This window comes from Blautia sp. 1001283B150304_161114_C9, assembly GCF_015668165.1.
GTDB classification, from domain to species: Bacteria; Bacillota; Clostridia; order Lachnospirales; family Lachnospiraceae; genus Blautia_A; species Blautia_A wexlerae.
Genome location: NZ_JADPGO010000001.1, coordinates 57672 through 173014 on the forward strand (window position 1 = coordinate 57672; position 115343 = coordinate 173014).

The following is a 115343-nucleotide window of genomic DNA, read 5'->3' on the forward strand; positions in this document are numbered from 1 at the left end:
GCTGGGCTCCTGCACCAAGACCTTTGGTAATCTTCTCGCCAATCTGAAGTACAGTTGGAGCTTTGCACAGAGTTAAAGCCTGCTTATCAGTATTAACACCTACAAACTCTACTCCGCCGATGGCCTCTTCCACCATTCTGTTTACTGCATTATTTCCGGCTCCACCTACACCGATCACTATGATCTTGGCAGATGATTCAGCCTCGTTTGACATAATCTCTAACAACGTACTTCCTCCTTTATTTATACCTGATATCCTTTTCAGTGATTTATATCAAAGTTACATATAGATATATCATATATTTTTTTTGAGAATTAATCAACCATTAATTTTGTTTTTTTATACTTTTTTCACTCTTTTTCGGCAATTCCGGTAAATATGTTGTATCAGTGTACGGAGCCTTCTCTGATCTCAAAGTTTCCATATACTATCAATATCCCTCAGAATCATCCCCCTGATAATCACTGTTATCTTCTGTATAATCACCATATCCATCTGAATCATCTGAGTTTCCGTCGTCATATGATGAATCACTTTCTCCATCTTCTGAGATATCAGAACTCTGGTCATCTGCGGAACTTTCATCTCCTGAACCGTCTCCCGACTCATTAGATGCCGCATCCAGAGATTCCTGTGTAGGCTTCGGTCCCACATAATTACCGGATTCGTCATACTCACCTGCTCCGGTATAATCCCCTTCCTCATCATAACCACCATTCCAGTTCTCAATTGCTTCCTCAAGAGCAGTCTTCGGTTTTGCACCTACATAATTACCATCCTCGTCATACTCGCCGTCTCCGGTATAATTGCCATCTTCATCATAACCGCCATTCCAGTTCTCAGCAGTAACTTCTTCCTGTTCCAGTTCTTCTTCAAAGGTATTGGACTCCGTAGCCACACTCTCCATATGAAGAATACCTTTTTTTCCCTGGATTTTGGGCAGAATCGCTATCACTCGGTTCATCTTCTCTTCCAGATCAGCATCTTTTCCGAGCTGAACAGTTATATCCCCATAGATGAGGCTGATAGAATAGCTGCTGTCAAACTGGATATGATCGGGGATCATATCATTTTTCTGAAAGATTGTAGACAATGCTACAGCTGTATTCAGTACAGTATCTCCTTTAATATCCAGTTTCTCGTCCATCACAATGCTGTTCACCTGAATTCCGTCAAAATACGGAACCGTCTCATCTCTGTTCTGAGAACCCTCCACAAAAATGCCATTTCTGTCAAAATAAATGTAACTGTCAAGATATCGGATGCATCCGACTGTTTTTTTCTCTTTTACACTGATACAGATGGTATTTCGGTTCAGCTGGGTAACTTTAAATGCATCTACATATGCAATGTCCTCTGTATTTGTAGTGCTGTAGAGCAGTGGTGCAAGGACCGAATTGGAAGCCATCGGTCCCCGAAGCACCATATTCTTTACTTCTTCGTCTGTATAATGGGAAGTTCCCCTCACCTCAACAGTATCTACTTTATAATAGGAAAAAAATACTATCACAGCGACCATAACTCCGGCGCCTATCATACCTGCCAGCATCTTCTTCGTCCTTTTACTCATAGGAGGTCTTTTCCCATAATTACTTTCTCTCATAAATCCTCAAATCCTCTGTCCCCGGCTGCCATATTCTGCAGCCCAAAGTCCGTAAATCTTCACAGATATGCTCATAGCCCCTGCTGATAAACCCGGCTCCTGTAACACAGGTTTCTCCCTCTGCCATAAGTGCGGCAATGAGCAGGGCTGCACCACCTCTGAGATCTCCTGCCTGTACCTGTGTTCCCTTAAGAGTTTTTCCCCCTCTTATGATTGCCTGGTTTCCGCTTACGGAAATATCTGCGCCCATTTTTTTCATCTGAAAAGCACTGCCAAATCTCCGGTCAAAAATATTTTCCCGTATGGTACTCTGTCCCTGCGCACCTGTCAGCACCGCCATCAACGGAGCCTGCAGATCTGTGGGAAAACCCGGATAAATTTCTGTTTCTACTAAAACAGCCGGTCTGACAGCATTCTTTCCATTGACCTCTAGTGTACCACCATTTACTTGATATTGTCCACCTATTTTCCGATATACTTCCATAAACGACTGCAGCTCCTCCACAGGTACATCATGAAGAATAATCTTACTTCTTGCTGCCGCAGCCGCACACAGATAGGTACCTGCAACAATACGATCCGGAGGAATACGGTATTCTCCGCCGTTCAGTTCATCCACTCCTCTGATCGTAATTTCACCGGTTTCTTCTCCTTCTATCAGTGCTCCCATTGTTTTCAGATATCTGCAGAGCCAGAAAACCTCCGGTTCTTTCGCACAATTATAAAGATGTGTTACACCTTTTGCAAGAACTGCTGCCAGTATTGCCTGTTGAGCAGCTCCCACACTCGATTTCGGAAACACAATATCCTGCCCTTCAAATCTGACACATTCTCCATCCAGGCCTGATGCATTTTCCCGGACATCCGCGCCAAGTGCTCTCAGTGCCATAAGATGGAAATCTATTGGTCTTTTCCCGATCGTACATCCGCCCGGATACCCTATCCTGCATTTTCTGTTTCTTGCAAGCACCGCACCTGCCAGAATGATCGAAGAACGCATTCTGCCTGTATAGACTGCAGGAATTTCTGTTCCGTCTGCGCAGGAACAATCCAGATAAAGATCATGATCGTCCCACCAGGTCACTGCACCAAGACTTTTCAAAATCTCTTCCATACAGAAAACATCTGAAATTCTGGGGCATCCCCTCAGAATGCTTAGTCCTCTGTGCATCAGAGATGCGGCTATCATTGGAAGTGCTGCATTTTTAGATCCCTGTATAAAAATCTCTCCGCTGAGAGAAGCTTTACCTGTTACATGGATTTCATCCAACCTTTTGCTCCCAAAGAGTCTCTTACTTTACAGTTTATGGCTTTTTCTATTATATGTTACGTCATTCTGAAACCTGTAATTCAATTTATCCTGTCACATTTCCCAACATTCATCGCAAGTCCCATTTCCCCAAGAAGAAACACTGCCGAAGTTCCTCCATAGCTGATAAAAGGCAGCGTAATGCCTGTATTGGGGATTGTATTGGTCACCACTGCAATATTCAAAATAACCTGAAGAGCCAGATGCCCCATAATCCCGCAACAGATAAGAGCTCCGGCCAGATCTTTTGCATGCATGGCAGCCACCCCCAGCCGCCACAAAAGCATTGCAAACAGAAAAATCAGAAAGATAGCTCCGGCTGCTCCCATTTCCTCACATATAATCGAAAAAATCATATCATTCTGTGCTTCCGGAACAAATCCAAGTTTCTGCAGACTGTTTCCAAAGCCTCTGCCGAATATTCCGCCGCTGCCAATGGCATACAATCCCTGGATCGTCTGAAATCCTTTTTCATATTTCTCCGGATTTCTCCAGATTGCAAGACGTTCCAGACGATAACTCTCTGCAGCAAGAAAAACAGCTATGAAACCTGCACCTGCGCTGCCAAGCCCGATAAATTCCAGATATCCCGGATTGGATACAAAAATCAGGATTCCACCGATACCCAGAATAATGATCGCTGTACTCAGATTATTTGAACCTACAAGACCAATGATTGGCAGCAGGGTCAGTATTGTCCTGCACATAAATCCAAATCCCATGGTTGCTTTTTTTGTCCGCTCGATCTGCCATGCAAGAAAAAGGATCACAGCAACTTTCGCAAACTCTGAAGGCTGAAAAGATAAAGGTCCAAGATTCAGCCATCTTTTTGAGCCGTTGATCTCCTGACCTACAAAAAGTACTGCGCCGGACAAAAACATTGAAATCAGATATGCCACTGGTCCCAGCCTCAGAAAAAAATGATAATCAATGGAAGAAACCATATACATCACTCCCATACCCAATGCTGTGGCAAATAACTGTTTCTTAAAATAACAGGCAGAGTCGCCGAAACGTACTCTGCCATTATATTCACTGGAGCTGAATAATACTGCCAGACCAAAAATCACAAGCAGTACTATCAGTACCAGCATCGTCATATCTGTTTTTGATAAATCTGTCGCTCTTTTTCGCGCCATCTGTTTCTCCGCAAAATTATCTATAGCCGGTCACTGCAGCTTCGTCTTTCTCTGCCGGACAGCTATAATTCTTACTTATAGATATTCTACAGATTTCTTACATATTCCTTGAACATATCTCCACGCTGTTCATAGTTATCAAACTGTCCCCAGCTTGCACATGCGGGAGAAAGCAAAACAGCATCTCCAGGCTGTGCTTTCTCCTCACATACCTTTACTGCCTCTTTCAGATCTTCGCAGAGGATGATGTCATGGAAACCATGTTTCTCAGCAGCTTCTTTGATTTTCTCCTTTGTCTGACCGATCAGCACCAGATAACGTACCTTTCCGTCAAATGCCTCAATCCATTCATCATAACCGGACTGTTTATCATAACCGCCGCCGATCAGAAGTGTCGGACGGTTCATTGCCTGGATTCCTTTAATTGCCGCATCCGGGTTAGTTCCTTTGGAATCATTATAATATACAACGCCTTTTTTCTCTGTCACATATTCGATTCTGTGTGCAACAGCTGTAAATTCACAGATGCTCTTACGGATGCTGTCCAAGGATACTCCATCGTAGTAAGCCATTGCAACTGCGGCCATAACGTTCTCAAAATTATGTTTTCCAAGAAGCTTCAGATCTTCTGTCTTAACTACTTCGATTTCTTTTTCTCCGTCCTTCAGGATGATTTTATTTCCATCCAGATAAATTCCCTCATCCAGTTTACGTCCGCTGGAGAAATATACCACTCGTGGAGTCAGATGTTTTCCAAACTCACGCAGAACCTCATCTTCATAATTCAGCACGCATACATCTTCTGTACCCTGATTCTCAGTGATCAGTTCTTTCACACGTATATACTCTTCCATTGTATGATGACGGTTCAGATGGTCCTCTGTAATATTCAGGATTGCAGATACCTTTGGTGCAAACTCATCAATCGTTTCCAGCTGAAAACTGCTGATTTCTGCAACAGTTATAGAATTTGGCTTCATCTCCAGTGCTTTGGAAGTATATGGGGTTCCGATATTGCCGACTACAAAAACAGACTCACGTGCATCCTGCATAATTTTTCCAAGAAGTGCTGTTGTAGTAGTTTTTCCGTTTGTTCCTGTAATGGCAAGCACTTCACCGTCACCTACTCTGTATGCCAGTTCCACCTCTCCCCATACCGGAAGCCCCTGCTCATAAAAACTCTTTACAAGTGGAAGATCTGTCGGCACTCCGGGGCTTAAAACTACCAGATCAAGACTGTCCTGTACTTCTTTCGGAAGTTCTCCTGCATATACAGTGACCGGATATGTCCCATCTGTTTTATGTACAACTGCGTCTTTATCTGTTTCGGCATTTCCGTCATAGATAACCGGAAATGCTCCTACCTTTGCCAGAAGGTCAGATGCTCCGATTCCGCTTTTTCCGGAACCGAATACAAGTACCTTTTTTCCCTGTAATTCCATAATAATTTTCCTCCCTTTTATCAGCATAACGCTGAAATCTGCTTAGCCAAAATCTTACAGTGCCAGCAGTGCGACCATACACATAACCGCTGTAATAACTGAGAATACCGCAACTACACGTGTTTCAGACCATCCGCATAACTCAAAATGATGATGGATCGGTGCCATCTTAAAGATACGCTTTCCATGTGTTGCCTTGAAATAAGTTACCTGAATGATAACGGAAAGTACTTCGATCAGATAGATCAGACCCACGATCAGGATAAATAACGGCATCTGCATCACATAAGCCGTACCTGCAACAAAACCACCCAGTGCCAGAGAACCTGTGTCTCCCATAAACACTTTTGCCGGATATACATTAAACAACAGAAATCCCATCAGACCTCCCACAACTGCACCTGTGATCGGCTCGATCCCCGATTTCATTCCAATAGAAACTACTGTAAAAAATACTGCAACGATCAGAGTCACACTGGAAGCAAGACCATCCAGACCATCCGTAAAATTAACTCCATTCACAGTACCGATCACAGCAAAGAAAAGAACCGGAACTGCCAGCCATCCAAGATTCAGGAAATGTCCGCTCCAGAATGGGATTCTCATAGTCAGTGAGATATCTGTATACTTAACAATATAAAATACAAAAATCGCAGTCAGAACTACCTGAAGTAAAAATTTCTGCCATGGCAGCAGTCCATCTGAGCGTTTCAGCACAACCTTCAGATAATCATCCAGAAATCCGATAATTCCAAATCCAAGAGTCAGGAACAGTACCGGAATGATCTTCGGATAATCCCCTACATAAAATAATGCAGTTATCGCTGTGGCGATCAGAAAGATCACTCCACCCATTGTAGGTGTTCCTGCTTTCTTTAAATGGGACTGTACGCCCTCTGTTCTTTCTGTCTGGCCCATCTTCAGTCTCCGGAGAAAAGGAATGATGACCGGTCCTAATACAACGCTGATTGCAAAAGAAATCAGCACAGGGATTACAACTTGAAATTCCATCTTACACCTCGTTCATTCTTTCGTTTTTTCCTGAAAGTTTTTTACTTTCAGATTTCTTTTAGTATAAGGCTTTTTTGCTTATTTATCAACCCTGCCTGCGGAATTTCCCTAATTGCCTTCTGCAGAAAAATCAGAAACATCACTTTTTTCAATTCCAAGATATGGCAGGATATTCTCAAAAATACCACGTATCACAGGTGCAGCTACTGTCCCTCCATAATAGATTCCTTTCGGATCATGAATAATACACAGTCCCAGTATCTGCGGATCTTCTGCAGGTGCAAATCCCAAAAAAGAGGAAATATAACGATTTGCACTTCTTGGCAGTGTCTGGGAAGTGGCAGTTTTCCCACCGATGGCATATCCTTCAATTTTTGCATTTTTTCCGGAGCCCTGAGATACTACTGTTTCCAGGATTTCTCTTATTTCCTTCGAAGTATCTTCAGAGACAATTCCTTCCTTTACCGGAAAAATCAGTTTCTCACCCTCTGTTCTGTCAGGATTTAACACTGCGACTCCAAAATGCGGTGTCACCCGTCTGCCTCCGTTTATAAGTGAACTTACTGTTGCAGCCAGCTGAACAGGCGTAATCTGAAAAGACTGTCCAAAAGAAACCGTTGCCAGTTCCACTTCTCCCATATTTTTCTTCTGATGCATAATAGTTCCTGCCTCTCCCGGAAGATCTGTCCCGGTTTTATCCAGAAGTCCAAACTGTCTGAAATACTTATAATAACGTTCTATCCCAAGGCGAAGCCCCACCTCTATAAACACAGGGTTACAGGAATTCTGTGCACCTTCCACAAAATTCTGGGATCCATGTCCTGTTCTTTTTGCACAGTGGATTCTGCGATCCTCCACCACTTTATATCCGGGACAATAAAAACGGTCCCCAGGTGAAACAACACCAGCCTCCAGTCCGGCTGCCATGGTGATGATTTTAAATGTGGAGCCCGGTTCATAAGTATCATTCAGGCAGGGATTTCTCCACATCTGATTCAGTAATTCCTGCTTTCTTTCTGTATTTGTTTTTCCTGATGCTGTCTGCACTGCCAGTTCACTTTGTTTATTGTGATCTTCCGACGGTATTGTTATCCCGGATTCATTTAACTGCATATTCAGATCATCTGTCAGGGTAAAAGGATCATTCAGGTCAAATTCCGGCACATTGACACATGCATATATTTCGCCGTTCTGTGGATTCATCAGCAGGATAGATACACGTTCTGCCTGCTTTTCCTCCATTACTTTCAAAGCTGACTGCTGCGCAAATTCCTGAATATTTACATCAAGGCTGATCATCAGGCTTTTCCCCTCTATCGGTTTTTCCCTTGTCTCACCCAATTTATCAATTTCCACACCCCTGGCATCTGTTGTTGTCAGGATTTTACCCGGCTGTCCCCTCAGGATTTCTTCATATTTCACTTCCAGACCGATAATTCCCTGATTATCGCCTCCCGTAAAGCCAATGACTTTTGAAGCCAGACTTCCACATGGATAGTAACGCTTATAATCCTCATCAACTTTCACCCCTGCCAGACTGCACTCTCTTATCTCATCACCTGTACTTTTTTCCACATTTGTCTTTACTATTTCTATGGAAGAGATTTTCTCCACTCTTTTTCTCACTTCTGCCTCATCTATTTTCAGTTTTTCAGACAGCAGGGCGATTACTTTTTCAGGTTCTTTAATCTGACTGTGGATCACAGAGATTGTACATACCGTCCTGTTTGATGCCAGAACTTTTCCCCTTGCATCCAGAATCTCCCCTCTGGCCGCTTTGATCTCTCTCTCTCTTTCGTGAAGTTCTTTTGCTTTCTTATAATAATAGTCTGATCTGAAACACATAAGATATACCAGTCTTCCGATAAGGCCTGTCATCATTAAAATACAGCAGAGTAATACCACCCATATTTTTCTCTTGTGAAACGTCATATTTTTTTTCATAAAAAAAGCTCCGCAGAGATTGTCATAACAATATATGACCATTCTCTGCGGAGCTATAACTATACGTTTTTATTCCAGACCTGCTTCTTCATTGGTAATACCGTCTGTCTCTTCGTCATTATCCTCAGTCGTCTCAGCTTCATCATCCTCCAGAGGTGCAGGTGCATCAGGATTGGATACTGCATCTCCTGAAGAATCTGCATCCGTACTTCCCGAAGCACTGACAAGATTTGTAGACATCTTATAATTGCCTTCCTCATCCAATATGTGATCTCCATTGGCATCCAGCAGATATCCGTTTTCATCAATCCGGTTTCCATCCCAGTCTATCAGATTGCCATCTGCATCCACCAGATTACCGTCACTGTCAAGTTCGCTGTCCGATATGGAAGTACTCTTTAAATGTCCCTTAAACCCTTCCCACAATTCTGTCTCCGGCACTGTTCCATCTTCAGATTCATCCGGCACTACATTCAGATACGGAAGAAGCTCCGAAAGGATTCCCTGTGCAATATACTGCGGATAAGTACTATTTGCCTGATCCTCTACATTCGGTTCATCTACAACTACATAAATTACCACAGCCGGGTCATCTACAGGAGCAAATCCAATAAAAGAAACCAGATATTTTCCGTTTCCTCGCGGGTATTTCTCCGCTGTACCTGTTTTACCGCCTGAACTGTAACCCTGCACTTTGGAATGACGGCTGGTACCCTGCTGTACACTCAATGCCATATAGCTTCTGATATCACTGGAAATTCTGGAGGAAATCGTCTGCTTCAGAAGTATCGGCGAGATTGTTTTTACAGTTCCGCCATTACTGTCAAGAACCTTTGTCACAAGATGCGGCTGATAATAATATCCGCCATTGATAACGGAACTCATCGCATTGATTTCCTGGATCATGGTACAGGTAAAACCCTGTCCAAAAGCAGAACATGCAAGTTCTGTTTCCCCCATACTGTCCTTAGTATGGATAATACCTGCACCTTCATTCGGCAGGTCAATCCCTGTCCTTGTTCCGAAATTAAACAGACTCTGTGCTTTGATAAACTGAGTAGCTCCCATCTTGGCACCAATCTGCATCATTGCATCATTACAGGAGTTTGCAATTACCTCTCCCAGTGTCTCTGTGCCATGTGCACTCGGATAAACCGCACACTTGATCATAGTATCTCCAAAAGTCTGCGATCCATCGCATACAAATGTATCTGTTTCCTGTATCGCACCCTTTTCCAATGCAGAAGCCATGACGATCGGCTTTACAACAGATCCCGGCTCATAGGCATCTGTGACGCAGAAATTACTCCACATACCATTCAGAGCCTCCACTGTTTCCACATCATTCATCGCTTTGATTTCATCTTCTGTATATACAGTGGAAAGATCTCTCGGATTATTCAGATCATAACGGTCACCACCATCCATGGCAATAATCTCACCGGTGGACGGATTTTCAACAATGACACCTATATTCTTGGCCCCCATTGCCTCTTTAAATCCATTAACATATTTCTCAACAATCTGCTGTGCACCGATGTCAATGCTGGTCTGAATGCTTTTTCCATTCACCGCAGCAATAATGGTCTGCTCCACATCTGAATCATCATTGATATACCCATACTGTCTTCCGTCTACGCCTGTCAGTGTGCTGTTATAGTACCCTTCCAGTCCGATATCTGCCACATCTCTGTCCAGTGCAAAACCAATTGTATCGCATGCTGTTTCATTAAACGGGTAACTTCTCAGATAATCCTCTTCAAACCAGACGCCTTTGATATTTGCCCGTTCCTTTGCCTGCGCTTTAGTAAGACCGGAATCTTCATCCTCTGCCTTATATTTTTCAAATTCTTTCTTTTTGTCCATAGACAGCTGTTTTGTCAGTACCTGATACTGACTCTGGCTGGTTCTTGAATCGGCCAAAAGAGAACGCACTATTTCTTCATCAATCCCCAGCACCTCATTTAAGGCACGTATTGTTGGCTCTACATAGTCCTCATCTGAATTTACAGTTTTACAGTCCAGGATCACATTATAAACTTTATTGCTGGTAGCCAGTATATTTCCGTTCTTGTCATAAATATCGCCTCTCTTTGCCGGCAGTACCTGGCTCTCATATTTCTGCTGTGCCTGGCTTAACACCTGTTTTTTGTATTTGCTTCCACTGGTAGCATTAATATAAGTAATTCTCAACACTAATATTACCAGAAGCAGTAACACAATTCCAAACAATATCAGCAGCTTTTCTTTCATGTTTTGATTTATTTTTCTCTGTGGTCTTCTTCGACTCTTTCTTCCCGTATTGCTCAATTAATCACCTACTTTGAATCTGGTATATCCTGATACTGTCTTACATAGCTGTTACCCGATGTAGAATAGGTTACTGTCTGATCATCTGACGGATATTTCATCCCCAGTCTCCCCAATGCAGTCTGCTTGATCTTATTCAGATCCACATTTGATGTCACCTGGCTGTAATATGCATCATTGTCTTCTTTTAAATCTGCCAGTTCTTCCTCAAGAGATGCAACTGTACTCATCTTTGCGGTAATCTCTGATTTGTAACGAAGATATTTCACAGAGCAGAATAATATCGCCACACATACAACTGCCAGAAACGCTACAAATCCCCAGTTCATTGCAGTCGCCTTCTGCCTGTTCTTCTGTGCTTCTTTACTCAACTGATGTTTCTGCCTTGGTACCTGCGCAGGACTCGCCTGCACTCTTCGGTTTCGATTGGTCTGCTGCCTTCCCGGATTCTGTCTTCCCGGCTGCCTCTTTCTCTCCGGAACTTCTGCAAGACGTCTGACCGTATTTCCGTCAACATACATTCCTCTGTTTGTTCTGGCACTGGTTCTGCTTCTTCTTGCTGTTTCACTCCTGGTCGTTCTCGCCATTTCATGCCTCTCTAATTATAATACTCTCTCAAAAATCCGAAGCTTTGCACTTTTGGAACGCGGATTCTCTTCCATCTCTGTCTCCCCCGGAAGAATCGGCTTTCTTGTGATCACTTTTCCTTTGGATTTCTTCCCGCATACGCATACAGGAAAATCTGAAGGGCAGGTACACGGATTCTCATTTTTTCTGAAAATCGTCTTTACAATTCTGTCCTCCAGAGAATGAAAAGTGATAATGCAAAGTCTTCCGCCATCATCAAGGATATCGATCATTCCATCCAGAGAATCCCGCAGCACATCGAGCTCTCTGTTAAGCTCAATACGGATTGCCTGAAAAGTTCTCTTGGCCGGATGTCCTGACTTCACCTGCATCTTCATGGGAATGGATTCTCTGATAATCTCTGTCAGTTCTCCGGTGGTTGTGATCGGTTTCACCTGTCTGGCGGCAACAATATGTTTTGCAATATTTTTTGCAAATTTATCTTCACCGTAATCACGAATAATACGGTATAATTCTTTTTCTTCATAGCCATTGACAATATCGCCGGCTGTCTGCGTCTGGCGCTGGTCCATGCGCATATCGAGCGGTGCATCTACCCTGTAGGTAAAACCGCGTTCTTCATTGTCAAGCTGATAGGAAGATACTCCAAGATCAAGGAGAATCCCGTCGACTTTATAGATGCCTCTTGCTGCCAGTTCCTGTACCATGTAACAATAATTGCTGCGAATGATCGTCGCCTGTTTATAGGGGGCTAACCTCTCACTCGCAGCAATTATCGCATCCTGGTCTTGATCTATGCCAATAAATCTCCCCTTGGCAGAAAGTTTCCTGCATACCTCACCGGCATGCCCTGCACCTCCTAAAGTACCATCCACGTAGATTCCGTCCGGTTTGATATCCAAACCTTCAATGGTCTCTTCCAGTAATACAGATTTGTGTTTAAATTCCATCTCCGTCTCCTGTCTGGATTTACTTTGCAAGATACTTCAAACGAGACCTGTCAGATTGTGATTCCCATGTCCTGCATGCTCTCTGCAATGCTGTCCATGTCATCATAATCACAGATCTCATTCCATTTTTCTTTGCTCCAAACTTCAATTCTGTTCAGATTACCTGTCAGAACCACATCTTTCTCCAGACCGGCAAATTCGCGCAGTGTCTGCGGTACAAGGATTCGTCCCTGCCTGTCCAGTTCACATGTAGTTGCTCCAGCTACAAAGAATCGTGAAAAAGTTCTGGCATTTTTATTTGTAAGTGGTAAAGATCTGAGCTTCATTTCAAAGGATTCCCATTCATCCATCGGATAAATGTAAAGACAGCCATCAAGCCCTCTTGTCAGAACAAACTCTTCCCCTAAGAGCTCCCTAAATTTAGAAGGAATGATCAGACGCCCCTTCGCGTCGATCGTGTGGTTATACTCTCCCATGAACATGTTACTCACCTACTCTCGCAAAATCTGAATCTCCCCTTCAGATTTCTCAGGTGGTAATGGACTCTGCCGTTATTCCCCACTCACCACCACTATTCACCACTTTCTACCACTTATGTGCTTATTCTAAACTATTTAGGCTGAAAAAACAAGGGGGAGAAAAAGATTTTTAAAATTTAGAACTCTGTTAACATTTATGAAACAACCTTATTTTTACGAGAAAAATGGGCTTTTATACATAAAAAGTGGGTTGAATTTCCACTTTCAACCCACTTATCTTTCAGATATATGTTTTTTTACTGTTCTTCTTTTGAATTTGTGGGAGAAGTTCCCACATCTGGCTTTACCTGTTCATCCATCTCCGGCCGGATTTCCGGTTCCGGTTTCATTTCAGAAGTCTCAGGAAACATCTGTTTTTCTTTCACTGACTCATCCAGAAATCTTTTTTTCCTCTGCCGGCGTATAGTATCTCTTTTCTGTGCCATCACTCTGCGTATGATCACTACAGGCATAAAAACAGCAAATAATATAGCGGAAATTACCAGCGAAATCCCCACTTTTGTCCCCGGAATATAAAGCTTATCTGTTCTGAGCCATTCAAAGAAAAACCTTCCCAGACCATAACCTGCCAGATAGATCATAAACAATTCGCCTTCATATTTCTTTTTTCGGCGCATGGCCATCAACAGCAGAAATAACAGCAGACACCACAGACTTTCATAAAGAAAAACCGGCTGAACCTGAATATATGAAATCCCGTTTATGGTCAGCAGATTATCCCTCATTGCTCCCGAAACTTCTCCTGACCGCACAGCTGAAACCGGTATCTGCATTGCCCATGGCAGATCTGTATATTCTCCGAAAGATTCTCTGTTAAAAAAGTTACCCCAGCGCCCTATAGCCTGTCCCAGAAGTATTCCGGGACACGCAATATCGGCACTCTGCCAGAATGACGTTTTGGTAATCCTGCAAAATACCGCTGCCGCAAGAAATCCAAAGAGCAGGCCACCATATAAAGCGTAACCACCATTTCGAAAGTCCAGTATGGCATTCAGATTTTCTTTATAAAATCCCCATGAAAAAGCCACATAAAATAATCTGGAACCTGCCACTGAAACCAGCAGGGAGATAAGTATCATATCGAGATACCTGTTCTGATCTTCCCCATTTCGTTTCGCTTCAAGTGTCACAAGTCCCATTCCAAGAAGAGCACCCACAGCAATCAGTACTCCATATATGGTAAATTCCATTCCAAATACCTGAAATGAGCGCGGCACATAGTCAAAGACCAGGCCGGGTCCCGGAAAACGTATCGACATTTCCATAAATCACCTGTTCATCATACATTGAATCGGAATAAGATCACATCTCCATCCTGTACAACGTATTCTTTACCTTCCATTCTTACAAGACCTTTCTCTCTGGCACCTGCATAGGAACCACAGTCCAGAAGATCCTGATAATTTACAACCTCAGCTTTAATAAATCCTCGCTCAAAATCTGTATGGATCTTACCTGCTGCCTGCGGAGCCTTTGTTCCGATTTTAATCGTCCATGCTCTTGTCTCATCCTCACCTGAAGTAAGGAAACTCATCAGTCCAAGGAGATGATAGCTTGCTTTTACAAGTTTCTCAAGTCCTGATTCTGTCAGTCCCAGATCCTCCAGGAACATTTTCTTCTCATCATCATCCAGTTCAGAGATCTCTTCTTCGATTTCTGCACAGATAACGAAAATCTCACTGTTCTGCTCTGCCGCATATTTGCGCACTGCCTGTACATGGCTGTTGCTTTCACCGTCATCAGCCAGATCTCCTTCTGCTACGTTTGCTGCATAGATCACAGGCTTCCAGGTAAGCAGATTATAAGTAGACATCCAGGCTTCTTCATCTTCATTTTCCATTTCCATAGTGATTGCCATCTTGCCATCTTCCAGATGTGTTTTTACCTTCTGAAGGAAATCAAGCTCCTTGGCAGCCTCTTTGTCCATGCGTGCTGTTTTTGTAACTTTTGCAATTCTTCTCTCAAGGATCTCAAGGTCTGAGAAGATCAGCTCCAGATTAATAGTTTCAATATCACGGATAGGATCAATACTTCCATCTACATGGATAACATTGGAATCTTCAAAGCAGCGGACTACATGAACGATTGCATCTACCTCACGGATATTTGCAAGGAACTGGTTTCCAAGGCCTTCTCCTTTGGATGCTCCCTTTACAAGTCCTGCAATATCTACGAATTCAATTACAGCAGGTGTCACTTTCTTGGAATGATAAAAATCTCCAAGAAGCTTCAGTCTCTCATCCGGCACTGTAACAACACCTACATTGGGGTCGATCGTACAGAATGGATAGTTTGCTGATTCTGCGCCTGCTTTTGTAAGTGAATTAAATAATGTACTTTTTCCAACATTCGGTAATCCGACGATTCCTAATTTCATTTCTTTCTATATCTCCTTTAAATGTATTGATTTTATGGTATTTTCAGATATTTTTACTGCACTTTCATTATTCTAGCATAACCACTTATTATGTGCAAGTACGGTATTATCGCAGCACGCTTAATCCCGCGACATTATCATAAGCAATGTTCCAGACCGATAGGTAACTTTTGCCTTGTCACTGACAATCTCATTACTCACTGTCAGGCCACTGTCTGCTGTTGTCAGGTGATAATGGTCAAGTGAATATTTAAATCCCTCCAACGTCAGTCCTGTCACATCTCCTTCTAACGGAAAAAATGATATATATTTCCCAAACTGTTCTGATTTTTTTATGATTTCTCCATCTGAAACAAGTTTCATATAATTATACTGATCTGCCAGTATCACTTCCACTTCCTGATTCTTTGCCAGAACAAGAAGTCCGAAATTTGCCATCAAATGATCCACTCTGTTTCCGGTCGCTCCAAGGATTATGATCCGCTTTGCACCGTTTCGAATTGCATAATTCATGGCAGACTGTGTATCTGAATCATCTTTTTCCGGTCTCAGGCGGATAACTTTTATTTCTTTTTTCTCATTTCTAGAGCCTTTTTGCACTTTCCACTCATTCATTCCCCCATAGGGAATTTCACTGTCCATACTTTTTTCTTCCTGAATTTCCAGAAATTTTTTCCCATCTTCAGACAGACTGTCAAAATCTCCAATAACTGCATCCGGCAAAAGCTGATGCTCCAGAAAGAATTCCAGCCCTTTATCAGCTGCGATCAGACAGGCTTCATTCTTTTTTAAAAAATCGAGGGCAAAATCACTGTGGATATTGCCCCCGCTTACAATTATCGTATCTATCATGCTCTTCCTCAGTCAATCCTTCTTATGATCTCATCCATTCGTTCTCTGGCATGTTTTACATTTTTTGCCAGATCATCGTTGAAAACATAAGAACCTGCTACCAGCAGATTTGCACCTGCTGTGAGCACTGTCTCCATTGTCTCATCATTGATGCCACCGTCAACCTGAACATCTACATCCAGATTCTCGGCCTCGATCAGTTCACGTACTTCCCTGATCTTTTCCGTACATTCTTCCATATACTTCTGACCGCCAAATCCCGGCTGTACAGTCATGATCAGAACCATATCCACATCGCTGAGCATATGACTTATATCGTTTACAGGTGTAGCCGGTTTGATGGAAACTCCCACCTTCACACCTGCTTCCCTGATCTGTTCAATAGTTCTCTCAAGATCTTCACATGCCTCCGCATGTACTGTAATGGAATCTGCCCCACATTCCACAAAATCTCTGATATATCTCTCAGGCTCTGTAACCATGAGATGTACATCAAAAAACAACTTTGATTCCTTTCGGATAGACTTTATCACCGGCATTCCAAAAGAAATACTCGGTACAAAATCACCATCCATAACATCAATATGAAGCCATTCAATCCCCTCTTTTTCCAGGGTTTTGATCTGTTCGCCCAAACGGTTAAAATCTGCCGATAAAATAGAAGGGCACAACTGATACATAATTAGAATCTCCTTTTCTCTTTTAATTCATTATAAAGTCCCAGATAATCTTCATAGCGAAGCTGGCTGATCTCATGCTCAGCCAATGCTGCTTTCACGCCACAGTCCGGTTCATGGATATGTCTGCATCCCTGAAACCTGCACTGTTCTTCATATCTGCGAAACTCCGGAAAATACGCCTTAAGTTCCTGTTCTTCTATATCTGTCAGATATAAAGAAGAAAATCCCGGTGTATCCATCAGATAAGTATCATGTCCCACCGGTATCACCTGAGAATGACGCGTGGTATGCTTTCCACGTTTCAGCTTCTTACTTATCTCCCCGGTTTCCATCTGTACATTTTCCTGCAGTGCATTGGTAATTGAAGATTTTCCCACACCGGAAGGTCCTGCAACTACAGTTGTTTTTCCTTTCAGGATCTCACGTATTTCATCCAGCCCCTCTCCATTAAAAGTACTGGAAAAAATCACATCATATCCACAGCTCTTATAGGTTTCATATAAAAGCTCCAGTTCTTCCTGTTTTGCAAGATCTTTCTTGTTAAAACATATGACTGCCGGAACATTCTCTTTCTCCATCATGATCAGAAAACGGTCAAGCAGCATAAAATTAGGTTTAGGATTCTCCATCGCAAAAATCACAAAAGCCTGATCCACATTGGCAACGGCCGGACGGATCAATGAATTTTTTCTGGGAAGGATGGCAGTCACACTGCCTTCCTTCTCCTGTTCATCCAAAACCTCTATCTCCACATTATCCCCTACAAGAGGTTTCTGTTTATCTTTTCTGAATATTCCCTTTGCTTTGCATTCATAAATCTCATCATTTTCTGCATAGATGTAATAAAATCCTGCAATTCCTTTTATTATCTTTCCCTGCATGGATCATTCAGCCTTAGCAAATGTAATAGAATAATTTCCGAGTTCCTGATAAGTTCCGCTAATCTGTTCAGACAGATACAAAGTACCCTCGCTGATACCAGGTGCACCTGTGATATCCAGATCATACGGGAACTGGATTACCTGATCTTCCAGAACAACTGAAGCTGTCGGTGTTCCGTTTACATTCTGGATCAGTTCCAGACGAACCGGACCTCCGGAATATCCTGATGGAGTATTCAGAGTCTGTGTACATTTCCATACTTCCCCGGCTGCTGCCGCCGCACTGTTATCTGCTGTCTGTGCCGGAGCATCAGATGATGCAGCAGTATCTGCGCTGTCACTCTGAGCCGAAGGTTCCTGAGCTCCGGTACTTACTGTGATCACAACATTTACATTATCCGGATCTTCCCAGTTTCCGGCTTCCGGTTCCTGTGAAATTACTTCTCCTTCTGCCACCTCTGTACTCTTTTCCTCTTTTACTTCCACATTGAGGAACTTACCAAAAGTAGTAACTGCATCATTCTTTGTCATTCCGACAACACTTGGAACCTCCACACTGTCTCCATAGTCCACACCTCGGCTGACAAGCAGTGTTACGCTGTCTCCTGCTGAAACAGAGTTTCCGGCTGCCGGAGTTGTGGAGACTGCATATCCCGGATCTGTAACCGGAGTACCATCATCATTTAATTCACTGTATTCTTTCTGTATCTCAACAGTTAATCCCATATCTTCCAGAGTCTGCTGTGCATCTACTCCGGTCTGTCCATCCACATCCGGAATTGTGATCTGCTGCGCACCCTTGCTGATATAATACTTAATGGTCGTATACTGCTCTACTTTACTTCCCTTTGGAATATCCTGTGAAGAAATGGTTCCTTTTGCCTGATTTGAAGCCTCCTCGCCCATAGGCTGAATACCCAGTTTCATATCCTTTGTGATATTCTTTGCTTCATCCTCTGTTTTTCCTACCAGATTCGGCACAGTTACCATTCCGTCATCATCTGATTCCGATGTATCTGAGGCCTCAGTTTTTTTGTCTGTATCATTGTTACTTCCAATAAGTCCGGACGCCTTTCCTGCGACCAGAATGATTGCTATCAGGATTACAACCCCCATCAGAAGCATTACAATAGTCAGCCCATGTCCGCCTCTTTTTTTCTTTTTCTCAGGCTTATCTGATTTCTTCCTGTGCTTTTTCACTTCCGGCTCATCATCATAATCTGTTTCATTGATTTCTTCTTCCAGAGCCTCAGGTTCTGACTTTGCGATCTGCTTCGGCATATGTTTGATCTCGCCAAGCTCCTTATCTGAGATCACAACTGTTTTTGCTTCGTTATCCACAGACGTCAGCGTTACGAAATCTCCCTGTGGATCGATCAGAGAATGCTTCAGATCTGCGATCACATCCTCCATGTTCTGATAACGGCGATCCACGCTTTTCTGTGTACATTTCAGAATGATCTGCTCCAGACTGTGGGGAAGCTCCGGTGTATAAACACTTGGAGGAACAATCTCTTCCTGAAGATGTTTGATAGCAATAGCTACTGTGGTATCTCCGTCAAAAGGAACCTTCCCTGTAACCATTTCATACATTGTGATACCCAGTGAATAAATATCACTCTTCTCATCACTGTATCCGCCTCTGACCTGTTCCGGTGAACTGTAATGAACAGATCCCATTACATTTGAGCTTATGGTATTGGAAGAAGCGGCTCTTGCAATACCAAAATCTGTTACTTTTACCTTTCCATCCATGGAAATGATAATATTCTGCGGTTTTACATCACGATGTACAATCCCATGGCTGTGTGCAGCTTCCAGTCCCATGGAGACCTGGATTGCAATACTGGTTGCTTCTTTTACAGAAAGCTTTCCCTTTTTGGAAATGTACTCCTTGAGAGTAATTCCCTCAATAAGCTCCATAACAATGTAATAAACTCCGTTATCGTCACCAACATCAAATACATTCACTATATTCGGATGTGTCAGAACTGCTGCAGCCTGAGCCTCACTTTTAAACTTGCGGATAAACGTCGTATCCTCTCTGAATTCCGGCTTAAGAACTTTTACAGCAACAAACCGATTCAGCTTATGGTCTTTTGCCTTGTATACGTCCGCCATTCCGCCGGTACCAATTTTTCCTAATATCTCATAGCGTTCTGCTATGATCGTTCCCGTTTTTAACATGCTTTCACCTCGTCTGCGAATGGTTCTACCAATACAATTGCAATATTATCCTTGCCGCCATTGCGATTTGCTTCTCTTATAAGTATCCTGCCTTTTTCATCCAGATCTGTAGATGTGTCAGAAATGATTTCCCTCAGCTGGCTGTCCTCAACCATATTGCTGAGCCCGTCCGAACACATCAAAACTACATCTCCGGGTTCCAGTTTCAGATCAAAGAAATCAATATCCACTGTTTTCTCTGCTCCAAGTGCTCTTGTAATGATATTTTTCTTCGGATGCTTCCTTGCCTGTTCAGGGTCAAGTTCTCCCATTCTTACCATCTCCTGCACCAGTGAGTGATCCTTTGTTATCTGCTGAATCTTCTCTCCGATCACATAAAGTCTGCTGTCACCTACATTTGCCACATAAGCGTAATGTCCTACGATAGTAGCTGCCACTATCGTTGTTCCCATTCCTCTGAGTTTCTCATCCTGCTGTGCCTGGGTAAGAATCTCGGTATTTACACATTCAATGGCATGACGGATTACCTTTACCGGATTAAAATCCGCATCCTGCCGGATTTCCTCCACCATAGATGTAACCGCATGAGAGGATGCATAATCACCTGCATTATGACCACCCATACCATCTGCAACAACAAACAGATTCGGAAGATTTCCAACCGGGTCAGCAGTTGCGAACACATAATCCTGGTTCATCTTCCGCTTTTGCCCGACATCAGTAGCTGAATATATCCTCATGTCACTTCTCGCTTTCTGTTTTTTCCATATAACTTTTTCTTAACTGTCCACAGGCACCATCAATATCACTGCCCATTTCTCTTCTAATAGTAACATTTATTCCACATTTTTCAAGTTTTATTTTGAAATTCTCCACAGCCTGTCTTGTTGAACGCACAAAGGAACGTTCCTTAATAGGGTTTACCGGGATCAGATTTACATGGCAGTTCATATCTCTGATCCTGCCGGAAAGTTCCCTTGCATCCTCATCGCTGTCATTAACTCCGGCTACCAGACTGTATTCAAATGTGATCCTGCGCCCGGTTTCTTTAAAATAATAACGGCAGGCTTCCAGAACCTCATCCATGCTGTATTTGTTTGCGATCGGCATCAGTTCCCGTCGCTTCACATCATTAGGTGCGTGAAGGGAAAGTGCAAGTGTCATCTGAAGCTTTTCTTTTGCAAGGTCATAAATCTTCGGAACCAGCCCACAGGTAGATACAGTCAGGTTTCTCTGACTGATATGAAGTCCTCCGTCTTCTGTCAGGATATGTATAAACCTGAGAAGATTTTCATAATTATCAAGAGGTTCCCCCGTTCCCATGACCACAACATTGGAAACTCTTTCTCCTGTCAGAGCCTGTATCCTGTATATCTGATCCAGCATTTCTGACGGGAGAAGACATCTGGTCAGTCCTCCTATGGTAGATGCACAGAATCTGCATCCCATGCGGCATCCCACCTGAGAAGAAATACAGACAGAATTTCCATGTTTATACCGCATGAGAACACTCTCTATCACATTTCCATCACTGAGACGGAACAGATACTTCTGTGTACCGTCAATCCGGGATGTTTGTACATCTACCATCTTCAGTGCTGTGACAGGATATTCTTTCAGTTTTTCCCTCAGGCTTTTGGAAAGATTAGTCATTTCATCATAAGAAGTAACAAGGTGTTCATGCAGCCAGCTGTAAATCTGCTTTGCACGAAAGGGCTTATCTCCCAGAGTGATCATCAGTTCCTTTAATTCGTCGATTGTCATTGACTTAATGTCTGTCATTACTTATTTTCTCCTGAATTTTGCAATAAAGAAGCCATCTGTTTTGTGTACTCCCGGCAGCAGTTGAAGATAACCCAGAGCTGTAGTCTCAGAATGCAATTCTTCCGGAAGATACGGATCAATACTCTCCAGTTTGAACGGATGATTATTCATAAACCACAACATATTCTCTTCATTCTCTTCCTTTGCGATAGTACAGGTACTAAATACCAGCACTCCGCCCGGTTTCACATATTCTGCCGCATTGTCAAGGATTGTTCTCTGAAGGATCACAATCTCTTCCTGCTTCTGTGCTGTCACCCTGTATTTGATCTCCGGCTTCTTTCCAATTACTCCATATCCGGAACATGGGACATCTGCCAGGACGACATCTGCCTTGAGTTCTGAATCTACATCAAATACCGTAGCATCCATCACATGAGCCTGTATATTAATGCAGTCTGTTCTGTGAATATTCTCTTCGATCATATCCACTTTGTACTGGCTGATATCGCGTGCATCTACTGTTCCGTAATCTCCCATTTTATCTGCAACATGGAGACTCTTTCCACCAGGTGCTGCGCACATATCTATCACATAATCCCCTTTTTGCGGATCTGCAATTTCTGCCACCAGCATGGAGCTTACATCCTGCACCTGGATTTTCCCCTGTATAAATGCATCCAGTGCAAGAATATGGTTATAATTTGAAATTTCATATGCATAGGGAAGATAAGGTGCAGGTTTCACTTCCACTCCCTGATCGACCAGGCTCTCATAAATCTCTTTCTGTGGATATTTATGAGTTCTGCAGCGTACTGTGATCGGTTTCTCAGTGAGAAAATCTGTAAGAATCTTTTCTGTTTTTTCTTCCCCGTAATCCTCAAGCCAACGGTTTACCAGTGTTTCCGGCATAGAATATCTGACAGACAGATATCTGACCGGATTTTCTTCCCTTGAAGGAAGTTTCAGATTTTTCCACTCTCTGGCAATCGTACGAAGAACACCGTTTACAAAAGGTTTCAGGCTGTAAAAGCCTTTTCTCTGTGCCAGCTTCACCGCTTCATTACACACTGCGCTGTCCGGCACACTGTCCATAAACCTGATCTGATAAACTGCACTTCTCAGGATTTCCCTGATCACAGGCTTCATTTTATCTACAGATACTTTTGAATATGAATCAATAATATAATCTATTAAAATACGATATTCCAGTGTTCCTTCGCAGACTCTGGTAATAAAAGCTCTCTCCTGTCTTGGAAGGAACTGATATTTGGAAAGAGCATTGCGGATAGCGATATGGCTGTGTTTTCCCTCTTCCTCGATTTCCAGTAATATCTGCAATATCAGTTCTCTTGTATTTATTCCATTAGTCACGGTCTCTTCCTCCGGCAAGTATGATCAGTCTTAAAAGCTGCAGAATTGATGAAGCAAGTGCTGCAACATAGGTGAGTGCCGCTGCTGTAAGGACTTTTCTTGCACCTTTTACCTCATCAGCTCCAAGTATTCCTGAACTTCCAAGCATTTTCAATGCTCTTGAAGATGCATTAAATTCTACCGGAAGAGTTACAAGCTGAAAAAGAACCGCAAATGTAAACAAAATGATTCCAACAGTCAGCAGTGGACGGATTGAGAAAATCAGTCCTGCCAGAAACAATGGCCAGGAAAGTGTGGAACCGATGTTTGCAACAGGCACAATCGCAGAGCGAAGATTCAATGGCACATAGTTAGCCGCATGCTGGATAGCATGTCCGCATTCATGCGCAGCCACTCCGATCGCAGCCACAGATGTTTTATCATATACATCCTGAGAAAGTGCCAGTTTCTTACTTCTCGGATCATAGTGGTCTGTCAGGCTACCGGATATGGGTACTACCGTAACATCCGTAATTCCTGACATACGAAGAATCCTTCTGGCAGCATCGGCACCTGTAAGTCCCGATGCACTGCGCACTCTGCTGTAAACAGAAAACGTACTCTTTACCTTTGCAGATGCCAGCAAAGACAGCACCATTCCGATAACGAGCAGTAAATAAGTAGGATCAAAATAATAATATCCGTACATCTAATCACTCCTTATGATCTGTAAAAACAATTCCAGTTTCAATGTGATATCCCCGGAGAAAAGCTTCTGTTTCCATACGCTTCTTACCTTCCAGCTGTACCTCTGTAAGGATCAGCACTCCTTCTCCACATGCTGTATGGATTCCCTCTTTATCTGCCAGGAAGATTGTCCCCGGAACAGCATCTGTTTTCTCAGTGCTGACTTTACATTTCCACACTTTCAGAGTTTTTCCATTAAGAAATGTATAAGCACTTGGCCATGGATTCAGGCCGCGTACAAGGCGTTCCAGTTCTTCTGCCGATTTTCTGAAATCCATCAGTCCCATCTGTTTGGTGATCATAGCCGCATAAGGTGTAGGACTCTCCTCCGGCTGTTTTTCAAACTCCGCAGTTCCCTGCTCAATAGATGGAAGTGTCTTGATCAGCAGATCAGCACCGGCCTGCGCAAGTTTTCCAAACAGGCTTCCACCTGTTTCTGTCGGAGAGATTGGAATCACTATCTTTGAGATCATATCACCGGTATCAAGACCTTCTCCCATCTGCTGGATCGTTACACCTGATACTTTTTCCCCGTCGATCACAGCCTGCTGGATAGGAGCTGCTCCTCTGTATTTCGGAAGAAGAGACGCATGAATATTAATACATCCAAATTTCGGAAGTTCCAGGATTTCTTTTGGAATAATCTGTCCATATGCAGCAACAACTATGATATCAGGATTGATTTCTTTCAGAATCTCCAGAAATTCAGGGTTATTTCTCACTTTCTCCGGCTGATATACCGGAATATCGTGCATAACGGCTTCTTCTTTTACAGGTGTTGGCAATAATGTCTTACCTCTCCCTTTTGGTTTGTCAGGCTGAGTCACCACTGCTGCCACCTCATATCCGGCTTCTGTCAGTGCATGTAATGACGGCACTGCAAAATCCGGTGTTCCCATAAATACTATCTTCATTTGATTATCACTCCTCATCCTCATCATAGGAAACCTGATGAAGTTCTCCTTCTACCAGTTCTGTATACATATGTCCGTCCAGATGATCGATCTCATGGCAGAAAGCACGCGCAAGAAGACCTTCCCCTTCATATTCTACTTCATTCATATCTTCATTCAGAGCTTTTACCTTTACATAGTTCGGACGTGTTACCTGACCAGCCATTCCAGGTACACTTAAGCATCCTTCATCACCAGTCTGTTCGCCTGATGTTTCAAGGATTTCAGGATTGATCAGCACGATAGGACCTTCTCCTATATCAATCACAACGATACGCTTCAGCATACCTACCTGTGGTGCAGCAAGGCCAACTCCCATTGCATCATACATGGTTTCAAGCATATCCCCGATCAGATCATGAATACGTGGTGTCATCTTTTCTACCGGTCTGCTGACCTTTGCAAGTACTTCGTCGCCCTGTAATCTGATTTTTCTAAGTGCCATTTCTTTATTCTCCTCTTCTTTGATTATGATGTTAGGATCAAAAGATATTTTGCCCCTAACCTGATATCTTGATTATTGTTATATCACGATTTCAGAAATTACTGCCTGTCGGATTTCCTTTCTGCAGCAGATTACTTCAGTAATGAGATTTTGAAAAACTCTGCTATAATTAACTGAAATCAAATTGTATGTATATTTTCCGGAAACCGGAATTTATCTCTATGTATTTCTCCAGCTGGTCTTTGATATGTACCAGCGTTTTATGATCTTTATGTTTTAAATAGATAACCTGTCTGTAAATATCCTTAACTTTTCCAACTGACGCATATGCCGGGCCAATGATATGCAGGTCATTTTCTCTGTATATCCTTTCTATATAAAGTTTCAGATAATACATGGCCTGAACCAGTTTCTCATCTTCCGGACCTGAGCCCAGAACTGCCAGCATATATGCTGCAGGAGGATAATCCAGAAGCATACGGTAACTCATCTCTTCCTCATAGAATGCCTGATAATCCTGCACTGCTGCCGCCTGAATACTGTAGTGATCCGGATGATAGGTCTGGATCACTGCCTCTCCCGGTTTTTCCCCCCGTCCTCCCCGGCCGACTGCCTGACAAAGAAGCTGAAAGGTACGTTCCGCACATCGGTAATCCTCTGCATTCAGTGAAAGATCCGCTGCTACTATTCCCATGAGCGTGACATCCGGGAAATCATGCCCCTTAACGATCATCTGTGTTCCGATCAGTATATCTGCCTCATGAGCAGCAAAAGCTGCAAGAATTTTTTCATAGCTGCCCTTGGTTCTTGTTGTATCAAAATCCATTCTGAGAGTCCTGACGCCCGGAAAAGCTTCCCGCACTACCTTCTCGATCTGCTGTGTTCCTGCCTTAAATCCGCCAATATAAGGCGATCCGCACACCGGGCATATCCGGGGTTTTCCTGTCTCATATCCACAGTAATGACATAAAAGCCTTTCATTATTATGCTCCGAAAGAGAAACATCACAATGCGGACACTTCATCACATGTCCACAGGACCGGCAGGATACAAAACCTGCGTATCCTCTTCTGTTCAGAAAAAGCATTACCTGTTCTTTTTTCTCAAACCGGCCTTTCATCTTTTGCCGGAGTTCTCTGCTCAGTACAGACCTGTTCCCTGCTTTTAATTCCTCACGCAGGTCTACGATAGAAACCCTGGGCAGAGGTCTGCTTCCATATCTTGTTGTCAGCCTGACCAGACTATATTCCCCATTCATTGCCTTACTGTAGGCTTCCACTGATGGAGTAGCTGAACCCATTACCACATTTGCATGTTCTAAAACAGCTCTCCGGATTGCAGTTTCCCTTGCATGATAACGGGGTGTGCTTTCACTTTTATAGCTTGGTTCATGTTCTTCATCAATAATGATCAGTCCCAGACTGGCAAATGGCGTAAACAGCGCAGATCTTGGACCGATCATCACCTGAACTTCTCCCCTTTTCGCACGTTTAAACTGATCATAGCGTTCTCCCTGAGACTGTCTGGAATTGATGACTGATACTTTATCCCCAAATCTGGCATAAAATCTGCGTACCGTCTGATATGTCAGAGCAATCTCCGGAATCAGCACGATTGCTTCCTTTCCCTGAGAAAGCGTCTGTTCGATCAGCTTTATATACACCTGGGTCTTCCCGCTCCCTGTCACTCCCTCGATCAGCACAGGCTTCGGCGATGGTTTTTCCCATTCTCTCTGTATCTGTTTTACTGCCGCTTCCTGTTCATCTGTAAGCGGCATTTGCCTTTCTCCGGAAATATCACCTGTATTCAGTGAAGTTCTCATTATCTCATCATATTCTATGCGGATAATCCCCTGCTCCTGAAATTTCTTTACAACAGCAGAAGTTGTCCCCAGTTCTTTCGCCGCATGTGTATAATCCAGTCTTTTTTTCTCCAGAAGTTCCCTCAGAAGTCTTGTTCTTGCTTTAAATCTTGTTTGTTCAAGTTCTTTCAGCAACTGCATTCCCGCCTCTTCGGAAATGTCCAGGCATATATATTTTTTCTCTTTTGCCTTGATTTTCTCCTGAATTGGAAGTACTGTTCTGAGAGCCTGGATCATGGTGGAACCATAATTTTCTCTCATCCAGGCTGCCAGGGCGATCAGCCTGGATTCCGTAGTCTCTTCTCCACTGCAGATTTCACTGATTTCTTTAATCTTTTCGGGAGCAATTTTCGGTTCATCCGACAATCCAATCACATATCCTTTACGCACCCGGCCGGCATTTCCAAAAGGGATGGCTGCCACCATCCCTGCCTTTATTTTCTTCTCCAGCCTTTCTGGTACACGATATTGAAAACTCCGGTCCAGTTTATCACTGGAAATATCAATTATTATATCAGCATATATCATGAACTTATTCCTGTTTGATCCGCTACCTATTTACCTGCAAGAATATCTGCGATCAGGACGCGTTCGTCCATAGGATATTTCTTTCCTTTTATTTCCTGATAATCCTCATGTCCCTTACCTGCCAGAACTATAATATCCCCCGGTTCTCCATGATGGATCGCATAGGCGATGGCTTCTTTTCTGTCAGGAATCTCTACATATTTTCCATCAGTTTTTGCCATACCGATCTTAATATCATCGATGATTGCCTGTGGTTCTTCATCACGTGGATTATCAGAGGTAATGATGGTAAGGTCTGCAAGCTTTCCAGAAACCTCTCCCATCTCATAGCGGCGAAGCTTTGATCTGTTTCCTCCGCATCCAAACAGACATACCAGTCTGTGGGGATGATATTCTTTCAGAGTGGTCAGAAGGCTCTCCAGAGCCATGGCATTATGTGCATAATCGATCATCAGAGTAAAATCATCGGATACTTTTACCATTTCGATACGGCCTTTTACCTTAGCTACTTTTAAGGCTTTGAGAATGTTCTCTTCCGAAACCTTAAAATGACGGCAGATCGCGATTGCTGTCAGTGAATTGTAGATGCTGAATTTACCGGGAATATCTATCTCCACATGAAAATCCAGAAGTCCTTTCAGATGGTAGGAAATACCCAGATATCCTTTACCCCCGACCAGCTTTGCATCTTCCGCACGAAGGTCTGCTTCCGGTGAAAATCCATAAGTTTCCAGGCTACATGTATGACCTTCAATAATCTTCTCGAAATGTTCATCATCTCTGTTTACAATTCCTACCCTGCACTGTTTCAGAAGTAAGGACTTGCATCTGAGATAATCATCAAAATCCTTATGTTCATTTGGTCCGATATGATCTGGCTCAATGTTTGTAAAAATACCAAAATCGAAAACAAATCCCTGAGTTCGGTGAAGCATCAGTCCCTGGGAGGAAACTTCCATAACCACACAGTCACAGCCGGCTTCTACCATCTCATGGAAATATTCCTGAATCACATAGGACTCCGGTGTTGTGTTCTTTGCAGGGATCACTTTGTCACCGATGATTGCTTCAATGGTTCCGATCAGTCCCACTTTATATCCGGCATTTTCCAGAATAGATTTTACCATATACGTAGTGGTTGTTTTTCCTTTTGTTCCTGTGATACCGATTGTTTTCAGTTTCTCTGCGGGATATCCGAAATATGCGGCAGAAATAAACGCCATCGCATATCGTGTATCTTTCACAAGAATGACTGTCACATCTTCCGGTGCTTCCACAGCTTCTTCCACAATCAGAACCTTTGCTCCTTTTGCAACTACATCCGGCACAAATTTATGGCCATCCACCACTGCACCGCGGATACAGATAAAAAGAGAGCCCTCTTCTACTTTCCGGGAATCATAAATCACATTTTTTACTTCCTGGTCTGTACTGCCCTGAAGACATGTATATTCCAGCTTTTCCAGTAAGGATATTAATTTCATTTTAATCCTCCATATCATTTCCTGCCTGCCTGAATTTTATACAGCCTTTGCGGCAATTTCGTTACTGTTCACTCCGTTCACAGTAACGCAATTTCTTTAAAGTCAGGCAGAGGTGTTTTACTAAAGCGTATATTCTATATAAGAATAGCACACCTCCCCTGTCGTTTCAACGTTGTTTCTCTACTTCTGCTGTTTTTTTGTCTTCCTGTAACAGAATGCGCTGACTCCGGACATGATTGCAAAAATCCCCAGTACAATATACAAAGCCGTTTCTGTCTCATCTCCTGTACGTGGTTTGGAAGCAGTAGTATAAGCACTTCCGGACTTTGAGTCATATCCATAACTCTGGGAAGCCAGAGATGCCGGTTGCGGCGTAACTGTAACAATATTATCAGTTTCCTTTAATTCTACGTTTGCCTTAGATGTCATTGCCTGTGTACCAGTCTCATCAGATGTAACGATTACCTCATTGATCAATTCCTGACTTGCCATATATTGTGGAACAGTCACTGTGGCGTAAAGTGCAATAGCCTCTCCCGGTGCGATCTGCGGAATCAGAGCCTGTGTGCCTGTGCTGTTTAATGTTACGCCCTCTTTCCTGACAAAGTTTGCCTGAATACCGGCATTTTGGAATCTTTCTGTACTGAGAACCGAATGAAGTGTCCGCTCACCCGTATTCCTGATGCAGATCTGATATGTGATCGTATCTCCCGGATATGCCTGTGTTCTGTCCGCAGTTTTCTCCACCTCAAAAGTAGCCTTTAATGCAATGACTTCTGTTTCAACTGATTTCTGACATCCAATACTTTCTTCCTTTCCCGGATATTTCGCTTTTACAGTTACTGTATGAATAAGCTCTCCTGCCTGCTCTTCTGTAAGCTGTACTGTCATCTGAAGATTTCTGATTTCTCCTGCCTTAAGACCTGAAATAATTCCCTGCATACCATTTGCAGTAAATCCCTCTTCCTGTTTCCATTCGGCTTTTATATTATCCTGAGAAAAAACACTGGATATCTCTATATTTTCCAGAGGTAATTCTCCTGTATTCTCTACAGACAATATATAAGTAAGGTTCTGCCCTGCACGTACCTCTTTCGTCTCCTGCTGTAACCGGGCTGTGATCCCTGTTTTTGCCTCCTGTACGGAAAGCAGAGCTGAAGGAGTTTCTGCAACAGTCCGGGTTTCATCCCCTGATTTCATCCAGAAATACGCACCTGTCCCCTCCCAATCTTTGCAAAGCGGTGCATCCTGGCACAGAGGATAATCTGTTTTTACAGAAGAAATACGATATTCTTCACGCAGAGACACCGGCACTTTCATGGTAAAGATATCTGTTTCCGCATCTGAAAGTGCAGCTTCACAGGTCAGCTTTGTAATCTGGGTTGTCTCACCTTTCTTATTTTGTATCTGTACGGATTCAGCCTGCAGATCATTCTTTAACGCTTCTGCATTTACCTGAAAATATTCTGAAATATATACAGTCAGAAAATATCTGGTTTTATCTTCCCTGATCTCATTTTGGTTCTCCTGCTCACTCTGTTGTGTCTGTCCGGTTTCTGTGTCAAATCCTTCTGCGTTTTCTTCTGCCTTCCGGTATTCTTCGCTTTCTATATCTTCTATATCTATTACTGCACTCTCTGATTCACACTCTGTATTTTCGGAATCCACTTCATCTGTCGTATTTTCTTCTGCTTCTCTCACTTCGCCATCCCATGTACTATTTTCCATCGGCAACTGTCCGTTCTCCGAAGCAGTATTTTCCTGTTGACTTTTGTACAGTTCTTTCAGACCGCTCACTTCCAGTGTCAGTTCTGCCTGAAATTTCTCTTCATCGATCCACTGTGCACTCTGCTTTAAACCCACAGCAGGAATATATAACTCTGCAGCTTCAAATTCTGCTGCTGATACTGCTCCTGCTCCCAAAATCCCGACAGCAGCCGTTATCATGACTGCTTTTTTTAACTGATTCCATATTCTTCTTTTCATTCTCTCATTCTCCTGAATTTTTATTCTATGTCATCTGAGGTACTTCCACTGTCAGAATGATATCGGTACAGTATCTTTCGAGATTATAAGTTCATGTCCACAGACATACGCATCTCTCCTCTCTGTTTTGCACAATAAATAAGATTTTCAGAGTTTCTGCTCAGGATTCAAAACCATCTCCCGGACTATCAATAAATAATTGGAAATTTTTGCACCGGACCGGTGCGTGAAAATAAGAATACTGATAACGGCTGTTGCCGATGAATCTACTTTAGCATGTCTATGCTATAAAAACAAGATACCACTTTTTATTTTTCGTATTTGTTTATAATTCTTTTATAAATTTACCGATTGTTTCAGAAATTCGACATACTTTGAACATAATTTTCCCATATAATAGGTCTTGGATAGATGAAAAACCACTCTCTATCTCCCCCCTCAAAAAAAACAAAACAGCTCTCACAAAAATGTGAGAGCTGTTTGTTTTTTGTTACTGTTCACTGGTAATATCCCGCGAGGTTTTTTTTGGATTATTTTCTATTGCAATTCTACTGGCAGTCTTTTATAATGTAGAATATCAATATGATTGAATATTTATGATATCAGTGATAAAAAATTTCAAAAATCTTTATATATAAGATCACCCCGCAGATATCATATTTACAGAACATGAAAGAATCGAGGTAATTCCCATGAGCGAAAAAATTACAGTAGTTGCACTGGGCCACAGAGCATTAGGAACCACCTTACCGGAGCAGAAAATCGCTACAAAAAAAGCAGCCAAAGCTGTCGCAGATCTTGTAGAAGCCGGAAATCGTGTAGTCATTTCCCACAGTAACGGTCCCCAGGTTGGAATGATCCACACAGCCATGAATGAATTTGGCAAAACACATCCTGACTATACATTTGCACCTATGTCCGTATGTTCGGCAATGAGTCAGGGCTATATCGGATATGACCTCCAGACCGCAATCCGCGCAGAACTTATTTCCCGCGGTATTTATAAACCGGTAGCTACTATCCTTACACAGGTTGTCATTGATCCATATGATGATGCTTTCGCTGAACCTGAGAAGATCATCGGACGTGTCCTTACAGAAGAAGAGGCTGAAACTGAAGAAAGCAAGGGAAACTTTGTCACTAAACTGGCTGACGGCACTTATAAAAGAATCCTGGCAGCTCCGAAACCGCAGAAAATCGTAGAGCTTGAAACAATCCGCACACTTGTAGATGCGGGCCAGGTAGTAATCGCAGCAGGTGGCGGCGGAATCCCGGTTATGGAACAGGGAATCGATCTTCATGGTGCAAGTGCGATCATTGAGAAAGACCTTTCCAGCGGACTTCTTGCACAGGAATTAAATGCAGATACTCTTCTGATCCTTACCAGTGTTGAGAAAGTAAGTCTGAACCTCGGTCAGGACAATGAAGAATATCTTAATACAATTTCTGTAGATGATGCTAAGAAATATATGGCTGACAATCAGTTTGCCCCAGGCTCCATGCTTCCTAAATTCGAAGCCGGAATCTCTTTTATCGAAAAGGGAGATAACAGAAGAACGATCATCACAGATATTGCGCATGCAAAGGATGGATATTTCGAAAAAACCGGAACTATCATTAAATGATTCTATAGCAATCCTCGTAAATAATACATTTAAGAGGATTGCTATATTTTATCTGACAATACAAAAAGACATATACCAGAGCAATACATATCATCTTGCCGGTATATGTCTTTTAATTATCATATTATGATGTCAGATTCAAAAGTTTACCCCTGACCTGATATTACATAGATTTACGTTCCGCAATCTCTGCCATCTTCGCTTCGTTCAGACGAGTATCACCATGCACACGGCTGTAGGAAAGATATCCGTTCATACGGTCAATCTTTGTCAGATTCTTGGAACCGCAGACCGGACACACGTCCATTTCAAGTTCCTCATGTCCGCAGTCATCACAGTAAGCAAGGGAAAGATTTACTCCCTCATAATATCCCAAAGACATGGCTCTGCGGATCAGAGTACGTATTGCTTCACGATTATAATCAATCGGATAACGTACATACTGAATCTTACCGCCGTTGCACAACTCCCAGAAACGTCCCTCCAGATCCTGTTTTTCAATCGGAGTTACATCTTCAGTCACATGACAGTGGAAACTGTTGCTTACATAAGGACGATCAGAAACCCCTTTCACAATGCCATACATCTTACGGAACTGTTCCACCTGCAGTCCACATAAACTCTCTGCCGGTGTTCCATAAATTGCATAAAGATAACCATCTTTCTCTTTAAATTCATTTACTTTCCTGTTGATATATTTCAGCACATCCAGTGCAAACTGCCCGTCTTCAGCAATGGATTTGCCATTGTAAAGTTCCTGGAGTTCATTTAATGCAGTGATTCCGAAGGATGCTGTCATTGGTTTCAGAATCTTGCCAATCTTTTCATTCGGTTTCAGATGTCCACCGTAAAATCCTCCCTCACAATATGCCAGCGGGTTGGTTGACGCACGCATCTGTCCCAGATAATCATAGGTACGGATATGCAGATTACGGATCATCTCAAGATAGAAATCCAGCACTTCGTAGAAATCCCTGCTCTCTGCTCTGGCTTTGGCAAGGATCATTGGAAGATGAAGGCTTACCGCACCGATGTTAAATCTTCCCACAAACACAGGAACATCCTTATCATCTGCCGGATACATACCGCCTCTCTCGTACCAGGGGCTTAAGAACGCACGACATCCCATAGGACTTATAACCTTTCCATACTGCTTGTACATACTGGAAATATATCCTTTTCCTGACATGGACAGCCAGTCCGGATACATAGTCTTGGCAGAACAGTCAACCCCTGCCTCAAATACATCCTCACTGATCTTGCCTTTTCCATGGATATTTTCATCATAAAGGAATACGATTTTCGGGAAGAGTACCGGTTTCTTGCGTCCTGCCTTACCCTGTCCGCCTTTATGCACTTCAAGAAGAGAAATACTTGCCATCTTCTCGAACTGCTTTATTCCAAGTCCAAGAGTTACAGTTACAAATGGATAATCCCCTCTGGAAGATCCGACTGTATTCAGCTTATACTCAATCCCCTGCCATCCCTGGTCAAAATCTCTGCGGACTTTGTCAAGCGCATACTCAATCGCACGTTCTTCACGTCCTGTCCAGCTCTCGTCAGAGTATTTCATAAATTCCTGGATGTATTTGTCATAACTCTTCTGTGCATAAGGTGCAAGGATCTTATCTACTTCCGGTACTGTGAATCCGCCATACTGCTGTGCAGCAGTGCTCAAGATAATATCACCCATAACATCAAACGCAGTATCCAGCGTCTTAGGCTCATTATACCATACATTTCCCATCTCAAATCCGCCGCTGAGTACAGATGCCACATCAAAGAGACAACAGTTCATGGTATCCAGACGTGCAGACTGGTCATGAATATAAATATAACCGTCTTTACATGCCTGAAGTTCATTACGGTTCATAAAAAATTTGCGATAAAGTTCTTTGTTCAGTTCATTAAAGATCAGGCTTCGCTTTGTAGCTACAAGCGCACTGTCTGTATTGGCATTACTCTTATCGCCAATATAACGGATTGCCTGACTCTTGGTATATACATCATCCATCATATGGATAAAGTCGAGTTTGTAATTTCTGTAATCGCGGTAGCTCTTAGCCACTGCCGGGTTCACTCTCTCAAGTGCTCCCTCTACGATGTTGTGCATCTCCTGGATCTCTATCTCATTCTTTCCCAGTGCCTCTGCATGTTCTTCCGCAAACTGGCAGATAAATTCCTTCTCTTTATCCGAAAATGTGTATAAAATTCTGGCTGCCGACTTATTTACTGCTGCTACGATCTTCTGTGAATTAAACTCTTCTCTCGTACCATCTTTCTTTATAACATATATCATACCTTTTGCTCCCATATACAATATATAGTATTATTTTCTTTCGTTTACCACAATTTATTCTATATGTGGTACGTTTAACAAGTATAGCACAGTATCTGTCAAAAAGAAAGGGGCAAAAAATTATTCGTCATATTGCCGAATTTGATACATTATCAGAAAATTTTCTTGACCATCCGAAGCCACTGCCGATACCTCATCTCCTGTATGCAATTCCACTTTTTCTTTATGCTCCGATTTGTCAAATTTTACAGTTTCATCTTTTCCTGAAGATCTTCTAATCTTCATGGTAAGAGAACCTCCCCAGCCGGATTCCAGTATGTATATTCCAGGTTCTATCGTGAATTCATACTCTATATCTTCTGAATTCTCATCAGCTGCCTCTGTTATAGTGTAAGCCTCTCCGATAACATAATCTTCTCCATCAAAAATATAACCATACGGATCATTTGCTTCAAACTTCTGAGCAGAGACTGCTGTACCAACAGTATCATCCCCGTCATTCTCACCTGTTTCATCCGCAGTGCTGTCACCAAAAAGGCAGTCAAAATCTAAGCTGATATCAAACGTATCATAAATAAATTCCTCAATCCTGTATTCAATTGTATCCCACTGTTCCGCAAGCAGTCCTGCTGCTGCAATCAGAACCAATATAAGTCTCCAGAATTTTTTTGATGCCCTGGCTTCTTTTTTCTTCGGTTTCTGTGTTGTTTTCTGTATTGTTTTCTGTGTTGTTTTCACTGACGCTTTTTTTTCCGGCGTTTTTGTTGTTTTGTTTCTGTCCGGCAGAGGAATCTCGCTCTCTGCCATTGCTTTTCTCACTTTCGCCGAAGAATGCCGATAATGCTCTGACCTGTCTTCGTTCAGGTGATACAGTTCCATATCATTTCTATACGGCATTCCACAATATTTGCATCTGCCGTTTACAACCGGACCGCCACAAACCTGACATTTTTTTCCCATGTATCTTCCCCCTGTCAGCTATAGCAATTCCATAAATTGCTATAAATTTATTTATTTTCATTGATTCTCATAAAATTATTTTAACATTTTACCCTGATCTTGCAAAGCTGAAATTGTCAAACGCCTACTTTCCTGTTATAATAGCTGAGTAAAAGACTATAGAAATCCTCTTAAAAATACATTTGAAAGGATTTCAAAATTGTAGGAGGAATCCAATAATGGAACAGATTAAAATTCCTGACGGGTATCAGTCAGCTTTAAATCTCCATGATACCCAGATTGCCATTAAAACTGTGAAAGATTTCTTTCAGCAGACATTATCACAGAAACTGAACCTGCTTCGTGTTTCTGCTCCTGTTTTCGTAAACCCGTCATCCGGTCTGAACGATAACTTAAACGGCGTAGAACGTCCGGTAAGCTTTGATATCAAAGGCCAGCCGGAGAATGCTGAGATCGTACACTCTCTTGCCAAATGGAAGAGATATGCATTACAGAAATATGGCTTTGCTCATGGTGAAGGACTTTACACAGACATGATCGCGATCAGAAGAGACGAAGATCTGGACAATATCCACTCCGTATACGTAGATCAGTGGGACTGGGAAAAGATCATCAGCAAGGAAGAACGCAACATGGACACACTTGTTTCCACAGTACGTGCTATCTACAGCGTTCTCCGCAAGACCGAAAAATACATGGCTGTTCAGTACGATTACATCGAAGAAATCCTTCCGAGAGAGATCGCATTTGTCAGCACTCAGGAACTGGTCGACATGTATCCTGATCTCACTCCAAAGGAACGTGAATACAAGATTGTCAAGGAAAAAGGTGCCGTATTCCTTATGCAGGTCGGCAAAACCTTAACCAACGGAGAACGTCATGACGGACGTGCACCGGACTACGATGACTGGGAATTAAACGGCGATATCCTTGTTTATTATCCTGTTCTCGACATTGCTCTGGAGCTTTCTTCCATGGGTATCCGCGTTGACGAGGATGCGCTTGACAGACAGCTTACCATCGCAGGATGTGATGACAGACGCGAACTTCCTTTCCAGAAAGCAATCTTTAACAAAGAACTTCCATATACTATCGGCGGCGGCATCGGCCAGTCCCGTATCTGTATGTTCTTCCTCAGAAAAGCACACATCGGTGAAGTACATGCTTCCCTGTGGCCGGAAGAAGTAATGAAAGAAGCAGCAGCAAAAGGAGTACAGCTTCTGTAAAAAAGCCGTAAACCTGGAATACTCAGAGATCACAGACACACAGATGTGTAAATACACAATGTATATCTGAGTGCCTTATCAGACAAATGTAACGGGGCGAATACAAAAGTGAATATTTTATTTTTTTTAACACCTAAAAGTGATGTAGCATATATATTTGAAAATGAGACTCTTCGTCAGACTCTTGAGAAAATGGAACACAGAAAATTTTCCTGCATTCCGCTTCTGAGTCTGGACGGGAAATATAAAGGAAGTATTTCCGAGGGTGATCTTCTCTGGGGAATGAAAACCTTAAATGTTCCCGGACTGAAAGAAGCAGAGAGCATTTCCATTATGGCAATCCCGCGAAGAGCAACATATAAGGCAGTTCACGCAGATTCTGACATGGAGGATCTGCTGGACAAGGCAATCAACCAGAATTATGTTCCGGTTGTAGATGATCAGGGATACTTTATCGGCATCATCACCCGTAAAGAGATCATCAAATACTGCTACAAAGAACTGAAGAAATATATAAAAGCTTCAGATTCATAAAAAGAGCTGCCGCATTGCAATTTTTCAATTGCTAATGCGGCAGTTCTTTTTATATTCTTTATAACGCCTCAGCAGACCTCAACAAAATTCCTGTTTTTCCTTTTTCTGTGCCAGAAGCTTTCCGAACAATGCTGCCAACACCTGCTGAAACAGAGTTCCGATCATTACCGGAAACATAACTTCACCCGGAAAATATGCAGCTGCGATCACCGCTCCTGCGCTGATATTGCGCATCCCGGTTCCATACATCATGGAAACCGCCGTACTGCGATCCTTTCGGAAGATATACGCCACAAACCAGCCGAGTGCATATCCGGAAGCAGCCAGGACAAGGATTGCCAGTGCAACCTTCACCCTCTGCATATTCATATCCCGGATATATGGTGCTACTTTGGAAGAATTGGACGTTACCACAAATATCAGTGCCAGCTTTGAAAAAGGCGCCAGCTTTCCCGGCCATGTTTCCATTACTTTTCCATCTGTGATCTGATTTAATACCATCGCAACAACAGCAGGAAGCGCAACCATAAATATCAGTTCCCGCATCATCCTGGCAGAATCTATGGTCACCGCAGAGCCCAGCAGGATCTTCAGCGTAGCCGGAATCAGAAAAGGTGCCAGTACCGTATCCAGCACTACCAGAGACAACGACAGAGGACTGTTTCCATCATAAATCGTCACCCACATCAGACTTACCACTGCAGTGGGAACTGCAAACTCCAGTACCATTCCGGTGATCAGCTCCATGTTATTTCCAAAGAAAAGATGGCCTGCCCCGCAGGCTGCTGTCGGGATTACCACATGGACCAGAAGCATGATAATAAGCAGTGATCCCGGATGCCGGAATACATTTGCCACATCTTTAAATCTTGACTTCAACGCCCCGGCAAATGTCATAAATGCAAATACGGCCGGCACATAAGGCAGACCGCATTTGGCAATATCAGGAAAGCACACCCCCAGTAACAGACAGGTCGGTGTCACCAGGGCCATCCATTTTTCTATAAAACTGTTAAATTTTCTCAGCATCTTATAAAACCTTTGAAAGAAAGTCTTTCAGTCTAGGATTCTTCGGATTTGCGAAAAATTCTTTCGGAGTATTCTCTTCCTGTATCTTACCGTCATCAATAAAAAGAACTCTTGTTGCCACTTCTCTTGCAAATCCCATCTCATGAGTAACTACAACCATGGTCATACCTGACTGCGCAAGTTCTTTCATCAATTCCAGAACCTCACCTACCATCTCAGGGTCAAGTGCGGAAGTTGGCTCATCAAAAAGCATCACATCCGGATTCATGGCAAGAGAACGTGCAATGGCAATACGCTGTTTCTGCCCGCCCGAAAGCATATCCGGATATGCATTGGCTTTGTCCGGAAGACCTACACGTGCCAGAAGCTCATCCGCCTTCTTTGAAGCTTCATCCTTTGTCATCAGCTTCAGTTCTACAGGTGCCAGCATAATATTCTGTTTTACCGTTTTATGCGGAAAAAGATTAAACTGCTGGAATACCATTCCAATCTTCTGACGGTGTCTGTTAATGTCAACCTTCGGATCTGTAATATCAGTTCCTTCAAAGAGGATCTGTCCGCCTGTCGGAACCTCCAGAAGATTCAGGGATCTCAGGAAAGTAGATTTACCGGAACCGGAAGGACCAATGACGGCTACTACTTCTCCCTGACAGATATCTGTTGTTATTCCATCGAGAACCTGATTTGTACCAAAAGCTTTCTTCAGATCCTTTACCTGGATCAGTACATTCTTATCGCTCACTGGTTCTTAATCTCCTTTCCAGTTTATTCATCCCCCATGTAAGGATTCCAACGATCACAAGGTAAATCGCTGCTGCTGCCATCAGAGGCCAGAACGCATTGTATGTACGGCTCTGGATCAGCATAGCTCCTTTTGTCAGGTCCATCATACCGATATAACCGATGATGGATGTCTCTTTAATCAGCACGATAAATTCATTTACCAGCGCAGGAAGTACATTCTTAAATGCCTGCGGGATAATGATCAGTCGCATGGTCTGGCTGAAATTCAGACCAAGGCTTCGTCCTGCCTCTGTCTGTCCCTGGTCAATGGACATGATACCGGAACGGACAATCTCAGCTACATAGGCACCTGAGTTGATACCAAAGGCAAGTCCGCCTACAATGATCTTGTTAATGCTTACAGCACCAAAAATTACAAAATTCATGATCAACAGCTGGATCATGGTTGGTGTTCCACGAATTACAGTCAGATAAACTCTGCAGATCGCATTGAGGATCTTAAAGGAGCCTGACTTATCGTGCGCAGAACGGATGATTGCTACAAGGAAACCGATGATCAGACCTACAATTACCGCAAATACTGTGATAATAAGAGTTGTTTTCAGACCATCCAGAAGCCAGAGATAGCGGTCATCTTTAATAAAGTTCAGATAAAAATCTTCTTTTACATTCGCTAATATCATAGGATTATTCATAAAAACCTCTGTTCCGAAAAGAGAGCTGTTGGCAAATCGTCAACAGCTCTGTTATTTGTTATTTTAATACTTATTTCTTTACAATAATTACCTGGCTTGCATCTGCATAGGTATCTGTAAAGTCAACGCTTGATTTACGGTCTTCTGTTACAGTCATACCAGCTGCACCGAAGTCTGCTTTGCCGGACTGTACTGCCGGAAGGATGGAATCGAATTCCATATCTTCAATTTTCAGTTCATATCCAAGCTTATCACAGATTGCCTGAGCGATATCAGCATCGATGCCAACGATATCATCACCTTCATGATATTCATATGGTTCGAACTCAGCGTTAGTAGCCATTACCAGAGTTCCATTGGAACGGTCAACATCTTCCGGTGATTCATATGGAGTCTTACCGGCATCCTCACCAATGTAATTGTCCATGATGCTGTCGATAGTTCCATCCTCTTTCAGTTCCTTGAGAGCTCCGTTAATCTTGTCAAGAAGTTCATCATTGCCTTTCTTTAAGCAGATTGCATATTCTTCTTCCTCGAATGGCTCATCCAGAATCTTGAGATCATCATTATTCTCAGCAAATTTCTGAGCCGGCTGTGAATCGATGATCACACAGTCGATTTGTCCTGCCTTTAATGCCTGAACAGCTTCACTTCCCTTGCTGTAACGTTCTACTGTAGAACCATCTTTCTCATAATCAGATGCATCAAGGTCACCTGTTGTACCAAGCTGAACACCGATTGTTGCTCCTGCAAGATCATCTTTGGATTCAACTTTCTGAGCTGCGGATACGCTTCCTGCCATGGAAAATACCATTACTGCACTGAGTGCAAGAGCTGCAAATCTCTTTTGATCTTTCATCTTTTTTCCTCCTCGCATCCGAAAGTATATCTACGGCTGCCATCTTTTTACCTTCTTCAGACAACAGCGTATAATTATGCGTTTCGGTTGTATATTTTTGTTTTTAATTTTAACATACTTTCTATAAAATGCAAGGTAAAACTTGAATAACAGATATATTTTCCATATAATGTATAATACATAACTGTTCCGGGAAGGGCAAAATGTTTTTTTACATGAAGGTCACAGAAAAACTTTCCCGGTAAAAGATTCGTAATTTTCACTTTTTCATAACATTTTTTCTATATGATACAAGAAAGAATCCTGCTTGCAGGATTCTCCGCCTGCGGCGTGTCGCTTCAGCGACATAATTCCATTCCACCGCAGTGCGATCCTGCCCGAAAGGCTTTGTTATGTTATAGGAACATTACAGAGTAATTTCCTATAACATAACAAATTTCATAAACAACAAGAGGTGTATAAATATTTAACCAAATAAGGAGGCTTTTCTGATGAAATTTACAAAAATGCATGGTATTGGAAATGATTACGTATATGTAAACTGTTTTGAGGAAACTGTGGAAAATCCTTCCGCAGTAGCCAGATATGTCAGTGACCGTCACTTTGGTATCGGTTCCGACGGACTGATCCTGATCAAGCCATCCAAAATCGCAGACTGCGAGATGGATATGTATAATCTTGACGGTTCCCAGGGTGCCATGTGCGGAAACGGTATCCGCTGTGTTGCCAAATATGCCTATGACTACGGCATCGTAGACAAAGAACATATTTCTGTTGCTACAAAAAGCGGCATCAAATATCTGGATCTTACTGTAGAAAACGGAAAGGTATCCCAGGTTAAGGTAAATATGGGTTCTCCGATCCTGACCGCCAGACAGATTCCGGTAGTGTCAGAGAAGGAGGAAGTTATCAATGAACCTCTGGATGTAAACGGAAAAATCTATTACATAACCGCTGTTTCCATGGGAAATCCCCACGCTATTGTTTATATGGATGATATTGACCATCTGGATATTGAAAAGATCGGCCCGGCTTTCGAGAATCATGTTGCATTTCCGGATCGTGTAAACACTGAATTTGTAGAAGTGATCGATGAACATACTGTAAAAATGCGTGTATGGGAACGCGGTTCAGGCGAAACTCTTGCCTGTGGCACAGGTGCATGTGCGGTAGCAGTCGCTTCTGTTCTGAACGGACATGTAGACGGTGACAGTCCTGTCACTGTAAAACTTCTCGGCGGTGACCTGCAGATTTTCTGGAACAGACAGGAGAATCTTGTTTACATGACAGGCCCGGCTGCCACAGTATTTGACGGTGAAATTGATGTAAGCTTTCTGAAATAAAAACCTGTCTGAAACTGTAACAAATAACAGACAGCTTATCTGCTTCAGCTGCCGGTCACAATATTACGCAACAAAAAACGGATACACACCATTCAGCTGTGGTTATGTATCCGTTTTTTATCAACTTTTACACTGCAAATTCCAGTATTCTTTCCACAATAAATACCGCAGCACATGCGAATAACGCAACTGTAAGAAGACTTTTCTCCTTATATGCCGCGATCAGTGCCACAATAAATCCCACAGCAGCCGAGATCACACTGTCTGTGGCAAAAAGGATCGCCGGAAATGTCATGGCTGCCAGACATGCGTAGGGAACATAGTACAGAAATGATCTGATAAACGGACTTGTGATCTCTTTTCTGGAAAGAGCAAGCGGGAGCATACGGATCAGATATGTAACTGCTGCCATTACCAGAATGTAAATATAAATATTATGACTCATGAACACCCTCCTCCTCTTTCTCATCCTCTATCGGACAGAAGTATGCGGCAGCCCCTGCCACGATCAGTGTAGTAATAATGATCACAAAACCTGACGAAACCTCCGACAGAAACGGAATCACTTTAAACAAAGTGCTGATCAGCATTGCTGCCACGACAACTGCCAGTACTGCCTTATTCTGCTTTGCCGGAGGAATAATAATTGCAAGGAACATACCGTAAATAGCCACGCTGAGTGCACTCATCATAAAATCCGGAAGAAGATTTCCGGAAATTGCTCCTGCCAGGGTTCCAAGTACCCATCCCGGGATTGCCACACACATGGCACCATAATTATAAAATGCGCTTACCTTTCCGGGCTGACTGGCACTGATCCCGAAAATCTCATCCGTCACACCAAATGCTGCAATATAGCGGTGAACCAAAGATTCATCTCTTCTGAATTTCTGAGCAAGGGAAAATGACATCAGACAATATCTCAGATTAATGATCAGCTGTGTCAGTGCCATCTCCCAGTAAGAACCGCTCATTACCATGATCTCAAGTCCTGCAAACTGCCCTGCTGAAGTCACGTTTGTCAATGAAATCAGCACAGCCTGCCAGATACTCAGTCCATCAGCAACTGCCATCATGCCAAATGTAAACGATACAGCAAAATATCCCAGTCCTATGGGAATACCATCCTTAACTCCTTTTCTGAAGCTTTCACTTCTCATGTTTCTCTCCTCCTGTCACCTTTTGTGATCCTTTGACAACTGTTTAACTCTTTCACAGCTACAACTTTCGTATTTACTGATACACACAGATAACCCGGAGAACAGTATTCTGTCTCCGGGTTTCAGTCAGGATTATCTGATATGTTTTATTGCATATGCATAAATTCTCTTATAAGTCCTCATAGAATAATGAACACCATCATCTGTATAACCGCGAAATTCACAGCGAGTCGTATAACCACATCTCATCAGATAAGAATAACTGTTGATCCATGTAAAATTCCCGTTCAGTCTCTGTCTGAGTCTGTTATTAAATCCGCGGATCTCAGACTCCTTCCGCGTGGATTTCATTGCCGTATTACATGGATTCACAGACATATAAAATAATTCACAGTTCCTGGCAGTCAGCTTTCTGGATAATCCATTCATATAAGAAGCATAGTCTGACGCAACAGAATCATAACTGATGGACTTCCTGTTTTTGTGGATCAGGTCATTTACTCCCAGATTGAAAATAACTGCCACCGGCTTTGCATTGTCATCCATCCCGCTTATTTCATTCAGCAGTTCCTTTTCTCCGTATTTTTTCATCCAGTCAAGCCCTTCTCCTGTCTTGCATACAAATCCAACTTTCTTTAAACTGTCAGAACTGCATTGCTGCTTCAGAGTACTGCGAAGCATTGCTGTGCGGGAATCTCCCACAAAAATAATCTTATCATATTTCTCCACACTGTCCGCAAGACCGCCTGCATAAATATCCGGTTCCTGATTCCATTTATACTTCACCGGATAAAGATGAATATTTTTCGTAACCTGAATTTTCTGATATGCCTGATACATTGGATTACAGGTCTGTCCGGGAACTGTTGACCATCCCAGAAATGTATATCCCCTCTTATTCACTTCCACAGGAAGAATCACAGAACCACCGCTTTTCACTTTCTTTTTTGTGATTCCTCCTGAAGTCTCTATTGTAACTGTTTTCGTGGATGTTTTTTTCTTTTGCACTGTTGAATTCTTAGCAGTCTGCATTATTGCCGCCTGTGCTGCAGACGGGGGTGCTGCACATATTAATACACACGCCAGAAAAAATAATAACATTCTTCTTACACACATCTGTCTCTTCTGTTTTCTCATTATTGCCTTCTTTTATGATTTCATATATTATCTGTTATTTTTACCGGTACTTACAGCAATTTCGCTGTCTTTTCTCTTCACCATACTGCTTCGCAGTCAATTTGACCAAACAGTTGTATTTCAGTTTACATCATCTGACAAAAACAGTCAACAGTCTTCGCCACTGCCTTTACATTCTTTACAGACCCCATACAAAATAGAATTCTTACACTGCAGGGTAAATCCATGACTTTCTTCAATATGATGAGAAATTTCTTCCATAAAATGACATTCCAGATGAATGATCTTTCCACATTTTACACACTTCAGGTGCAGATGCTGTTCACATCCCCGTCCCGGTTCTACATACTGATAAGCAGCCTGGCAACCTTTCTCTGCAACATATTTGATCACAGTTCCATCCTTTGCAAGCTTGTCCAGATAGCGGTAAATGGTTGTGATATTTACCTCACTGTCATGTTTCTTCAGATACTCATCCACATCAGCAGCTGTAACCGTATGGTCATTACTGTTTTTCAAATATTCAAGTATTTTTCTGCGGCTTGCTGTCGCATAACTGCTTCCTGCCATAATTTTATCATTCCTCCTAAAATCAGCGTTACTGTTCACTCCGTTCACAGTAACTTAGCCAAAATTCATTCCAGATTGCCTGCGGCAATGGAATTTTGGCTTGTATGTCTCGGGATTTTGGCATATTCATGCCAAAACACCTCGCGGGATAGTGATGTGTGAACAGTAACAAATCAGCTTCTTCTGACAGAGCAGACTCGGTTAATCAGAAAACAATTCCTGCAAATTCAATAATAATTCCCCAGAATACACCAAGTCCATAAAGTACTCCCACAATTTTCAGATTCTGAACCCTGTCTCTGTTCAAACGAAACAGAATCAGAAGCCCAACTCCTGCATTTACAAGAAGTCCCGCCATCATCGCCCCGGCTCCGATAATATGATCCAGATATAACTGGGTAATCACTACAGAAGAAGCGCAGTTGGGAATCAGTCCCACTAAAGCTGCGATCAGTTCACCTGCAATCGGTGTTCCTGTAAAAAGTCCTGCCAGTGTCTCTTCTCCGACTAATCCAATGATAATATTTAAAACAAGAGAAATCAAGAAAATGTACACAAAAACTTTTAATGTATGAAATGCTGCTGAAGAAATAACTCCATGTTCACAATGGCAGCGTTCTTCTTCACAGATTTCATGAATATCCACATCAGGTTCCTGTTTCTTCAGAATATGTGTGTAAACATACTCCAGCACCAGGCCGGAAAGTATTCCGATCACCGCTTTGCAGGTCAGGATTTTCACAATTGTAACTACAGGAACTGCATTGGAGATCATGATCGGAAACATTTCATCTGAAGTAGACAGATACACCGCGATCAAAGTTCCCACTGTGATCACACGTCCGGCAAAAAGGCTGGATGCCGCTGCCGAAAATCCACACTGTGGGATCACTCCCAGAAGTCCACCCCATACCGGTCCGAATTTTCCGGCTGTACGGATTCTCTTTCGTGCTGCCGCACCTGTCTTATGCTCCAGCCATTCCATAAACAGATAAGTAAGAAAAAGAAAGGGTAGCAGCTTGATGCTGTCTATTACTGAATCTAATATAATCTCTGACATATAGTTCTCCTTATATTTGCACTTTATTTGTATTTGCAACTCATTTACATTTGCAACTTATTTGCATTTCTGTATTATATAGTATTTTTATAATTTGTCAAGTCTGTAAACCATACAATTGAAACATTCCAAAAAAAGACGTTACTGTTCACTCCGTTCACAGTAACGTAGCCAAAATTCATTCCAGATTGCCTGCGGCAATGGAATTTTGGCTTGTATGTCTCGGGATTTTGGCATATTCATGCCAAAACACCTCGCGGGATAGCGGTGTGTAAACAATAACAAAAAGACCATCTTGCAGATATGGGGGAAAATCCGGAAGATGGTCTTTTTATTCATGTTTTATTTATACAATATATAAGGATGTTATATCTGTATTATTCAGCAACTGCCTTAAATGCTTCATCAAGATCCTGAATGATATCGTCAATATTCTCTGTACCAATGGAAAGACGAATTGTATTTGGTTTGATACCCTGATCGAGAAGTTCTTCTTCTGTGCACTGGCTGTGTGTTGTTGTAGCCGGATGGATAACAAGAGATTTAACATCAGCTACATTGGCAAGCAATGAGAACAGTTCCAGATTATCAATGAAGTCCTTTGCCTTCTGCGCATCACCTTTAATCTCAAATGTAAAGATGGAACCGCCGCCATTCGGGAAGTATTTCTTATAAAGCTCCTGCTGAACCGGATCTGTGGATACAGACGGATGATGAACTTTCTCTACCTGCGGATGGTTATTTAAGTACTGAACAACTTTCAGTGCATTCTCTACATGGCGTTCAACACGAAGTGACAGTGTTTCAAGTCCCTGAAGGAAAATGAATGAGCTTACCGGAGAGATGGTTGCACCTGTATCACGAAGAAGAATTGCACGAATCTTTGTAACAAATGCTGCCGGTCCGCATGCCTTTGTAAAGCTTACGCCATGATAGCTTGGGTTCGGCTCTGTCAGAGATGCGAATTTACCTGATGCTTCCCAGTCAAATTTACCACTCTCAACGATCACACCTCCGATTGTTGTACCATGTCCACCGATGAATTTAGTTGCAGAATGAACAACGATATCTGCACCATATTCGATTGGTCTTACAAGGTAAGGTGTTGCAAATGTGTTATCCACTACAAGCGGAATCTTATGTGCATGAGCAATCTTTGCGATAGCTTCAATATCAACTACATCAGAGTTCGGGTTTCCAAGAGTCTCGATGTAAACAGCTTTTGTGTTATCCTGAATTGCGTTCTCTACTTCTTCAAGATCAAATACATCAACGAATGTTGTTGTGATTCCATAAGCCGGAAGTGTATGCTCCAGAAGGTTTGTTGTTCCACCGTAAATATTCTTAGCTGCTACAATGTGGTCACCCTGCTGTGCAAGATTCTCAATTGTATATGTGATTGCTGCTGCACCGGATGCTACTGCAAGTGCCGCAGAACCGCCTTCAAGCGCTGCGATTCTTTTCTCGAATACATCTTCAGTCGGGTTTGTAAGACGTCCGTAAATATTACCTGCATCTGCAAGTCCGAAACGTGCAGCTGCATGATCGCAGTTTCTGAATACATAAGAAGATGTCTGATAGATTGGTACTGCTCTTGCATCTGTAACCGGATCCGGACTCTCCTGTCCTACGTGAAGCTGTAATGTTTCAAATTTGAAATGTCTGTCTTTTCTTTCGATTTTTTTGCTCATGTGTATATCCTCATCTTTCTCTGATTTATAATAATCTTTTTCTCTGCAAAACTGATTCCGGCTCTTAAGCCCCTTATCTGCAAGTCATTTTTGTTTCTACGCTTTTCATATCTGTTTGATATGATTTAGCATGGTTGTATATTACCATTTAATTCCTAGTACGTCAATAGGAAATTTTCTATAGCGTTTAATAGCTAATAACTATAACGTTTCCAAAAAACAGTGCAGATAAGACAGTCCGACAAAATGCGAAAGACAAGGAAAATCTGTCATTTAATACAATTTTCAATCACGCCGCCGCCTACAACGATATCTCCATCATATAACACAACTGCCTGCCCTCTGGTGATAGCTCTCTGTGGTTTATCAAAACGCACGTGCAGCACTCCATCTTCCGTCTGCCATGCTACGGCCTCCTGCTCCGGATGACGGTAACGGATCTTTGCTTTCAGTCTCATTGGCTCCTTCAGAGATTCACAGGAAATCAGATTGACCTTTGTTGCAGTCAGTTCCGAATGGAAAAGATCCTCATTATTTCCCAGAACCACCTGATTGGTCTTTGGAGAAATATCACACACATACAGTCTGGTTGCTGCCGGAATACCAAGTCCTCTTCTCTGGCCAAGTGTATAGTGGATGATTCCTTTATGTTTACCAAGAATGTTTCCTTCTGTATCTACAAAATCGCCCGGGATTGATTTACGTCCTGTGTACTGTTCAATAAACTTTGCATAATCACCGTCCGGTACGAAACAGATATCCTGGCTATCATGCTTTCTGGCATTAACAAAGCCATGTTTCTCTGCGATCTCACGCACTTCCGTTTTGCGAAGCCCGCCAAGAGGCAGGGAAATATGCGCAAGCTGCTCCTGTGTCAGCATATAAAGCACATAACTCTGATCCTTCGTATCATCCACAGCTTTCTTTAATAAGTAACGGTTCTTCTCCTCATCATATTCCACACGTGCATAATGTCCGGTTACAATATAATCATACTCCAGTTCACGCATTCTCTGAAACATCTTGTCAAATTTCAGATAACGATTGCAGTCAATGCAGGGATTTGGCGTGGCTCCATGCTCATAGGCATCCACAAAGCGGTCCATAACATCCTCTTTAAACCTCTCGGAAAAGTTAAAAACATAGTACCTGATCCCCATTCTGTAGCAGACATTTCTGGCATCCTCCACATCATCCAGAGAACAGCAGGTTTTCTCTCTCTTTACTCCTATGTCCTCATTGTGAAATAATTTCATGGTAGCACCGATACATTCATCACCGGTTTCCTTTGTAAGCAGAGCTGCCACAGAGCTGTCCACTCCGCCGCTCATTGCGATAATTGCTTTTCTCATTTTTATTCCATCCTGTTCTGTGATCCGATTACACGGAATATTATTGTTTATGATAATTTTATTTATGTTATGATAGCTGTTCTGCAAAATACTGAACAGTTACATAAAAATCATTTGTACAGTATATCTATTCTAACACATTTATGTAAAATAAAAAAAGCCCTAAAAAGGGCTTTTTTCATTTTACACAAATAATGGAGTAGAATAGTAACGGTCACCGGAATCCGGAAGAAGAGCTACGATTGTTTTTCCTTTATTCTCCGGTCTCTTAGCCAGCTGGATTGCCGCATAGAGAGCCGCACCGGAAGAAATACCAACAAGAATTCCCTCATGTTTGGCGATCAGCTTGCCAACTGTAAAAGCATCCTCATTCTCAACCGGAAAAACCTCATCATAAACCTCTGTATTTAATGCCTTCGGAACAAATCCCGCACCGATTCCCTGAATCTTATGCGGACCGCTCTTTCCCTGAGAAAGTACAGGGGAAGTTGCAGGCTCTACTGCCACTACTTTCACGTCAGGATTCTGGGATTTCAGATATTCACCAACACCGGTGATCGTTCCGCCTGTACCAACACCTGCCACAAAAACATCTACCTGTCCGTCTGTGTCTCTCCAGATTTCCGGACCTGTGGTCCTTTTGTGGATCGCAGGATTTGCAGGATTATCAAACTGTCCCGGAATAAAACTGTTCTCATATTCCTTCGCAAGTTCGTTTGCTTTGGCGATTGCGCCATTCATACCTTTTGTTCCATCTGTCAATACGATTTCTGCACCGTATGCTTTCAGAATATTCCTTCTCTCAACACTCATTGTCTCAGGCATCGTAAGTATCACTCTGTATCCTTTGATTGCAGCAAGAGAAGCAAGACCGATTCCGGTGTTACCTGATGTAGGCTCGATGATCACTGCGCCAGGCTTCAGAACGCCTCTCTCTTCAGCGTCTTCGATCATACTCAGGGCGATACGGTCTTTGGCACTTCCTGCCGGGTTAAAATACTCAAGCTTCACAAGTATTCTCGCTTCCAGCCCAAGCTCTTTTTCAAGATTTCCAACCTCAAGGAGAGGAGTATTTCCAACCAGTTCCGCTGCATTTTTATAGATTTTTGCCATGAGTTCGTCCTCCTTATTTCATACTAAGTATATATGAATTATATGTTATATACATAATATTCTATAAATCCACTGTTGTCAAGAGGGAAAATCAAATTACATAATCATTTCCCATCTCTTCATACCAGTCTTTAAGATCCTGCAATGTAACCTTATCCAGTACTCCCTCAATAGCTTCATCAAGCATCTTCCAGAGACGGAGTGTGACGCATTCCCCGGCTCTGCTGCACTGATTCGGTTCGTCCTCCAGGCAGGCTACCGGCTTCATGCTGCCTTCTGTCAGTCTCAGAATAGTTCCCACCGTATATGTTTCCGGCTCTCTGGCAAGCATATAACCGCCCTGTGCCCCTCTCAGGCTCTTTACATATCCCGCCTTCTTTAATGATGAAATAATCTGTTCCAGATATTTTTCTGAAATATTTTCCCTTGCAGAAATATCTTTGATCTTGACCAGTTCTCCTGTATTATGAACTGCAAGATCAAGCATAAGTCTCAGAGCATATCTTCCTTTTGTAGAAATCTGCATTTTTCAAAACCTCCTGATTAACTTTCGTCGGATTATCATTGTTTTCTTTTATTATATAGTATTCCTATTCATATAGTCAAGATATATTCAACTTTCCTATATGAATATACAAAAAATCACAGAACCATCCCCAGTCCTGTGATTCTCTCACTGTCTTATACAGTATTATTTCTCCAGTTCTTCTACTGAAGTAAATACATTAAATCCATTATTCTTAAGAATGCATTCTGTCACTGCGCCATCCTCCGTCTGAAGAATTACTACAGGTCTGAGATCTTTTCTGTGGAAAGAAGTATAAATATAGTCAAGACTTACATTACTGTCTGATGCTACTTTCAGGAGTTCATCCAGACCGCCTACCTGATCTTTCATATCAACTACGATCGCCTGTGTAATACGATTCATATATCCACTCCTGTTTAAAACAATTTCCGCTTTATCCGGATCGTTGCAGATCATACGGAAGATTGCAAACTCCGGTGCATCGAAGCATGCAAATCCATAAATATTAATCCCGTTATCTGCAAGTATCCCTGTCACTCTTTTCAGACTTCCTGCTTTATTTTCCACAAATACAACATTCTGTTTGATCATCTCTTTTATCCTCCGGTCAACTCTCTCAGTATCTTTATAATCCCTCATCCACATATTTCTTAATATTGGATGTATTTACATATTTCGTCATATGCTCACCGTCTGTGATCACCAGAGTCGGAGCCTGCATAATTCCAAACTCCTTCACCATCTCCGGATTCTTCTCCGCATCAATAATCTCGAACTCCCTGCCTTCCAGTATCTTCTTCGCCACTCTGCAGTTCGGACAGGTACTGGTTGTAAACAGGTATTTATGTGATGCCACAGGTTCTATCTTCACATCATCCTTAGTCACAGTAACTACACTGGCATGAACCGGCTGTATTTTTCTGATATCTGAATGCATCACATCATAAAGCGTACGGTTCTTATACTCCTGTGCTTTACCGTCATTCCAGTTCTGTACAGGTCTGTAATATCCTGTGATACGACTGTAAACCTCCGCCTTCTTACCACATTTCGGACAAGTGAAATGCTCTCCGCTGATGTAGCCATGTTCCTTACATACAGAATAGGTCGGCGAAATCGTATAATACGGCAGTTTATAATTCTCTGCGATCTTACGTACCAGTGCTGCTGCTGCTTTCCAGTCAGGAAGCTTCTCACCGATAAATGCATGGAATACAGTACCTGATGTATAAAGCGTCTGCAGATCATCCTGAATATCCAGTGCATCAAAAATATCTGTGGTATATTCAACCGGAAGATGAGAACTGTTTGTATAATAAGGAGTATCCCCTTCCTTGCCTGCAGTCTTAATATCCGGCCAGCGTTTTCTGTCGTGTTTGGCCAGACGATAGGCAGTAGATTCAGCAGGAGTTGCCTCAAGATTAAACAGTTCTCCTTCGTACTTCTCCTGATAATCGGACAGACGTTCCCGCATATGAAGAAGAACTTCTTTTGTAAACCTCTGCGTACGCTCATCAGACATATCTTTTCCCAGCCAGCGGGCATTCAGACCAACCTCGTTCATTCCCACCAGTCCAATGGTAGAGAAATGATTGGAAAAGCTTCCAAGATATCTCTTTGTATAAGGATATAATCCCTCATCCAGCAGCTTACCAATTACTTCACGTTTAATATGCAGAGAACGTGCGGAAATATCCATTAAGCGATCCAGACGATTGTAAAACTCTTCCGGTGTCTTGGAAAGATATGCGATACGCGGCATATTTATAGTTACTACCCCCACAGAACCGGTACTCTCTCCTGATCCGAAGAAACCACCGCTCTTCTTGCGGAGTTCTCTCAGATCCAGACGCAGACGGCAGCACATACTGCGGATATCACTTGGTTTCATATCACTGTTAATATAGTTTGAGAAATACGGTGTTCCATATTTGGATGTCATCTCAAAAAGAAGGCGGTTATTCTCTGTATCAGACCAGTCAAACTCATTTGTTATGGAATAGGTCGGAATAGGATACTGGAACCCGCGTCCGTTGGCATCCCCCTCGATCATGGTCTCAATAAATGCCTTATTGATCATATCCATCTCTTTTTTGCAGTCTTTGTACTTGAAATCCATATTCTTTCCGCCTACGATAGCCGGAAGCTCTGCAAGATCATCCGGTACTGTCCAGTCCAGCGTAATGTTGGAGAAAGGTGCCTGTGTTCCCCATCTGCTTGGAGTATTGACTCCATAAATAAAAGACTCAATACATTTCTTCACTTCCGGATAGCTTAAATTATCTGCCTTGACAAAAGGTGCCAGATAAGTATCAAAGGATGAGAAAGCCTGCGCTCCGGCCCATTCATTCTGCATAATCCCAAGAAAGTTTACCATCTGATTGCAGAGAACACTCAGATGCTTTGCAGGTGAAGATGTGATCTTGCCTTCAATACCGCCAAGTCCCTCCTGGATCAGCTGTTTCAGTGACCATCCTGCACAATATCCGGTCAGCATGGACAAGTCATGAATATGAATATCTGCATTTCTGTGTGCATCTGCGATTTCATTGTCATAAATCTCAGACAGCCAGTAATTTGCAGTAACTGCACCGGAGTTGCTTAAGATCAGACCTCCAACTGAATAAGTAACTGTGGAGTTCTCCTTTACACGCCAGTCCTCAACCTTCACATAACTGTTTACGATTTCTTTGTAATCCAGGATCGTTGACTTCATGTTGCGAACCTTTTCCCTCTGCTTGCGGTAAAGAATGTAGGCTTTTGCCACATCTGCATATCCGGCCTGGATCAGCACATTCTCCACACTGTCCTGAATTTCTTCTACTGTAATCTTATTATCTGTAATCTTTTTCTGAAAATCAGAAGTAACACGCAGCCCTAAGAGATCAATCATCTCTTCGCTATAATTTTTCTCTTTTGCATCAAAGGCTTTATGGATAGCCGCTGTGATCTTGCCTATTTTAAACTCATCCACTTCGCCATCACGTTTTACTACCTGAAACATATCTAATGCCCCCATTTTCTCTTGTTAATCTTTTTCTCCTGCATATTCTTACCGGAGATATTTCTGTCGTTACTGTCCACTTTGCTCTGAGTAACACTGTAGGTTCATTGTATCAGAGTATCACCGGTTCGTCAACACGCAAAAATACCACATAATGTTCCTCGTTTTCGTAAAAGGCACAATATATGGTATTTTCTTATTTTTCAAAATATTTTTTTATACAACTCTGGCGTAGATTTCTTTCGGCACCCTTGCCTTCACAGCAATCCCTTCCTCTGTGTATTCCTCTGAGATAAGCTGCCCATATTCGCGGATCAGCTGGATTTTTCCTGCTTCCTGATAAGGGAAAAGGCGCTCCACATAAATCTGTTCTTCAGCAAGAAGCTTCTCCAGAAGATCATTCAGATCTGCAAGACCCTCGCCTGTCTTTGCAGAGACCTTCAGCGTATAGTCCGATTTAAAATCTCGCAGTACGCATGCCCCCGGTGCATCCTGCTTATTAAAGAGTGTAATGATCTTCTTTCCCATCACTCCCAGTTCTTTTAATGTCTCATATACCACATGCATCTGCATCTCTGCCTGCGGATTGGAAGAATCTACCACATGGATAATATAATCTGCATATTTGGCCTCTTCCAATGTGCTCTTGAATGCTTCGACCAGATGATGCGGAAGCTTATGGATAAATCCAACCGTATCTGTGAGAAGAATCTGCTGTCCGTCCTTCAAATTTAAAAGTCTGGTAGTTGGATCCAGTGTAGCAAACAGTTTATCCTCTGATAAAACCTCTGAGCCTGTCAGTGTGTTCAGCAGCGTAGATTTTCCCGCATTTGTATATCCTACGATCGCAGCAGTCTTCATATTGCCTCTGGCCCGGCTGGAACGGATCAGTTCCCTGTGTTTCTCCACCTGAGATAATTCTTGCTTCAAAGCAGAGATCCTTGTACGGATAAGACGACGGTCTGTCTCCAGCTTTTTCTCTCCCGGACCTCTGGTTCCGATTCCACCTCCCAGACGGGAAAGAGATTCCCTGAGACCGACCAGACGGGCAGATCTGTAGCGAAGCTGTGCAAGCTCTACCTGTATTTTACCCTCACTGGTTATAGCTCTCGCTGCAAAAATGTCCAGAATCAATAATGTCCTGTCCATCACCTTACAGTCCAGTTCCCGCTCCAGATTATTCAGCTGTGCAGGAGAAAGTTCGTCATCACAGATAATTCCGGTTGCATCCATAGCATATACCAGTGCACGTACTTCCTCTATCTTTCCTTTTCCAATATAAGTTCCGGGATGCACAGACTCACGATTCTGAATGATTCTTCCCACTGTAACAGCTCCCGCAGTTGATGCAAGCTCCTTCAGTTCATCCAGGGATTCTTCCACATTATCATGATCATCCGTCTGCACTCCCACAAGAACCACCCGTTCTTCAAGCTTTCCAAATTCTTCCATAAATTCTCCTCAGTCAGATGGATATTACACACGCGTTTTAAGAAATGCAAGTTCCTTCTTAACAGTTTTATCTTCCGGGTATAATTCCAGATATTCCTGTGCTTTCTGTAAAGCAGTCTGAAAATCCAGTTTCTTCTCATAGACTACGATCTCATTAAACAGCAGACTCTGCATATCCTCCGCTCCTGCCTCATGGATTCCGCTTTCTATATCAGAAAGGGCACTGTCATAATCCCCATCCTCTATATCACACAGTGCAAGTCCGTTAAATCCTTTGGCTCCGTTTTCTGCCTGTGATACATACTGCTGAAACATTGCTTTTGCATTTGCGCTGTCTCCTTTATCCATATATACCATACCAAGCAGAACCAGTGCCTCCGTATTATCGCCGTCTATGGCCTGTTTCAGTTCACTTTCAGCATTTTCATAATCATCCATATAATAATAAACTCTGCCGCGGTCACAATGATCCTCTGCATTTTTTGCAGTTCCTGACAAAGCAGCTTCCAGATAACGGGTTCCGTCTGCTTCCATATCCCTGTTCAGATATGCCCCGTAGATCTGGATAGCTCTGTCATAAGTTGCATCTTCGCCGTAGGCCTGTTCAAAATTAGCAGAAGCTTCCTCATAGGAATCCATGGCCAATGCTGTTTCTCCCGTAAGGAAGTACAGATCCGCATCCATTTTATAGTTTTCTGCCAGAGTCTGGCAGTCTTCCAGCGCTGCCTCATAATCCTTTACTTTGAGATAAGCCACAGCTCTATACGACAGAATATCTTTTTTTAATGCTTTACCAACTTTGTCACATTTAAGCGCATCATTGAAATATGTTATGGCTTCTTCATAGTTTCCAAGCTTGAGTTTCGCTACACCTGCACCTCTGTACGACTGTGCAGGCTTCACTCCTTCAGAAATTGCTGTCTCGTATTCTTCAAGTGCTGCCTCATAATTTCCCTGTTCCAGATCCTGTGCAGCCTGTTTATAATTCTTCGTATCTCCCACATTGCAGCCTGTCAGAAATCCAAGGCTTAAGCAGACAGCAGTCAGAAATAATCTTTTTTTTCTATTATACATGTAATTCCTTTGCCAGTAAATCAGTCAATGAGCAATCCTTCGGATTCCATTACCTTTACTACATGATCAACATTCTCAAGGCAGAGTTCATCTGTTCCGGCTTCTACCATAACACGAATCAATGGCTCTGTGCCACTCTCGCGTACCAGAATACGCCCATCACTTCCCAGTTTCTTTGCAACTTCCTCTACAGCAGCAACTACCTTCGGATTCTCTCTCGCAGTCTTCTTGTCTGCCACCCGGACATTTCTGAGAAGCTGTGGATAAACCTTCATTTCCTTTGCCAGATCACACAGAGTTGCTTTCTTCTCTACACACGCTTCCATTACCATGAGAGAAGTAAGGATTCCATCACCTGTTGCAGCGTAACGGCTGAAAATAATATGTCCGGACTGCTCACCGCCAAGACTGTATCCATTCTCCATCATATTCTCTGCCACATATTTATCTCCTACTGCTGTCTGCTCATATTTCATATCCTCTCTCTCCAGAGATTTATACAGACCGAGATTTGACATAACGGTGGTTACTACTGTATCATCTTTTAATCTGCCCTGCTCCTTGAGATATTTTCCACATACATACATAATCTTATCACCGTCGACCACATTTCCCTTATGGTCAACAGCAATACAGCGATCTGCATCACCATCATAAGCAAAACCGATATCCAACCCATTGTCCACAACATATTTCTGCAGGACTTCAATATGGGTAGAGCCACAGTTTGTATTGATATTTGTACCATCCGGCTGGTTATTGATCACATAAGTCTTTGCCTGAAGTGCCTCAAATACACTCTTTGCAATAGCTGAAGAACTTCCGTTTGCACAGTCAAGCCCTACTTTAATGCCTTTGAAATCCCTGCTTGGAATAGAGATCAGATGTCCGATATAACGATTCCTTCCTGAAGCAAAATCCACAGTGCGTCCAATATCTTCTTTAGTTGCCAGAGGAAGATCCTCGATCAGGCCATCCAGATATGCTTCAATCCTTGCTTCTACTTCCGCTTCAATCTTCTGTCCGTTTCCATTGAGAAGTTTGATACCATTATCATAGAATGGATTATGGCTTGCGGAGATCATAATACCACAGTCAAAATCCTCTGTACGTACTGCATAGGAAACACTTGGAGTCGTCGTTACATGAAGAAGATATGCATCTGCACCGGACGCTGTCAGACCTGCAACAAGTGCATATTCAAACATATAACTACTTCTTCTTGTATCTTTTCCAATAACAATCTTAGCTTTATGGTTTCTTCCGTAATACCATCCTACATAACGACCCACCTTAAATGCATGATCTACTGTCAGTTTAACATTTGCTTCTCCACGAAATCCATCTGTTCCAAAATATTTTCCCATAATTGCTCTCCTTTACTTTTTACAATATCCTCTGTTTCTGCACTGCATACTGTATTTCCCGGATCACACCCAAAACTGCTTTTAATCAGATCAGGCGTGTTTCCTGCGAAAGCTGCGGATATCTGCTTAACTTATTGATAAAGTCCCTGAGGATATATACCCGCTTCTGTAAGATTTTTAAATGCGCTCATTACTGTTTCTTTATCTTCCTGATAAGTTACACCAAACCATGTATCCTTTGTCTCCAGGACATCAACTTCAGCACTTTCATTTTTGATCAGATGGTCAACTAACTCCGGAAGCAGATATTCCTTTTTTGTATCTTCCGGTGCGAGTCCACTGAGAAATTCTGCAAATCCTTTCTCAAGGATCTCCATAAAGTCCGGTGTCAGTCCCCACATATTCATGGACACCAGATCCTTTACATCCAGTTCCTGCACACTTCCGTCTGCATTTCTTGACTCAGCACCTGTGGCAGTCTTAAATATATCATGCGTCTCTGTCACACCTGTAAGCTGTCCATTCTCAATATTGCAGATTCCTCTGGTAACACTTCCATTATCGCTTAATGTATTTCCAAGTCTGAAGCCTGCCATACAGATATGGAGTTTTCCGTCCTTTGGCTGTTCCTGCACAAGATAATCATGCACCTTCACATAAGCTTCTTTTCCATAATAATCATCTGCATTGATAACAATAAACGGCTCATCCAGAACCTTCTTTGCAGCAAGTACAGCCTGTCCGGTTCCCCATGGTTTCGTGCGGTCAGCCGGTTTCGTAAATCCTTCCGGCAGATCATCAAGCTCCTGGAATACATATTCTACTTCCGTAATTTTCTCAATACGCTCGCCGATCACTCTGCGAAACTCTTCTTCCAGATCTTTACGGATAATAAACACTACTTTGTTAAATCCGGCTTCCAGCGCATCGTGGATGGAATAATCCATAATAATCTCTCCACATGGTCCCACCGGTGCAAGCTGCTTGATTCCTTCTCCAAAACGACTTCCGATTCCTGCCGCCATAATTACAAGTGCTGTTTTCTGCATAAATATTTTCCTCCTGACATTCTTCTCTCATATCAATACTTTTTCAGTCATATTCTGTCACATACCCTCTCCGCAATATTCTATTCCGCATCCTGAAGATTACTTAATTTTGCTGCCTGATCTGCTGCGATCAGACTGTCAATGATCTCATCCAGATCCCCGTTCAGAACATTCTCCAGTCTGTGCAGTGTCAGCTTGATTCTGTGGTCTGTCACACGGCCCTGTGGAAAATTATAAGTTCTGATCTTCTCTGAACGGTCACCCGTTCCAATCTGGCTTCTTCTTGCCTCAGCCTCAGCATCATGCTGTTTGGCAAGCTCCATCTCATACAGACGGGAGCGAAGAACTTTCAGTGCTTTATCTTTATTCTTAAGCTGTGACTTCTCATCCTGGCAGGAAATTACGATTCCGGTAGGAATATGTGTCAGTCGCACAGCAGAGTCTGTTGTATTGACACACTGTCCGCCGTTTCCGGATGCACGGAACACATCGAATTTACAGTCATTCATATCCAGATGGAAATCGATTTCCTCTGCTTCCGGCATAATAGCAACTGTACAGGTAGAGGTATGGATACGTCCGCCGGATTCTGTTTCCGGAACTCGCTGTACACGATGTACACCACTTTCATATTTCAGTCTGGAATAAGCACCTGCACCTGTGATCATAAATGTTACTTCCTTAAATCCGCCGATTCCGTTCTCATTGAGACTCATCATTTCTGTTTTCCAGCGGCGGGATTCTGCATATTTCACATACATACGGTAAATCTCTGCTGCAAAAAGGGCAGCTTCATCCCCACCTGCACCTGCACGGATCTCCACAATAACGTTCTTGTTATCATTAGGATCTTTCGGAAGAAGAAGGATCTTAAGTTCATGCTCCAGTTCCTCTACATTCTTCTTTGCCTCAGACAGTTCTTCCTTCAGCATTTCCCGCATATCTTCATCTTTCTCTTCCTCAAGCATGGAAAGACTGTCCTGTATCGTTTCTTTGTTTTTCTTATACTCCCGGTAAGCATCTACTATCGGCTGCAGATCGCTCTGCTCTTTCATCAGCTTCTGAAAATGTTCCTGATTATCGGTAACTCCCGGCTCTCCAAGCTCATTAAGCACCTCTTCAAAACGAATGAGCAGATCGTCTAATTTATCAAACATATTTATCCTCCTGTAATTTCTTTCGCCCCAGAACCACCCGGTCCAACCCGGCCAGATCCTGCCTTATCTCAATATCTTCAAATTTATATTTCCGCAAAAGAGCTGCCACATCTTCTCCCTGGCTGCATCCGATTTCATATAAAAGCCAGCCACCCGGAACAAGATGATCCTGTGCCTGTTTCGTGATAGCCCTGTAAAAATAAAGTCCATCTTCCATACCATCCAGCGCCATACGCGGATCATGCAATTTTACTTCATCCATAAGATCTTCAATTTCCGCCGTAGGAATATATGGCGGATTTGATATAATCATATCATAAGCTCTGCTATAATTTCTATTACTATTTTCGCATTCTGTCATTTTTACAGTATCTTTTACAGCAGTCCTTTTCATATACTCTGTTCCGTACACAATGTTCTGCATTTCAGAAAACAGATTACTCTGTACGAATTCCGCATGCTCTGCCACTTCCAGTGTCCGTGCATTCCGCACAGCCACTTTCAGTGCCTCATCTGACAGATCCACGCCTGTTCCGTGTGCATCAGCTCTCTCCTTCAGAATACTGATAAGAATACAGCCGGATCCTGTACACATATCAAGAATATATGGATTTTTCACAGCTTTCATGCATTCAAGAGCGGACTCCACAAGTGTTTCCGTATCCTGTCTGGGTATCAGTACATTCTTATCCACATAAAATTCATGCCCCATAAAAAAAGCCTGATGCGTCAGATGCTGCAGCGGTATGTGTCCCGCACGTCTGCTGATCAGTTCCAGATATCTTTCAGCAGCACTTTCTGTGACACTTTCTTCTCCGTATGCAAAATAATACGCCCGGCTTTTTCCTGTGACATATTCCAGGAGAAGCCAGGCATCCAGCCCGGCTTCCTTAATCCCCGCCTGTGCAAGGATCATCTGTCCTTTTTTTAATAATCCTGTCAGAGTTTCTCCGTTCATTGTTCTGCTTCAACTCCAAATTCTTCCTTCAGATATGCTTTCCAGTCAAAAACCGCCTCTACAGCCCTGATCGCAACCTCTGCCATATCTGCTGTCGGTTCCTTAGTTGTAAGTTTCTGCATTGCCAGACCCGGTTTACTGAAAAAGTCAGCAAGTTTGCTGTCTGATCTTCCAGCCCACTGAATAATCTCAAAAGATATTCCTGCTACAACCGGCACCATAAGAAGTCTTCCAAACAGTCTCACCCAGTAAAATGGAACCAATACAAAAATAAAATGCAGAAAAATGCTGACCAGCATAACCAAAAACAGAAAACTGGTTCCACATCTCTTATGCAGTCTGGAGCTTGCAAGAACATTATCCACCGTAAGCGGCAGTCCATGTTCCACACAGTTAATGCACTTATGCTCTGCTCCATGATACATAAATGTTCTCTGAATATCCTTCATTCTGGAAATCAGAAGCATATATCCCATAAACAATGCAAGCTTTACAAATGCCTCAACTATTGTAACTGCAAATTCCGAAGCGCCAACCCTTCTGCAAAGACTTGCAAGGGCGTATGGCAGCAACATAAAGGCGGCAACTGATACCACGATCGAGACAGCAACTGTCACATATAACAGCCATTTGAACTGCTTATCTTCTTTTGCCTTTTTTGCAGCAAGCTCCTCTTCTGAAAGAGCAGCATTCTTCTGCTTATCCTCTTCGTCCTCCTCGTCCCCTGCGATCTCCGCTGAATACATCAGACATTTTGTGCCGACCACCAGAGAATCCACGAAGCTTACCACACCTCGGATCAGTGGATATTTGAGAAATTTTGCATTTCCGAATACACATTTGTAATCTTCTACTTTTAATTCAATCTCATTGTCCGGTCTGCGGACAGCAATGGAATATTTATCCTTATGGCGCATCATAATGCCTTCCATTACAGCCTGACCGCCGATGTTCGATGATTTCATTATTTTCTCCCAAAGAAACAAGAAAGGCTGAGATTTCCCAACCTCAACCTTCTCAATTCTTACTATATTCTGATTATTTGTTCAGGCCGTATTTCTTATTAAACTTATCGATACGTCCACGAGCCTGAGCTGCTTTCTGCTGACCTGTATAGAATGGATGACATTTAGAGCAGATTTCTACGTGGATGTCCTGTTTTGTAGATCCTGTTACGAATGTGTTACCACAGTTGCAGGTTACAGTTGCCTGATAATAATTAGGATGGATTCCTTCTCTCATGATTTTCACCTCTCTGTAAAGATTCTATTTTCTATTCGTATTCATTTGACGAATTTACTATTAAACAGCTTTATGAGTATAACATATCGTCCCATGGAATGCAAGTTATTTTAAAATTTATTTTAAAATTTATTTAATATTTTTGTTACTGAGAACGGAGCGAACAGTAACTGTTTTTTTACAACGTTTCAGATAAACTTCTGTTTTTTTACAGTCTGCACAAATTCAGCATTATTTTTCGTACGGGTAAACATATTCAGGATCTGTTCTACCGCATCTTCTGACTTCATTCCATTGAGGGCTTTTCGCATAATGTAAACCGCTTCCTGTTCTTCTTTACTCAGCAGCAGATCCTCTCTTCTTGTACCGGATTTCTGGATATCAATTGCAGGGAATACCCGCTTTTCCTGCAGTTTTCGGTCAAGCACCAGTTCCATATTACCGGTTCCCTTAAATTCTTCATAAATTACATCATCCATTTTACTTCCCGTATCCACAAGCGCTGTAGCAAGAATAGTAAGGCTTCCGCCCTCTCTCATATTTCTGGCCGCACCAAAGAAACGTTTCGGCATATGAAGAGCCGCCGGATCCAGACCACCGGAAAGAGTTCGTCCGCTGGGCGGTATAATCAGGTTGTATGCCCTTGCCAGTCTTGTAATAGAATCAAGAAGAATTGTAACGTCTTTTTTATGTTCCACCAGACGACGTGCACGTTCTATTACCATTTCAGACACACGTTTATGATGTTCCGGAAGCTCATCAAATGTAGAATAAATGACTTCCACATTATCGCCACAGATGGCCTCCCTGATATCTGTAACCTCCTCAGGACGCTCATCGATCAGAAGAATGATCAGATGCATGTCCGGATTGTTTCTCAGAATAGACTTTGCCACATCTTTCAGCAAAGTTGTCTTACCAGCTTTCGGAGGAGATACGATCATTCCTCTCTGTCCTTTACCGATAGGGCTGATCAGATCTACGATCCTCATGGCAACTGTGCCGCCCGGTCTTTCCATTATCAGTCTCTCATTTGGAAAAATCGGTGTCATATCTTCAAAATTATGTCGTCTCTGCCCTTCACTGGGATGGAATCCGTTGATAGAGGTCACATATAGCAGGGCACTGAATTTCTCTCCCTGTGTTTTGATACGGATATTCCCCTTAATAATATCACCTGTTTTCAGGTTAAATCTGCGTATCTGAGAAGGTGATACATAAATATCATTTTCCCCCGGAAGATAATTTTCACATCGGATAAACCCATATCCATCGGGAAGTACCTCAAGGATTCCGTCTGCTCTCTCTCCACTGTCAAGCTGTACTGCCTCTGCCGGGGCATGATACTGTGTACGTTCCGGTGTTTTGTTATACTGGGGGATTCTCTCTCCGTTACCTTCCACTTCACTCTGCTGCGGTTTCTCCCGGACTGTTTCCTGTTTTTTTGTCTCACCTTCCAGTTCATCTTCGTGAAGCATTCTCTCGATCAATTCCGGTTTTCTCAATGCTGAAACCCCTTTTAATCCTCTGGCTTTTGCCAAATCCTTTAAAGTTGCCAGTGATAATGATTCATACTTTTCTCTCATAAAATAATCCTCTGCTTTTTGTTTTGATTGTTAATATTGATAATTATTTTTATTTTTGTTTTTCTGATTTCCTATGTATCTGAGCAATTTATTCTTTATTAACTTTTCCTGTAACAGTTAGTGGGATAATCTGTCTGAAGTGACACGAATATCAGATCTGCAGCAATGCATATCGCAGGAAAATTATACTCCTGCTCCTGTGTCGACAAGTTAATTCCTGTAGTAATCCTGTCTGCACACCGGTATCTTTATATTTATCTTAGCACATCTTCTTCATAATTGACAATACCATATTATTCCAAATCTTTATTATTGGCAAGCTGTTTTATACGTCATAAAACTGATATTATCGACATAAAAGCAGAAATCCGGAGACATAAAATATGTCCCCGGATTTCCGGTAAATCAGATATTAATAACACTTATTTAAGAAGACAATTAATGTACCAGATTTCCCACTAATCCATAAGAAACAATATACATAATGACAGTTGCCATAATAATGCCACAAAAAATTGCCAGAGAGGACTTCTTAATATCAATTTCCAGAAGAGATGCAATCAGAGATCCTGTCCATGCCCCTGTTCCCGGAAGTGGAATTCCCACAAACAGCATCAGTCCCCAAAACTCATATTTCTTTACCTGATCACTTTTTCTCATTGCCCTGTCTTCCAATTTCATAACAAGTCCCCGAAAGAGTTTCGTCTTTTTTAAAACCTTGAAAATCTGTCTGATAAACAACAGAATAAACGGAATAGGAATAATATTTCCAACAATACACAGTGGAATTGCCTTTGCAGCCGATATCTTAAGTAAGGATGCTGCAAGCAATCCTCCCCTGAGTTCCAAAAGCGGAATCATTGAAATAATAAAAACTGCCCCTTCCGGTGAAATATATTGTGACAGATTCTGCGAGAACCAATGTACCAGTGCTTCCATAAAACCTCCTAACTTTTACTTCAGATAATCCTTCAAAAAATCAATAAATTTCTGCATTTCTTCCTTTGTTCCAACAGTGATACGAAGAAAATTGTCAATTCGGTCCTTCTGGAAGTAACGAACATAAATATGCTGCCCTCTCAATGCCTCAAAAAGTTCTTTCGCATGGCAGGTTTTATGCGTAGCAAAAATAAAGTTAGACATAGAATCCTGAAAAGAGAATCCCAGTGCCTTCAATTCTTTCTTTGTCCATTCTCTTGTCTCTATGATTTTATTACATGTCTCATCAAAATATGCTTTATCTTCAACTGCCGCCACACCTGCAGCAATCGCTGTACGGTCCATAGTATAAGAATTAAAAGAATACTTCACATCATTCAGGAATCTGATCAGTTTCTCATTTCCACACGCAAAACCAATTCTCATCCCAGCCATAGAACGCGACTTGGAAAATGTCTGTACGACCAGAAGGTTGTCATATTTTTCAATCAATGGAAGCGCCGACTGACCACCAAAATCCACATAAGCCTCGTCCACGATCACAATCACATCAGGATTATGGCGGATAATATCCTCCACTTCCTCCAGCGGCATCTCCACACCTGTCGGCGCATTCGGATTCGGGAATACAATTCCTCCGTTTTCTCTGAAATAATCTTCCTTCCTTATATGAAAGTTCTCATCCAGTGCCGGTCTCTCATATGGAATGCGAAACAGGTCTGCCCATACATCATAAAAAGAATATGTGATATCCGGAAAAAGAACCGGCTTCTGTGAATTAAAGAATGTAAGGAAACTCATGGCAAGCACATCATCGGAACCTACTCCCACAAAAACCTGTTCATCCTTCAGCCCGTAATTCTTTGCAATGGCATGTACCAGTTCTCCTGCTGTAGGATCCGGATAAAGTCTCATAGTATCTGTATCCATCTCCCTCAACGCCTTCTCCACTCCAGGTGCCGGCGGATACGGATTCTCGTTGGTATTCAGCTTGATCATATCCGGCTGATTGGGCTGCTCGCCTGGTGTATATGGTATTACTTTACGTATATTTTCTTCCCATCTGCTCATTTATCTGATCCCTTTCATGTTTTTTATTGTTTTTCACTTTCGTCAGTATAACATTAATCTCTATTTTCGTAAATCAACTTTTTGCATTTTACTGATTGACAAACCCACTTTGCAAGTCTATAATAGGCGGCAGAAAAGATAAGAAGAATCAAAACGTTGAAGAGAAGAGTACGCTGAGGAACGTTACAGAGAGAAATGTATACCGGTGCAAGCATTTCATCGCGAACCAGCCGAAGACCACCTCTGAGTGACTTTAATACAGTCCGGTGATTCCGTTACCATCGAATGAAGCGGTTCTGATCAGATGATTTATCCATCAGTAATGTATCAGAACAACCGGGGTGGAACCGCGAGTAATGTTATCTCGTCCCCTACAGTATTTAACCGTACTGTAGGGGATTTTTTTATTCTTTCTTTTACCCCTTCGCAGTACAAAAACCTGTTACTGTTCACTCCGTTCTCAGCAGCACGCTCCGCGGGATATCAACAGTGAACAGCAACTATAGCAAATCCATACTAACGTAAAGGAGATAATCATCATGATCGTAACATTAAAAGACGGCTCAAAAAAAGAATACGCTGAAGCAAAATCCGTAATCGACATTGCTTACGACATCAGCGAGGGACTTGCACGTGCTGCCTGTGCAGGAGAAGTAAACGGAGAAGTTGTAGACCTGAGAACAGTTATTGACAGTGACTGCGAATTAAACATCCTGACAGCAAAAGATGAAAAAGGACTTGCAGTTCTCCGCCATACAGCATCCCACGTACTTGCCCAGGCAGTACAGACCTTATTCCCGGATGCAAAGGTTGCTATCGGACCTTCTATTGATACAGGATTCTACTATGATTTCGACTGCCCTCCATTCTCCCGTGATGACCTGGATGCAATCGAAAAAGAAATGAAAAAGATCATCAAAAAAGGCGCTAAGATTGAACGCTTCACAAAATCAAGAGAAGATGCCATCGCATACTTCCAGGAGAAAAATGAACCATACAAGGTAGAACTTATCGAAGATCTTCCGGAAGGCTCCGAAATCTCTTTCTATTCTCAGGGAGACTGGACAGACCTCTGCGCAGGTCCTCACCTTATGAGTGTAAAGGGTGTAAAAGCATTCAAGCTTCTCTCCTCTTCCAGCGCTTACTGGAGAGGCAGCGAAAAGAACGCAATGCTCACACGTATCTACGGAACAGCTTATGCTTCCAAGGATGAGTTAAAAGAACATCTGGAACAGATGGAAGAAGCAAAAAGACGTGACCACAACAAACTTGGCCGTGAGATGAAGATCTTCACAACTGTAGACGTGATCGGTCAGGGACTTCCACTTATCATGCCAAACGGTGTGATCATGATGCAGGAGCTTCAGCGCTGGATTGAAGACGAAGAAGCAAAACGCGGATATATCAGAACAAAAACTCCGTTAATGGCAAAGAGCGACCTCTACAAGATTTCCGGACACTGGGATCATTACAAAGAGGGCATGTTCGTTCTCGGCGACGAAGAAACAGACAAAGAAGTATTTGCGCTTCGTCCTATGACATGCCCATTCCAGTACTATGTATACAAAGCAGAACAGCACAGCTATCGTGATCTGCCTCTTCGTTACGGTGAAACATCCACTCTGTTCCGTAATGAGGATTCCGGGGAAATGCATGGTCTGACACGTGTACGTCAGTTCACGATCTCCGAAGGTCATCTGATCGTAAGACCTGACCAGATGGTAAAAGAATTTAAAGACTGTATCGCACTTGCACAGTACTGCCTGCAGGTTCTTGGTGTAGAAGAGGACGTAACCTATCACCTTTCTAAATGGGATCCGAACAACAGAGAGAAATACATCGGTGATGCAGAAGTGTGGAATCAGACAGAAGCTCATATCCGCCAGATGCTTGAAGAACTGAACATTCCATTTACAGAGGATGTTGGAGAAGCTGCATTCTACGGACCTAAGGTTGATATCAATGCCAAAAATGTATACGGAAAAGAAGATACAATGATCACGATCCAGTGGGATGCTCTTCTTGCTGAACAGTTTGATATGTACTACATCGATGAAAATGGTGAGAAACAGCGTCCATACATCATCCACCGTACATCCATGGGATGCTATGAGAGAACACTGGCATGGCTGATTGAGAAATATGCAGGTATGTTCCCGACCTGGCTCTGCCCGGAACAGGTTCGTGTAATTCCGATCTCTGAGAAATTCCACGACTATGCCGCCAAAGTGGAAGCACAGTTAAAAGAAAGCGGAATCCGCTGCTCCGTTGACCAGCGTTCCGAGAAAATGGGCTACAAGATTCGTGAAGCACGTCTTGCAAGAGTTCCATATATGCTCATCGTCGGTGCCAAAGAGGAAGAAGAAGGCAAGGTTTCCGTAAGAAGCCGTTACCTTGGTGATGAAGGAATGAAAGACCTTGGTGATTTCCTTGCAGCGATCAAAGAAGAAATCAAGAATAAAACAATCCGCAAAATCGAAGTACAGGAAGAGAATAAATAATCTTCCCTTTCAGATAAGTACAGAAACTGTTATTTCTGTTAAAAACGGGGCTGTCGTCAATGAACTTTTGGTTCATACGACAGCCCTGTTTTATTATTCTTTCACTTTTTCCTCAAAATATCAGCATTTTAACCGAATCAAGTAAGTCCTCTGGGAGGTTGCAAAAAGCAATAATCAGTGAGGGATTTGCTTGTATCAGTAGGAATACCAGCTCCTTCTGATATCCAAAAGACAGAAAATAGTTTTACGAAAACGAATAAGTTTAGTTTTTTTACTTTTCACAATTAAATCAGGTAACTTACTTGCTTCGTTCAAATCAGACTATCTCCCGTATCATTCAGTTTTTTACAAAAATTGTCGTATTTTTGCCTGTCAGGAATCTCACAATCATTATCTCCATTTATGCGAAAATATTATGAAAATTTTCGCATAAATAAAACTTTCTTTTTGTGAAATTAATAAATTATTATAAATTCTTTTTTGTGCAACAGGGATAAATTATGCAAATATAACTAAAACTACTTGATTTTTTCTGAAAACGTGCTACGATAAACTTACAAAAACGATTTAGGAACGAAAAACAAAAAACACAAGTCAGGAGTCTGACCAGACTGAAAACTCAATATGGGGAAATATCAGGCAAAAACTGAAAATCAATCATTACAGGGAGGTAATAACATGATGAAGAGAAAAGCTATGGCAATCACATTAACAGCAGCTATGCTTGCAGGCCTTACAGCAGTTCCTGCATGGGCTGAAGATGCAGCAGCAGACGAAGGTAAAGTTTTAAACATTTATTGCTGGAATGAAGAATTCAAATCCCGTCTGACTGACCACTATCCCGGATATGAAGAAGTTGACGGAACTCATGGCAAGATTGGAGATGTGGATGTTGTATGGAACATCACTCCTTCTGATGACAATGCGTATCAGAATAATCTGGATGAGACTCTTCTGAAACAGGCCGATGCAGCAGCAGATGACAAAATCGACCTCTTCCTTGTAGAAGCAGACTATGCTTTGAAATATGTAAATACTGATTATACAATGTCTGTGGCAGATCTGGGAATCACAGATGAGGAAGTTGCAGACCAATATCAGTACACCAAAGATGTTATGACAGATTCTGATGGTAACTTAAAGGGTCTTTCCTGGCAAGGCTGCCCGGGTGCTATGATCTACAGAAGAGATATTGCAAAGGAAGTATTCGGAAGTGATGATCCGGCAGAGGTTCAGAAGAAAGTTGCAGACTGGGATACATTTAAGGCAACAGCTGAAGAGCTGAAGGAAAAAGGCTATCAGATGACTTCCACTGTAAATGATGCCTACCGTGTATTCTCTAATAATGTAACTTCCCCATGGGTTGTTGACGGAAAGATCACTGTTGATGACAATATCAAAAACTGGGTAGATATGTCCAAGGAAATGGTTGATGCCGGAGAAACAGCTACCTATGAATTGTGGAGCGATGACTGGAGCAAGGGCTTCTTCAAAGACAGCAATGTATTCTCATATTTCGGACCTGCATGGTTCATCGACTTCTCCATGAGTGCTGACCAGGATGGTTCAGTTGGTAAAGATGGCGGCTGGGCTGCAACAGAAGGACCACAGGGCTTCTACTGGGGCGGAACATGGATCACAGCAGCTACAGGCACAGACAATCCTACACTGGTTGCTGATATCATGAGAACGATGACAACTAACGTTGACGTTATGAAAGAAATCGTTACTGCTGATAATGACTTCGTAAACAATAAACCTGCCATGGAAGAAATGGCTAAAGATGAGAACTACGGCGATGCAGTTCTTGGTGGACAGAATCCTCTGGCTATGTTCTGTGCAGGCGCTGATAAGATCGATCTGAGTAACATGAGCATCTATGATCAGGGTTGCAACGAAGAATTCCAGAATGCCATGAAGAACTACTTCGAAGGCAACGCATCTTATGATGAAGCTCTCGACCTGTTCTATAAGGCAGTTGTAGAAAAATATCCGGAACTTTCCTATTAATTAAACAGCAATTAAACAGTAAAACCTGTGTGCCTGCCTGACCATCAGGCAGGCACACTTTGAATTACAGCAGACTATGGAGGAAGATAATGGCAAAGAATAATAACCATAAAGCGGTCAGCTATAACAAATGGGGATATATCTTCCTGATACCATTTGTAGTAGTATATCTCATATTCCAGCTCGTTCCGCTTATCAGTACAATTTATAACAGTTTCTTTGAAAATTACAGATCTGGATTAACGCAGATAGGACCGAATTTTGTGGGACTTGCCAATTATGCAAAACTCTTTCAGGGTGGTGATATCTGGATCTATTTTAAAAACACAATGATCATGTGGGTAATGGGATTTATCCCGCAGATCCTGGTTTCCCTGCTCCTGGCTGCCTGGTTCTCCAATCCAAGCCTCCGGCTTAAGGGACAGCGCTTCTTCAAAACAGTTATTTATCTGCCAAACCTGATCATGGCATCCGCCTTTGCAATGTTATTCTTTACCTTATTTGCAGACGGCGGTCCCATCAATGCAATGCTGATGCAGTCAGGAATACTGAAACAGGCATATTCCTTTTTCAGCCATGCCTGGAGTGCCAGAACCCTTGTTGCAGTCCTAAACTTTCTGATGTGGTTCGGAAATACAACTATTCTTCTTATGGCAGGTATGATGGGAATTGACTCCTCGCTTTACGAGGCAGCTGAAGTAGACGGCGCAACTTCCTCACAGATTTTCAGAAAGATCACTCTTCCACTCCTTCGTCCAATCCTGATCTATGTTATGATTACATCCCTGATCGGCGGCATGCAGATGTTCGATGTACCTCAGATCCTGACAAACGGAACCGGCGACCCCATGCGTTCCACTATGACACTGATCATGTTCCTGAACAAGCATCTGTTCAGCAAGAACTACGGAATGGGTGGTGCATTATCCGTATTCCTGTTTATTATCACAGGAGTACTCAGCCTGATCGTATTCCGTTTTAATAAGATAAAAGACTGATGGAGGTGAGAAGAATGAATGAAAAAAACTCCAAAAATAAAAAAGGAATGAGCATGAAAGGTCAGCGTACCCTTGCCTATATCGTACTAATCATCATTTCCTTCTTCTGCCTGTTCTGGTTTTATGTACTGTTTATCAATGCCACCAGATCTAATGGCGCACTAAAAAAGGGATTCACAGCCATTCCCGGAGGACATCTCATTGAGAACTGGAAAAATCTTCTCGCAGGAACACTCCCTGTATGGAATGGTATGTTCAACAGTATTTTCATTGCTACCTGCTCAGCTGTTTTATGCACCTATTTTTCAACAATGACAGCTTACGCTATCCATGCATACAATTTTAAAGCAAAAAAATTTATGTTTACTTTTATCCTTGCAGTCATGATGATCCCAACTCAGGTAACTGCTCTTGGATTCCTTCAGCTGTTGGGAAAAATAGGTCTGGACGACTCCTTTGTCCCACTGATCGTTCCAAGTATTGCTGCTCCTGTTACTTTCTTCTATATGAAACAGTACATGGAAAGCAACCTTCCTCTGGAACTTGTGGAAGCAGCACGTATTGACGGTTCCGGTGAATTTAATACCTTTAACAAAATCGTATTCCCGCTTATGAAACCGGCTATCGCTGTGCAGGCAATTTTTACCTTTGTACAGAGCTGGAATAATTACTTCATTCCGGCGCTGGTCCTTCACTCAGATAAAAAGAAAACACTTCCCGTACTGATCGCACAGCTTCGAAGTGCAGACTTCCTGAAGTTTGACATGGGACAGGTGTATGTAATGATCGCCTTTTCCATCTTCCCGGTCATCATTGTTTACATTCTTCTTTCCAGATTCATTGTAGAAGGTGTTTCCGCAGGTGCGGTTAAGGGTTAGATGCTGATACAACAAAAGCTGTCTGTTCCGGATGCAGATACATCCGGAATCCAGACAGCTTTTTTAATTATTTGCAGTACTGTTCTGTAATGATGTTACTATTTACAGCTCAGAGTTTTATTTTCTTAGATCTCAGCCAGTTTCAGCAGATCCGGGATCTTGGATTCCCAGCCAAGTGCCATGATATGTACACCCTGACAGTATGGCTTGCACTCTTTGATAATACGTGCAGCGATCTCAACACCTGTGATACCTGCTTTTGTCTTTTCTTTGTCTGCTTTCAGTTCCTCGAGCATTTCGTCCGGAACATGAATGCCGGCAACGTTGTTGTTCATGAATTTAGCCATTCCAGCGGACTTCGGAATGATGATACCAACCTGTACAGGTTTTCCGAACTGTTTTGCTTTTTCCATGAATTTGATGAATTTCTCCGGTTCAAATACTGCCTGTGTCTGGAAGTATTCTGCACCTGCTGCTACTTTTCTTTCCATTTTTGCAAGCTGTGCGTCAACGGAATCGCTGCATGGAGATACAACAGCACCCTTGGAGAATTTCGGAGGCTCACCAACCAGTTCATTTCCGCCAAGATCCACACCTGATTCCAGAAGCTTCACTGTGTGAAGAAGGGATACGGAGTCAAGATCGAATACAGGTTTTGCCTGTGGGTGGTCACCCATCTTTGTATGGTCACCTGTAAGGCAGAGGATGTTGTCAATGCCCAGCATTGCAGCGCTGAGAAGATCAGACTCCAGAGCGATACGGTTTCTGTCACGGCATGCAAGCTGGAAAATAGGATTCATGCCTGCATCCTTGAGAACCTTACACATTGCAAGAGATCCAAGACGCATAACAGAAGACTGGTTATCAGTTACGTTAACTGCATGAACATCCTTAAGGTATGTTTTTGCTTCTTCTACCAGCTCATCTACATGGATTCCTTTTGGCGGTCCTACTTCTGCAGAAACTACAAATTCACCACGGTCGAATAATTCTTTCATTTTCATTGTACATTGCTCCAATCATTATAATCTATTTTAATTCATCGTCTGTTGCAAAGTTATGAATCTGTGTCGGACATTTCAGCGCGTCAAGGCGTCCGATTTCTTTCAGACGTCTGTAGATGCGTTCCCATCCACATTCCATCTCGCTGTCCACTTCACATTTACCGTTCTTGGAACCACCGCACTGGCCGTTCACAAGGCTCTTTGAACATGCTGTGATCGGGCAGATCCCGCCTGTCAGGTTCAGATAGCATTCACCGCACTGGTCACATTTGTACTCTAACGGTGTCACGCCCTGGAAACCAGGTACCGGGTATGTATCGCAGGCTGCACAGACCATCTTGTCTTCCAGATATTCTGAAACGGTCTGTACACCAACACCGCAGGAGAATACCAGAACCAGATCTGCTTCCTGGATCTTGCTCATATATTTCTTAAGACGTAATTCCATATTTTCCGGATTACAGATGTAATCAGTTGTCATGATCCCTGTCACATTTCCTTCAGCTGCAAGTTCCTTCTGAAGTCGGGCAGCTTCTTTTTCCGGAAAACGAACTTCTTTACATCCATGACAGTTGATAATGAAAACTTTCTTTCCGGCTGTCAGTGATGTAATCGCTTCTTTTGCTTTTAACTGGGTAATCAACATATTATTTCATCCCCCTTACTGCATTTTTTCCGGCTTTGATACTGTTAATGATCGGAATCTTGGAAGAACAGATATACTGACAGCATCTGCACTCAACACAATCCATAACGTTCATGTCTTTCATGCCCTGCCAGTTCTCATCTTTCGCATATTTCACGAAATACAGAGGTGAAAGCTCCATCGGACATACATCTACACAACGTCCGCACTTGATACACGGCTGTTCTTTTGTCTCATCCGGTTCAACGGCAATGATACCATTGGAGCCTTTCATCATCGGTACATCCAGTGTGTTCAGAGGGAATCCCATCATTGGTCCGCCCATCTTAACCAGAACATCGTCATCTGTAAATCCGCCGCAGTAATCGATCAGCTCTCTTACGCTTGTACCGATCTTGATAACGAAGTTTCCAGGATTCTTGATCTTCTCGCCTGTTACTGTAGCAACACGCTCAACCAGAGGCATTCCTGTCTGGATCGCATCGGAGATTGCTTTTACTGTACTGATATTATCTACTACAACGCCGACATCTGCCGGAAGACCGCCGCTTGGAACAATTCTTCCCATAACGCGCTTAATGAGAGTTTTCTCAGCTCCCTGCGGGTATTTTGTTCTTGCAACAAATACTTCCATGTTTCCGATATCAGCAACTTTTTTCTGCATTAATTCAATGGCATCCGGCTTATTATCCTCGATAACGATGATACCCTTCTCGGCACCTGTTGTCTTAAGGACTGCTTTCAGACCAAAAATAATGTCATCTGCATACTCAAGAAGTACTCTGTGGTCTGCTGTTAACAGAGGCTCACATTCACATCCGTTGAGAAGGATGGTATCTACCGGTTTGGCAGGTTTAAGTTTGACACAGGTCGGGAAACCTGCACCGCCCATACCAACGATTCCGGCTTCACGGATGATATCAATGATTTCATCCGGAGTAAGATTGTCAAGATCACCATGTGGCTGTACGGATTCGTGCAGAGTATTTTTTCCATCCGATTCAATGACAACAGCCATCACTTCGCTTCCACGTGTGCCATGCATACGCGGTTCAACAGCAACTACGGTTCCGCTTACGCTGGAATGTACCGGAGCACTGATAAATCCGGCAGCTTCACCGATCTTCTGACCAACTTTTACAGTGTCACCAACCTGAACGATCGGATTAGCCGGTGCGCCCAGATGCTGTGACATGGAGATCACAACTGTCTTCGGATCCGGGAATTTCTTCAGAGCGATGTGCTCACTGAATTCCTTACGTTCTGACGGATGAACACCGCCGTAATATCCGTCCAGTCTGTCTTCTCTGATGGACTTCACATAGTCGTTGATCACTTTGAAATTAACTTTGGAGAAATCACGAACCTGTACAGGCTGGTTTAAGAATTCTTCCAGGCGTCCCTGTTTTGCAAGTCTCTGGTAAATCTTCTCCCATGCACAGTCTTTATTCGGATTTACTTCGCATTTTCCATTCTTTGCTCCACCGCACTGTCCATTGACAAGACTCTTTGAACAGTCAACGATCGGACAGACACCTCCGGTAATGTTCAGATAACACTGCGCACATGCGTCACAGCTCTTCTTGGTAAGTGCCATGCCATGATGACCTCTGTAGTTAAGGGTGTTGCTTGCAGCAACTACCGGCTTACCTGCCAGATCCGCAACGGTCTGAATACCAAGGCCACAGGAAATTACTACTACATTCTCTGTACCTTCCGGAATCAGATCCTGTAATTTTCTTTCTGTGTGCATCTTATTGCATAAGAAATCAAATTTTGCACTGCCTGTAACCTTCTTTCCCTGATCTGCAGCGAATTTCAGAAATTCGTCACAATCCGGTTCGTCAACAGTTTCAAATTCTTTGAAACATTTGTTGCAGGCAATCACAAACAGGTTGTCCTTACCGTCAAGCACTGATGCAAGTTCATCACTGCTTTTCAGTTTGTACTTAGTATAGTTTTCCAATTGCTCACCTTCCTCACGATAAAATTTTATCCTTATGATATCTGTTCTTATCCGTTCCCTCCATCTCTGCACTCAAAAAAGGGCCAATAAAACCAGATAAATAAGTTCAATACATATACCTTATTAAATGTAACATAAAATGCACATTTTATCCAGTTTTATTAGCAAATTTTATAAATTTCTTCTATGATTTCATCCTAAAATTCTATGAAGTGCAGATATTTGTACTGTAAAGGATGTGGAATCAGTAAATTGTATACAATATACCACATTCTATAGCAACTATGACGATTCAGCACCTTCACACAGTTACGCTCTCAAACTCAAATCTTTAGAAATCGCCTTCGGCGATGGAATAGTGTTACTGTTCACTCCATTCACAGTAACTTAGCCAAAATTCATTCTCGTTTTTATGAACACTCCTGATAATCCTCTCTCACAGTACTTGTATCATGAGTTAAGACGCTGTCCGCAATATTCACAATTGCTCAGACGTCCTTTTATTACCTGATTCTTTGCACCGCAGCTGGTACAGGTAACTGTAATATAAATCTTTTCATTTACACGTCTGTTTGGTGCAGTAATCATAATATAATTTCCTTCTCTGTCTATCTGGATATTCCGGATATATCCCCTGGCAATAAATTTTTCCAGTTTTTTTACTGCGCCTTTTCCCAGTTCCTGCTCAAGTTTCTCAAATGAGACCGTATTCTGGGCATAAGATTCAAACCAGCAGGCAATTTCCCTGGCTTTTTTCTTCCGTAATGCTTTCTGAACTTCCCTGAAAGTCGGATATAAAAATAACAGACAGAGCAGGATCTCTGTTGCTGCCATTCCCCAGCGTCCTTCACCAATATACTTCTCCGATGCACCAATAGCTCCCAGGGATAAAAGTATGCAGAAGCCACAAAGAACCCACTTCAGTTTTCCCAACACCCCTGCTTTTTTATTTTTTTCTGTCAAAAAATCATTCATGTCTGTTTCCTCTTTCTCTGATTAATCAAAATTCTATAATATATTGGTGAAGCTTCTGTCAGCCTGCCCCCAGCAGAAGCCATGCATCACCTGACGGATCATAATAATAAACCACATTGTCTCCTACTGCATAATAATGTTCTTTTGTAAAATGATCCTCATGATCCGTTCCCAGAACAAATACCGGACAATTTCTTCCTTCAATGTACTCCTCAGTGCCTGTATACCACAGAGACATCCCAAGACCAAGGTAATAGCTGACTTCATCTGTTTCTGAGAGCTGTTCTCTGGCAATCTTTATATTCAATGCTGAATCATGCTCCGGATTACACTCTGAATCGTACTCTGATTCATGCACCGGATTATATTCCGGATCATACTCATCCCAATTATAATATATGGAGAAATCATAGCAGTGGGTTTCTGCTGCAAGATGTCCATCCTTTAACGACACCATAGGATGGTATTGTATACTCATATTCTGCTTCTGTACAGAAACCATCACATTGGAATGAATCTCACTCACATTGCAGCGCAGAATAATGATTTCATTCTCCTGCCCCCTATAGTATGGAGAGTTCAGATCATCCAGATATTCCCCTTCTTCCGTAGGCTGAGCCGGATAAACGCTGACCCTGCAATCATCCCCCGGGACAATGGCATAAATTTCATATCCCCCTGCATCAACCACTGTTCCATCCTGTAAAAAAGGATACGCAGCTGCCACCTCTCCCTGTCTGGTATATTCAAGTATCTCTGCTACATCTGCACCTTCATAGGTATATCCCAGAAATGCCATTCCGGCCTGACATTCATTTTCCCTGATAATATCCTGCAGAATTGCCAGATTCTCATCTGCCCCAGGTGCTCTGGCAAATACTTCTCTCATACCTCCATGGATACCAACAAAAAACAGTACCGCACAAACACATACTGCAACCGAATATTTTTTCATACTCTCATCTCCCTTCTTATCAAACGGATATTTGCACTCCGCTTCGCTTTCTGCTCATAACAGAATAACTTCGCAGTTTATCAGCTTGCTATTTTAACGTAGTTACGATCAGTTTACTTTCCAGTGCAGCCGCTATCAAATCTTCTTTACAACTGTATCCTGCCCTGGCTATCATTTCCTGAAAATTCCATCTCACCCCGGAAGTAGAACATTTCATTTCTCTTGCAATCTCTGAATATGACATTCCACGGATATACAGGCGGAGCATCTCCAGCTGCCTGGGACTGATATCGCCGCTTGTGATCCAGTTAAGCTCCACCTTCGGTGTCACATCCGGAAATACATGCTCACCATTTAAGGTTCTGTGGATCACACTTCGTATTTCCTCTTCCCCGTGATCCTTATACCAGAGACTGTCTGCACATCCACACTTTGCCCTCTCCAGTACCTTGGGATCGATCAGGGAAGTAACGATCAATACCTTTGTATAGGGATACTTCTCCCTGATTTCTTTTCCGGCACTGAGTCCATCATGATTATGAAACGTCTGCACATCCATGATCACAAGATCAATTGCCGAATAATCACAGATTTTTACAGCTTCACGTGCATCCGAAACCGTCTGGACATGTCGGAATTCCGGCTCCTGCATAATAATATATTCAAAATACTTCTGCATGATCTTCTGATCTTCTACTATCAGTATCCGTACCATCGAATCCCATCCTTTCTGTCAGTGGCATTTTCAATATCAGACAAAACTCAGGGGAAAAAGAAACCTGCATCCTGCATTTTCCTGATTCAGCTGCCTTTCTCAGTGCAGATAAACCACCGCCTTCTTCCGCATTTTTGTCAGGCACCTCTCCATCATTGGTAATCTGAACAGTATATTCATCTGCATTTTTGTCTATCTTCACCCAAACAGTGCTGCCATGGGCATGTCTGGCACAGTTTGTCACACATTCACGGATTGCCCTGTCTGTCAGCAGCCTGTAAGATGGATGCAAAGGAAAATTCCCACTGATCTGAACTGAAATTCCAAGCTCTTCTGCATGTCTGACCGTATCTTTATATACTTCTTCCATACTCTCAACAGCAGAACCGGTAAGAATATAAACCAGATGTTTCAATACAGACAACTGTTTATCCATTTTATCCGGATCTTCTTTCCTTTCCAATATTCTGCGTATTGACAGAAGGCTTCGTCCAAAATTGTCATGAACCTGCATTTTCATGACAAGCGTCTCCTGCTCTCTGATTTTATCTCCGATTTTTTCGTACATTTCCTCCAGCTTATGATTCAGGATTTCCAGCTTTTCATTGTTTGCCCTAATTTTTTCACCATTGTAATAAATTTCTGATACATTAACTGCCACTGTCTGCAGATAACCTGCACAATCCGGCTCCTGCAGACTATATTCCTGAAACATCCAGACGGAACCATCAGGAAAATAAAACACATTACTGTCTTTGCTCAATCTGCAAAGACCTTCCGATTCAGGTTCCCCACTCATTGCTTTCCTTAATGCGTCATAATCCTGCAGATAAGAACCTGTCATGATTCTGCTCAGCTCCTGCATCTTGGTATTACACAAAACAATCCTTCCAAAAGGATCCGAAAAACAGACTCCACAGGGAACGTCATTCACAGCCTCATTCACAGACCAGTAAGACAGAGAATGATGATATCTGCGTCTCTCGCTCCGGATTGCCCAGCAAAGATAAAGCAATACTCCTATAACCACCGTCATTAAAACACTGACCGGATAACCCTGAAGCATTGGCTGATAGGAACTTTCTCCCAGACAATATCTGTGATCATTCATCAGAACGCCCATAAGCATGAAAGAAACTACAAAGACAGCCACTGCCGTTACAATTTTCTTTTTCCCGGAAAAACAGGTGATTCTTACTAACAAAAGGATTAATTCCAGAATCATGCAGATTTCAAGAAGAATCATCAGAACATTCTGTATTGCCATACTGCATTCCACAAAACTGATCATCTTCCGCCTCTCTTTCTGAAGACGATACATCTGATAAACCATTCGTTTTCATCTTCCTGCTGCACTTTTAATTCCGGCCTTTCCGACATGAATCCACGCAGATCTGCCTCTGATACAATATGAACTGAAATCCGCAGAGCATCATCAATCTGCGACACACGGTAAAAAACAGACTGCATGATATCAACCAATCGTTCCACAAGCCATTCAAAGGTGTCATAGCATTTTAGTATATCATCTGCATTCAGCTGCACATCCACATTTTCCACGTAGTAAGCAGCCCGGATCCTGCATAATTTTAAGCTGTCACAGGATTCTGCCAGGCTTTGTCTGAGATCTTCCATTGTAAGCAGATTTCCATCTGATGTATATTGTGTCAGCACCAGATTCTTTCTCCGCTTCAAATACGTGCCAACAACTACAATTTTACCGAGAATCCGATCATATTGTTCCCTTGATTCTGTCCGTTCCAGCTCATCCATAAACTGTGACAGCAATTCCAGCTGACCGGCTGTCTGATTCTGTATCATATTTAACAGATGATTCTGTTCTTCTGTTTTTCTCCGCTCAGCCTCTTTCTGATAAGCTTTCTGTAACAGACGGTTTCTGGCAGTCAGTTCCTCCTGCTGTTCCCGAATATCCTGATACTGATCCAGCAGTACCGAAATATCCTCTGACCAAAACAAATGTCCTCCCCTTATAGGAATATGGTTGATCCGGATTCCCTGTTCCTGTACTGATGATCTGTCTATTATGATTTTACGCAGTTCAGGCGACAGCTCGGGAAAATCGCCGGAATGATAATAGCGCAGAAAAGAATAATCTGTAATCTCTGCATCCAGTCCTCCGGAAGTCTGGAATAATTCAAAATATCGATTATTGGTCTGTATCAATCCACATAATATACAACCCTGAAAAATTGCTGCCATTAAAAGGCAGCACACTGCCGTCATATCCCCTGCAATGATTTTGATGAAAGGCAGGCGGAGTATATTTCCGATATTCCACCCCAGAAGCAATATTCCCGGAATCACTGGCAGCCAGAACTGTTTCTTTCCCGGAATTCTGCTTTTTCTGATCAGAATGATTTCCATCCCTGTCAGACAGATCAAGATCCATCCCTGAATCACCATAAAAACAATACCATAGCTGTAATCTTTATCCGAAAATGGGGGCTGTTTGGAAAAACGAAATACCAGCTGATGCAAATCATTTGTAAAAACACTTACGATCAATATCGCTGCAACGGTCAGCAAAATTATAATCTTTCTGACCGTTTTCTCTTCCTCCTTTTCGCCCAAAAACATTGCTGCTGCCAAACCCAGAACCGGAATCAGAATCATGGGAATATAATATAGATACCAGCAGATATGTTCTCCAAGAGGATCATGAAAAATATGAAATTTTACTGTCCGCACAAAGAACCAGAATACCATCAGACAGCCAATTGCAGTCAGGCATCTGCGCGTTTTTTTATGTACTACATGCTTTCCCAAATAAATCACCCAGGCACAGTACATTCCCAGATAAATACAGCTACGACACTGATCTGCCAGATTTCTCATAAAAACATTTTCCGTTCTCACCTGCCTGCAGAAATAAGCCAGCAACACACTTATCAGAATCACTCCATATGACAGAGTCCTCTTTTTACTGTATGTCATGAAAGTTCCTTTCTTACCGGAGCGGGTTTGAAAAATGCTTTACGCAAGATGTGCGTCACAATTTGCAGGAATGATTTTTCAAATACGCTCTAATCCTTTTTTGTAATAATTATACTATAAAGCGCCATTTTGTCATATAGTTTTTAGAAGAATTATCTATTTTCAGAGTTTTTATCACAAACAGAGTGAACAATCCTGTCCACTCTGTTTCTCATTGCTTAAAACGGTCTTGGCTGACCACAGTATTCACAAAACTTTCCGGTATTCTCTGCACCGCACTGGCATTTCCACGAACTGTTATTCTGTTGCATTCCTCCGGTCATGTTCGTTTCTGACATTCCCGTCTGCTGCATTCCTCCGTTCATGTTCATTCCGGACATTCCGGGCTGCATTCCTCCGTTCATGTTCATTCCCGGCATCCCAGACTGCATCCCTCCGTTCATATTCATTCCCGGCATCCCGGGCTGCATTCCCACATTCATGTTCATCCCGGGCATCCCAGACTGCATCCCTCCGTTCATGTTCATCCCGGGCATTCCAGGCTGCATTCCCGCATTCATGTTCATTCCTGACATCCCGGGCTGCATTCCCGCATTCATATTCATCCCGGGCATCCCAGACTGCATCCCTCCGTTCATGTTCATTCCCGGCATCCCAGGCTGCATTCCTCCGTTCATGTTCATTCCCGACATTCCGGGCTGCATCCCTCCATTCATGTTCATTCCTGGCATTCCGGGCTGCATTCCCGCTGCATTTGGTGTCAGTGCCGCAATAATCTGATAAGCGGTCTGCTCCACTTCCATCAGTTCTCGTCTTTTGTCACTGCTTATGGAGAAAGTATTCAGGCGAAAATCCATATCATCAAACCACTGAGTTCTCACTTTAATACGCATGGTATAATCAAATTCATATTTATATACCGGTGGCTGATAACTTACATTTTCTCCATCCTTTGTATATGTTTCCTCATGCTGCTGTTGGTCTACATCAACTCTGCACTGTACAATGGCTGATAAAGGAACTATGTCCGGGTTTTCATTGACATCCAGTTTCCGCGCAACAGTAAAATTCCCCTTATTATCATCAATAAAAATATTGTAATTTCTGGTATTGATCTGACGGGTTATACAAAAGTCCATTACCGCTTTTTTGTTTTTTTCACGATATTCCAGCTGGCGTTTGATATCCTCTACCGTACTGTGCCGCCGCTCCTCAAACCATGGTGATAATTTTTTCGCACAATCCTTACACAGATTTCCGTCATCCAGTTTTCGATTTCCCAATAAACCAATTTTCTCCCCGCAGATGTCACAGATTTTCTTATCAAATAATCCCATACCCTATCCTCCTTTTTTATCTGAAATCCCATACTGCCGCCCCGGAATGGTGCGGCAGTATTTTACCTTATTCTGTAACAATTATTTTTTCAAAATATGTCTTTACGGAAAAATCAACTTCACCTGTTTCAGAATCGTCTGCTTCTTCGCCGTCATCAGATTCCTCTGCATCGTCTTCTGCTATCAAACACAGTTTTCCATCATCCAGTAAATTGAACTTCATATTATCAAGACTGAAAAACATAGTTCCTGCCTCATCCTCTGTTACAGCCTTTAATACCAGTGCGTTTCCTTCCACGTCGCCCTGAAGTTCTACTTTTGTCTCTTCTCCGCTCTCTATTAAGATAATTTCAGCCTTTCCGTCTTCCACAGACATACTCATTTCAAATCCTGTAAAGTCATCATTAACCGGCATCTGCATTCCAAATGCTTCCATCAGAGTACAGCTCCATTCTCCTTCAAAATCCTTCATGGTTGGATTTTCTACCGGTTTGCCCGGTACATAAGGCTCATACTCTTCCTTTTCCTGACTCAGGATCATTGTCGTTCCATCTGCTGTTAAGGTTATCTTACCGTCCTTGTACTCACATTCTTCTGTCTGATCATTATGAGTCATCAAAATTTTATCATTTTCTATTTTCCACTCTGATTCATCTACTTCAGGCTCTTCCCCATAAACAGAACTTGTTGTTTCCATTTTACCGTCTTCTTTAATGTCCACGGTCACTTCCATTCCCATTGCCCCCGGATGAAAGGATGCACCTTCGCCCATAGAAAGCTCATTTACATACCAGGTTCCAATAACATCCTTTTCTTCAAGGGCATAAACACTTACGCTCATAAAGCCTGCCATTAAGACTCCTACTGTTCCTGCCATCCACAACCTCATTTTTTTACTCATACAAACATCTCCTTTCTTTTTTAATGTACTCCTCGGACTCTTTTTTACTTAATTTTGTGAGAAGATTTTTTGTTTATCTACATTATACGTGAACGCTCAGATATTTACACTAGCACTTCTGACAGTATGCATGTAATTTTTTGGATAAATTAAAACCTGCTGAAAAGTTTTTAACTCTTCTCAGCAGGTTCATTAAAATACTTTCTGTTTTGGCGCATTCTCTCCAGATTTTCCAGAATTATATCTACACTGATTGGTTTGGCAATATGAGCGTTCATACCCGCCTTGATTGCCTTTTTACGGTCTTCTTCAAAAGCATTAGCAGTCATCGCAATGATTGGTATATTTGCGCATTTCGGATCATTCAATGTACGGATTTCCCGGGTTGCGGTATATCCATCCATCTTCGGCATCTGAATATCCATGAAGATCAGGTCATATTTTCCGCCTTCTGCAGATGACATGATATTCACAGCATCTGTACCATCCTCAACGCAATCCACATTCAGACCAATTTCCTCCATGATCGCTGTTGCTATCTCCCGGTTCAGCTCATTGTCCTCTACAAGAAGAACTTTCTTCCCTTCATAACGCCTCTGGATTTCTGCCCGGATCTTCTGCTTCTCATTCTTAAGGGGCTCTCTTTGCTCCGGATCAGGTTCCTCCTTCACAGTCATCTCTGATATTTCACATTCAAGCATAACCGTAAACTCCGTTCCCCTTCCAACTTCACTTTCAACATGAATCGTACCGCCCAGCATATCCACAATGTTTTTGGTGATTGCCATTCCGAGACCGGTTCCTCCGATTCCATTCTCCGTAACAGTATGTTCTCTTGTAAACGAGTCAAACACCTGCTCCCTGAACTCCGGCGACATCCCGATTCCATTATCCTTCACACTGAATACCACTGTTGTATATCCGTCTCTTCTGCATGGTTTCTCAGAAACGCAAATATTAACCGTACCCCCGACCGGTGTAAATTTCACAGCATTACTGCTGATATTCAGAAGCACCTGCGTCAGGCGCAGCTTGTCGGTAATGATATCTTCATGGAGTATATCCTGTGTATCAATATAAAACTCCTGCTGTTTAGAATGTACAGATTCCTGTATAATTGTATTTAAGTCATGCAAGATATCCGGCAGGTGTACAACTGTATATTCAATCCGTACGGAACCGTTCTCGATTCTGCTCATATCCAGCACATCATTGATCAGGCTGAGCAGATGCTGACCGGATATATGGATTTTTTTCAGATAATCCAGAACAAGCTCCTTATTGTCAATATGTGTTGTCGCAAGCGCAGTAAATCCAATGACCGCATTCATCGGCGTGCGGATATCATGAGACATATTATTCAGAAACACAGTCTTCGCCCTGTTCGCATGTTCCGCAGCCGCAAGTGCATTTCTCAGATTCCTATCCTGCGCAATCTCACGTTCTTTTTCTTCTGTCGCATCACGGATTGCAACCAGAACTGTACACAATTTCCCATCTTTATCATATCCCTGTGGCACAATGATCATTGTCATCCATCTTTCATCCACTGTCCGAGCTGTAAAACTCAGCGTTTCACGTTCTTCCAGACGTTTTGCCACTGTACTTATATCGACAAATTCCCAGTATGCCTTCTGAAATGGCTCTGCAATCACCTGCCTTATAAGTTCTTCCTGATGCGCTTTGAAAAGCATATCCCCTTTCTGATCCGGCTTCATATTTCCTGAAGATTTCAGGATTTCGATTTCCTCTGTTTTTAGATTCACAAGAGAAATAGAGGCATATGCATGCCCCAGTGCATTGATCACCCGAAGTCTTTTCTGGTCCTGAAGGATACTTCTCTTTTCTGTTCTGCTCCTGTTCACCCGATAAAGTAAGAAAAGAAGCAGTGCAAGCAGCACATAAATCACACATATAATATTTCGTGTGATGTACACCTGACTTTCCGGGAAAAAGATATATGCATCGTAGTCTTTGATCTTCTCCCAACGTCCGAACCAGTTTCCTGTCTCTGAACGAAGATGGACAATTCCATTCTCATCTGCCTCAAATTTATTTTTATACTGACTTTTTGCTTCTTCTATAGAGCGGGCAGTCAGCTCCTGTCTGTTTGTACTGACAACCTTATCATCATCACAGATCACAACACTTCCATTCATCTCAAAAGGAAAGTCAGGAAATAACGATGCCATCGTCAGATCTCCGTTAAGCTCATTTACTTCCTCCTTCTGCGCATATGTGATCAGGATACCTGCTGCATCCTGTCTTGCCACTGCCGCAAAATCATAGATCTTTCCTTTATTTCTCAGACGGGTGGTATAAGTCTTTTCCGGATGCTCTGCAATATCACGTACATAATCACTTTTGATCAGCTTCTGCCACAGTGGCATAGTATCTCCATCTTTTGCATTCTGTTCTGTCACTTCCAGATTCTGATCCAGTACAAGGATTCCTGTCAGACGCTGTTCCCTGGCATATTCGTCCAGCATTTCTGTACTGAGATTTCCTTCCTGTTCTATGACTCTGCTTAATTCTGTTGTTTTGTCCAAAAGACGTACCAGGCTTTTCACCTGATCATTGGTGTTATAAATCTCATAACTTTCAATTCGGTTTTTTACAAAATCAAAGGTCTCATCCAGAGTACTGTTCAGCCTGCTATTATCTCTCGCTGTCAGCAGAAGAAAAGTCAGTATTCCGGAAAAAATCAGAATAAACACAAGCAAACACGCATTTCTGTCGACCCTCTTTTTCTTCTGTTTCTGCGGTATCTGCCTTCTTATCTGTCTGCTCATTTACTTTCTCCTCCCGGCAGAGTTTCGTCCGCATCCAATCCGTATTTTGTAACTATTTTTTCTGTAATCCCTTCACTTTGCATCTCTGTAAGCGTTCCTGTAAGCTTTTCTGCCAATTCTTCGTGAGTTCCTTTTTTGAAAGCAATTCCAAGTTCTGATTTATAAGGACTTTCCTCCAGCATACGGTAAGCGCCCTTGCCATCCTGTATCAGACTGCCAAGCATTGCCTCATGTCCCGCAATCGCATCTGCATAATTTTTTCTAAGTGCAGCATAAAGCTCATTCGACGAAGAAAAACAGTTCACCTGTTCTGCCTGCGGAAGATCTGATTCTATATTATGAAGAAAGAGATCTTCTGCTTTTGTGGTCGCCTGAACTGCAATCCTCTTCCCTTTCAGATCCTGAAGTGTCCTGATTTCACTCTCGGCTCTTACAACCACCATCTGACGACTGTACATATACGGTCCTGCCCACTGATATTTGTTTTCTCTTTCAGTCATGGAATAGCAGCTCCACAGACAGTCTATTGTTCCATCTGACAAAAGTTTCTCTTTATCTTCCCAGACAATCTTCTCAAATTCAGGCTGATAACCCAGCCTCTGAAAGGCTTCCTCTGCAAGTTCCACATCAATACCTTTATACTCGCCATCACTCGTCTGATAGCTGTAAGGTTCAAAATAATCTATTCCGATAACAATCTCCGGCAGTTCACTGTCCGATGTTTTCTCTTTCTTTATTCCACATCCTCCCGGTATAAGGCTGCCTGCCAGAAGAAGTGCTGCAATACAAATTCTTTTTCTACGGGTATGGGAGTCATTCTTTCGATTTTTTCTCATATCCAGTTCCTTTCCATTTATTACTGTTTCATAACCTGCGTGTCAGAACCATCTTTCCTCAATTGAAACAGAGGGCTTATCCGATTCGGATAAACATCGAAACGATACAAAAAAAGTTCCACGTAAAAAACTTTTACAGGAACTTTTTTCATAGTCATCTCAGTTTTTTGACTGATCTTCCTATAAATCTGTCAACAAAATTTCTGATACATATTATACATTTCATATACTTTCATGTCTACAATTATTTACTGCTCTGAAGTATAAAACACACGTTACTGTTCACAGTAACGTAGCCAAAATTCATTCCAGATTGCCTGCGGCAATGGAATTTTGAATAGGACCTGCTGATTGCGGGAATACTTTTTTATTTCCAGTCAGAAGCAAGGCATACAGGTACCGGATCCTGAATTTCCATTCTGTCAGGTTCTACCAGGCAGTCATAAGCCAGAATATGCACTCCTACCTTTTTCGCCTCCTGCAGGGTTTCTCCAAATTCCCGATGAGTCTCCCAGTTGGGCTCAAACCTGTCAACTCCTTTCATCTGGATTACCAGAAGCAGATAGGCTTCGTATCCTTCCTGCATACAATGGATCAGCTCTTTCAGATGCTTCACACCTCTTTCTGTAGGTGCATCAGGAAATCGTGCTATATTGTCAGATTCCAGAGTGACACCTTTCACTTCTATAAAAGCCTTACGTTTCTCTGAACAGACATAAAGATCAAATCTGGAATTTCCGTAGGTTTTCTCAGGCGTTACCTGAACCTTCTCCGGAAAAAGATGTCCTGCCTTTACCCACTCCAGTGCTGCTTTATTAGGAATCTGAGAGTCCATATTTATCAGGCCCCTGCCCTCTTTATTTACACAGACCAGATCATAGGCCGTCTTTCTCGCCGGATTACTGCTCCTTTCCAGAAAAACCTGTGTACCCGGGATCAGAAGCTCCCTGCACCTGCCTGTATTCTTTACATGAACCGTTTCCACCTGCCCATTGATCTCCACATGTGCAATAAACCGATTGGGACGGTCTATGAAACGGCCCTCTGTGATATGTTCGTACCTCATTTTTTCTGCTCCTCTTTACGCATTGTATACATACCATAGCATGTTTTCCTCATATCTACAACATTTTCATTTTGGAAAACTATTCTCCAAACAAAGTGCCCCCCATCCTACCTCTTCATTGGGATACTCCTCGTACCCAGGCAATAGTCTGGCGCCTTTTCGGAGATAGGCTTTTACTTTTTCCCCATAGAGATAGGGGTCGTTTCCATTTACAATCCCCCATTGCATTAACAATGCTGCGGATCCGCTGACAAAAGGTGCTGCAAAGGAAGTCCCTGTTACTGTTCTGTAACCACCGCCGGGTACGGGAGCAACTATGTTTACTCCCGGTGCAACCAGATCCGGTTTCCGGTAAGGCAGTCTCCTGCTGCCCCTTCCGGAAAAATCCGCATAGGAGTCAACTAACGAATCATATGCCCCAACTGCAATGATCCGCCGGGCGGTAGCAGGTATGGTCAATGTCCCATATGCCCTTGGTTCATAAAACCCAGTCCCTCTGTTCAGAGTATTTCCACCCGGCAGCCACAGATAATATTCCCCTCCTCTGACCCTTTTTCCACTTAAGATGATTTTCCAGTCTCCACTGTCCACATAAGTTTCCACAGGAAGGAAATCTATGTAGATTTCCTGCGTCAGATGATAGGGTCCAGGTTTGCCATAATAGATTAAAAGCTCTGTATTTCCCAGCCTGTACCTCTGAGGACCAAGTTTTTCATCTAAGGGACCGATCCGATTTCCGGATGGATTTTCAATATAAATGCTCATCTCGTCCTCATAGGATTTCCATAACTGCACATTTAATGTTGGTTCCCTGCTGCTCACAGATAATTCTATCTGTCTGGTCTGTCCCTGTCTCAGGGTTCCTCCCTCATGCAGAGGCTGATTGCCATTGTTCCCTGTACCTGTACAGATAACCAGACGTCCTGCGGAAGAAACCATATCTATATATGTTTCAAGAAGGGAATCTCCCTTGTGCGAACCATAGTTATTTCCAAAACTGATATTGATAACCATCGGCCGCCCCAAAGACAATGACTGACGCACCAAATAATCAATTCCCTGTATCAGTTCGGTTGTTCTTGGGAAAGAATTTTCTCTGGGAATCCCCATTTTTACCACTATCAGGTCACTCTCATAAGCTACTCCCTGATTGACTCCATCGGAAGCTCTCCCGTTTCCTGCCGCGATTCCCAGCACTGAGGTTCCATGTCCACTGTAATCCACAGATGGAACAAGGCGCCTGCCCTGGTTTTCTCCAAGTGCAAGCGCCTCATCGATCTGCTCTTTCGTATATTCAGTTCCTGTCACATATCCCTGGGGTGGATTTCCCTGTATGCTCTGATCCCATAAATGTAAAATTCTGCTGCTCCCATCTGCATTTCGGAAATCAGGGTGAAAATAATCCACTCCTGAATCCACAACTCCTGTCAGGATTCCTTTTCCCGTCAGTCCATTCCTGCCGGTCTGCACTGTGCGGATGCAGCTCGCTCCCTTCGCCTGAAACAATTCAAAATACAAGCGTTTGGGTTTCTCCATAAATTCCACCTGCACTCTGTGGGAATACTTATCAATCTCACTTTCCGGCAAAGTTACCACTGCATAGCCGCCTAACAATGGCACTACCTGAATTCCATTTCCAGCCAGACCACTTTCCGGTCCGCTGTACTTTATGATCACATCCCATAGCCTGGTTGCAGGATCATATCCTACATTAAGATTTCCCGACTTTCTACGCTCCTGTGGGGTTGCATCCATTGCAAGATTTAAAAGGTTATCTATTTTCTGGTCCGGCATAAATGATTCCTTTTCATTGTACACTTACTTATATTATATGTATTCTATGAGAATTGCGGGAGCTACTTCATGGCAAAGCAACTTCTTAAAGGCGCAACTATTATTTTAGGATCTTCACTTCTATCAGCATTCCAAAATCCATAGCAATCCTCGTAAATAATGCATTTAAGACAGTTCAGCAGAGTGCGCAAGATGCGGTCATAAAAACCATTCCATCTTCTCCCTCACATCTGCATGCTTCAGATAAATAACATTAAATTCTCTGACTATAGGCTCACCCTTCAGTGTAAAGATTCCAAGCTCCGGGTCGCTTTTGGCAAGTACTTCATATACAAATGAGATTCCATACCCGGACTTGATCAGATCGATGATCATCATAAAGCTGGAAATGCATAGGTATTTCACGGTGTCTGACTCAAATATATTTGTAAATTGTGGCTCTGCGTTTTGGAAACTGGCTTCGGCTGTAGCAGCATTCTCCTGATTTCCTCCAATGCCAGTACTGCCATCAGACAGCAAATCTCTGCGATAACAAGGAAGAGTAACATCTGCTGCGTAATTGCAGTTACCTCAAAGAGTGTCGGGAAAATCATCAGCACACAAGGTGTTCCAAGCGCCATTGTAATGCAGATAAATGCTCTGAGTGCATCAAACGGAATACAGCTTTTTACAACCTATAAATAAAAATGCCATCAGTTACAAACTTTTTCCGCAACTGACAGCATTTCAGCTTACAAATATTTCTGCATATCATCCCGCAGATTCTCTTCCATTCCAATAAGCTTCTTTGCAATGGAAATACTTTCGGACGACGCATCTTTGCATTGGTGCATGGCCTCTGTAATGGACTGGGTTCCCATGTTGCAGCCATTCATGATGATCTTAACCGCCTGTTTATTCTCATCTTCTCCGGTCATCATTTTTACACCTGTCGTCATCCACGAAAATGTGGATACCATAACACCCGGTTCTTTCTCCGGCTGGCCTGCGCGAAGAAGTATTTTGGAAATTTCTTCTTCCAGTTCCTTGTGTTTTGAACAGGATTTTTCAATCGTTGCTGCGATTTTGGCATCTGTCACATGATACTGTACCTGTTCCATGCTCTCAATTCCCATCTTGCATCCGACACTGCATTCTTCTAATAGTTTCTTTGTGCTGTTGTCCATGTCTGTCCTCCTGTATAAAAATTTACTTTCTACATGGAAGATAGTATACGTACTTTTTGACTATTTATGTATCTTTCCCGTTACTGGGTACGGAGTGTATAGTGGTTCAGTTGTCAAGACAAAAATCTAAGCTTTTTTTAATGAACTGATATATGTAACTGAGTAGGGGAGAAAATCCCCCCTTAGGCCGCATGATTATCCAGTAACAGAATCGGATAATAGCAGGATGCCGATGTCTGATTATTGAGTGCAGAATGACAACGTTCAAAGTTGTAAATGTGCACATATTTACCGATTGCCTTCCGTGCTTCTCTGATATTGTTATATTGGGTCAGATACAGGAATCCACGCTTAATGGGGATGTATGTAATGTTGATTGACCATGCCTGGGACGGTCGATAACGGCGTTACGTAGCAGATACGGGCAGACTTTAGCCTGTTGCATACGTTTAGAAGGATATCTCCTTACAATACTGTTTTTTCTGCACGATTGTACAGGTATAAAAACCTTAGTTTTTTTGCCTTTCAACCAATTCAGAAAAGAAACCTCCTGCTTTACTCAAAGACTGGTAGGTACCATCTTCAATAATGTGCCCTTTATCCAAAACGATAATCCGATTACATTCTTTGATTGTGGACAATCGATGTGCAATCACAATTCTTGTACTTTTTAAGTTTTTCAAAGAATCAGAAACATGTTTCTGTGTAATGTTATCAAGTGCAGAGGTTGCCTCGTCAAACAAAAGCACTTTCGGTTTTGTAACAATTGCACGCGCAATCATCAAACGTTGTTTCTGCCCTCCCGATATTCCACTGGAACCTTCACTTAATATCGTATACAAATCCTTTTCTGTTTTCCGTTTTACATTGCCCCACCTACCGAAGCATGGTAGAATGAAGCTATTAAAAATGAAAACGGAGGTGCCCTATGGCTATCAGTTCCAATAATGTTCAGGTCTATACTACCCTGTATCAGCTCCGTCTTCACTTCTATCAGCATTCCAAAATCCATAGCAATCCTCGTAAATAATGCATTTAAGACAGTTCAGCAGAGTGCGAAAGACGCGGTCACAAAAACCATTCCATCTTCTCCCTCACATCCGCATGCTTCAGATAAATAACATTAAATTCTCTGACTATGGGCTCACCCTTCAGTGTAAAAATCCCAAGCTCCGGGTTGCTTTTGGCAAGTACTTCATATACAAATGAGATTCCATACCCGGACTTGATCAGATTGATGATCATCTTAAAGCTGGAAATACATATATGCCGGTGAAAACGCTCCAGGGATTCATTATGCTCCAGAAGCTTTTCCTCCAGGATAGCCAGAGTTCCAGAGCCGTTTTCGCGATGGATCAGAGTTTCTTTCAGAATCTCCTCTACAGATACTTCACGGCCTGCAAAGGGATGATCCTTCGGGCAAATCCCCACAAAAGGTTCCCGGCGATACAGCTGGCTTCCGAATCTGTTTTTGTCAAAAAATCCTTCTATGATAGCATAATCCAGAGTATTTTGTTCCAATAGATGCAAAAGATGCTTTGTGTTATCCACGATCAGAGTCAGTGCTGTATCCGGCTGATTTAAAAAATCGTGAATTCTGTCTGTGATTACATAGTCACCAATGGTCTTGGTTGCACCGATGCGCAGTTCGCGGAGACCATTGTTTTTTATCTTTTCCCTGAGAAAATTTTCACGCTGCTGAACGGAACGCAAGTAATCCTCCAGCATCTGTGCAGCAGGGGTCTTGATCAGTTTTCTGTTTTCATAAAGAAAAAGGCGGCAGCCGTATTCTTTCTCCAGAAACTGGATATGCTGGGTGACTGCCGGCTGGGTAATATGTAACAGCTCTGCCGCCTCCCTGTAATTCATAACACTGCATACAGCCATAAAGGTTTCTGTTCTGTGATCTAACATAATATTCTCCTTGAACTCTTCCACTCTATTGATATCAGATAGTTTTTTCTGTGCAATAAGAAAAAATTCTGCCCTGAAGGCTTTTTTATAAAGGTTTCTGTTTTTCAGTTTCACAGTTGCATTATTTCATAAATGTTACTTATCGTATAATAAAAACTCATAAATTGATTTTATCATTCATGAAGCCTATAATCAACAAAAGAAACGCCGTATATATCAAAGAAAAGCAACAGCTACATAAAGGAGATACTTAAACATGAATGAGGAAAAAATAACAACATCCGCCAGCAAAAAACTGAGTCCCGAGGAAATCAAACGGGTAAAAGGTCTTGGATGTCTTCAGGACAAACGATATGATGACATCTTTAATATTCGGGTCATCACAGGAAATGGACATATTACCACAGATGAACACCGTGCCATTGCAGATGCAGCAGACAAGTTCGGAAATGGTCAGATCACTATGACAACCCGCCTGAGTATGGAAATCCAGGGAGTTCCTTATGATAATATTGAGAAAACAATCGTCTTCCTTGGAGAACACGGCCTGATGACAGGCGGAACCGGAGCCAAAGTGCGTCCTGTTGTCTCATGCAAGGGAACAACCTGCCAGTATGGTCTGATTGATACCTTTGCACTCAGCAAGAAGATCCATGAGCGTTTTTATGTAGGCTATCACGATGTGGTACTCCCGCACAAATTCAAGATCGCAGTTGGCGGATGTCCAAATAACTGTGTAAAACCTAATCTGAATGATATGGGAATTATCGGCCAGAGAATCCCAAAACCGGATGCAGAGAAATGCCGGGGATGTAAGAAATGTCAGATTGAAAAAAGCTGTCCTGTACACGTTCCGAAATTAGTTGACGGTAAACTTTACATTGATCCTGAAGAATGTATCCATTGCGGACGATGCAAGGGAAAATGTCCTTTCGGCGCAGTACCGGAATATCAGAATGGTTATAAAATCTATATCGGAGGCCGCTGGGGTAAGCGAATCTCACACGGTCAGGCTCTTACCAGGATTTTCACAGAGGAAAAAGAAGTAATGGGCGTCATAGAGAAAGCAATCCTTCTCTTCAAAGATGAAGGCATTGCAGGAGAACGGTTTGCAGATACTGTGAAACGTCTCGGATTTGAGTATGTGAATGAGAAATTGATTGGCTGAGTATTAAAAAAGACACTTCGGAAAACTTTCCCAAAGTGTCTTTTTTCAGGTTTTTATTTTGATGTAAAAATATCAACAGTTTTATTTCATAAATTATGCAGTCTGTTTTTCATCATTTTTTTCAAAAAGCTTCTTCACTCCCTGGATTGCTACCAGCACACCAAGGATCAGCAGTAACACTGCGAAGATAAGCTGTAAGGTATTTCCAAGGTCCAGGCCTGTGGTAAATAATGCTTTTGTAAGCTTACTGATGGTCATACCCAGTGCAGTAAAGGTAACTGCCATCATAAATACCATAGGAATCCAGAGCATGCAGCCCTGGCGTTTTGTTTTCTTAAGAAATACTGCGCAGGCTACAAGGGCAAGTACAGATAACAGCTGATTGGCAGAACCAAACAGCGGCCAGATTTCTGCATATCCTACCTTTGTAAGCAGATAGGCAAGTACCAGTGTAATGATCGTCGCAAAATATTTATTGGTTACTACTTTTAAGAACGGGCTCATATTTTCCTCGTCTGTATCAGAATCAAGGAAAAATTCCTGGAATGACAGACGTCCTACTCTGGCCACTGAATCAAGAGAGGTCAGTGCAAAGGCTGATACAGCCAGATTGATCAGTGTAAATACAAGTGAATGTGGCAAACCGATTACAGAAAGGAAGTTTGCAATAGCACCTGCAAATATCTGCGGCTGAGTGGTAAGTCCCTGTGCTGCTGCCTCACCATCTGCAAAGGATGCAACAGCGATCAGTGCAATAATTGCCAGCATACTTTCCATAAGCATTGCACCAAAGGAAACCGGAAGCATGTTCTTTTCATTTTTGATCTGTTTTGACGCAGTGCCGGAGGATACCAGTGAATGGAAGCCTGAAACTGCACCGCAGGCAATTGTCACGAAAAGAATAGGGAACATATACTGTCCGTCCACATTAAAGCTTGTAAAAGCCTTAAGATTACAGGATGGATTGGCTGCAAATACACCGATAACCGCACCAACGATCATGAAAATCAGCAGATAACTGTTCAGATAATCACGGGGCTGGAGCAGCGCCCATACAGGGGCAACACTGGCTACCAGAATATATGCAAAGATAATAATATGCCAGGTTCCAAGACTTACATATACCGGGAATTTAAGTCCCAGCGCAATTGCGAGCACTAATAATAAAATAGCCACTGCAGTATTGATCCATTTATTAAACTTGGAATATTTAAGGAAAAATCCCAGTCCCACTGCCTCGATGATAAATAACATGGAAGTTGTTGCAACTGCTCCGTTTGCTGCTACCTTGGTAACGGTTCCTGCGTTATCTGTCACAAATCCGTTAAAGGTTCCTGCCACAACATCTGCAAATGCTGCAACAACCAGAATACAGAACAGCCAGCAGAATAAAAGGAATAATTTCTTTCCCAGTTTTCCGATATAAGCTTCAATGATATATCCGATTGTACGGCCTTTGTTCTTTACAGAGGCATACATAGATGCAAAATCCTGAACTGCTCCGAAAAATACACCACCGATCAGGATCCAAAGCATAACCGGAAGCCAGCCGAAAATTGCTGCCTGGATCGGTCCGTTGATAGGACCTGCACCTGCTATAGATGCAAACTGATGACCAAATACCACATTGGTATCAGCCGGTACATAATCCACTCCATCCTCCATCTCATATGCCGGTGTTTTTGCTTTTGGGTCAATGCCCCATTTGTTCTGAAGATAACGGCCATACAGAAGATATGCTCCACCAAGCACTACGATAGCTATTATCATCATTACTATTCCACTCATAATGTCTTCCCTCTTCTTTCTTTTATATTTATATATAAAAAAACGCCCCTGCTATCCAATTTCCGATTGGATAACAAAGGCGGAATATTCCGTGGTACCACTTTGTATTATTATACCTGTCACCAGATACAATCTCTTAACACTGTCTGAGCCAAACAGCTTCTTCTGTAACGTGAAGACCACGTCCCGGCTTACTATAGATTTCAGCGGGATGCTCCCGGGTGATATCACAAAACACCATCTGCCGCATCTCACCTGCCTGCGACTCTCTGTGATCCGGTTCCTTCTGTGACCTGTCCTGTTCTATGCATTTCTCTTTTTTATTTATCTAAAGTTTTACTCTTCTTTTTATAAAATATCAAGAGATAATTTATATATATTTTACAATTATAGACAGGTGTTTTTATGCAATATGTATGATTATCAAGCAGATATTCGCAATCCGCTTCGCACGCATACGGTCATTTTATATCATTATCTGTTACCTATAGCAATCCTCGTAAATAATGCATTTAAGACAGTTCAGCAGAGTGCGAAAGACAAAGAAGATATCTGCAGGCGTGCTGACGCACGGCAAAGATATCCGACGCAGGATTTCACACTCTGATGGGCTGGATTAAGATGCATTATTTTACAGGATTGCTATAAAATCATTTTCAAATGCATTCATTTATATAATATACGTAATTATTTTTCTGTCTTGTACTTTCTCCATCCTCTGCATATAACAGAGAAAGAAAATTTTACAGAAATTTTTCATTAGCGCGCATGTGTATTTTACAAACTGTTTCTATAATAGTAATCAAAGAATTGAAAGAGAAAAGAGGAATCATTATGTATCAGACATTATGGAATTCTATTAATAAACAGGTAAAAAACTCACATGCTTCTGCAGCCTTTCTGGCTATTTCACTTATAGGATGGACAACCATCGGTCTTCTGGCAGGCTTTTTGATCTGCATAATCGGTGGTATGTCCTTTGTTACAAAGGTAACTGTTGTCCTTTGCAGTGGCGGGTATACAGGATTGATCTTTGGTTTCTTTGGCGGTATTTTATATCTGTACAGATCAGAGCCCCGCCATTTGGCTGCTGCCACCTCTTCACAGGTATTTCCACAACAGTTACAAAAAGATGGTGAACCTGACTGAATTCACCATCTTTTTTCTTTATCTTCTGTTATTAATAACCTCTCTCGCCATATCTGCAAGTTCACCGGCAGATAATTGTCCATCTATTTGCAGCAAATCATACTGGATGCCATCTTTATTCCAGTTAACGCTTTGAACCTGACTGACTTCAATCTGAGAAGCGCTGTCATCGTAACTGAATACAACTTTTCCACTGGCCTGGTCTTTTTTATCCTGTTCTGTCAATTCGTAATCATCCGATACTACTTTATTTATATAATGTACATAATACAGATTTGTTCCATTTATAGTGGCAATAATATCACCTGCCGGTGTAAGCTTTGAATTGAACTTCTGCTGTTCAAACGATACAACATCTCCATTCTTCTGATAATCAAAGGACACAGATTTAAACTTCTCAATTACATTTGCATTGTCGTCCTTAAAACTGTTTTTTACAATATTGCCATCCTTGAAGCAGTACCCGTTCTCAAAGGTATCAATCAATACCGGTCTATACCCAATATCCTTTGTAACCTGTTCTGCCGTTGGAAGAGATGTATAATCAGCACGTGATGCAGATGAACCTGTCCACATTGAAATCTTTCCTGTTGCCGCCACAGCAGTAGCTCCAATTGTAAGTGTTGCAGCTATCAACAAAGGTAATATTTTCTTTTTTGATCTCATAGTCGTTTGCTTCCTTTCTGTATCTGCGAAGTCAAGTTTTGCATAAACTCTCTGTCTGACATTCTTTGTGTCAATATCAAGAGCATTGCAGGAAGTATCTGCCTGTTTTTGTATTCCCAATTCTTTAAGCAAATTTTTTCTTCTCATAATCTTTCCTCCGCATTCGATAACATTTTTCTGAGTTTTCTTTTTCCTCTTGAAAGTCTGGTCTTAACTGTAGAAATATTAAGTCCCATTGCTTTTGAAATGTCCTTGATTTTTTCATCAAATTTATACCGCCTTACAAAAATCTCGCTGTCAGGTTCGCCAAGACTCATAACTGTTTCCCATACATAATTATTGTGAAAATTCTCTTCAATGAAATCTTTGCCATCTGACAGTTCAATATCTTCAAGAAATGTATGATCCGTTTTTCTGTTTATCCGTTTCAGAACAAAATTCCGGGCAACAGCAGCAAGATATGACCGTAATGTACCTTTCTGCAAATCTATCCTTTCGGCATTCTTCCAGAGTACAACAAACACGTCTGCCACAATTTCTTCAATATCCTCTTTCGGCAGTGAATTGCCGGCCATATGATACAAAACAGTACTCAAATACGGTGTATAAATCTGGATTGCTTCATCTATTGAATTTTTTTCTCTATTCCTGAGACGCTGCAAAAGCTCTGCTTCATCTGTCATATCAACCCAACTTTCTTTTTAATACTTTCAAAAATTAAAAGCTTTTAACCTTTACATTCTTATATATCCTGCCAGGGAATAAAAAGTTTCATTTCTTATAAAAAAAGTATACAGAACTTGTGTTAAATTCTGTACACTCTCAATGAACTGTTCCTTTTGCATTTTATCTTCTACCCATCCATTTACCTCTGATACCTGATAAAAATAAAACCTCCAAACTGAGTAATCTTATCTTACATCAGTTTGAAGGTTTGCACAAGAATTCCTTGCTCAATCAAAACAAATCGTTTTCTAAAGTCTAGTTAAAATCCCAGAATCCAGTCCCTGTTTCAGGATCATATTTGCGGCGGATAGTTCCACCTGTTACCGGGCGAAGTTCGATTTCTGCAGTATACAGTACAGTAATTGATTTCATATGACCTGCTGCCATGCAATGTCGTTCACCATCTTTATAAGAAAATACTGCATGGGTATGATGGTAACAGGTATTATTTTCACCTGTGACCACGTTTCCATTTAAAGATACCAACTCAAGCATTCCAGAAATGCGCTGTTCTTCGAAGCTGCCTGTCTCTGGGATAAAGGTCTGGATTTCTGCATCCTTGCATCCTCCGATTCCGGAAAAAGTGGCTGATCTGATATTTTCTTTTTTACATATTTCGAGGATTGTACCGATAATCTCGTCATCACGATCCATTCTTATGTAATAGCATTCACCGAATTTTCTGTAGTCCATTTTTTACCTCCATTCTGTTACAGCAATTTCTCTCCACAGGCAGAATCAATAATCAGCGTATTAATAAAACCACCTCGCAAAGCGCCAGCAACAGCAGCTGCTTTTGCTTCTCCATAAGCAACACAGACTACATTTTTACACCGCTCCAGATCATCATACCCAATTCCTATCATTCTGTCATTTAAGGAAGTATTGATTTCTTTCCCATTGATATCATAGAAATGACCGCCAATATGTCCAATCGCTCCTTTATTTCCCAGAAGATGAAAAGTGCTTTCCCCAAGGTAATTCTCCCAGGTTTTATACTCCACAGAACCGACACTTGTCAGAATTACATCTGCATTCTGTGCAAGCTGCAGAGCTGTTTTAATGGTATCATCCTGAATAAGGATTTCTTTTAATTCTTTATTTTTCACAAAAAGGGGGGCATAAATATACTGATATGTTCCACCGTATGCAGAAGCCAGGTCTTTTGCCAGATCCATGGCATCCCGTTCCGGACGTTTCACATTTGAGGCACCCATAATCGGAACCACTGTAATAGGAATATTTTTCTTATTATTTGCATCAATATATTTCACTATATGATAAAGGGTATTTCCCCATGAAATTCCTACTACCATCTTTTCTTTAACAACAGAATCCAGATAATATGCGGAAACTTCTGACAGGCGGCTGGTAATCTGCTCCTTGCCGGTATCTCTTGAGGAAACAACTTTTACTGTTTTGACACCGTAAGTCTGCTGAATTTCTTTTTCCAGATTCAGGTCACGTTCCCAGGGTTCTTTAATGGAAATTTCTACAATACCGAGTTCTCTTGCTTCTTTCAGCATTCTGGAAATTTTGGATCTGGATGTATACATCCTGTCTGCAATTTCGTTTTGTGTCATTTCTGAATTGTAATATAAATTCGCTACCGTGGCCAGAATGCTCCATTTCTCCTGAACGGTCATATTTTCATATTTTTTCATGTCTTCCATTGCTGTTCCATATCCCTTTCCATTATATCAGTATCAAAAGAGGTTTTAACTCTGACATCATTATATTCGAAAAAAGGATAATTTGTAAAGTCTCTGCAGACTTTCACAAACTATCCTCTATTTTTGTCATTTCCATTTTTATGGTCTGACTTTTCTGATCACACGTACTATATTACGTTTCACACATTCTGTCCGTAGTATGCATTTGCACCGTGTTTTCTATAATAATGTTTATCCTGTAATTCCTGCGGTGCAGGTTTTACCTGTGGATTGATAAGTTCGGCACGCATTGCCATTTTGGCACATTCTTCAAGGACTACTGCATTGTGAACTGCTTCCATACTGTCTTTTCCCCAGGTGAATGGACCATGGTTTTTGCATAAAACTGCCGGAACTGCAAGAACATCTTTTTTCATTTTCCTGAATTCATTTACAATCAGAAGACCTGTATTTTGCTCATATGACTGGTCAATTTCTTCTTTTGTAAGGCATCTGAGACATGGGACTTCTCCGTAAATATAATCTGCGTGAGTGGTACCATAGCATGGGATGTCTCTTCCTGCCTGCGCCCAGCTTGTTGCATAGGACGAGTGAGTATGCACAATACCTCCGATTTCCGGAAATGCTTTGTAAAGTTCAATATGAGTCGGAGTATCGGAGGATGGATTATATTTGCCCTCAATTTTATTGCCATTCAGATCCATGATTACCATATCCGCTGGTTTCAAATTTTCATACGGTACACCACTTGGTTTGATGGCAAAATATCCACTTTCTCTGTCAATTTCGCTGACATTTCCCCATGTGAATGTTACCAGACCATGTGCCGGAAGCTGCATGTTCGCTTCATATACACGCTGTTTCAGTTCTTCTAACATTATCTGTTTTCCTTTCTATAATCAACTACATTATTCACTCTCTGCTGTCCAAATCATAAATAAAAAAGTTAACTCTGGCATCAAAAATCAAAGAACAGTTTTAACCTTTTTAGTCAAATTCATACATGGCAATCTCATTAATTTCACGGTTTGTAGAAATCACATAATCTTTCCCATCCTTATGGAATCCATAAGCATTGGCCGGACCACAGTCGTGATCTATCAGTTCTGCGTGATACTGTCCGTTTTCCCAGCAGAATTTCAGGAGATCTCTGTTTCCTTTTCTGTGACCGATCATGACTACCGGTTTTCCCTGGATTTCCCCGCTCCAGATTGCATGGAGAAATTCGATTTTCTCCGGATATTCATAGTCAAGTTCATATTTCCCGTCTTTTTCTCTGTAGATCAGAACAGTGTCACCGTGGAATGGAGATAATACCAGCAATTCATCTTTTCCGTCTCCGTCAAAGTCGATGAGAGTGGCATCGCTTGCAGGAGTTTCCAACAGGGTTTCTATTGTCCATTCCGGGTTTGCAGATGTGGGCGGATAGAAACGGAATACTCCACCATCACAACAGACGATAGATGACATTTTTCCATCTCTTACTACTCTGTAGTATCCGTGGTTTTTCAGCATATTATCTTTAATTACTTCCAGTTTCAGTTGATGTTTATCATCAAAGCTGCTGAGATCATCCGGAAGAAGTGCTACATATACTTTTCCAGGGCTTGACCAGTCATCCTTGTATTCATGCCCCGATTTGAGACAGCATGCGATCAGGTAATGTTTTCCCTCGCTTTCAATGATATCAAATCTGTGTACAAACGGCAGATCTGTCAGAGTGCGGATTTCCCATTCTCCATTCTTTGGTGTAGCGATGATAATCTTTGCTTCTTTGGAATCATTAGGAGAATAGAATTTATGGGTTGCCAGAAACTGTCCGTCTGTTCCCGGAACCTGCACCATTGTCATAACTCCGCCAGGACCCTCCCATACGGTCTCTTCTTCATTTCCATTGATATCAAACAGAATACATCTGTCAGTTTTTTCTGCTGCTACCAGAATATGGTCTGTATTTTTATAATGTAATGGAGCTATGGAATAACATTTTTCCAGATTTGCCAGTACTTTTTTATTCATTATGATTACTTCCTTTCTGAATCAGATACTCTTGCCCGATTCATCTAAAAATAATTTTCTTTATCCGATTTTGCATACTGGATCTGCGGAACCAGAAGCATCAGTATGATAGCGATGATCGCACCTGGAAGTCCAAGCCATTTCAACAGTGCAGAAATTCCAAGCCATACAGTCGAGAAGTCAGTTGTTCCATGCCATCCGCCGTACGGCACCAGTTCTACAAGCCATACAGTAACTGCGCCCAGCAGTACCTGGATCAGGCCACAGATAAACGGGATGATCATGGCTGCTTTTACACCGCCCCGTTTGTTTGCAAAAATAGCGATAATAGCGTTGTCAAAGAATACTGTAGTAAATCCCATGATAATGATAACCGGGGAATGGAACACGATGAGTCCCAGAATTGCAATCACCTGTCCTACCATTCCACAAAGAAATCCGATGGTTACTGCATTTCCCGGTGCATAGTTGAATGCAACTGCGCAGTCTACTGCTGGAACTGCACCCGGGAGAAGTTTATCTGAAATTCCCTTGAATGACGCTGTCAGTTCACCTACAAAGAGCTTCACACCCATATTTAAAATCTGAAGATATACGGTAAAATATAATGACTGAATCAGAATATATACCGGAAAAGCCGTTGTTTCTGCGAATCCGCTGTCAATCTGGCGCATGAAATCTTCACCGAGGATTGCCATGATGGTTCCGAAAAACACAAGCATTAAAGTAGATGTTGCAGTAATGTTGTCCTCAAACATTTTGAGGAATCCCGGAAATTTAAGGTTTTCAATGGAGTTTTCTTTTTTTCCGAATATGTGTGCTACTTTATCCGTGATCCATACTGCAACCATCTGCTGATGCCCAATTGCAAATCTGTCTTTTCCGTCTGTAAGGTTGAGACAGGCATCTACTGTAAGATTGGAGCTGACTGCCTGATAAGTACCTACCAGCATTCCTACCAGAATCGCACCTGTAATATTTCTCAGATATGGAATAAACAGGAATACGATCCAGGTAACTGTAGTAGCCTGCTGCACCATAATGTGTCCGGTAAGAAGAAGTGTTCTCAGCTTCGTCCACTTTTTGAAAATCAGTAAAATAATATTCCATATAAATGCAATGAGAAGTGATGTCATTGCCCATGCAGCGGAACAGCCGATGCTCTCTAATGCTTCATTTGCAGCATTCAGTCCGAAATACGGATCAATTACAACTGCATTTAACTGAAATCTTTCATTTAATCCCACAAGAATCGGACGGAATGTGGTGATCAGTCCGTTGGCACCTACCATCAGGATCAGGTAGCCGATCACACCCTTAAAAAATCCGCCTACACATTCATACCATTTTTTTCGCTGAAGAATATATCCAAGTAAAATGATCAAACCTACAAAAAGCTCTGCTCTTGTCAGGATATTACTTGTTAAAAAATTAAATATGAAATTCAAACTTGCCATCTTTTTGCTTCTCCCCCCACGCTCTCTTATAAATACGGTTCATCTGTGCCCTGTATCTTTCGTATTCCAGAATCTTTTTATCATCCGGAAGATAAATTTTCACTTCATCCTGACGACTGATACACTCAAATGCTTTTTCTACATTCTCAAAAATTCCCATTGCTGTAGCTGCAATCATAAGTGCACCTCTGGCTGTAGCATCTGCTTTTCCCCTACGTATGATCTTCATACCATAGACATTGGTCTGTATGTCATTGAATGGAGCGCTGTTGGAAAGACCTCCGTTGATGTAGATATCAGAGACTTTTACATATTTGTTCATAATATCGATTCCATTGCGGATTTCATAGCAGATTCCCTCCAGAAGACTTCTCAGCATATCCTGCTTTGTTGTTCCGAGAGTTACATTTGCAAACTCTGCTTTTGCCATATTGTTCCAGTCCGGTGTGGATCTTCCCATAAAGTATGGAACACAGAGACATCCGTGTGAACCGATCGGTGTCTGTTCTACTTCACGGTTAATCTCATCAAAAGAACTGTCCGGATAGAACTGTCTTCTGAACCAGTCAAATGCAGAACAGCAGGTTAATACACTGGATTCCAGAATATACTGGCCTTTTACAGATGAGAAGTTGCAGATTGCATCCTGTTCCAGATTTTCCGGCACCTGATCTGTTGCTGTGATAAGATAGCCACCTGTTCCGGTTGTTACAGACATGACACCTTTTTTGACTACTCCCTGTCCGATGGCTCCACACTGCTGGTCACCTCCGGCTGTAATCACAGGAATTCCTTCCTGACATCCCGTGATCTCTGCAAAGGCTTTTGTAATATGTCCGCAGACACTTCCCGGCTCTACCAGTTCGCACAATTTTTCTTTTTCTACATGAAAAATTTCCAGAAGTTCATCATCCCATTCATGAGTACGGATGTTCATCAGAAGTGAACGACTTCCATATGTATAATCTGTGCAGATACGTCCGGTCATCAGATAAATGAGATAATCCGGGATGACCATGAATTTATATGTTTTTGCATAGATTTCCGGACGTTCTTCACGGATCCACATCATCTTGGAGCCTGAAAACACCGGATTGACTCTGGAACCGCATAGAGAAAATACCTTGTCATTCAGGTTTTCCATAGATTCGCAGATATGATTTGTTCTTTTATCCTGCCACATGATTGCATTACTCAGCGGACGGATATTCTCATCTACCGGAATTACAGAAGAACGCTGTGAAGTAATGGAAATTGCATCAATCTTCTCTCCCATATTCTCAGCTTCTGCTACGGACTGTTTCAAAATGCTGTATAGTGCATTTTCCCAGTCTGCCGGATTCTGTTCTACCCAACTGTTTTCCAGATAGGTTGCCTGATAGAATTCCTGTTTCTCTGTCAGACATTTCCCCTGATGTTCAAAAAGTATTCCTCGCATACTTGATGTTCCTACATCAATTACCAATACATTCATCCCAAATTTCTCCTCATATACTTTCTATTTTTCTCTCACATAATAAACCCCTTACCGACCGTCTCCAGACAATTCTGTTTTTACAGGCAGGAACGGAACGGAATATTCTGCGGTGCTTCGAAGCAGTCTTCAAATCCTCTTCTGTGGTGATAGTAAATCTTGTCCTTGTCTGCCGGGTATGTATATTTGCCGCCTACCTGCCAGAAGAACGGATGGAATTTATATTCATTTCTGTCTTTCTTGAAATCATACAGAACCTTGATCTCATCGCAGTCTGCCTGGAAATTTGTCCATACATCCCAGTGGATCGGAACAACTACTTTACATTTCAGATTTTCTGCCATGCGAAGGATATCGATAGATGTCATCTTATCCTGCATACCGATAGGATTTTCTCCAAATGAACCGAATGCTACATCAATATCATAGTCTTTTCCGTGTTTTGCAAAGTAGATGGAGAAGTGTGAATCTCCGGAATGATAAATATTTCCACCTGGTGTCTTTACCAGATAGTTAACTGCTTTGTCGTCCATGTCTGTCGGGCACACACCTGTAAGTTCTTCTCTGTCCGGACCTGTGGAATCTGTTGTTACGATACAGGTTCTGTCAAAGGAATCCAGCGCTACAATCTCGATGTCTTTGATCTTAATGGTGTCACCAGGTTTTACTGTGATGCAGCGTTCTGCCGGAACACCCCATTTCTGCCAGAGTTCTACGGATTTCTTTGGTCCGATAAATGGCACCGGAATTTCTTTTCCGTTTTCATCTGTAGTTGTCATTCCACTGTTGATCACATGTGCCGCCCACTCCGGTGACATATGATCCTGATGATAATGTGTGGCAAGAACTGCATCTACTTTCTTAAATGCAAATGGATCAATTACAAATGGAACGTTTCTCAGGTTTGGCTGCATGGCTCTTCCTCCACACATGTTTGCCATCTGATGTCCGACTTTCATTTTTCCATCACCGTGTGTACGTTTTCCGTTTCCGCACCAGAGGTCAATGGTAATGTTTGTGTCTGCCGGTGTCTTGAACCATACACCTGTACATCCTAACCACCACATTGCTACATTTCCCGGCGCTACTACTTCGTTCTCAATATCTTCTACTAACCACGTACCCCATTCCGGAAAAGTACTTTCAATCCAGCTCTGTCTTGTCATTTCACTAATCTTACTCATGAATCTCTCTCCTTTTGATTATAACGTTTTTCTCTTGTTGAGAGTATATTATCACCTGCATTTTTATATTTCAACATATTTTCATTATCTGCACAAATGTGCAATTTACATTTTTTCAGTGTTTGAACATTTGTAATTTACAGATATATGGTAATCAAACAACTACGATGTTAAGGTCAATAATATTTTACACATAACTCGATATCTATAAATTTAAGCTGACATTCACAATTGAATCAGAGGACTTATCGGGGTAATTTTCGGTGAACAAAAAAGAGAAAGAAAAGAACCTCTATCATTCTCCACTTTCTCTTTTAAATTTAATTGTTTATGTTTCCAACTGCTTAATTTATGCTTCTCTGTCCAGAAGTGTACGCATACTCTGATTTGCAAAACAGATATCTTCTTTCCAGTTCTCTTTTCCTACGTCCCATAATTCAGTTACGTAGCGGCGGACACCCAGGCTCCATGCTGTGTTAATGATTTTTTCAAACTGTACATGGCCTGTGAGAAAAGGAACTTCGCGGAAGATTCCCGGTTTTGTTTCTTTCAGATGGAGCGCGATCAGTTTTCCCTTACCCAAGGAGAGATCTTCGCATACATCGTGTTGATTCTCTACTGCTGCGTTTGTAATATTTCCTGCATCCGGGTAGATTTTCAGATATGCGGAATCTATCATGTTTACATACTGGACTGCCTTTCCGGTAGTGTTCATAAAATTGTTCTCCATGGTTTCAAATCCTACCAGAATTCCCTCGCGTTCTGCGATTTCTGCAATCTTTTTTACATTTTCCAGAAAGTATTTCTTTGTTTCTACAGTGGATTCTCCAAAGTAAATATCATATCCCGGAATCATAACTGTACGCACACCCAGATCAACAGCAAGCTCTATGGATTTCTCTGCAATCTGCATTGCTTTCTTTCGGATTTCTTCGTCCGGATCGCCCAGCGCATATTTTGTCAGGGCACTTACACTCATAGAACCAATCGGAAGTCCCGCCTGAAATACAGCTTCCATAATTTCTTTTTTTTCTGCTGTATTCATGAAGATACGGTTAATTTTTTCATCTGTGGCATCTATGCACATTTCCATGTAATCATATCCACATTCTTTGGCACATTTTAATTTTTCACTCCATGATAATGTATTTCTCATGGCTTTCTCATATAATCCAATCTCATACTTTTTCATCATGCAATCTCCCTTGTATTACCCCAACACTCATTTACTTGTGATTTCGATTGCATGATAGCATTTCAGATTCTGGTTTTCAACATATTTTCATTCAATGCACATATGTGCAATTTTAACATCTTCCACAATTTCTGCATGGATTGCATTTGGCTTTTTTTATATGCGGATACCATTCATGGATTTCCGGTAATGGATCGCCTTTTTTCCATTCTTTTACACTATAGTGATCCATAAAAAACACTTTTTCCCCAAAGTATTCTATTTCCAGTGGATAGATTGTAATTTTTTCAGGATTCATACAGCTTTGACAGATTCTGGGGGACAATATCTGATCTCCAAATGATACTGCCTGATCCATAGTAATGATCTGCATATGATTTTCGCTGATATATTCTATTTTTTGTTCTGCTGCACATGTGTATGCTGAGGGAATTTTCACTTTGTTGATCGTAAATATCCCTGCAGGAGTTTCTGCTGTTTTCATTAATCTGCCACCTCTAATTTCTGTCTATAGCGATTCTCAGAAATAAAGCATTATTTTGATGATCACTATAATCCTATACAGCTTACTATAGTACTCTCTACATATTCTGTCCATAGTGCATTATTATCTGTTTATCCAAGTGCTACATCCAGTATCATCATCAGAGAGAATCCTATGGCAAAGAAAAGGGTTCCTATGTTGGAATGTTCTCCGGCAGACATTTCGGGTATGAGTTCTTCCACTACTACATAGAGCATAGCTCCGGCAGCGAAACTTAAAAGATATGGAAGTGCCGGGACAATGAGGCCGGCGGCAAGAATCGTAAGGACTGCACCGACAGGTTCTACAATCCCGGACAGGACTCCACCTGCAAAGGCTTTGGTTTTTCCCATTCCCTCAGAACGCAGGGGCATGGAGATAATGGCTCCCTCAGGGAAGTTCTGGATGGCAATCCCTATAGAGAGAGCCATTGCTCCCATTATAGTGATCTGAGCGTGACCTGTTAAATAGCCTGCGTATACGACTCCTACTGCCATTCCCTCCGGAATATTATGCAGAGTTACTGCAAGAACCAGCATGGTAGTTCTCTGAAGTTTGCTCTTCGGACCTTCTGCCTTGTTACTGTTCTGGTGAAGATGCGGGATCATGTGATCCAGCAAGAGCAAAAAAAGCACCCCTATCCAAAATCCCACTGCTGCCGGTACAAATGAAAACTTTCCCAGTCCGGAAGACTGTTCAATTGCCGGGATCAGCAGACTCCATATGGAAGCCGCAACCATAACTCCTGCTGCAAAGCCGGTAAGTGCCCTTTGGATCTGTTCATTCAGATTCTTCTTCATGAAAAATACGCAGGCAGCTCCTGCAGAAGTTCCAAGAAAGGGAATCAGAATTCCATAGAATACATTTATATCCATTGATTTATTCCTCCTGTTTTTATTTGTATGCAAATAAAAGAAATATGTTCTTGTTATTTGTTTGATTCAGTTAGTCTGTCCTAACTCTAATCAGTATATCAGATTTTTTGACAAATAAAAAGAGAATACAAAATTTTTTGTTATTTTGTATTCTCTACATTAGAGTGTGTTTGAAAAAGCTTTCTGCAAAATATACTGCAAAGTGGGGCGTGCAGATTGCGGAAATTTTTTTCAAAACACGTTACATAGTGCAACAGAAATAAATATTCTCATGTAAACTACATTTAGGATTAAATCCTGCATGGCAGTAAGGGCAGCTGCCTTTTTTGTATTCCTGAAATGTAAGTTTCCTGCCGCAGTTTCCGCATAAAACAGGATAAACTTCTTCCGGTGTTGTTGCAACAAATGAATGGTCTTCCAGTTCATCGTGACAGGAATAGCATGCGTAATATTTCCTGCATTTCGCACAAAGCAATGCAGCTATATCAAGCTGTGTGTGATAGTGTGTACACCGTCCTGCTTTATCAAGTCCGATTCCGTGAATCTTTATGTTTTCCTGCTTTACCAGATTGTCTTCCGGCAGGCTATTCTTTAACCTGTTACTTTTATCAGCGGTTTCCTGCATTGTTGATTCCTTTTCTGATGGGAATTGCGATCAGTACTGCAAGAACTGTGATCACAATATCCTTTGGAATAAATGCTGTTAAGGAGTATACTGCGATTGCCGGGATGCTCATGGAGCCTCCTACAAAGTGCCACTGCAGACCACCGATTGTCTCAACGATCAGAAGTCCGATCAGTGCGAATCCGATTGAGATTGCAAGATTCTTTGTCTTGTTCTCTGTTTTCGGACGGATTCCGCAGAGCCAGGTCATGATTGGCCATGCCCAGATGTATCCTCCTGTAACTCCTACGATGCTGCTGATTCCGCCTGAGAAGTTAGCAAAGATCGGAAGACCGATGGCTCCTAACAGAACGTAAACCAGTGTTGCTGTAGTTCCAAGCCTGGAACCAAGTACTGCGCCTACAAGTGCTACACCAAATACCTGAATGGTGATCGGTACACCGGTAGGCATTGGCAGTGAAATCTGTGATATTACTGCAAGAACTGCTGCAAACATACCAACCAGTACCATTTCTCTGGTTGTAAATTTTCTCTCTGCAGCAGGGCTTTTTGCATATGACTGACTCATAATAAGACTCTCCTCTTTCCCTGTTAATGATTGATTTTGACCTTCTTTTTATATCATAAGCAGAGAAGATTGTCAACCCGTTCTTCAGTTTTTGGTTTACATTTGTAATAAGTCGTTACTGTTCACACACCACTGTCCCGCGAGGTGTTTTGGCATGAATATGCCAAAATCCCGAGACATACAAGCCAAAATTCCATTGCCGCAGGCAATCTGGAATGAATTTTGGCTACGTTACTGTGAACGGAGTGAACAGTAACAATAAATCATATATAGCGTTGTTATTTCACTATCTTCTCAATCATGCACTGATGCTCTTTATCCTTTTTCGAATAGTTAATCCCTGCCAAAAGAATATTTCCTGCATATTCCTCCAGACTTTTACAATATTGCTTCTGTTTAATCTGAGAAATAGCTCCTTTGGCACTTTTATCCCATTTTAATTCCACTACCAGAGCAGGTTTATCAGGAAATTTTTTTCTCGGAATAAAGACCATATCCGCAAATTCCTTTCCTGTTGGCAGTTCACGATATACGCTATAATAGTTTCTAGCCGCATACAGAGCCAGTGAAATAGTATAACTTAATGCATTTTCATCATTATACTGAAGATGCGAAGTCTCAAAGTGTGCTCTTTGGATTCCCTGTGCAACCATCTGCTCATTCTGATTCCAGATTGCATTCAGGACATCTGCCGAATTTTTTAAAGCTTTTGACACTTCACCCCAGTCTGATACAGAAACAGCATTTGCATACTCATTCCGGATTTCATTATTAGGAATATACACACAATGTTCTGTAGAATCATATGCCAGATATCCCAGATGGATCAATAAGGTCAAAACATCATTCTCATCCCGGAATGTCGTCATATCATTTGTAAAATTTCCGGTATTAACAGGAATATGCTCTCCTGCCAACATACTGAGAATATCATCCTTTAACCCCTCAAAATTCATATCTATATAAGTCTGCAGTGCTTCAAAAGATTCTGTCATATTCCAGTAGTTTCTGATAGAACCAAAGAGCATGCCGTTTACCACAGACCTTGGATTATAAACCGGCTCACAGTTTTCAAACCTGTACCCGTCATACCATTCTCTGATTTCCCTCATATCCATATGATATTTCTCACATAATTCTCTGACTTCTGTCTCTGTAAAACCCACAAACTTCGCCAGAGGTCCTGCATAAATCATAGAAAATTCATCAAACATATTCAGGGCAGAATGTGTTCCATATTTCTTTACCGGCAGGATTCCTGTCATATAAGCAAGATGAATATAAGATTTATCCTTAAGAAAATCCCGCAGAAAATCAAGATACTGCTCCTGTGCTTCTTTATCTGACTTGTATTCTCTGAAAATACAATCCCACTCATCTATAATAATCACAAACGGACATCCTGTCTGCTGATATACATCCTGCATACTTTCAGCAAGATCTTCTTCATCAAAATAGTCCACATCAGGATATTCCTGTTTCAGGTCACGCATCAGAATCCGGTTTAATCGCAGGACCATTTTCTCTACTGTCTTACGGCGGCTTAGGAATTCCTGCATATTTATAAAGAAAACATTGTATTTGTTCAGATATTTTGAAAAAGATGAATCTTCTTTTATCTTAAGTCCGTCAAATAATTTTTCAGACTGACATCCTCTGCTGTAATATGCAGCCAGCATATTTGCAGTCATAGACTTTCCGAAACGTCTTGGTCTGCTTACACAGACATTTTGCTGCATGGTGTTAAAAACACGATTGGTATATTGTATCAGTTCTGTTTTGTCCACATAAATCTCAGAATTGATTGCTTTATAAAATTTATCATTGCCGGGATTTAAATACACACCCATTTCACACACCTGCTTTCCTGACAGATATTTTAATTTTCCGTAACTATAAAAGTTCCGGTGCAGTAAAATCTTTTATGTTCTACAGCACATAATAATGCGGAATAATATCTTCATAATGTCCATCCGGCATTTTGAATCCCTGAGGAATCACGCCAAGTCTGGTAAAACCGATTCTTTCATATAAATGTAATGCATGGGTGTTATTTGCAACCACTGCATTGAACTGCATAACACGAAAGCCATTTTCCTTCGCCTGTCCTCCATTTTCCATATCATACCATGAACGATCCGTTTTCTGTTTCTTTACACACATCCACCCACCCGTTTGCCTCTGATACCTGTTCCAGTTCCGGGATTGTGAGCTTTACTGCACTGTGATCATTGCCGAAGACATTTTTTCATTTCCTCCTGAGTTATATCTTATCTGTGTCCCAGCTCCCAAAATGCCACTGCACTTGCTGCTGCCACATTCAACGAATCTACTCCGTGGGACATTGGTATCTTTACTGTATAATCGCAGTCTGCGATGGTCTGTGATGCAAGGCCGTCACCTTCTGTTCCGAGAATGACTGCCAGTTTTTCTTCTGACCGGAGTGCTTTGTCATCAATTCCTACAGAATCGTCACGCAGAGCCATTGCCGCTGTTTTGAATCCCAGATTTTGCAGAGTCTGCATTCCATCCTGTGGCCATACAGTTTTTTTATCAAAATATGTCCAAGGAATCTGGAATACGGTTCCCATACTTACTCTGGCTGCACGGCGATAAAGCGGATCACTGCAGTCGCCAGTCAGAAGTACTGCATCCATATGGAGAGCTGCTGCTGAGCGAAAAATAGCTCCGATATTTGTAGGATTTACAACATTTTCAAGAACTGCTATGCGGCTGGCATTTCTGCAGATTTCCTCTACAGATGGCAGTGGATTTCTGCGCATTGAGCAGAGCATTCCGCGAGTAAGAGCAAATCCGGTCAGCTTGACCAACAGTTCATATTCCGCAGTATAGACCGGCACATCCGGATATTGTTTCAGGATTTCCTGTGCCTCTCCTTCCAGATCTTTATGCTCCACCAGAAAAGAGATTGGCTGGTATCCTGCTTTCAGGGCTCGCTCAATTACTTTCGGACTCTCCGCAATGAAAATTCCCGGTTCCGGTTCATAGTATCGTAAAAGCTGCACTTCAGATGTTCTGGCATATACATCCAGTTCCGGCGCAGCGAAATCTTTTATTTCATTCCACATAATAAAACCTCCAAACTGAGTAATCTTATCTTACATCATATTTGGGGTTTGCACAAGAATTCCTTTCTCACTCGAAGCAGATGACTTCCCTGATTTTTAGCAATGTTCATTGCTTTTGGCATAAGAAAATTTTATAATGAATTGTAACTATAGCAATTCCATAAAAAGCTATAGCAATCCTCGTAAATAATGCATTTAAGACAGTTCGGCAGAGTGCGAACGACAAGGAAGATATCTGCAGGCGTGCTGACGCACGGCAAAGATATCTGACGCAGGATTTCACACTCTGATGGGCTGGATTAAGATGCATTATTTTAGAGGATTGCTATAAGTACTCTTTACTGTCATTTATTTTTCTGTTGAGGGTGAGTATTATGATTTACAGAACTTATTATCTTTCTCCACTTGGAAGAATGCTGCTGGCTGCTGATGATATGGGGCTTGTGGGAGCCTGGTTTGAGGGACAGAAGTATTTTGGAGAATTTCCAGGACACATGGATTTTTCTTTTGAAGAAAATGAAAACCATATTTTAAAAGATGCTCTGCGTTGGCTGGATATTTATTTCAGCGGGCAAAAGCCAGATTTCCTGCCGAAGCTTCATCTGATCGGAACAGATTTTCAGAGAGAAGTGTGGGATATTTTACTGGAGATCCCTTATGGTCAGACAGTTACTTACGGCGAGATTGCCCGCAAAATAGCTGATAAACGTGGGCTGAAAACCATGTCTGCCCAGGCAGTTGGCGGTGCAGTTGGACATAACCGGGTTTCCGTGATTGTTCCCTGCCACAGAGTTATAGGTTCAGATGGAAGTCTTACCGGTTATGCCGGAGGGATTGAGCGGAAAATCAGACTACTTGATATTGAACAGCATGATTTTATCCGGACAATTTCTGAATTTTAACTATAGCAATCCTCGTAAATAATGCATTTAAGACAGTTCAGCAGAGTGCGAAAGACAAGGAAGATATCTGCAGGCGTGCTGACGCACGGCAAAGATATCTGACGCAGGATTTCACATTCTGATGAGCTGGATTAAGATGCATTATTTTAGAGGATTGCTATAAATCAAGCAAATCCCGCTCTCTGCTTTACTTGTTATAAGTTCAGACAACTGCCATCCTTTTTCTTCTGTCTTTATATGCCAGAAACAGAATCGTCAGAAACGTAACCGTCTCCGCTGCAAGAAGAGAGATCCAGATTCCATTTAATCCAAATAATTTCGCAAGTATAACTGCGCAGATAACAATAGCAACAATTCCTCTCAGGAATGATCCCACAATCGCGATTTTCGGTTCATCTACTGCTGAGAAATATGCCACCAGTACAATATTGATTCCTGCCACTATAAATCCAAGGAAATACAGACGCAGTCCTGTATGTGCATAATTCAACAACTGAACATTGTTTTCACTGTTGAAAATGCTGATCAGCGTGTCGGTTGAAGTCCAGATGATCAATTGGGTCAGTGCTTCTACAGCAAGACATACGAGCAGGCTCCATTTCAGAAGTTTTCTTACCTGAGTGGGCTGGCCTTTTCCGTAGCTTTCACTGATCAGGGGCTGTGCTCCCTGAGCCAGACCGTTGAAAATTGCAAATGCCACGATAGAAAGGTTTGCCACAACTCCATAGGCTGCTACACCCATATTTCCCGCGATTCCCAGGATCAAAAAGTTAAATACAATGGCGATCACACCAGAAGACAGTTCACCGACGAATGCGGAAACTCCTAGCTGACAGCAGGAAATCAGGTGTCTGAATGACGGTTTTTTCCAATGGAATCCTACATGATTTCTGCTGCTTCTGTAGTGTATGGTACAGACGCTCATTGTTACGATCGGACAGATTGCAGTAGCCAGTCCTGCTCCGGAAAATCCCAGACCGACTGGGAACATGAATATATAATCAAATATAATGTTAAAGATACTTCCACTGATGGAACCGATCATTGCAATAGAAGGCGCTCCATCGTTTCTGGCAAATGCAGTAAATGTATAA

103 protein-coding genes, 3 pseudogenes and 2 other annotated features (2 of these 108 cut by a window edge) are annotated in these 115343 nt (G+C 42.1%); of the genes and pseudogenes, 12 read left to right on the plus strand and 94 right to left on the minus strand.

Annotated features, from left to right (window positions below):
• From ftsZ to I4V44_RS00375, 26 genes are all read right to left on the minus strand, one after another.
• Positions 1–214: the 5' portion of a cell division protein FtsZ gene (ftsZ, locus tag I4V44_RS00250; protein ID WP_008706522.1), read on the minus strand. The gene continues 965 nt to the left of window position 1, outside the view; 214 of the gene's 1179 nt are visible here — the first part of the coding sequence; it begins with the start codon at positions 212–214; its stop codon lies off the left edge, out of view.
• Positions 215–431: 217 nt separating this feature from the next.
• Positions 432–1571 carry a cell division protein FtsQ/DivIB gene (locus I4V44_RS00255; RefSeq protein WP_243280153.1) on the minus strand — a complete coding sequence of 380 codons (1140 nt, stop codon included), beginning with the start codon at positions 1569–1571 and terminating at the stop codon, positions 432–434.
• Between the two features lie 19 nt (positions 1572–1590).
• Complete coding sequence (murA, locus tag I4V44_RS00260; RefSeq protein ID WP_196002121.1) at positions 1591–2874, minus strand: UDP-N-acetylglucosamine 1-carboxyvinyltransferase; 1284 nt, start codon at positions 2872–2874, stop codon at positions 1591–1593.
• Positions 2875–2954: 80 nt separating this feature from the next.
• Positions 2955–4052 carry an FtsW/RodA/SpoVE family cell cycle protein gene (locus I4V44_RS00265; RefSeq protein WP_008706519.1) on the minus strand — a complete coding sequence of 366 codons (1098 nt, stop codon included), beginning with the start codon at positions 4050–4052 and terminating at the stop codon, positions 2955–2957.
• 86 nt (positions 4053–4138) lie between these two features.
• Positions 4139–5494, minus strand: a complete 1356-nt coding sequence (gene murD, locus I4V44_RS00270; RefSeq protein WP_008706517.1) for a UDP-N-acetylmuramoyl-L-alanine--D-glutamate ligase — start codon at positions 5492–5494, stop codon at positions 4139–4141.
• 54 nt (positions 5495–5548) lie between these two features.
• On the minus strand, positions 5549–6505 hold the full coding sequence (gene mraY, locus I4V44_RS00275) for a phospho-N-acetylmuramoyl-pentapeptide-transferase (protein ID WP_025578129.1): 957 nt from the start codon (positions 6503–6505) through the stop codon (positions 5549–5551).
• Positions 6506–6613: 108 nt separating this feature from the next.
• A complete protein-coding gene (locus tag I4V44_RS00280) occupies positions 6614–8449 on the minus strand; it encodes a peptidoglycan D,D-transpeptidase FtsI family protein (protein WP_196002122.1) in 1836 nt (611 codons plus the stop codon).
• Positions 8450–8518: 69 nt separating this feature from the next.
• Positions 8519–10702 carry a peptidoglycan D,D-transpeptidase FtsI family protein gene (locus I4V44_RS00285; RefSeq protein WP_196002123.1) on the minus strand — a complete coding sequence of 728 codons (2184 nt, stop codon included), beginning with the start codon at positions 10700–10702 and terminating at the stop codon, positions 8519–8521.
• Between the two features lie 65 nt (positions 10703–10767).
• Positions 10768–11346 (minus strand): hypothetical protein, encoded by a 579-nt coding sequence (locus I4V44_RS00290; RefSeq protein WP_020993617.1) that lies wholly within the window; start codon positions 11344–11346, stop codon positions 10768–10770.
• A 15-nt stretch (positions 11347–11361) separates the two neighbouring features.
• Positions 11362–12297, minus strand: coding sequence for a 16S rRNA (cytosine(1402)-N(4))-methyltransferase RsmH (rsmH, locus tag I4V44_RS00295; protein WP_008706511.1), 936 nt, complete (start codon positions 12295–12297; stop codon positions 11362–11364).
• 50 nt (positions 12298–12347) lie between these two features.
• Positions 12348–12779 (minus strand): division/cell wall cluster transcriptional repressor MraZ, encoded by a 432-nt coding sequence (gene mraZ, locus I4V44_RS00300; protein ID WP_020993618.1) that lies wholly within the window; start codon positions 12777–12779, stop codon positions 12348–12350.
• 293 nt (positions 12780–13072) lie between these two features.
• Complete coding sequence (lgt, locus tag I4V44_RS00305) at positions 13073–14095, minus strand: prolipoprotein diacylglyceryl transferase (RefSeq protein ID WP_243280154.1); 1023 nt, start codon at positions 14093–14095, stop codon at positions 13073–13075.
• Positions 14096–14115: 20 nt separating this feature from the next.
• On the minus strand, positions 14116–15213 hold the full coding sequence (gene ychF, locus I4V44_RS00310) for a redox-regulated ATPase YchF (protein WP_008706507.1): 1098 nt from the start codon (positions 15211–15213) through the stop codon (positions 14116–14118).
• A 120-nt stretch (positions 15214–15333) separates the two neighbouring features.
• Positions 15334–16065, minus strand: coding sequence for a thiamine diphosphokinase (locus I4V44_RS00315; protein WP_196002125.1), 732 nt, complete (start codon positions 16063–16065; stop codon positions 15334–15336).
• 8 nt (positions 16066–16073) lie between these two features.
• On the minus strand, positions 16074–16748 hold the full coding sequence (gene rpe / locus I4V44_RS00320) for a ribulose-phosphate 3-epimerase (RefSeq protein WP_025578154.1): 675 nt from the start codon (positions 16746–16748) through the stop codon (positions 16074–16076).
• Positions 16748–17626: a ribosome small subunit-dependent GTPase A gene (gene rsgA, locus I4V44_RS00325; protein WP_008706503.1), complete on the minus strand. Its 879-nt coding sequence runs from the start codon at positions 17624–17626 to the stop codon at positions 16748–16750. The genes rpe and rsgA overlap by 1 nt, the downstream gene beginning before the upstream one ends.
• Positions 17627–17629: 3 nt before the next feature.
• Complete coding sequence (gene pknB / locus I4V44_RS00330) at positions 17630–19813, minus strand: Stk1 family PASTA domain-containing Ser/Thr kinase (RefSeq protein ID WP_196002126.1); 2184 nt, start codon at positions 19811–19813, stop codon at positions 17630–17632.
• A complete protein-coding gene (locus tag I4V44_RS00335) occupies positions 19807–20553 on the minus strand; it encodes a Stp1/IreP family PP2C-type Ser/Thr phosphatase (protein ID WP_196002127.1) in 747 nt (248 codons plus the stop codon). The genes pknB and I4V44_RS00335 overlap by 7 nt, the downstream gene beginning before the upstream one ends.
• Before the next feature lies 1 nt (position 20554).
• On the minus strand, positions 20555–21595 hold the full coding sequence (rlmN, locus tag I4V44_RS00340) for a 23S rRNA (adenine(2503)-C(2))-methyltransferase RlmN (protein WP_196002128.1): 1041 nt from the start codon (positions 21593–21595) through the stop codon (positions 20555–20557).
• A gap of 3 nt (positions 21596–21598) precedes the next feature.
• Entirely contained in the window at positions 21599–22951 is a 1353-nt protein-coding gene (gene rsmB, locus I4V44_RS00345; protein ID WP_196002129.1) for a 16S rRNA (cytosine(967)-C(5))-methyltransferase RsmB, read from the minus strand.
• Positions 22944–23639, minus strand: a complete 696-nt coding sequence (locus tag I4V44_RS00350; RefSeq protein WP_196002130.1) for a zinc metallopeptidase — start codon at positions 23637–23639, stop codon at positions 22944–22946. The genes rsmB and I4V44_RS00350 overlap by 8 nt, the downstream gene beginning before the upstream one ends.
• Positions 23640–23643: 4 nt before the next feature.
• Positions 23644–24591: a methionyl-tRNA formyltransferase gene (fmt, locus tag I4V44_RS00355; protein ID WP_118573824.1), complete on the minus strand. Its 948-nt coding sequence runs from the start codon at positions 24589–24591 to the stop codon at positions 23644–23646.
• 7 nt (positions 24592–24598) lie between these two features.
• Entirely contained in the window at positions 24599–25075 is a 477-nt protein-coding gene (gene def, locus I4V44_RS00360; protein ID WP_196002131.1) for a peptide deformylase, read from the minus strand.
• A 169-nt stretch (positions 25076–25244) separates the two neighbouring features.
• Complete coding sequence (gene priA, locus I4V44_RS00365; protein WP_196002132.1) at positions 25245–27464, minus strand: replication restart helicase PriA; 2220 nt, start codon at positions 27462–27464, stop codon at positions 25245–25247.
• Positions 27465–27490: 26 nt separating this feature from the next.
• Positions 27491–28948 carry a UDP-N-acetylmuramoyl-L-alanyl-D-glutamate--2,6-diaminopimelate ligase gene (locus tag I4V44_RS00370; RefSeq protein WP_196002133.1) on the minus strand — a complete coding sequence of 486 codons (1458 nt, stop codon included), beginning with the start codon at positions 28946–28948 and terminating at the stop codon, positions 27491–27493.
• A 180-nt stretch (positions 28949–29128) separates the two neighbouring features.
• Entirely contained in the window at positions 29129–30934 is a 1806-nt protein-coding gene (locus tag I4V44_RS00375; RefSeq protein ID WP_196002134.1) for a DUF7507 domain-containing protein, read from the minus strand.
• Positions 30935–31626: 692 nt separating this feature from the next.
• On the opposite strand from I4V44_RS00375, the gene arcC reads away from it, so the two are divergent.
• The gene (gene arcC, locus I4V44_RS00380; protein WP_008706491.1) at positions 31627–32559 is read left to right on the plus strand and encodes a carbamate kinase; all 933 of its coding nucleotides are present in this window, start codon (positions 31627–31629) and stop codon (positions 32557–32559) included.
• Positions 32560–32722: 163 nt separating this feature from the next.
• Here arcC and nrdD read toward each other — a convergent pair whose 3' ends face one another.
• On the minus strand, positions 32723–34858 hold the full coding sequence (nrdD, locus tag I4V44_RS00385; RefSeq protein ID WP_020993622.1) for an anaerobic ribonucleoside-triphosphate reductase: 2136 nt from the start codon (positions 34856–34858) through the stop codon (positions 32723–32725).
• 120 nt (positions 34859–34978) lie between these two features.
• Positions 34979–35818, minus strand: coding sequence for a hypothetical protein (locus I4V44_RS00390; protein ID WP_118586507.1), 840 nt, complete (start codon positions 35816–35818; stop codon positions 34979–34981).
• Positions 35819–36036: 218 nt separating this feature from the next.
• Here I4V44_RS00390 and asnA point away from each other — a divergent pair, with 218 nt between their 5' ends.
• Both asnA and I4V44_RS00400 read left to right on the plus strand, forming a co-directional pair.
• Positions 36037–37044: an aspartate--ammonia ligase gene (gene asnA, locus I4V44_RS00395; protein ID WP_196002135.1), complete on the plus strand. Its 1008-nt coding sequence runs from the start codon at positions 36037–36039 to the stop codon at positions 37042–37044.
• A 108-nt stretch (positions 37045–37152) separates the two neighbouring features.
• Positions 37153–37578, plus strand: coding sequence for a CBS domain-containing protein (locus I4V44_RS00400; protein ID WP_022380489.1), 426 nt, complete (start codon positions 37153–37155; stop codon positions 37576–37578).
• Between the two features lie 78 nt (positions 37579–37656).
• On the opposite strand, the gene I4V44_RS00405 is transcribed toward I4V44_RS00400, so the two are convergent.
• The 4 genes from I4V44_RS00405 to I4V44_RS00420 form a co-directional block, all read right to left on the minus strand.
• Complete coding sequence (locus I4V44_RS00405; protein ID WP_008706484.1) at positions 37657–38607, minus strand: bile acid:sodium symporter family protein; 951 nt, start codon at positions 38605–38607, stop codon at positions 37657–37659.
• Between the two features lies 1 nt (position 38608).
• A complete protein-coding gene (locus I4V44_RS00410; RefSeq protein WP_008706482.1) occupies positions 38609–39349 on the minus strand; it encodes an amino acid ABC transporter ATP-binding protein in 741 nt (246 codons plus the stop codon).
• Positions 39339–40046: an amino acid ABC transporter permease gene (locus I4V44_RS00415; RefSeq protein ID WP_022380491.1), complete on the minus strand. Its 708-nt coding sequence runs from the start codon at positions 40044–40046 to the stop codon at positions 39339–39341. Before I4V44_RS00415 ends, I4V44_RS00410 begins: the two co-directional genes overlap by 11 nt.
• 70 nt (positions 40047–40116) lie before the next feature.
• A complete protein-coding gene (locus I4V44_RS00420) occupies positions 40117–40905 on the minus strand; it encodes a transporter substrate-binding domain-containing protein (RefSeq protein ID WP_055149499.1) in 789 nt (262 codons plus the stop codon).
• A 491-nt stretch (positions 40906–41396) separates the two neighbouring features.
• Between I4V44_RS00420 and dapF the strand changes: the two genes are divergently transcribed.
• Entirely contained in the window at positions 41397–42248 is an 852-nt protein-coding gene (gene dapF, locus I4V44_RS00425; protein WP_022380493.1) for a diaminopimelate epimerase, read from the plus strand.
• A gap of 127 nt (positions 42249–42375) precedes the next feature.
• Here the strand turns inward: dapF and I4V44_RS00430 are convergent, their stop codons facing one another.
• The 22 genes from I4V44_RS00430 to hisC all read right to left on the minus strand — a co-directional run bounded on the left by I4V44_RS00430 (position 42376) and on the right by hisC (position 65759).
• Positions 42376–42693, minus strand: a complete 318-nt coding sequence (locus tag I4V44_RS00430; protein WP_008706474.1) for an AzlD domain-containing protein — start codon at positions 42691–42693, stop codon at positions 42376–42378.
• On the minus strand, positions 42683–43408 hold the full coding sequence (locus I4V44_RS00435; protein ID WP_025578184.1) for an AzlC family ABC transporter permease: 726 nt from the start codon (positions 43406–43408) through the stop codon (positions 42683–42685). The genes I4V44_RS00430 and I4V44_RS00435 overlap by 11 nt, the downstream gene beginning before the upstream one ends.
• 132 nt (positions 43409–43540) lie before the next feature.
• Positions 43541–44545 (minus strand): InlB B-repeat-containing protein, encoded by a 1005-nt coding sequence (locus I4V44_RS00440; protein WP_118573816.1) that lies wholly within the window; start codon positions 44543–44545, stop codon positions 43541–43543.
• Between the two features lie 147 nt (positions 44546–44692).
• A complete protein-coding gene (locus I4V44_RS00445) occupies positions 44693–45115 on the minus strand; it encodes a Fur family transcriptional regulator (RefSeq protein WP_008706467.1) in 423 nt (140 codons plus the stop codon).
• Between the two features lie 205 nt (positions 45116–45320).
• Positions 45321–46175, minus strand: a complete 855-nt coding sequence (locus tag I4V44_RS00450; RefSeq protein WP_008706466.1) for a putative manganese transporter — start codon at positions 46173–46175, stop codon at positions 45321–45323.
• 377 nt (positions 46176–46552) lie between these two features.
• Positions 46553–47866 (minus strand): O-acetylhomoserine aminocarboxypropyltransferase/cysteine synthase family protein, encoded by a 1314-nt coding sequence (locus I4V44_RS00455; protein WP_022380497.1) that lies wholly within the window; start codon positions 47864–47866, stop codon positions 46553–46555.
• Positions 47867–48135: 269 nt separating this feature from the next.
• Positions 48136–49218, minus strand: a complete 1083-nt coding sequence (gene mnmA, locus I4V44_RS00460; protein WP_118573815.1) for a tRNA 2-thiouridine(34) synthase MnmA — start codon at positions 49216–49218, stop codon at positions 48136–48138.
• A 183-nt stretch (positions 49219–49401) separates the two neighbouring features.
• Positions 49402–50331 carry a cysteine synthase A gene (cysK, locus tag I4V44_RS00465; RefSeq protein ID WP_008706459.1) on the minus strand — a complete coding sequence of 310 codons (930 nt, stop codon included), beginning with the start codon at positions 50329–50331 and terminating at the stop codon, positions 49402–49404.
• Between the two features lie 91 nt (positions 50332–50422).
• Entirely contained in the window at positions 50423–50857 is a 435-nt protein-coding gene (locus tag I4V44_RS00470) for an RrF2 family transcriptional regulator (RefSeq protein WP_008706458.1), read from the minus strand.
• Between the two features lie 165 nt (positions 50858–51022).
• Positions 51023–51451, minus strand: a complete 429-nt coding sequence (locus I4V44_RS00475; protein WP_022380500.1) for an ACT domain-containing protein — start codon at positions 51449–51451, stop codon at positions 51023–51025.
• Between the two features lie 34 nt (positions 51452–51485).
• Complete coding sequence (locus I4V44_RS00480; RefSeq protein WP_008706456.1) at positions 51486–53864, minus strand: ribonucleoside triphosphate reductase; 2379 nt, start codon at positions 53862–53864, stop codon at positions 51486–51488.
• A gap of 216 nt (positions 53865–54080) precedes the next feature.
• Positions 54081–55316 carry a GTPase HflX gene (gene hflX / locus I4V44_RS00485; RefSeq protein WP_025579229.1) on the minus strand — a complete coding sequence of 412 codons (1236 nt, stop codon included), beginning with the start codon at positions 55314–55316 and terminating at the stop codon, positions 54081–54083.
• A gap of 24 nt (positions 55317–55340) precedes the next feature.
• Positions 55341–56390 carry a tetratricopeptide repeat protein gene (locus I4V44_RS00490; protein ID WP_196002136.1) on the minus strand — a complete coding sequence of 350 codons (1050 nt, stop codon included), beginning with the start codon at positions 56388–56390 and terminating at the stop codon, positions 55341–55343.
• 20 nt (positions 56391–56410) lie between these two features.
• The gene (gene glmM, locus I4V44_RS00495; RefSeq protein ID WP_196002137.1) at positions 56411–57757 is read right to left on the minus strand and encodes a phosphoglucosamine mutase; all 1347 of its coding nucleotides are present in this window, start codon (positions 57755–57757) and stop codon (positions 56411–56413) included.
• A gap of 131 nt (positions 57758–57888) precedes the next feature.
• Complete coding sequence (locus I4V44_RS00500; protein ID WP_118408293.1) at positions 57889–58806, minus strand: nucleotidyltransferase family protein; 918 nt, start codon at positions 58804–58806, stop codon at positions 57889–57891.
• An 80-nt stretch (positions 58807–58886) separates the two neighbouring features.
• Positions 58887–59963 (minus strand): peptide chain release factor 1, encoded by a 1077-nt coding sequence (gene prfA, locus I4V44_RS00505; protein ID WP_008706449.1) that lies wholly within the window; start codon positions 59961–59963, stop codon positions 58887–58889.
• Positions 59956–60921 carry a peptide chain release factor N(5)-glutamine methyltransferase gene (prmC, locus tag I4V44_RS00510; RefSeq protein WP_118571197.1) on the minus strand — a complete coding sequence of 322 codons (966 nt, stop codon included), beginning with the start codon at positions 60919–60921 and terminating at the stop codon, positions 59956–59958. Before prmC ends, prfA begins: the two co-directional genes overlap by 8 nt.
• A complete protein-coding gene (locus tag I4V44_RS00515; protein WP_022380506.1) occupies positions 60918–61886 on the minus strand; it encodes a DUF1385 domain-containing protein in 969 nt (322 codons plus the stop codon). The genes prmC and I4V44_RS00515 overlap by 4 nt, the downstream gene beginning before the upstream one ends.
• A 73-nt stretch (positions 61887–61959) precedes the next feature.
• Positions 61960–62163, minus strand: coding sequence for a 50S ribosomal protein L31 (rpmE, locus tag I4V44_RS00520; protein WP_020993628.1), 204 nt, complete (start codon positions 62161–62163; stop codon positions 61960–61962).
• A gap of 188 nt (positions 62164–62351) precedes the next feature.
• Positions 62352–63749, minus strand: a complete 1398-nt coding sequence (gene rho, locus I4V44_RS00525) for a transcription termination factor Rho (protein ID WP_055149491.1) — start codon at positions 63747–63749, stop codon at positions 62352–62354.
• A gap of 438 nt (positions 63750–64187) precedes the next feature.
• Positions 64188–64688: a COG2426 family protein gene (locus tag I4V44_RS00530; protein ID WP_008706441.1), complete on the minus strand. Its 501-nt coding sequence runs from the start codon at positions 64686–64688 to the stop codon at positions 64188–64190.
• Positions 64689–64703: 15 nt separating this feature from the next.
• Complete coding sequence (hisC, locus tag I4V44_RS00535) at positions 64704–65759, minus strand: histidinol-phosphate transaminase (RefSeq protein ID WP_118408289.1); 1056 nt, start codon at positions 65757–65759, stop codon at positions 64704–64706.
• 147 nt (positions 65760–65906) lie between these two features.
• Positions 65907–66134, plus strand: a binding site (T-box leader).
• Between the two features lie 164 nt (positions 66135–66298).
• Here hisC and thrS point away from each other — a divergent pair.
• The 4 genes from thrS to I4V44_RS00555 all read left to right on the plus strand — a co-directional run bounded on the left by thrS (position 66299) and on the right by I4V44_RS00555 (position 72146).
• Entirely contained in the window at positions 66299–68260 is a 1962-nt protein-coding gene (thrS, locus tag I4V44_RS00540) for a threonine--tRNA ligase (protein WP_118330198.1), read from the plus strand.
• 681 nt (positions 68261–68941) lie between these two features.
• Positions 68942–70270: a carbohydrate ABC transporter substrate-binding protein gene (locus I4V44_RS00545; protein WP_118520312.1), complete on the plus strand. Its 1329-nt coding sequence runs from the start codon at positions 68942–68944 to the stop codon at positions 70268–70270.
• A gap of 89 nt (positions 70271–70359) precedes the next feature.
• Positions 70360–71268, plus strand: coding sequence for a carbohydrate ABC transporter permease (locus I4V44_RS00550; RefSeq protein ID WP_025579256.1), 909 nt, complete (start codon positions 70360–70362; stop codon positions 71266–71268).
• 14 nt (positions 71269–71282) lie between these two features.
• Positions 71283–72146 (plus strand): carbohydrate ABC transporter permease, encoded by an 864-nt coding sequence (locus tag I4V44_RS00555; protein ID WP_022380254.1) that lies wholly within the window; start codon positions 71283–71285, stop codon positions 72144–72146.
• A 125-nt stretch (positions 72147–72271) separates the two neighbouring features.
• Here I4V44_RS00555 and I4V44_RS00560 read toward each other — a convergent pair whose 3' ends face one another.
• The 20 genes and pseudogenes from I4V44_RS00560 to I4V44_RS00655 form a co-directional block, all read right to left on the minus strand.
• Positions 72272–73150, minus strand: coding sequence for a methylenetetrahydrofolate reductase (locus tag I4V44_RS00560; RefSeq protein WP_008706435.1), 879 nt, complete (start codon positions 73148–73150; stop codon positions 72272–72274).
• Positions 73151–73175: 25 nt separating this feature from the next.
• A complete protein-coding gene (locus I4V44_RS00565) occupies positions 73176–73796 on the minus strand; it encodes a methylenetetrahydrofolate reductase C-terminal domain-containing protein (protein ID WP_118571194.1) in 621 nt (206 codons plus the stop codon).
• 1 nt (position 73797) lies between these two features.
• A complete protein-coding gene (rsxC, locus tag I4V44_RS00570; protein WP_118586537.1) occupies positions 73798–75762 on the minus strand; it encodes an electron transport complex subunit RsxC in 1965 nt (654 codons plus the stop codon).
• Positions 75763–76212: 450 nt separating this feature from the next.
• A complete protein-coding gene (locus I4V44_RS00575) occupies positions 76213–76737 on the minus strand; it encodes a hypothetical protein (protein WP_055199793.1) in 525 nt (174 codons plus the stop codon).
• A gap of 58 nt (positions 76738–76795) precedes the next feature.
• On the minus strand, positions 76796–77692 hold the full coding sequence (locus I4V44_RS00580; protein ID WP_118758752.1) for a hypothetical protein: 897 nt from the start codon (positions 77690–77692) through the stop codon (positions 76796–76798).
• 88 nt (positions 77693–77780) lie between these two features.
• Positions 77781–78407: a response regulator transcription factor gene (locus tag I4V44_RS00585; protein ID WP_118586543.1), complete on the minus strand. Its 627-nt coding sequence runs from the start codon at positions 78405–78407 to the stop codon at positions 77781–77783.
• A complete protein-coding gene (locus I4V44_RS00590) occupies positions 78355–79740 on the minus strand; it encodes a sensor histidine kinase (RefSeq protein ID WP_196002138.1) in 1386 nt (461 codons plus the stop codon). Before I4V44_RS00590 ends, I4V44_RS00585 begins: the two co-directional genes overlap by 53 nt.
• Complete coding sequence (locus I4V44_RS00595) at positions 79695–81362, minus strand: histidine kinase N-terminal 7TM domain-containing protein (protein ID WP_196002139.1); 1668 nt, start codon at positions 81360–81362, stop codon at positions 79695–79697. Before I4V44_RS00595 ends, I4V44_RS00590 begins: the two co-directional genes overlap by 46 nt.
• Positions 81363–81580: 218 nt before the next feature.
• Positions 81581–82699 carry a DUF4428 domain-containing protein gene (locus I4V44_RS00600; protein WP_196002140.1) on the minus strand — a complete coding sequence of 373 codons (1119 nt, stop codon included), beginning with the start codon at positions 82697–82699 and terminating at the stop codon, positions 81581–81583.
• Positions 82700–82766: 67 nt separating this feature from the next.
• Positions 82767–83600 (minus strand): hypothetical protein, encoded by an 834-nt coding sequence (locus tag I4V44_RS00605; protein ID WP_196002141.1) that lies wholly within the window; start codon positions 83598–83600, stop codon positions 82767–82769.
• Positions 83601–83770: 170 nt separating this feature from the next.
• Positions 83771–86392: a hybrid sensor histidine kinase/response regulator gene (locus I4V44_RS00610; RefSeq protein ID WP_196002142.1), complete on the minus strand. Its 2622-nt coding sequence runs from the start codon at positions 86390–86392 to the stop codon at positions 83771–83773.
• A complete protein-coding gene (locus I4V44_RS00615) occupies positions 86389–87228 on the minus strand; it encodes a substrate-binding periplasmic protein (RefSeq protein ID WP_196002143.1) in 840 nt (279 codons plus the stop codon). The genes I4V44_RS00610 and I4V44_RS00615 overlap by 4 nt, the downstream gene beginning before the upstream one ends.
• A 367-nt stretch (positions 87229–87595) precedes the next feature.
• On the minus strand, positions 87596–88294 hold the full coding sequence (gene sfsA, locus I4V44_RS00620) for a DNA/RNA nuclease SfsA (RefSeq protein WP_196002144.1): 699 nt from the start codon (positions 88292–88294) through the stop codon (positions 87596–87598).
• 66 nt (positions 88295–88360) lie between these two features.
• Positions 88361–90088, minus strand: coding sequence for a S8 family peptidase (locus tag I4V44_RS00625; RefSeq protein WP_196002145.1), 1728 nt, complete (start codon positions 90086–90088; stop codon positions 88361–88363).
• Between the two features lie 198 nt (positions 90089–90286).
• Positions 90287–90493 carry a LysR substrate-binding domain-containing protein gene (locus I4V44_RS00630; protein WP_243102217.1) on the minus strand — a complete coding sequence of 69 codons (207 nt, stop codon included), beginning with the start codon at positions 90491–90493 and terminating at the stop codon, positions 90287–90289.
• 326 nt (positions 90494–90819) lie between these two features.
• A complete protein-coding gene (locus I4V44_RS00635) occupies positions 90820–91254 on the minus strand; it encodes a hypothetical protein (RefSeq protein ID WP_055058198.1) in 435 nt (144 codons plus the stop codon).
• 182 nt (positions 91255–91436) lie between these two features.
• Positions 91437–91687 (minus strand): annotated as a pseudogene (locus I4V44_RS18000) (integrase core domain-containing protein); the annotation flags it as partial.
• A gap of 76 nt (positions 91688–91763) precedes the next feature.
• Positions 91764–92096: an ATP-binding cassette domain-containing protein gene (locus I4V44_RS00645; protein ID WP_330610555.1), complete on the minus strand. Its 333-nt coding sequence runs from the start codon at positions 92094–92096 to the stop codon at positions 91764–91766.
• A gap of 20 nt (positions 92097–92116) precedes the next feature.
• On the minus strand, positions 92117–92266 hold the full coding sequence (locus I4V44_RS00650) for a hypothetical protein (protein ID WP_196002146.1): 150 nt from the start codon (positions 92264–92266) through the stop codon (positions 92117–92119).
• A 56-nt stretch (positions 92267–92322) separates the two neighbouring features.
• A complete protein-coding gene (locus tag I4V44_RS00655) occupies positions 92323–93168 on the minus strand; it encodes a LysR family transcriptional regulator (RefSeq protein WP_196002147.1) in 846 nt (281 codons plus the stop codon).
• Between the two features lie 256 nt (positions 93169–93424).
• Here I4V44_RS00655 and I4V44_RS00660 point away from each other — a divergent pair, with 256 nt between their 5' ends.
• On the plus strand, positions 93425–94336 hold the full coding sequence (locus tag I4V44_RS00660) for a 4Fe-4S dicluster domain-containing protein (protein ID WP_196002148.1): 912 nt from the start codon (positions 93425–93427) through the stop codon (positions 94334–94336).
• A 93-nt stretch (positions 94337–94429) separates the two neighbouring features.
• Here I4V44_RS00660 and I4V44_RS00665 read toward each other — a convergent pair whose 3' ends face one another.
• The gene (locus tag I4V44_RS00665) at positions 94430–96124 is read right to left on the minus strand and encodes a carbon starvation CstA family protein (RefSeq protein WP_055052711.1); all 1695 of its coding nucleotides are present in this window, start codon (positions 96122–96124) and stop codon (positions 94430–94432) included.
• Positions 96125–96196: 72 nt separating this feature from the next.
• Positions 96197–96439 (minus strand) — a binding site (T-box leader).
• Positions 96440–96958: 519 nt separating this feature from the next.
• Here I4V44_RS00665 and I4V44_RS00670 point away from each other — a divergent pair.
• A complete protein-coding gene (locus I4V44_RS00670) occupies positions 96959–97273 on the plus strand; it encodes a hypothetical protein (protein ID WP_243280155.1) in 315 nt (104 codons plus the stop codon).
• An 18-nt stretch (positions 97274–97291) separates the two neighbouring features.
• Here the strand turns inward: I4V44_RS00670 and I4V44_RS00675 are convergent, their stop codons facing one another.
• The 12 genes from I4V44_RS00675 to I4V44_RS00730 form a co-directional block, all read right to left on the minus strand.
• Positions 97292–98086, minus strand: coding sequence for a hypothetical protein (locus tag I4V44_RS00675; RefSeq protein WP_118509400.1), 795 nt, complete (start codon positions 98084–98086; stop codon positions 97292–97294).
• The gene (locus I4V44_RS00680) at positions 98083–98622 is read right to left on the minus strand and encodes an RNA polymerase sigma factor (RefSeq protein WP_196002150.1); all 540 of its coding nucleotides are present in this window, start codon (positions 98620–98622) and stop codon (positions 98083–98085) included. The genes I4V44_RS00675 and I4V44_RS00680 overlap by 4 nt, the downstream gene beginning before the upstream one ends.
• A gap of 298 nt (positions 98623–98920) precedes the next feature.
• Positions 98921–99358, minus strand: a complete 438-nt coding sequence (locus I4V44_RS00685) for a PPC domain-containing DNA-binding protein (protein ID WP_196002151.1) — start codon at positions 99356–99358, stop codon at positions 98921–98923.
• A 17-nt stretch (positions 99359–99375) separates the two neighbouring features.
• Positions 99376–100338: a sugar-binding transcriptional regulator gene (locus I4V44_RS00690; RefSeq protein WP_243280156.1), complete on the minus strand. Its 963-nt coding sequence runs from the start codon at positions 100336–100338 to the stop codon at positions 99376–99378.
• Positions 100339–100517: 179 nt separating this feature from the next.
• Positions 100518–101216 (minus strand): L-ribulose-5-phosphate 4-epimerase, encoded by a 699-nt coding sequence (locus I4V44_RS00695; RefSeq protein WP_196002152.1) that lies wholly within the window; start codon positions 101214–101216, stop codon positions 100518–100520.
• A gap of 109 nt (positions 101217–101325) precedes the next feature.
• Positions 101326–102363 (minus strand): hypothetical protein, encoded by a 1038-nt coding sequence (locus tag I4V44_RS00700; protein ID WP_196002196.1) that lies wholly within the window; start codon positions 102361–102363, stop codon positions 101326–101328.
• A 38-nt stretch (positions 102364–102401) separates the two neighbouring features.
• Positions 102402–103814 carry a PTS ascorbate transporter subunit IIC gene (locus I4V44_RS00705; protein ID WP_196002153.1) on the minus strand — a complete coding sequence of 471 codons (1413 nt, stop codon included), beginning with the start codon at positions 103812–103814 and terminating at the stop codon, positions 102402–102404.
• Positions 103789–105288, minus strand: coding sequence for an FGGY-family carbohydrate kinase (locus I4V44_RS00710; protein WP_196002154.1), 1500 nt, complete (start codon positions 105286–105288; stop codon positions 103789–103791). The genes I4V44_RS00705 and I4V44_RS00710 overlap by 26 nt, the downstream gene beginning before the upstream one ends.
• Before the next feature lie 80 nt (positions 105289–105368).
• The gene (ulaG, locus tag I4V44_RS00715) at positions 105369–106472 is read right to left on the minus strand and encodes an L-ascorbate 6-phosphate lactonase (RefSeq protein ID WP_119241413.1); all 1104 of its coding nucleotides are present in this window, start codon (positions 106470–106472) and stop codon (positions 105369–105371) included.
• Between the two features lie 349 nt (positions 106473–106821).
• Positions 106822–107667 carry an L-ribulose-5-phosphate 3-epimerase gene (locus tag I4V44_RS00720; RefSeq protein WP_330610556.1) on the minus strand — a complete coding sequence of 282 codons (846 nt, stop codon included), beginning with the start codon at positions 107665–107667 and terminating at the stop codon, positions 106822–106824.
• 112 nt (positions 107668–107779) lie between these two features.
• Entirely contained in the window at positions 107780–108151 is a 372-nt protein-coding gene (locus I4V44_RS00725; protein ID WP_025579331.1) for a hypothetical protein, read from the minus strand.
• A 131-nt stretch (positions 108152–108282) separates the two neighbouring features.
• On the minus strand, positions 108283–109065 hold the full coding sequence (locus I4V44_RS00730) for a ZIP family metal transporter (protein ID WP_196002155.1): 783 nt from the start codon (positions 109063–109065) through the stop codon (positions 108283–108285).
• Between the two features lie 164 nt (positions 109066–109229).
• Between I4V44_RS00730 and I4V44_RS18445 the strand changes: the two genes are divergently transcribed.
• Positions 109230–109328 carry a DUF6783 domain-containing protein gene (locus tag I4V44_RS18445; protein ID WP_420314751.1) on the plus strand — a complete coding sequence of 33 codons (99 nt, stop codon included), beginning with the start codon at positions 109230–109232 and terminating at the stop codon, positions 109326–109328.
• On the opposite strand, the gene I4V44_RS00735 is transcribed toward I4V44_RS18445, so the two are convergent.
• From I4V44_RS00735 to I4V44_RS00755, 6 genes and pseudogenes are all read right to left on the minus strand, one after another.
• Positions 109307–109690 carry a CHY zinc finger protein gene (locus I4V44_RS00735; RefSeq protein WP_207744209.1) on the minus strand — a complete coding sequence of 128 codons (384 nt, stop codon included), beginning with the start codon at positions 109688–109690 and terminating at the stop codon, positions 109307–109309. The two genes, I4V44_RS18445 and I4V44_RS00735, sit on opposite strands and share 22 nt — an antisense overlap.
• Positions 109674–110258 carry a biotin transporter BioY gene (locus I4V44_RS00740; RefSeq protein WP_022381192.1) on the minus strand — a complete coding sequence of 195 codons (585 nt, stop codon included), beginning with the start codon at positions 110256–110258 and terminating at the stop codon, positions 109674–109676. Before I4V44_RS00740 ends, I4V44_RS00735 begins: the two co-directional genes overlap by 17 nt.
• 278 nt (positions 110259–110536) lie before the next feature.
• The gene (locus I4V44_RS00745) at positions 110537–112108 is read right to left on the minus strand and encodes an AAA family ATPase (protein ID WP_196002156.1); all 1572 of its coding nucleotides are present in this window, start codon (positions 112106–112108) and stop codon (positions 110537–110539) included.
• 79 nt (positions 112109–112187) lie between these two features.
• A pseudogene (locus I4V44_RS00750) lies at positions 112188–112364 on the minus strand (GNAT family N-acetyltransferase); the annotation flags it as partial.
• A 16-nt stretch (positions 112365–112380) separates the two neighbouring features.
• Positions 112381–112494, minus strand: a pseudogene (locus I4V44_RS18005) (YbaK/EbsC family protein); the annotation flags it as partial.
• A gap of 34 nt (positions 112495–112528) precedes the next feature.
• On the minus strand, positions 112529–113347 hold the full coding sequence (locus tag I4V44_RS00755) for a TrmH family RNA methyltransferase (RefSeq protein WP_196002157.1): 819 nt from the start codon (positions 113345–113347) through the stop codon (positions 112529–112531).
• 374 nt (positions 113348–113721) lie between these two features.
• Here I4V44_RS00755 and I4V44_RS00760 point away from each other — a divergent pair, with 374 nt between their 5' ends.
• On the plus strand, positions 113722–114249 hold the full coding sequence (locus tag I4V44_RS00760) for a methylated-DNA--[protein]-cysteine S-methyltransferase (RefSeq protein ID WP_196002158.1): 528 nt from the start codon (positions 113722–113724) through the stop codon (positions 114247–114249).
• 202 nt (positions 114250–114451) lie between these two features.
• Here I4V44_RS00760 and I4V44_RS00765 read toward each other — a convergent pair whose 3' ends face one another.
• Positions 114452–115343, minus strand: the 3' portion of a protein-coding gene (locus tag I4V44_RS00765) for an MATE family efflux transporter (protein WP_120062054.1). The gene runs 410 nt beyond the window's last position; 892 of the gene's 1302 nt are visible here — the last part of the coding sequence; its start codon lies beyond the right edge, outside the window; it ends in the stop codon at positions 114452–114454.

Excerpts from the sequence above, each read along its gene's own strand:
- I4V44_RS00255 (WP_243280153.1), bottom strand. The coding sequence starts at position 1,571 with ATGAGTAAAAGGACGAAGAAGATGCTGGCAGGTATGATAGGCGCCGGA.
- I4V44_RS00265 (WP_008706519.1), bottom strand. The coding sequence starts at position 4,052 with ATGGCGCGAAAAAGAGCGACAGATTTATCAAAAACAGATATGACGATG.
- murD (WP_008706517.1), bottom strand. The coding sequence starts at position 5,494 with ATGGAATTACAGGGAAAAAAGGTACTTGTATTCGGTTCCGGAAAAAGC.
- mraY (WP_025578129.1), bottom strand. The coding sequence starts at position 6,505 with ATGGAATTTCAAGTTGTAATCCCTGTGCTGATTTCTTTTGCAATCAGC.
- I4V44_RS00280 (WP_196002122.1), bottom strand. The coding sequence starts at position 8,449 with ATGAAAAAAAATATGACGTTTCACAAGAGAAAAATATGGGTGGTATTA.
- I4V44_RS00285 (WP_196002123.1), bottom strand. The coding sequence starts at position 10,702 with ATGAAAGAAAAGCTGCTGATATTGTTTGGAATTGTGTTACTGCTTCTG.
- I4V44_RS00290 (WP_020993617.1), bottom strand. The coding sequence starts at position 11,346 with ATGGCGAGAACGACCAGGAGTGAAACAGCAAGAAGAAGCAGAACCAGT.
- rsmH (WP_008706511.1), bottom strand. The coding sequence starts at position 12,297 with ATGGAATTTAAACACAAATCTGTATTACTGGAAGAGACCATTGAAGGT.
- mraZ (WP_020993618.1), bottom strand. The coding sequence starts at position 12,779 with ATGTTCATGGGAGAGTATAACCACACGATCGACGCGAAGGGGCGTCTG.
- lgt (WP_243280154.1), bottom strand. The coding sequence starts at position 14,095 with ATGTCGATACGTTTTCCGGGACCCGGCCTGGTCTTTGACTATGTGCCG.
- ychF (WP_008706507.1), bottom strand. The coding sequence starts at position 15,213 with ATGAAATTAGGAATCGTCGGATTACCGAATGTTGGAAAAAGTACATTA.
- I4V44_RS00315 (WP_196002125.1), bottom strand. The coding sequence starts at position 16,065 with ATGATAGATACGATAATTGTAAGCGGGGGCAATATCCACAGTGATTTT.
- rsgA (WP_008706503.1), bottom strand. The coding sequence starts at position 17,626 with ATGCAGGGAAAGATAATAAAAGGAATTGCAGGATTTTATTACATCTAT.
- pknB (WP_196002126.1), bottom strand. The coding sequence starts at position 19,813 with ATGTTAAAAACGGGAACGATCATAGCAGAACGCTATGAGATATTAGGA.
- I4V44_RS00335 (WP_196002127.1), bottom strand. The coding sequence starts at position 20,553 with ATGAGGATATATTCAGCTACTGATGTCGGGCAAAAGCGGAAGATGAAC.
- rlmN (WP_196002128.1), bottom strand. The coding sequence starts at position 21,595 with ATGACAGACATTAAGTCAATGACAATCGACGAATTAAAGGAACTGATG.
- I4V44_RS00350 (WP_196002130.1), bottom strand. The coding sequence starts at position 23,639 with ATGTACGGATATTATTATTTTGATCCTACTTATTTACTGCTCGTTATC.
- fmt (WP_118573824.1), bottom strand. The coding sequence starts at position 24,591 with ATGAAGATAGTATTTATGGGAACACCGGATTTTGCAGTGCCGTCATTA.
- def (WP_196002131.1), bottom strand. The coding sequence starts at position 25,075 with ATGGCACTTAGAAAAATCAGATTACAGGGCGACGAAGTACTTGCAAAG.
- priA (WP_196002132.1), bottom strand. The coding sequence starts at position 27,464 with ATGATATATGCTGATATAATAATTGATATTTCCAGTGATAAACTGGAC.
- I4V44_RS00370 (WP_196002133.1), bottom strand. The coding sequence starts at position 28,948 with ATGAAATTAATATCCTTACTGGAAAAGCTGGAATATACATGTCTTCAG.
- I4V44_RS00375 (WP_196002134.1), bottom strand. The coding sequence starts at position 30,934 with ATGAAAAGAAGAATATGGAATCAGTTAAAAAAAGCAGTCATGATAACG.
- arcC (WP_008706491.1), top strand. The coding sequence starts at position 31,627 with ATGAGCGAAAAAATTACAGTAGTTGCACTGGGCCACAGAGCATTAGGA.
- nrdD (WP_020993622.1), bottom strand. The coding sequence starts at position 34,858 with ATGATATATGTTATAAAGAAAGATGGTACGAGAGAAGAGTTTAATTCA.
- I4V44_RS00390 (WP_118586507.1), bottom strand. The coding sequence starts at position 35,818 with ATGGGAAAAAAATGTCAGGTTTGTGGCGGTCCGGTTGTAAACGGCAGA.
- asnA (WP_196002135.1), top strand. The coding sequence starts at position 36,037 with ATGGAACAGATTAAAATTCCTGACGGGTATCAGTCAGCTTTAAATCTC.
- I4V44_RS00405 (WP_008706484.1), bottom strand. The coding sequence starts at position 38,607 with ATGCTGAGAAAATTTAACAGTTTTATAGAAAAATGGATGGCCCTGGTG.
- I4V44_RS00415 (WP_022380491.1), bottom strand. The coding sequence starts at position 40,046 with ATGAATAATCCTATGATATTAGCGAATGTAAAAGAAGATTTTTATCTG.
- I4V44_RS00420 (WP_055149499.1), bottom strand. The coding sequence starts at position 40,905 with ATGAAAGATCAAAAGAGATTTGCAGCTCTTGCACTCAGTGCAGTAATG.
- dapF (WP_022380493.1), top strand. The coding sequence starts at position 41,397 with ATGAAATTTACAAAAATGCATGGTATTGGAAATGATTACGTATATGTA.
- I4V44_RS00430 (WP_008706474.1), bottom strand. The coding sequence starts at position 42,693 with ATGAGTCATAATATTTATATTTACATTCTGGTAATGGCAGCAGTTACA.
- I4V44_RS00435 (WP_025578184.1), bottom strand. The coding sequence starts at position 43,408 with ATGAGAAGTGAAAGCTTCAGAAAAGGAGTTAAGGATGGTATTCCCATA.
- I4V44_RS00440 (WP_118573816.1), bottom strand. The coding sequence starts at position 44,545 with ATGAGAAAACAGAAGAGACAGATGTGTGTAAGAAGAATGTTATTATTT.
- I4V44_RS00445 (WP_008706467.1), bottom strand. The coding sequence starts at position 45,115 with ATGGCAGGAAGCAGTTATGCGACAGCAAGCCGCAGAAAAATACTTGAA.
- I4V44_RS00450 (WP_008706466.1), bottom strand. The coding sequence starts at position 46,175 with ATGTCAGAGATTATATTAGATTCAGTAATAGACAGCATCAAGCTGCTA.
- I4V44_RS00455 (WP_022380497.1), bottom strand. The coding sequence starts at position 47,866 with ATGAGCAAAAAAATCGAAAGAAAAGACAGACATTTCAAATTTGAAACA.
- mnmA (WP_118573815.1), bottom strand. The coding sequence starts at position 49,218 with ATGAGAAAAGCAATTATCGCAATGAGCGGCGGAGTGGACAGCTCTGTG.
- cysK (WP_008706459.1), bottom strand. The coding sequence starts at position 50,331 with ATGGCAAAAATCTATAAAAATGCAGCGGAACTGGTTGGAAATACTCCT.
- I4V44_RS00470 (WP_008706458.1), bottom strand. The coding sequence starts at position 50,857 with ATGCAGATTTCTACAAAAGGAAGATATGCTCTGAGACTTATGCTTGAT.
- I4V44_RS00475 (WP_022380500.1), bottom strand. The coding sequence starts at position 51,451 with ATGATCAAACAGAATGTTGTATTTGTGGAAAATAAAGCAGGAAGTCTG.
- I4V44_RS00480 (WP_008706456.1), bottom strand. The coding sequence starts at position 53,864 with ATGTTTCAGGTAGTAAAACGTGATGGCGAAGTGGATGAGTTTAAAATA.
- hflX (WP_025579229.1), bottom strand. The coding sequence starts at position 55,316 with ATGGAAGAATTTGGAAAGCTTGAAGAACGGGTGGTTCTTGTGGGAGTG.
- I4V44_RS00490 (WP_196002136.1), bottom strand. The coding sequence starts at position 56,390 with ATGTATAATAGAAAAAAAAGATTATTTCTGACTGCTGTCTGCTTAAGC.
- glmM (WP_196002137.1), bottom strand. The coding sequence starts at position 57,757 with ATGGGAAAATATTTTGGAACAGATGGATTTCGTGGAGAAGCAAATGTT.
- I4V44_RS00500 (WP_118408293.1), bottom strand. The coding sequence starts at position 58,806 with ATGCAGAAAACAGCACTTGTAATTATGGCGGCAGGAATCGGAAGTCGT.
- prfA (WP_008706449.1), bottom strand. The coding sequence starts at position 59,963 with ATGTTTGATAAATTAGACGATCTGCTCATTCGTTTTGAAGAGGTGCTT.
- prmC (WP_118571197.1), bottom strand. The coding sequence starts at position 60,921 with ATGAACGGAGAAACTCTGACAGGATTATTAAAAAAAGGACAGATGATC.
- I4V44_RS00515 (WP_022380506.1), bottom strand. The coding sequence starts at position 61,886 with ATGAAATCATCGAACATCGGCGGTCAGGCTGTAATGGAAGGCATTATG.
- rpmE (WP_020993628.1), bottom strand. The coding sequence starts at position 62,163 with ATGAGAGAAGGAATCCATCCTAATTATTATCAGGCAACTGTAACCTGC.
- rho (WP_055149491.1), bottom strand. The coding sequence starts at position 63,749 with ATGAGAGAAAAGTATGAATCATTATCACTGGCAACTTTAAAGGATTTG.
- I4V44_RS00530 (WP_008706441.1), bottom strand. The coding sequence starts at position 64,688 with ATGGAAGCACTGGTACATTGGTTCTCGCAGAATCTGTCACAATATATT.
- hisC (WP_118408289.1), bottom strand. The coding sequence starts at position 65,759 with ATGAGCAGATGGGAAGAAAATATACGTAAAGTAATACCATATACACCA.
- thrS (WP_118330198.1), top strand. The coding sequence starts at position 66,299 with ATGATCGTAACATTAAAAGACGGCTCAAAAAAAGAATACGCTGAAGCA.
- I4V44_RS00545 (WP_118520312.1), top strand. The coding sequence starts at position 68,942 with ATGAAGAGAAAAGCTATGGCAATCACATTAACAGCAGCTATGCTTGCA.
- I4V44_RS00550 (WP_025579256.1), top strand. The coding sequence starts at position 70,360 with ATGGCAAAGAATAATAACCATAAAGCGGTCAGCTATAACAAATGGGGA.
- I4V44_RS00555 (WP_022380254.1), top strand. The coding sequence starts at position 71,283 with ATGAATGAAAAAAACTCCAAAAATAAAAAAGGAATGAGCATGAAAGGT.
- I4V44_RS00560 (WP_008706435.1), bottom strand. The coding sequence starts at position 73,150 with ATGAAAATGAAAGAATTATTCGACCGTGGTGAATTTGTAGTTTCTGCA.
- I4V44_RS00565 (WP_118571194.1), bottom strand. The coding sequence starts at position 73,796 with ATGTTGATTACCCAGTTAAAAGCAAAAGAAGCGATTACATCACTGACA.
- I4V44_RS00575 (WP_055199793.1), bottom strand. The coding sequence starts at position 76,737 with ATGAATGATTTTTTGACAGAAAAAAATAAAAAAGCAGGGGTGTTGGGA.
- I4V44_RS00580 (WP_118758752.1), bottom strand. The coding sequence starts at position 77,692 with ATGAAAAAATATTCGGTTGCAGTATGTGTTTGTGCGGTACTGTTTTTT.
- I4V44_RS00585 (WP_118586543.1), bottom strand. The coding sequence starts at position 78,407 with ATGGTACGGATACTGATAGTAGAAGATCAGAAGATCATGCAGAAGTAT.
- I4V44_RS00590 (WP_196002138.1), bottom strand. The coding sequence starts at position 79,740 with ATGGTTTATCAGATGTATCGTCTTCAGAAAGAGAGGCGGAAGATGATC.
- I4V44_RS00595 (WP_196002139.1), bottom strand. The coding sequence starts at position 81,362 with ATGACATACAGTAAAAAGAGGACTCTGTCATATGGAGTGATTCTGATA.
- I4V44_RS00600 (WP_196002140.1), bottom strand. The coding sequence starts at position 82,699 with ATGGGATTATTTGATAAGAAAATCTGTGACATCTGCGGGGAGAAAATT.
- I4V44_RS00605 (WP_196002141.1), bottom strand. The coding sequence starts at position 83,600 with ATGAGTAAAAAAATGAGGTTGTGGATGGCAGGAACAGTAGGAGTCTTA.
- I4V44_RS00610 (WP_196002142.1), bottom strand. The coding sequence starts at position 86,392 with ATGAGCAGACAGATAAGAAGGCAGATACCGCAGAAACAGAAGAAAAAG.
- I4V44_RS00615 (WP_196002143.1), bottom strand. The coding sequence starts at position 87,228 with ATGAGAAAAAATCGAAAGAATGACTCCCATACCCGTAGAAAAAGAATT.
- sfsA (WP_196002144.1), bottom strand. The coding sequence starts at position 88,294 with ATGAGGTACGAACATATCACAGAGGGCCGTTTCATAGACCGTCCCAAT.
- I4V44_RS00625 (WP_196002145.1), bottom strand. The coding sequence starts at position 90,088 with ATGCCGGACCAGAAAATAGATAACCTTTTAAATCTTGCAATGGATGCA.
- I4V44_RS00635 (WP_055058198.1), bottom strand. The coding sequence starts at position 91,254 with ATGGACAACAGCACAAAGAAACTATTAGAAGAATGCAGTGTCGGATGC.
- I4V44_RS00650 (WP_196002146.1), bottom strand. The coding sequence starts at position 92,266 with ATGGATTTTGGAATGCTGATAGAAGTGAAGACGGAGCTGATACAGGGT.
- I4V44_RS00655 (WP_196002147.1), bottom strand. The coding sequence starts at position 93,168 with ATGTTAGATCACAGAACAGAAACCTTTATGGCTGTATGCAGTGTTATG.
- I4V44_RS00660 (WP_196002148.1), top strand. The coding sequence starts at position 93,425 with ATGAATGAGGAAAAAATAACAACATCCGCCAGCAAAAAACTGAGTCCC.
- I4V44_RS00665 (WP_055052711.1), bottom strand. The coding sequence starts at position 96,124 with ATGAGTGGAATAGTAATGATGATAATAGCTATCGTAGTGCTTGGTGGA.
- I4V44_RS00670 (WP_243280155.1), top strand. The coding sequence starts at position 96,959 with ATGTATCAGACATTATGGAATTCTATTAATAAACAGGTAAAAAACTCA.
- I4V44_RS00675 (WP_118509400.1), bottom strand. The coding sequence starts at position 98,086 with ATGAGAAGAAAAAATTTGCTTAAAGAATTGGGAATACAAAAACAGGCA.
- I4V44_RS00680 (WP_196002150.1), bottom strand. The coding sequence starts at position 98,622 with ATGACAGATGAAGCAGAGCTTTTGCAGCGTCTCAGGAATAGAGAAAAA.
- I4V44_RS00685 (WP_196002151.1), bottom strand. The coding sequence starts at position 99,358 with ATGGACTACAGAAAATTCGGTGAATGCTATTACATAAGAATGGATCGT.
- I4V44_RS00690 (WP_243280156.1), bottom strand. The coding sequence starts at position 100,338 with ATGGAAGACATGAAAAAATATGAAAATATGACCGTTCAGGAGAAATGG.
- I4V44_RS00695 (WP_196002152.1), bottom strand. The coding sequence starts at position 101,216 with ATGTTAGAAGAACTGAAACAGCGTGTATATGAAGCGAACATGCAGCTT.
- I4V44_RS00705 (WP_196002153.1), bottom strand. The coding sequence starts at position 103,814 with ATGGCAAGTTTGAATTTCATATTTAATTTTTTAACAAGTAATATCCTG.
- I4V44_RS00710 (WP_196002154.1), bottom strand. The coding sequence starts at position 105,288 with ATGAATGTATTGGTAATTGATGTAGGAACATCAAGTATGCGAGGAATA.
- ulaG (WP_119241413.1), bottom strand. The coding sequence starts at position 106,472 with ATGAGTAAGATTAGTGAAATGACAAGACAGAGCTGGATTGAAAGTACT.
- I4V44_RS00720 (WP_330610556.1), bottom strand. The coding sequence starts at position 107,667 with ATGATGAAAAAGTATGAGATTGGATTATATGAGAAAGCCATGAGAAAT.
- I4V44_RS00725 (WP_025579331.1), bottom strand. The coding sequence starts at position 108,151 with ATGAAAACAGCAGAAACTCCTGCAGGGATATTTACGATCAACAAAGTG.
- I4V44_RS00730 (WP_196002155.1), bottom strand. The coding sequence starts at position 109,065 with ATGGATATAAATGTATTCTATGGAATTCTGATTCCCTTTCTTGGAACT.
- I4V44_RS00735 (WP_207744209.1), bottom strand. The coding sequence starts at position 109,690 with ATGCAGGAAACCGCTGATAAAAGTAACAGGTTAAAGAATAGCCTGCCG.
- I4V44_RS00740 (WP_022381192.1), bottom strand. The coding sequence starts at position 110,258 with ATGAGTCAGTCATATGCAAAAAGCCCTGCTGCAGAGAGAAAATTTACA.
- I4V44_RS00745 (WP_196002156.1), bottom strand. The coding sequence starts at position 112,108 with ATGGGTGTGTATTTAAATCCCGGCAATGATAAATTTTATAAAGCAATC.
- I4V44_RS00755 (WP_196002157.1), bottom strand. The coding sequence starts at position 113,347 with ATGTGGAATGAAATAAAAGATTTCGCTGCGCCGGAACTGGATGTATAT.
- I4V44_RS00760 (WP_196002158.1), top strand. The coding sequence starts at position 113,722 with ATGATTTACAGAACTTATTATCTTTCTCCACTTGGAAGAATGCTGCTG.